Raw genomic sequence first — 115,343 nt, 5'->3', positions numbered from 1 at the left:
ACGTCAGGTTTTAGATTCTTACATTCAACGTTTGAAAGATCTTGAAGAAGTAGCTTACGGATTTAGCGGTGTAAAAAATGCTTATGCAATCCAGGCTGGTAGAGAACTTCGTGTAATTGTAGAAAGCGAAAAAGTTTCTGATGATAACGCAGCGAATTTATCTTTCGAAATTTCACAAAAAATCCAAACTGAAATGACTTATCCAGGTCAGGTAAAAGTGACCGTAATTAGAGAAACTAGAGCAGTTAATATTGCTAAATAATCTCAACTTAAATATAAAAAACAAAAGGCTATCTTAACAGATAGCCTTTTGTTTTTACACTACATCATCTCTAACGTTGTGTATATTTTATAATACAGATCAACACGAAAACCTGTAGAGAGAGAAAAATTAACCACGGAGAACGCAAAGTTTTTTAAATATACTAGTAAAAACACAAAGTTCACAAAGCTTTGCGGACTTAGATTGTGTAAACATAACTTAAATCTTAGTGAACTCTGCGAAAAACCTTTTTGTTCTTTGCGTTAAAAATAATTAGATAGCTATGTGTTTTAATGCAAGTGAAATGTCTTTTCCTATTTTTTAAACTATGAAATCTATGTTCCTATATGTTTAAACAAATCTTACATATCATTAAATACGATTTTAAAACTCGTTCCCACTCCTACTTCACTTTCTACAGAAATCGTCCCTTTCATGGCTTCAATTTGATTTCTGGTGATATATAAACCAATTCCCCGGGCTTCCTGATGTTTGTGAAATGTTTTATACATTCCGAATAACAAATCGCCATAAACAACCAAATCGATTCCTAAACCATTATCTGTAATTTTTAATGATTTATGCCCGTCAGGTTCGATGGCAAAATCAAAAGTAATAACAGGATCTCTATCAGGGTGGCGATATTTTATTGCATTTGTGGCAAAATTTAACAACACACTTTCCAGATAAGCCGGATTAAAATTGATCGTTAAATATTCAGGCACATTATTTACAATCGTAACGTTCGTTTGTTTATCGTAGCCTTTAATTGTAGTAATCGTTTTATCGATATATTCATTCAGTCTTAAAGGCATAACGGCAATATTAATATTGCTTTGTGTTTTTACAATTTGGGTTAAATTAGAAATCGTTTCATTCAAATCATTAGAAACAGTTCTTAGATGAACCAACATTTCATTGATATTTACTTTATCAACATCGGCATCAATAAAATCCAGAATCGATTTTATATTTCCTGCCTGGGTATTTAAATTATGCGAAACGATATGAGAGAAATTCAATAAACGACTATTTTGGTCGCTGTAGAGTTTCATTGTTTTTAAAAGTTCTAATTCTTTTTCTTTTTGAAGAGAAACATCAGTATGGGTTCCTATAACTCGCAATGGTTTTCCGTTTTCATCACGATCTATAACTTTACCACGATCTAAAATCCATTTATAATTTCCGCTGGAAGTCATTACACGATGATAATTTTCATAGTAAGGAATCTTATTATCAAAATGCTCCTGTATGTCTGAATAATATTTTGGAAGGTCGTCAGGATGTACAATTTTATCCCAACGTTCGGGTTCGTCAAAAATATCAGCAGAATCTAATTCTAAAATTTTAAGTGAAAGAGAAGAATAAAAAACACTGTTTGTTACCATATTCCAATCCCAGATTCCGGCAGTTGAAGCTTCGAGTGCAAACTGAAACCGTTCTTCGGAAATACGTAATTTTTCTTCTTTATCTTTTAAGTCTGTAATATCTGAAACATGCCCGTAAAAACTCACGCAACCATCTAAAGCTAATTCGGTTTTTGAAGAAATCTTAAACCAACGCAGTCCTTTTTTGGGTAAAATTGCTCTGAATTCAAGTATCCACGGTTTAACTTCTCTTCGGGATTTAACCAAAGACTGGAAGAATAAATCCCGATCATTGGGATGAATTCGATTGTAAATTACTAATATACTTTCATTTGAAAATGTACTTGACGGAAGTTCAAAAATATCATCGGCAGATTTACTGACTAGCGGAAAACTGTAATTATTATTACAATCGATAATAAACTGAAAAAGTAAATCAGGCATTTCAGCAAATAACTTTTTATAAAAATTATTCACTTCTAAACAGTCCTCATTTTCATATAAATCAAAAACCATATATTCTCTTTTAATGCAAATTCAATTATTAAAATAATCTTCAAACCAAAAACAGAAAAAGACTTAAGTTATTGTTTTCTACCTCTATTAATGTAAAAATTTAAGACAAGGTATTAATTTTTATTACATAAAATTATAATTTTGAAAGAATTATACTCAAACTTATTTCCGTGGATGAAAAGAATGCATCACTTCTTTCAGGAAACTTCGATCTAAATGTACATAAATTTCAGTAGTTGTAATCGACTCATGTCCAAGCATTAACTGAATTGATCTAAGATCTGCACCGTTTTCAAGCAAATGTGTTGCAAAAGAATGACGCAATGTATGCGGACTAATGTTTTTATGCAGATTGATTTGTAGAGCCAGATTTTTTATAATGGCAAAAATCATCGAACGTGTAAGCTGTCCTCCTCTTCTATTTAAAAACAGTGTATCTTCAAAACCTTTTTTGATATTTATTGTATTTCGAATTGAGTTTTGGTAAATCTCAATATATTTTTGCGTTAATTTTCCAATAGGTACAAAACGTTCTTTATTTCCTTTACCCGTGATTTTAACAAAACCTTCTTCAAAAAATAAATCGGAAATTTTAAGCGAAACCAGCTCAGAAACCCTAAGTCCGCAACCGTATAAAGTTTCCAGCATTGCGCGGTTTCTCTCGCCTTCATTCGAACTTAAATCTATCGCGGCAATAAGTGCGTCAATTTCAGAAACAGATAAGGTATCCGGCAACTTACGCCCTGTTTTTGGCGATTCGATCAATTCTAATGGACTGTCTTTTCTATAATCTTCAAAAATTAAATAATTAAAAAAGCTTTTCAACCCGGAAATTATTCTCGCTTGCGAACGTGGATTTACTTCTTTTGAAACCGAATAAATAAATTCCTGTACCGTTTCGTCAGTAATATTTATGGGAGAAACTTCAATTTGATTGGTTTCTAAAAAAAGACACAATCGCTCAATATCGAAACCGTAATTTTCGATTGTATTTTTAGACAATCCTCTTTCGATGCGTAAATACGATTGATAATCTTTGATATAAGTATTCCATTTCATATTTACAAAGTAAAACATTTTTAGCATAAAAAACCTTCGGGATTAGGGAAGGTTTTATGATATTAGAACTTGTAAGCGAGAGATAACGCCAAAACACTATTACGGATTTTTGTATCGTCTCCAGATTCAGTTTTTGCAATATTTGATAAACCGATATTATACCGAAGATCAGCCATTAAATGCTGATTAATATTATAACCAACACCAATAACAAAACCAAAATCAATAAATTCAAACGCTTCTTTAACATCTTCTTTTACAATTGGACTATATTGAGTTAATTTAGCTGATGTTTTTGCCGATGTTAAAAATCCAACTTGTGGTCCGGCTTCAATAAAAGATTTCTCATCTGGAGAATATTTAAAGAGAACTGGCACATTTACATAGGAAAGATTCCATTTAATATCTCCTGTATCATAAACACCAAATACATTGGTCCCAGCATTTTTCATTTTTGTAACCTGATTAGAATACAAAACCTCAGGTTGAATATCGAATTTATCAGATAATTTGATTTGGGTTAGAGCACCGATATTGACTCCAAACATTGGTCTTAAATTCAGTCCACGAGTATCTCCAGCCCAGCTTGACAAGTTTAAACTGCCTTTTATTCCTACTTTAACATCTTGAGCATTTGCAAAACCACATAACATAACTGCAATAGCAGATAAAATAATCTTCTTCATTTCTTTCTATTTTACGAAAACAAATGTAGCTTTTTTCTCTCAAAATAAGAATTCGATAAAAAAAACCTTCCGGATTAGGGAAGGTTATTTAAATATTCTAAAAAAATATTAGAATTTGTATGCAGCAGTTAATGCTAAAACGTTATTTGTATATCTATCATTATAGTAATAACCATCATTATCATAATAATCGTTGTTATCGTAAATGCTTGTTAAACCAATAGTATAACGAATACCCACAGAGAAATTATCTGTAAAATTATATCCTGCTCCTAAATTAAAACCAGCATCAACTGATTTTTCATCTTGAATATTTTTACTAGAAACCAATAATCCAAGTTGTGGTCCAGCTTCAACACTAAATTGTTTTGTAATGTAATATTTAGCTACTACAGGAATATTGATATAGTTTAAATTTACGGTTTGGTCGCGCTCACCATAATATTCAAATTTAGCTCCCTGTGTAGAAAACAAAAGTTCTGGCTGAATGTATAATTTTTTCCAAACATTAATCTCAGCAAAACCACCTAATTGAACACCAATTAATGCATTAGCCTCATTAGCACCACCAATAGTAGCGATGTTAAGACCACCTTTTACTCCAAATCTAGTTTTTTGGGCATTTGCAAACCCAAATGCCATTATTGCAATAGCACATAGAATAATTTTCTTCATTTTATTTGTTTATGGTTAAAATTCAGTGGCAAATATAAAACTATAGTTAGTGTAAAAGGATTTGTTTTTTAACAAATAATTTAATAATTAGGGGCAATTATGTTAAAATAAATAACTACTAACTCAATATAACGAGAAAAGTCTTTCAAATATGAAAGACTTTTCTTAAATTTTAAAAATAAATATTTTAGAATTTATATGCTAAAGACAATGCAAGGTTACTATTTTTAGCGCTATCGTAATAGTCTTCTTCATCATCAATATCTGCATCTTCAGCAATAGGAGATATACCAATTGTGTAACGAAGATTGATAGAAAGATTTTCAGTAAAGTGGAATCCAGCACCTACATTAAATCCAAAATCGACAGATTTAAAACCATCTTTAACATCTTCACCATCAGATTTTGCTGATAATAAAATTCCAAGTTGCGGACCAGCTTCAACACTAAATTTTGGCACAATATAGTATTTAGCTAAAACAGGAATATTCAAATAATTTAATTTAACATCAACATCACCAAAAAATGGTCCAGCTTCCAATGTACTTCCTTGTGCAGAATATAAAAGCTCTGGTTGAATGGCAAACTTGTCCGCTATTTTGATTTCGGCAAAACCTCCAACATGAAACCCTACTAGTGATTTTGTGCCGTCAACATCCCCACCAACGATATTAGAAAGGTTCACTCCTCCTTTTACTCCAAATCTTGTTTCCTGAGCATTTGCGAATCCAAATGCCATTACTGCAATTGCAGATAAAATAATTTTTCTCATTTTATTTGTTTTGGTTAAAATTAATAATCAAATATAAAACTTTACTTGATAAAAATTAATTTGTTTTTTAACAAATAATGTTAGTTATTATAGATAAAGTCATGTTAAATAAAGCTCTCTAAATCGTTAATGTGTTATAAACCAATTCTAATGTCTTAAAATTTAAAATTTCGAAAAATTGTTAATATTAGCAGAAATGTGAATTCTGTTAATTATTGTATCCGAAATATAAAAGCAATAAAATGAAGAATACGTAGTTTTAATAGTATAAAACAATTTTAATCTTAAAAACGTATTCTATGAAAAAAATACTTTTAGCAGCTGTATTGTTCATGGCAACATCAGCTACAATTCAGGCACAATTGTTACAAATAGGTGTTAAAGGCGGGGTAAATTTTGCAAGCCAAACCGGAGACGCGTTTCCAGAACAAAATTTTGATAGAGAAGGCATCACAAGTTTTCACGCAGGTTTAGTTGCAGAAATTAAACTACTAGAACGATTTTCTGTTCAACCGGAGCTTTTGTACTCAACTCAGGGAGCAACGTACAAAAATGCGGTTACTGAATTTAAAAACGAATTAGGTTATATCTCTATTCCTGTAATGGCTAAGTTTTATTTAACAGATTCATTTAGTCTCGAAGTTGGTCCACAAGCATCATTTTTAGTAAGTGAAAAAAATGACTTTGATGTTGAAGATGGAGAAACATTCGAATTTGGGCTTAATGCCGGTTTAGGATATAAAATCACCAAAAACTTTTTTGTTCAGGGGCGTTATGGTTTAGGTTTAACAGAAGCTTCAAAAAATGCTGATATTAAAAACTCTACAGTACAATTGTCAGCCGGATTTATGTTCTAAAATAATATCACATACTTTTATAAAAACCGTTCTGTTAATTAGAACGGTTTTTTTATTTTTACAAAGTTCAAATGGCAATGGCAATTGCAAAAAATCAATGTCAATGTCAATTGCAAAATTCAATCTCAATAAAAAACTAACTTTAGATTAATTGAACTTGTATTACTTATATGGGTTAAAAAGTCTAGATTTTTCAAAATAACTTAAATATGAAAATCGCTATAATCAACGGACCGAATTTGAATCTTTTAGGAAAAAGAGAACCTGAAGTATACGGAAGTGAAACTTTTGAAGATTATTTTGAAAGACTCGAACATAAATTTCCAAACGTTGAACTTACTTATTATCAAAGCAATATTGAAGGTGAATTGATAGGGAAAATTCAGGAAGTTGGTTTTACATTTGACGGAATCATTTTAAATGCCGGCGCATACACACATACTTCTATAGGTTTAGGCGACGCGATTAAAGCCGTTACAACTCCGGTTATCGAAGTGCATATTTCGAATACGTACGCACGCGAAAGTTTCAGACATCAATCGTATTTATCCGGAAATGCCAAAGGTGTTATTTTAGGTTTTGGATTAAAAAGCTACGAATTAGCGATTCAGTCTTTCTTGTAAAATATTTTAATCGAAGGGAAAACTCAATATTCCTTTCATCTCTGAAATCATATTATTTTCAAATATAGCCCACGGTTTCAACCGTGGGATACTGATCGTAAAAATACATGTGTGCCATAACGGTTGAAACCGTTGGCTATGTCTAAAGTACTACGCCTGATAGCAATTTAACAAATTTTTAATAAGCTCAGTCTCAACATATCCTATTTTTGTTAGAGAAAAAGCCTCTATGAAAAATTACATTTTACTTGCCTTTTTATTTTTTTCTATTACCAATTTTGCTCAAATCAAAGGAACTGTTACCGATGAAAAAGGAAATCCGTTGCCTTTTGTTTCTGTTTTTGAAGAAAACACATACACAGGAACAACCTCAAACGAGCAAGGAAAATATCAGCTTAACGTAAAAGAAACAGGAAAAAACAGAATCATTTTTCAATACCTGGGGTTTAAAACTCAGAAAATCACAGTTTCTACAGATTCTAAAACAATTACTTTGGACGTAAAAATGCTAGAGGAAAGTTTTACATTAAACGAGGTTGTAATTGACCCGAAGAACAATCCTGCAAATGCCATTATAAAAAATGCAATTGCAAACAAAAAAGAAAACTCTCAAAAGACTTCCCGATATACAGCCGATTTTTATTCGAAAGGTATGTTTAAGGTTAAAGATTTGCCTAAAAAAATCCTGGGACAAAAAGTAGATCTTGGCGATGATATGGCTTCTAACCTGGATTCGACGGGAACCGGGATTTTGTATTTATCTGAGACCGTTTCAAAAATTACTTTTGAAAAACCCAATAAACTAAAAGAGAAAATTATTGCTTCGCGAATTTCAGGAAACAATAAAGGTTATAGCTATAATACTGCCTCTTTGTCTTATTATGATTTTTATGATAATACTTTAGATTTTGATGTCAGACTTATCTCTCCTATTGCCGACAATGCTTTTAATTACTACAAATACAAACTAGAAGGAACTTTTTTTGACTCCAATAATCAGGAAATCAATAAAATAAAAGTAATCCCAAAACGTGATAAAGAACCTGTTTTTGAAGGTTACATTTATATTGTTGATGACAGTTTTGCTATTTATGCAATTGATCTTGATATAAAAGGTTACCGAATGAAAAATGAATTTACTGAGGTAATGACTTTAAAACAGAGCTTTAATTATAATGCTACAAACAAAATCTGGTCTAAAAACGCACAGACACTTTCTTTTAATGCCGGTATTTTTGGTGTAAAATTCTCAGGACAATTCAATTATATTTATTCGAATTATGAATTTCCGGATTCATTCGAAAAGAAAACTTTTACCAATGAAATTGTTGCTTTTGAAGCCAATGCCAATAAAAAAGATAATGCCTTCTGGAATGAAATTCGTCCTATTCCGTTAACGATTGAAGAAAGCGCGGATTATACAAAAAAAGACAGTTTACTAATCATTCGAAAATCTCAAAAATATACCGATTCTGTTGATGCAAAAAATAACAAATTTAAAGTTTGGGATATTTTAGCGGGTTACGATTATAAAAATACTTTCAAAAAATACTCTTTTAGTTACGATGGTTTATTAAATATTACTTCTTTGAGTTTTAATACGGTTCAGGGATTTAATCTGGATTCCGGTTTCTCTTTCAAAAAATGGAACGAAGAGGAAGGAAAAAGTACTTCTGTGAAAACTATTTTTAATTATGGTTTTTCTGATGAGCGTTTTCGTGTTATTGGAGAATTCAATCATAAATTCAACAATATCAATTATGCTACAATTGGCATTTCCGGAGGAACGAAAGTGGCCCAATTTAATGCCGCAGAACCGATAAGTAAATTTGTAAATTCTATCAGTTCCCTATTCTTTAAAGACAATTATATAAAGTTGTACAATCTTGAATTTGCTCAGATAAATTATGCACAAGATGTTGCAAACGGAATAAACTTGAATGGAAAATTGGCGTATGAGCAACGAAAACCACTTTTTAATACAACAGATTATTCGTTCTTCAAAAGAGATGATTTTTATTCGTCTAATAATCCGCTTGCGCCAAATGATTTCGACACTCCTGCTTTTGATCAGCATCATTTATTTAAAGCTGCGTTGACTGCACGAATTAATTTTGGAAATAAATATATTTCAAGACCAGACGGAAGATATAATTTTAAAGATGACAAATATCCAACTGTATTTTTAGTGTTTGAAAAAGCTTTTGCTGCGAGCGAAAAAAAATATGAATTTGAAAGAATCGGCGCATCTGTTCAATATGATTTATCACTAGGAAATAAAGGAATTTTAGGAATGAATTTGAGAGCCGGGAAATTCTATAATGCCGAAAATATTTCTTTTATCGATTACAGACATTTTAACGGAAACCAAACCCATATTGGAACAACTGACCGTTATTTGAATGTTTTTAATTTAATGCCTTATTACAACAATAGTACAAACGACAGTTACTTTGAAAACCATCTGGAATACAATGATACCGGGTTTATTATGAATAAAATTCCGTTACTGAATTTACTAAAATCAACAATGAATCTTGGTTTTCATTCCTTAGCAATTCCCGGCAGAAAGCCTTATTCTGAATTTACGGTTGGTCTGGATAATTTGGGTTTCGGAAAATTTAAATTGTTCAGAGTTGATTATGTTCATTCTTATCAAAGTGGAATTCAACAAAATGGTGTTGTATTTGGGTTGAAGATTTTGAATGTCCTTGATTAATATTTCACGCAGATTTGGCAGATTGAACAGATCTTAAATTTTCACAATCTTGTCATCCCGAGGAACGAGGGATCTTCGTTAGTAATTCGACAAAGATTGGCGATTTTGATTGCGGAGTTACAGTTCGTTGCTCTCTGGAGGTGACTTCTCCTCCGTCGAAGTGACAAAACTATATGTAAATTAAAAGCTTTAAACTTCTATTTACCTGAGATCGCGTTAGGGATAGAAGCGGTATCCTTTTTATTTTTTCTTTAAAAATAAAAAGATATAGCGGATAGCCCGACCGAAGGGAACGCCCAAATAAAAAATCCGTTTACTCATTAAGAATAAACGGATTTTGTAATTTTCATCTTTGTCAAAGTTTAAAATTTTGACAAAGATTCGCAAAGCATATAAAATCTTAGAAACTTAGAATCTCAGCATCTTAGAACCTTTAAGAGTGATAATCATCCGGTTCAATATGTATCAAAACATTTCCTAATTGCGGGATTTTTTCTTTTAAAGTATCCTGAAGCTTGTGTGACAAATCATGCCCCTCTTTTACTGAAATTTTGGCCGAAACTATTGCGTGAAGATCAACGTGGTATTTCATACCGGCTTTACGAATAAAACATTTTTCGGTTCCTAGAATTCCTTCTACTTTTAAGGATTTTACACGAATTTCTTCGACTAAATCATCATTTAAATGTTCGTCCATGATTTCGCCAAGAGCAGGCCGGAAAATTTTATAACTGTTGTATAAGATAAAAAAAGCAGCAAAAAGTGCCGCCCAATCATCTGCAGATTCATAACCTTTACCCATAAACAAGGCAAACGAAATTCCGATAAATGCTGCTACCGAAGTAATGGCATCGCTGCGATGGTGCCAGGCATCAGCTGCCAAGGAAGAGCTGTTGGTTTCTCTGCTTTTTTTCATTACCAATCGAAACGAATATTCTTTCCAGATAATAATGGCGCCTAAAACATATAGTGTCCAGGATTTTGGCAAATCATGTGACGACTGAATATTAGAAATACTTTCGTAACCAATAATAGTGGCAGAAGTAATTAAAAACCCAACAACCAAAAAAGTAATTAATGGTTCGGCGCGCCCATGTCCGTAAGGATGATTTTCATCGGCTGGTTTATTTGAATATTTGATTCCGAATAAAACCAGACAAGAAGAAAATATATCTGTTGTCGATTCGATAGCATCTGCAATCAAGGCGTAAGAATTGCCAAAAAAACCTGCCAAGCCTTTTATAAGGGCCAAGCAGGTGTTTCCGGCTATACTAAAGTATGTAGCTTTTATAGCTTTTTGTTCATTTGTCATTTAACGACATTTATTTTTTTGCCACGAATTCACAAATTATTTTGATAATCTTTGAAGATTTAAATTCGTGGCTAACTTTTTACGCTCTCACGATTTTTGCTCCAATAGCTCTTAAACGCTCGTCGATACGCTCGTATCCACGGTCGATTTGTTCTATATTTTGAATTGTGCTTGTTCCTTTTGCAGAAAGTGCAGCAATTAATAATGAAATACCCGCACGAATATCCGGAGATGACATTGTTGTTGCTTTCAATTGAGATTCGAAATTATGTCCCATAACCACAGCTCTGTGCGGATCACATAACATGATTTTTGCTCCCATATCGATTAATTTATCAACGAAAAACAAACGGCTTTCGAACATTTTTTGGTGAATTAAAACATCACCTTTTGCTTGTGTTGCCACAACCAAAACAATACTCAATAAGTCAGGTGTAAATCCTGGCCAAGGTGCATCGGCAATGGTTAAGATAGAACCATCAATATCGGTTTTTACTTCGTACCCGTCTGTGTGAGCAGGAATATAAATATCGTCACCACGTTTTTCGATTGTAATACCCAATTTTCTAAATGTATTCGGAATCAAACCTAAATTTTCCCAGCTTACATTTTTAATTGTGATTTCGCTTTTTGTCATAGCTGCAAGGCCAATCCATGAACCGATTTCAATCATATCAGGAAGAATTGTGTGCTCACATCCACCAAGGCTTTCAACACCTTCGATAGTCAATAAGTTTGAACCAACTCCGGTAATTTTAGCTCCCATTGAGTTTAGCATTTTACACAATTGTTGCAGGTAAGGCTCACAAGCAGCGTTGTAAACTGTTGTTTGTCCTTTTGCTAAAACGGCTGCCATTACGATATTTGCAGTTCCGGTTACAGATGCTTCATCAAGTAACATATCTGTTCCTTGCAATCCTTCTGCCGGAGATTCTACTCCGTAAAAGTGATCTTCTCTGTTGTATCTAAATTTTGCTCCAAGGTTAATGAAACCTTCAAAGTGTGTATCTAATCTGCGACGACCAATTTTATCTCCTCCCGGTTTTGGAATATATCCTTTTCCGAAACGTGCCAAAAGCGGTCCAACAATCATAATAGAACCACGAAGCGCTCCACCTTCTTTTTTGAAAGCTTCAGTTTCTAAATAACCAACGTTAACTTCATCCGCCTGAAACGTAATCGAACCCGGTTCATTGCGCTGAATTTTAACTCCTAAATTACCCAACAAAGTGATTAATTTATTGATGTCAATAATATCGGGAATATTATTAATTTTTACTTTATCCCCCGTTAGAAGCACGGCACATAAAATTTGTAATGCCTCATTTTTTGCTCCTTGCGGAGTGATTTCTCCTTTTAAAGGAATTCCTCCTTCGATTTTAAAAATTCCCATATTTCTCTTTTAGGTTCTGAGGTTCTGAGGTTCTAAGGTTCTGAGCTAAAAAATCTTAGTAGCTTAGCATCTTAGTATCTTAGTACCTTTTTTTATTTTTATTTTTGTTTTTGTTTTTTAGGGCTTTGAGTTACTGAGATTCTAAGATCCTGAGCTAAAAAAACTTAGCAACTTATCATCTCAGAGACTTAGTACCTTTTTTATTTTTGATTATTTTTCTGAAAAGGTTTTGGTTTTCCAGGGCCTTTATTGTTTTTGTTGCTTTGAATTTTTGGCTGTCCCGGTGGTGTAATTTTGTTCGACATGCGTTTATTGGTACGCAATAAATCGGTTGTATTTAAAAGCTCTTCTGTGCTTTGTAACAAGTTAATTTTTCCACCCGACAATTCGAATAAATGTTCAAAAATAACATCGTCTTTTACAGTGTCCTTATTCCAGCTCAAGTATGATTTTTTCATGTGGTTGGCGATCACCAATACCAATGCGTTTTTCATTTCGCCTTCGTCCCATTTATTAGCAACATCAATCATGTACTTGATGTTGTTACCATAGAACCTGTATTTTGGAAAGTTTTGCGGATATTGTAAAACATCCGGTTTTAACTGCAATACATCTCTTGACGGAATTGGATATGGCGATTCTACATCTAATTTAAAATCAGACATAATGAAAAGCTGATCCCATAATTTATGCTGAAAATCAGGCACATCACGCAAATGCGGATTTAAACTTCCCATTACCTGAATAATGTATTTTGCAGCTTTATTGCGCGTATCGGCATCTTCAATTGCAGTTGCCTGATCGATCAGTTTTTGCAAATGACGACCATATTCAGGAATGATTAATCGTTGTCTTTCAGAATTGTATTCTAAATTAAAAACAACATCATTTGCGACTTCTTTTTTATATTTTTCGATCATAAGTTATAATGAAACTATACCTTCTATTGTAGAAACTTCTTTGTATTTACCAATGACATCGTCAGAGCTATTCATTGTAACATCTACAGAAACGCTGGTAAATTTACCTGTTTTAGATTTTGTTGTTTTGATAACCGCACCCATACTGTCAAAAGCTTTTTCAACGCGCTCAACGTTATCGGCAACTGAAGGCACTATAAATTTATATAAATATTCAGCTGGCCAGGTATTTGCGTTATCCAGCTCTACTTTTAATCTTTCGTAAAATTCGGCGGTGTTTTTTTCTTTATCGTTCTCCATTCGTAATTAAAAATAAAGGCAAATATACGGTTTTGATTTCAGATTTCAGATTTTTGATTTTAGATTTTTTGGGATGAAATTCATGATACTTTTTTGCCACAAATTTCACGAATTTTCACTAATTAAAAACGGTTTAAAAATTGTAAATATCATATAGTTTAGATTTAGGTGTAAATTAAAAATTCGTGTAAATTAGTGAAATTCGTGGCTAACTTTTATATTTGAAAAACTTTGCTGCAAAAATATAGCACAAAGTCGCAGAGACGCAAAGTTTTTTAAGTCAGCACTTTTAAATTCTAAGACTTTCCCTTTAAAAACCGAAATACGATGAAAAAATATATCTTCTTACTTTTTACAATTCTCATCTTTTTCAATATTCAGGCACAGGAAATAAAAACAATGACTTATTTCCAAAATGATACAATCAAACTGGATCTGGATTTGTATTTGCCTCAGAAGAAAACCAACGAAAAAATTCCGTTGATCATTTTTGCTTTTGGTGGTGGATTTTCTGGTGGAGACCGTACACAAGAAAAAGATTTTGGAATGTTTATGGCAAAAAACGGTTATGCAGTGGCCAGCATTTCATACAGTTTATACATGAAAGGAAAAGATTTTGGGTGCAAAGGAACTTTAACTGAAAAGATAAAAGCAATTCAAATTGGCGTGAGCGATATGTGGCAGGCAACCTCCTTTTTGATTGAAAATGCAAATAAATATAATCTTGACGCTTCAAAAATATTTATTTCTGGAATTAGTGCCGGAGCCGAAATTGGTTTTCATGCTTCGTTTTGGGATTATAAACTGATGAATTTATACAAAAATAATTTGCCTGAAAACTTTAAATACACTGGTTTTATTGGAGGTTCTGGTGCCATTCAGGATATAAATTTAATTACGAAAGAAAAAGCAATGCCAATGTTATTATCACACGGAAATAATGACGATACTGTTCCTTATGCCGCAGGATCTCACCGCTCCTGCCCCACAAATGCTTCGGGTTGGCTGATTCTTTTTGGGTCTTATGCGGTTTACAATCAAATGAATGATTTACATAAAGACGTTGAACTGATTACGTTTTGCGGTGGCGGGCATGAATTTTCGGGTTATCTTTTTCATGATGGCAAACAATATGTTTTGGATTTTGTGAATGATGTTTTGAGTGGAAAGAAATTTGAATCGCATTTGATTGTGCCTTCGAAGAAGAAAGTTGTGAATTCTGGGAAATATTTGTTTTGTGAGTAATATGAAAATAGTCTATTTCTTCTTAACATTGATTGTACATCTTTTAATCATAGTAAATCTAAAATTATTAGATAATTTCAATTCAATTCTAATGATTTTCTTGTTCTCAATATTAATTGGGTTAGCAATTAAACTTTTCTCAAAAAACCGAAGTACTAATTTAAAACATTTAGGCTGGGGAATTTTATGTGGATCTATAACTACAGTAACCTTATTATTAATTGCAATGATTTGGCTGGGTTATAATTTTCCAAAATAACAAAAAGATGAAACACAATTATAAAAATTTCGAAATTGAAATATTAGATAATCCAAATTACATTTTAAATTCAGTTAATAATTTAAAGCAATATGAGAAAGTTTATTTTGATGAAAAACATCCAGAAGACGAGTTTTGTCCAACCAGCAAACATGCCATTACCGTTAATAAATTTGGAAGCGAAATTTCAAATGCTATAATTTGTGAAGTTGGCGGAGGAACTGGAATATATGAAAATGCATTTATTATTGATAATGATAAAATATGGATTCGTATCTGCAATAAAATTTATTGTCTTGAAATTCCTTCTTTAGATTTAATTTGGAATAAAGAATTTGACACTTTCACAAATCTTTCTATTTATCAACATGAAAATGATATTTTAATTCATGGAGAATTAGAAATTTTTAGAATTACAAAGGAAGGTAATATTGTCTGGAGTTTTGGAGGAAGAGATATTTGGGTAAATATTGAAGGCATACCAGAATTCACTATTGAAGAGAGCACAATACGATTATTTGATTTTGAATCAAATGAATATGTGATCGATTTTAATGGAAATCAAATAGAAGATAACCCAAGAATAATTCCCAAAAAGATTAAAAAGAAATGGTGGCAAATATTTGGCTAAAACCGAAATCATAACCCATACTTAAAGACAAGAGCTATTTAAATTATACATGAAAAAGCTCCAGCGGAGCAAAATATTTATAGCCAATTTCATGTTTGATATTCCTAAGCTCCAGCGGAGCGTTATAATTATTCCAAAAATTTCACCCCGATAGATAGGACTTTACCAAAATATAATAATTTTCTATAAATATGAAGTCCCGCCGGACTTAACAAATATTTCATATTTCGATTTAAAACTGGACTAAAGTCCAGCCCTACAATATTTGTCGAGCCGATGACTCTTTTCTGTTTTAGTTCCGGAGGAACGATCTATTTTGTAGGGCTGGATTTTAATCCAGCACCATAATATTTTGTCGAGCGTATGACTCTCTCTTATTTTAGTTCCAGACAAACAATTTATTTTGTAGAGCTGGATTTTAATCCCGCATAATTACGAAAATTGCGAAATCATTCGCTTAAAGCAAAATAATCTTTTTAAATACCAATAACTTTAGGTAAATTTGCGCTTTATTTTTAGAAAGTGCAAAAACAAATCATAGTACTCATTGGTGGCCCGGGAACGGGAAAATCTACTCTTATCAACGAATTGGTGGCTCGTGGCTACTGCTGTTATCCTGAAATTTCAAGACAAGTTACTCTCGAAGCTCAACAACGCGGAATCGAGCAATTGTTCCTGGAACAACCTTTGTTGTTTAGCGAAATGTTATTGGAAGGCAGAATTAAACAATTTGAAAACGCCATTGAAGAACCTGATAATGTAGTTTTTATAGATCGCGGAATTCCTGATGTTGTGGCTTATATGGATTATATAGGTGATGAATATCCGGCGCATTTTGTAAAGGCTTGTGAGGATTTTAAATACACCAAAACTTTTATTTTACCGCCTTGGGAAGAAATTTACGAAAGCGACACAGAACGTTACGAAAATTTTGAACAGGCATTAACGATTCAGAAACATCTTGTTGAGACGTATAGCAAATATGGCTACAATTTAATTGAGGTGCCTAAAGATACGGTTGAAAACAGAATTCTTTATATCTTAGATAAAATTTAGGCAGGCGGTTTAAAGTTGTAAAACTAGAACTGATTTCTAAATTTTTAACTTTAAAACCAAAGCTATGCCAGAAGCACAGGAAATTCTTTTAAAATACTGGAAACACGACAGTTTTAGACCGTTGCAAAAGGAAATTATTGACTCGGTTTTAGAAGGTCAGGATACTTTTGCTTTGCTCCCAACGGGTGGCGGAAAATCGATTTGTTTTCAGGTTCCGGCTATGATGCAGGACGGAATTTGTTTGGTGATTTCACCTTTGATCGCTCTTATGAAAGATCAGGTGGCGAATTTGCAAAAAAGGGAAATTAAAGCCATTGCGCTGACAGGCGGAATTCACACGGAAGAAATCATTGATCTTCTGGACAATTGTCAATACGGAAATTATAAGTTTTTATATCTTTCTCCTGAAAGACTTCAGTCTGATTGGATTTTGGAGCGCATCAAAAATCTTCCTATAAATTTAATTGCTATTGATGAAGCGCATTGTGTTTCGCAATGGGGACACGATTTTCGTCCGGCTTATCTGAAAATTTCTGAGCTTAAAAAATATTTTCCTAAGATTCCTTTTCTAGCATTGACAGCAACAGCAACTCCAAGAGTTATTGAAGATATCAATACAGAATTAGGTTTAAAAGCCCCAAAACTTTTTCAACAATCATTTGAAAGAAAAAACATTGCTTACATGATTTTTGAGGTCGAAGACAAATTGTATCGTACCGAACAAATTTTGAAGAAAAACCCACAGCCTTCTATTATATATGTACGAAATCGAAAATCATGTTTGAGTATTTCATCACAACTACAATCTTTAGGATTCAAGGCAACTTATTATCACGGTGGACTTTCGGCAAAAGAAAAAGATAAAAACATGCAGTTGTGGATGTCTGAACAAGCGCAGGTTATTGTAGCCACGAATGCGTTTGGAATGGGAATTGACAAAGACAATGTAAAAACTGTTATTCATACGCAACTTCCTGAAAATATAGAAAATTATTATCAGGAATCCGGAAGAGCGGGACGAAATGGCGAAAAAGCTTTTTCAGTTTTGCTTTATAACAATTCAGATGCAAATCAAACCGAACAGCAATTTTTAAGTGTTTTGCCGGATAAGAAGTTTTTAAAAACGATGTATGTCAAACTTTGCAACTATTTTCAGATTGCCTATGGAGAAGGTTTAGATGATACTTTTTCTTTTAAACTAAATCATTTTTGTCATAAATATGAGTTTCCCACTTTAAAAACGTATAATGCTTTGCAGTTTTTAAATCAACAGGGAATCATTACGCTATCACAGGAATTCTCAGAAAAAATTACACTGCAGTTTTTAATCGAATCAAAAGAAGTAATTCGGTATACGAGTTTGAATCAAAATGATGAGGAAATTATTCTGGCGATTTTAAGAACGTATCCCGGAGTTTATGAAATGAAAACTCCTTTTAATCTTTCTTTGATTGCAAAAAAATCAAATCATACAGAAGAACAGGTTTTGGCTGTTTTAGAAAAACTTAGAGAAAAAGAAATCATCGAATATAAATCGAAAAACAACGACGCTACTATATTATTTAATGAAGTTCGCGAAGATGATCTTACTATAAACAGAGTTTCGAAATATCTGGAAAAACAAAATCAGCTAAAAAAAGAACAGCTTTTATCTGTGCTACATTATATAAAGGAGAATAAAACCTGCAAGAACCGTTTGATTTTGGATTACTTTGGAGAAGAAACAAAAGAAAACTGTGGCGTTTGTTCTTATTGCATTACTCAAAAAGGAAAAATCACCGAAGCTGATTCGATTGCAGATAAAATTCTGCATTTACTAAAATCGGCCGCTTTAACTTCGAGAGAAATTCAGACACAAATAAAAATGGATGCCAATGATATTATTTTGGTGCTTCAGGAATTATTAGAAAACAATCATATTACCATTCAACCCAATAATAAATACACTTTAAAATCATAATGGAAAAATTGAGAATTATATTTATGGGAACTCCGGAATTTGCTGTTGGCATTCTGGACACCATTATTAAAAACAATTACGATGTTGTTGGCGTTATTACGGCTGCTGATAAACCGGCTGGACGCGGACAAAAAATAAAATATTCGGCAGTGAAAGAATATGCACTGGCGAACAATCTTACTTTATTACAGCCCACTAATTTAAAAGACGAAACTTTTCTGGCGGAGTTAAAAGCTTTAAATGCTAATTTGCAAATCGTAGTTGCTTTTAGAATGTTGCCAAAAGTAGTATGGGAAATGCCAAGTTTGGGAACTTTTAATCTTCATGCCTCTTTATTACCTAATTATCGCGGAGCAGCACCAATCAATTGGGCAATTATTAATGGAGAAACTAAAACAGGCGTAACAACTTTTTTTATTGATGATAAAATTGATACCGGAGCTATGATTTTAAATTCTGAAATTGCAATTGAGCCATCAGAAAGCGCCGGAGAATTACACGACCGATTAATGAATTTAGGAAGTACAACTGTAATTGACACTTTAAAAATTATTGAAAACGGAAATGTAACTACTACAATTCAGGAAGATAACGAAGAAATTAAAACTGCTTACAAATTAAATAAGGAAAATTGTAAGATTGACTGGACTAAATCTGGCGACGAAATCAATAATTTAATTCGCGGATTAAGTCCTTATCCAGCGGCCTGGTGTTTTTTGAAGGATAAAAATGAAGAATTAAGCATTAAAATATATGAGGCAAAATTGGTTTTGGAATCACATTCTTTTGAAATTGGAAGCTTAATTAGCAGTAAAAAAGAAATCAAAATCGCTATTAAGAATGGTTATATTTTACTTTTAAGTTTACAGTTACCTGGAAAAAAGAGAATGCAAGTAGCTGAATTACTAAATGGTATCACTTTTACAGAAGACGCAAAAGTCTATTAAGGTCAATAAAACAGGGGTTTTTCCTTGTTTTATTCGACTAAACAACCTGCTTTATGAACAAAAAAAGCAAGTTATTAACAATTTTTGCTAAATTTAAAGAAAACACTTGCAAGGAACGGATTTCCTATTAAATTTGTGTATTAACAATTTTTTTTTTAACCAACAATTAATAACTAATTATTATGAACAAATCAGAATTAATCGATGCTATCGCTGCTGATGCAGGAATTACAAAAGCTGCGGCAAAATTAGCTTTAGAATCATTTTTAGGAAATGTAGGATCTACTTTGAAAAAAGGTGGAAGAATTTCATTAGTAGGTTTTGGATCATGGTCGGTATCTGCTAGAGCTGCTAGAGACGGTAGAAATCCTCAAACAGGAAAAACTATCAAAATCGCTGCTAAAAATGTAGTGAAATTTAAAGCTGGTGCTGAATTAGAAGGTGCAGTGAACTAAGTAAGAAAGTTCTCTAAACTTATAATATAATTAAAACCCTCCTTATGGAGGGTTTTTTTGTACGGTTTAACGATTTTATTTGGGTTTTTTAAAAATTTATAACTAAATTTAATAAAAATTGTAGCCGTATGATTTCAGAAAAATTAAAAAAAGGACACCTGCTTATTGCCGAGCCTTCTATAATTGGAGATTTATCATTTAATAGATCGGTAATTTTATTAGCAGATCATAACAAGGAAGGATCAATAGGATTTATTATCAATAAACCCTTAAAGTACACTATTAATGACTTAATTCCTGAGATTGATGCCACTTTCAAGATATATAATGGCGGTCCTGTAGAACAGGACAATCTTTATTTTATTCATAATATTCCGGAATTAATCCCAAATAGTGTGGAGATTTCTAATGGTATATATTGGGGAGGTGATTTTGAATCAACCAAAGACTTAATAAACGACGGATCTATTAATAAAAATAACATTCGTTTTTTCTTAGGATACACAGGTTGGGATGAAAATCAGCTCGAAAGTGAGATGCAGGGTAACTCCTGGATTATTGCCGATAATAATTACAAAAATAAAATTATCGGAAAATCTACTACTCATTTTTGGAAAGAACAAATTATAGAGTTGGGCGGAGATTACGTTATTTGGTCAAATGCACCTGAAAATCCATATTTGAATTAATTCTCAACAATGGATTCATTTAGTTTTTGCACTAATAAATGAGCCAGATTACTTGTAAACTCTTTTTTTCGATATTTACTTATCGACTGTATCCCTGTGATCACATTTGTAAGAAATAATTCGTCAGCTTTTTGAAGATCAAATGGCGAAATTATTTCTTCTGATACTTCTATATCTGCAACTTTTTTGGCTAAAGCTAATATTTGTTTACGCATTACACCATTCAAACATCCTTCAGAAACTGGAGGCGTAATTAATTTTTTACCTGTCACCATAAATAAATTTCCCTGTAATACCTCAACAACATTTTTTGCATCGTTAAGTAAAATACAGTTTTGCAACCCATTTTCGTGCGCAAAAATACTTCCGGTAACGTTAATCATTTTATTCGTCGTTTTAATAGACGATAACAATTGCTTGGTTACATAGAAATCTTTATACAAATCAACTTCATAAGAATCAGTATTTAACGCATACAAAGTGGCATCAAGTACAGTTGCATGAATTAAAAACGAAACTTCATTCGTTTGGGGTAAATACCACCCTCCATCATTTCTAAAAACTGTAATTCTTGCTCTGGCAGATACTGAAATTCCTTTTTGCTGTACCAGGCTTAAAACCTGTTCTTCAAAATATTCCATTGTAAAGTTCATCGGAATTTCCATTCGAACTACCCGCATCGAAGCCATTAATCTGAAATAATGATCTTCAAGAAACAAGATTTTGTTATTGATTATTTTTAGCGTTTCAAAAACACCATCTCCGTACAAAAACGCACGATTTTGAGTTAATACATTATCGTTTTGCGCTACTATGTTTCCGTTAAAATTGATCATAAAAAAACCCTGAATTTTGTTCAGGGCAAATATAAGGCATAAAATAGACTTTTACTAAACAGATCCTATAAGATGTTTTAGATCTGAGATCTGATTCTCCCACAATTGTTTAGCTTCGCCAACTTCTTCTTTTTCTGCAAAATCAACTACCATTAATGATACATCTTTAGTTAATTCATCAACTAAAATATGCAATTCAAAAAAGTATTCAGTGTCTTTACTACTTTCGTCGACCCATTTAAACTTTACTTTTTCACCTGTTTTCTTAGATGCCAAACGCGCTTTTTCCTGCGAATCGTTCCAAATAAAAGTGAAAAATTCACCTCTTGAATTTACATTGTCAGCAAACCATTCTGATAAACCTGACGGAGTTGATATATATTGATATAATAATTGCGGCGAAGAATTTATTGGAAACTCTATTTCGTAACGTATTTTTGGATCCATGTGCTACTTTTAATTTTTTCGAAATATAAGAATATATGTCCAAAAACAATGCGTTTTTAAAAATATTTTTTTTTCTTCATTTTATGCTTGTAAGCTCTAATAAAATTTTTATATTTGCACCCGCAATGAGGAACACGGTTCACTTGCAATCTTGGCGAGGTAGCTCAGTTGGTTAGAGCGCAGGATTCATAACCCTGAGGTCACGGGTTCAACTCCCGTCCTCGCTACAAAAAACAAAACCCTAATCATCAATTGATTAGGGTTTTTTTATTGAAATTAATTCCTCTTTGCATCAAAAATTACAGCAAGGAACTTTAAATAATTAAGTTATATCTCTAAATAATTAAATACCTTTAATACTTTTTAATGGCATGTTAGAAAAAGTCGAAAAAGTTAATACGTTGTAAATATGGACATAGTTAAATTTAAAATCACATCTAAAACAATAAAAGTAGAGGTACGCAATTCGAATAATTATGTTTTTAATTTCAATACTGCCTTAGAAATTGCAAAAGAAGACAAGGATGTTTTATTAAAACTATACAACGCGCTGGATATTCTTTTTAAGAAAGAAAATACAAGTGAAGTCAAAAATTACATTTCACCCAATCAAACCAATATATTGGATCAAATTTCTGCTGTTGACAATTTAGAAGAAGAGAAATAGATAAACAATTCACTCTTTAATAAATTAGTTTTATATTAGCCATAATGCAAACGAACATCTCTTTTTTAGTAAAAATCAGGAGTTCGGGAATAGCAAAATTAAATTTGATTAAAATTTCTACTAATTTAATTCAAAACAATAATGGTAAATCAACTTGAGAATACGATACATAAAGCATATACCGCTTTTAATGACAGAAACATTGAAAACGCATTGTCGACAATGCAAAAAGATGTACAATGGTCAAAAGCCTGGGAAGGCGGTTATATAAGTGGCCACAATGAAATTAAAGAATACTGGACAAGACAATGGATGGAAATAAACCCAAAAGTAGAACCTGTTGGCTTTGATGAAAGAGAAAATGGAAGCTTAGAAGTTAAGGTGCATCAAAACGTAAAAGATTTGCAAGGCGGTTTAATCTTTGACGGAATGGTAAAACACATTTATACTTTTCAAGACGGATTAATAAAAACGATGGATATTGAATTGGTAGAAAATAATTAATATTGAATTCCTAAAATAAAAAACATGTCTATAAAACAAGAATCAGAATTAATTGGAATGAAAAAGGCAAGTGAAGCTGTTGCTTTTACTTTGAAAGAAATGAGAAATTTTGCCAAACCAGGTATGTCTACAAAGGAATTAGACAACTATGGCGGACAAATTCTGAATGACTTAGGCGCAAAATCAGCTCCATACCTGACTTATGGTTTTCCGGGATGGACATGTATAAGTGTAAACAATGAATTTTGTCACGGCATTCCGTCTGATAAAAGAATTCTTAATGAAGGTGATTTAATTAATATTGATGTTTCTGCAGAACTTGATGGTTTCTGGTCTGATAATGGAGGTTCATTTGTTATTGGAACAGATGTAAACGAGCACCAAAAATTGATTGAAGCTTCAAAACAAATTCTACATAAAGCAATTTATAATATAAAGGGTGGAGTTCGCATTTCTGATATTGGTTTTTTAATCGAAACTGAAGCTAAGAAAAAAGGATACAAGGTCATTAAAAATTTAACCGGCCACGGAATTGGAAGAGGTCTTCATGAAGAACCACATGAAATAGCGAATTACAGAGATCGATTTAACCTAACAAGATTCAGGAAAAATTCGGTAGTTGCAATTGAAACTTTTATTTCGACAACCTCAACATATGCCGAAACTTTGCAGGATGGCTGGACAATGGTTGGCAATAAAGGCGGTTTTATGGCGCAGCACGAACATACCATTGTCGTTACTGACGGCAAGCCTATTGTACTGACCGAGATGAATGATATATGGAATTAAAAAAAAATATTAATCTAATATTCTAAAAATAACAAAGCCTTAATGAATCATTAAGGCTTTGTTGTTAAAACTATTTTTTATTAATTGGGGGAATTTTCTCTATCAGATTTCTCCAATATCGTTTTGGCATATGTTGAATATGCAGTTTCATATTTTTTCTTGACTCAATATTTACACTACTAAAATAACGTTTCCAAAGATTCTGAAAAAACTCTTCTTGTTCGTCGCATATTTCAGTTAAAAATTTAGAAGAAACCGGCCCCTGATTAAATTCTAACTCTACGGTCGAAAGGTTTTCAAGATCATAATAAACTCCATATTTACGCTTTGCATCATAAATTAACCAGCGCTGATCTGCATAGCGATTTTTAAAATGATTTTCTATAAGATGCAATACATCACATTCGGGTTCGATTATAGCATAATAAAGCTGGTCTTTGGTTAATTTAAAACGCACAAATGCTTCCATCCTATGCGCTTCTTTTCCGGTGAGTCGGGTTGCCTTTCGTATATCCCAAACTGCAGCATTACTAAAATCCTCTTCTACATTTTTTGTGGTCGAAAAAATATATTGAGCAAACTGAAACATGGTCTGTTCTATATGATTTACTTCAGACAAAAATGCTTTATGAAAACTTGAAAATCCATCTGCTGAAAGGCGTTGTTTGAGTCCGTTTAAAACACGATTTGCCTTTTTAAAATCTGTTATCACAACATGGTTGGATGAAAATAACAGAGCATCACAAGCGCCGTTTTTACTAAAAACAGTATCTTCCAATTTATATTCATAAATCTCAAATACGGCTGTTAGCCATCCTTCATAAGTTCCATCGTAAATTACCAGTATCATTTTGATTAAAATAAGGCAAGTTGGTTAGAAAAATCATTTTTATATTTACTCTTCTGGATATTTAAAATCTTATCCTTGATTTGAATTGAAGTTAAATCCTTCTGCATCTGAAACGGTGTGGCAAAAGCCAAGAAATACTGTGACCTACTATAAGCAATACCAAATTTTTGTAAATCATGAGGAACTAGTTTCTTAAATTTTCTGGCGGCAACAATTTTCTGCGCGCCCAAATAACCAATTCCCGGAATGCGTTTAATAAGTTCTATATCGGCAGTATTAATATCAACCGGAAATTGATGCAGATTTCGCAATGCCCATCCTAGTTTGGGATCTATGTCAAGATCAAGATTGGGCTGATTTAACCCAACAATTTCATTAACGTTAAATCCATAATATCGAATTAACCAATCGGCCTGATACAAACGGTTTTCTCGAATAATAGGAACTGGTGTACCAATAGCCGGAAGCCTATTATCGTTACTTATTGGAACATATCCGGAATAATACACACGCTTCATATTCATCTTTTGATAAAAATAATCTGCCATGCCCAGAATCTCCAGATCATTTTCTTTTGTTGCACCAATCACCATTTGTGTACTTTGACCTGCGGGCGCAAAAAGTGGTGCTTTATAGTTTAGTTTTTTCTCTTCTTTATAACCAACAATTTCATTTTTAAGATATTCCATTGGTTGAATCACGTCTTTGTGGTTTTTATCCGGAGCAAGTAATTTTAAACTTTGCTCTGTTGGCATTTCAACATTTACACTTAAGCGATCTGCATACATTCCGGCTTCTTTGAGCAATTCATCACTGGCTCCGGGAATCGCTTTAAGATGTATATAACCGTTGAAGTTTTGTTCTAATCGCAATTTTTTCGCAATCCTAACCAAACGTTGCATGGTATAATCTGCATTATCAAAAATACCGGAACTCAAAAAAAGCCCTTCAATATAATTTCTTCTGTAAAAACCTATCGTAAGGTCAACCACCTCATCAACAGTAAAAGCTGCCCTTTTAATGTCGTTGCTTTTTCGGCTTACACAATAAGCACAGTCAAAAATGCAATGATTGGTCAGTAAGATTTTCAGCAACGAAACGCAACGCCCGTCTTCTGTATAAGAATGGCAAATACCATAACCTTTTGCATCTCCTAATCCTTTATCCTTATTTTTTCGATTGCTTAAAGCCGAAGAACATGAAACGTCATATTTTGCAGCATCTGCCAATATTCCCAGCTTCTCCATCACTCTCTCGTTTACCATTTTGACTTTTGTATTTGATTGGAAATAAATTTGTTTCGATCAAAATTAGTTATAGATCGTTACAATTTTATAATTTTTATTGTTCTAAATTGTATCAAAATTATCTTGCATTTTTATTTTGAAGCTGAAAGATTTTTAAAAACTTTTAGATCTTCTTTACTCTAAAATTTCAAAAAAAAATGCGTTAAAACCGTCGTGATATAACATTTTTTCCACAATAAAAAATACATTTGTCAAAACGAAAACAAAGTGATCCTTTAATCACGTATTACCAACCGGAAAAGATTGTTGCATGGATACTGAGAAATTTATTTTCTGCCTCGAGGGTGTTCCTGATGTAGATGAAATTAGAACTACAGATGTGGTCAAAAATCTGGAAGAAATTGCCCTTGACCAGGGAATTGCAAGCATTTACAAAACCTGTGACACGATTGAAGGTTTAGAAGAAAGTTTGAATGTATTGCTTTATGAAGATCATAATTTTAAGGATTATGAAATTATTTATCTGGTTATGCCAGGGCAGGAAAACAATATATGCCTTCATGATTATTATTATAGCCTTGAAGAAATAGCCGAACTTTTTGAAGGAAAAATGAAAGGAAAAGTCATTCATTTTGCCAATAAAAAAATATTAGATTTAAGCGAAGAAGAAGCCCAATATTTTCTGGATGTAACCGGTGCACGCGCCATTTCCGGTTATGGATCAACTTATAATAAAATTGCGAGCTGCAGTACTATTGACAAAGCTTTTTTTAGTTTATATCAGGACAACGAGGATCTTATTGAAGTGGTTGAAGAATTATACCAAAAACATCATGCACTTTGCCAATTGCTTGATTTTAGATTGTACTATTTTAAACAATGAAAATAAAGCCGGACGAAAAAGTAAAAACATATGAAGCAAAGGGATTTCGTGAAAAATTTCTTGGCGAAGAAAATCCAATGCATTTACTTTTCAAATCAAACTCTGATCATTTTTTTTGTTTAAAGATGGAAGAAATGATGCAGTTACAATTTCCTGTTCCACCCTCTAAACACAGTTGTCATACTTTGCTATTTGTTACTTCCGGCACACATGTAATGAAAGTGGGTTATAAAGAATATCAAACTGTTTCTAATGAAATTATTATGGTTCCTGCGGGTCAGATTTTTTCAATAGAAAATGTAAACAGCACACATACCGGCTATATTTGCCAATTTCATCCTGATATTTTAATTGGAAAATATGGCAATCGAGAAATGATCAATGATTTTGATTTTTTAAAAATATCAGGAAACCCAAAAATTAGTTTAGCAGAAGAAGACGTAAAATCCATTATAGCAATTTTAAGTCGGTTGCAGCAAGAATATTTAGGAACCCAAACTGCAAATCTAAATATTGTACAGTCCTATTTAATTGCATTGTTTTATGAAATGAATAAAAACAGTGTACAAACTTTTAAGAGTATTTCTGCTGCCGAAGTTCTTTCATCCAAATTCAAAGAGTTAATTCACAATAATATCAAAACACATCATCAGGTTAATTATTACGCTTCATTACTAAATGTTACACCTAATCATTTAAATAAATCTGTAAAATTTGTAACTGGTCAATCTGCAGCCAAATGGATTGAAGAAACCATTTTATTAGAAGCTAAATATTTACTCTTTCAAACTACTTTTTCGGTAAGCGAAATTGCTTTACAAGTAGGACATGAGGATCATTCTTACTTTAGCAGATTCTTTAAAAAACACGAAGGCATTACTCCTATACAATACCGGAAATTGATTGATAAGTCCTAATTATTGATTACGAAATCCTAGTAAAGTTACTGTTGATTTATTGAAATTTGCCTTGTAAAAAAGAGCAAATTATGATTTATGTTTTTAAAACAACTGTTGATTCAAAATCCAAATTAGAATCAGCAACTGCAATACTTCACAAATTATTACCTTATGCATTATGGAATTTTGACCTGGAAGATTGTGATAATATTTTAAGAATCGACAGTGAGACAGAAATATCCGAATCAATTCTTAAAAACGATATTTTTGATTGTATCGAATTAGAATAAAAACCACACACTCCTCTTCTTTCCCAACCTTAATTTATTTCTATGGAAACTGCATTACATCAAAACAAAACATTCGACACTATTGATTATTCTGATCAAAAATTATCCGACAACGAATTTATAAACTGTGAATTCATCAATTGCAATTTCTCTAAAAGTGATTTCAGTTATATTGATTTTTTAGATTGTACTTTTAAAAACTGTAATCTTTCATTGGCAGTCCTTAAAAATACAGGTTTAAAAAACATCAAATTTATTGGCTGTAAATTAATGGGTTTGGATTTTAGTTCGAGTAACAGTTTTTTATTTTCGATGAATTTTGAAGATTGCATGCTTGATTATTCGACTTTCATTTATAAAAAATTAAAGAAAACCCAGTTTATTGATTGCTCTTTAAAAGATGTTGATTTCTCGAATACAGATTTGTCTCTGGCTATTTTTAAAAACTGTGATCTTTCTAATGCCACTTTCGTGGAATGTATTTTGGAGAAAGCTGATTTTCGATCTTCAAGAAATTATGCTTTTGATCCATCTGAAAACAAAATTAAAGGAACCAAAGTTTCTCATACTGCGCTTGCAGGATTATTAGAGAAATTTGATTTGGATATTGAGTAGGGTTTGTTTCACGCAGATTTTGCAGATTTGAGCAGATTTCTTTTCTTGTTTTATAAAAAAAGGGATGCAAAATATTGCATCCCTTTTAACTAGAATATGAAAAAATGAATTATTTAATCCAACGCGGATCTCCAATTGCATTATCTTTTAAAGTTTGATTACCAATTGTAAAATCACCATTTGCAGCATTTGTAAATTGTGGATCGGCTACAATTCCGCCAGCATCAACTTTATTTAAATTAATTGATCCATCCATAAAACTTGCTGCATTGTAATAGTAATTTTTAGCAAATGTCGGCTCTTTTGTAGTAGACTGATTTGTATAAATTGCAGTTGTCTCAGTAATCAAAGTATTTCGTACTATTGACGCATTGTCATTAAAACGAAGGTATAATATTCTTTTTGGTGCTGCTGTATTAGATACTTTATACAAGGTACAGTGATCAATTAATACATTTGTTGTTAAACCGGTTCCTGAGAAACCACTATTAGCCGGTGCAACAGCGTCAACTCTAACAAAATCACGACTGGTCGAGCAATTGTCAAAAGTGCTGTTTTTAAGAATAATATCCGCAATATAAGTAGCTCTGAAATCAATTAAATCTGCACCTACATTTGTATTTACATTTCTAACAATACTATTGTCTACAGTAAATGATCTTACTTTTGTTAAGAGAGCATTCGCAGAAATTAATGCACGTGTGTAATCATGAACCTTACAGCCGCTTATTAAAATATCATCATATGTACTCGAAGCGCCTGAAACTGTAATAAGAGCAGAATTATTAATTCCGGTTCCATCCAAATCTAAATCAATTAAACTTAAAGAGGATGCTCCTGCCGCTGCTGTAAAAGTTACATTTACTAATGGCTTGTCATAGCGTTTTACCCCTCTAATTGTAATTGGTTTGGTTAATATGATATCACCAATATAAGCATTATAATCTCCTGGCATTAGATACAGTTTTGCACCTGCTGCCGCTTGTGTAATTAATAAATTTAAATTATCTCCAGGGTTAACTACAGTACCTGTACTTACATCAACGCCTGTGGTAAATGTTAGCGTACCTCTTGTTTTAAGTCCATTTAGCAATGTAGCCGTGTAGGATGTGTCTCCACTAAGTCCTGTTACGATAGCAACTCCTGCAATTTTTTCTTCAGCAGTTATTGTGTGTGTAATACCTCCAGGAGCAACACTAATTTGTGTTACATTGCTATTAGGCGTCCATCTTACAGTAACAGATGTTCCTTCAATATCAGTTTCCTGAATAGGGAAGAAAATTTGCTCTGATAACGTTGTTGCTGTAACAACAGACCACGCAGAGTCATCTAATCCTGATGTACTCAATGCTTTTACCCTAATTGAATATACGGTTTCACCCTCTAATGCAACCTGAACAGGCAACTGATCTTGTGTAACATTTATTGTTTTAAAAATTGTTTTAAATTCAGGATCGTCTGCACTAAATTCAACAACATAATTGTCAACAACCTGGTCTTGTTTTAGACTCCAGTTAAGTTCAACCGTAGTTTGATTTTTAACCTTTGCTGTAAGTTCAATAGGAGAAAACTCTTTGCTCACATTGAGATTTTCTATTACTGCTTCATTATAACTATCACAGCCTGAAACTGCAATTGTGAGCAATAATGACATTATTAATCCTTTAAATATATATTTTGTTTTCATAAACATGATGTCTTATAATTAATTAATAATTGTTGAGATTAATAATTGTAATCATTAACCAATTTACCATTACTTCCATCAATAAACACTTGCCATATTGGCCAAAATTGTCTGTTATCAGGATTAACACCAGCTTTGTAAAGCGTATTTATCTTAGTATCGGTTGCTGTACCTGTCCATGTCCATTCAAAATCTGTGTAATCTGCGCTTGGCTTAACAACTTCTCCTCGATTTAAACCATATATATCTAAACTTACATTATCGGATTTATATTTAAAATATAAAGTAGCCGGTACATCAGAATATTCCCCTGTATGTTGAGATAAGTTTGTCATTTTTACTTTGGCTTCATCTAATTTTGCTTTTAGCAAATTCCAACGAATAAGAGCCTGTTTACGTTCCATTTCTCCTGTAAACTCATATTTATTCTCTTCAACAAGAGCATTAAACATTTCAGCTTTTCCTGTTAAAGCATCTACATAACTTTCAACTTTATCAGCGTGAACTGCTGCCGGGAAAGCTCTTCTGCGTATTTCTTTTAAATATGGTGCTGCTGCAGATGGCCCTTCTATTTCATTGGCTGCTTCTGCTGCAATTAAAAGTACCTCGGCATAACGCATATAAATTTTATTTACACCATCATCATTTGTTGAAGTAACAAAACGTGTCATCCATTCGTAACGATATTTTCCAAAATACCAAGTATTTAAAGCTCCAAGTTCCTGTTTTGCAATGTTATTTACAGCTGTACCATATTTATAAGGCACACAAGTAACATCTCTACGAGTATCTGCCTGATCATAATCGTAAAAAACAAAAGGAAGTGGTCCTGCAGTTCCTCCACGATTTGCTCCATTTGCATGAAATTGATCGTTTGTAGTGTGACGCACTGCAAATGTAAATAACATACGGCCTCTACCTTCTGAAAATGGAAGTTCCCAAAGAGATTCTCCACCCGCAACTATGTATTCCTGATTGTATTTTCTCCAAAATGTTTCAAAAGAAGTCTCTAAATGTGCTGATCCGCTTGAAATTACAGAACGACATTCTGCTAATGCCAATGCATACATATTAGGAACCGATAGTTCAGGATCTGAACTTCTTCTTACACCATCAGGATATTGCTGGTAACCACTTGCTACCATTGCCAATCGTGCACGAAAACCTTTTACGAAAGCTTTATTAATTCTTTCAACACTTGTTGTTGCTGCAGTTTCACCCGGCCACGGAACTAATGTTGCCGCTTCTCCTAAATCTGCAAGAAGCTGTTTGTAAATCACATCTCTACTTGTTTTTTCAATATAAAGTGTTGCATTGTTCACGGGTTCAAATCTCGCAGGTACATCTCCCCATGCTTTTATCAAATCAGCATAATAAATTGCTCTTAATGTCAAAGCTTCTCCCAATAAATAACCCAGCTCAGATCCTGCTGTTGGATTACCGTAAGTACGTAAACCACGAATACAAATATTAGCACGCTCAATTCCTGAATACATCATTGCCCAGGCATTGTTTGTTGTGTTCATTTGAGAATTATTCTTTTGTGCATCATAAGTACATAAATCTGAAGCATCACTTACTGTTTGAGAAGAATTGTACCATTCCACATCGGTATTTAAACCGTAAAAAGGAAGAAAACGCCCTCTGTAAGAGTTGGTTTCTGCAAACGGAATTTTAATTCCGTCAATTGCGCCTTCTGCTAATCCCGGACTAGAAAAAATAACTGATTCGTCTAATGTTGATTCTGCCGGAGCATCTAAATAATCATCTGAGCAGGAAGTAAATATACTTGCTAGAATAATTCCTGCTATTAATATTTTATGTTTCATCTTGTGAAAGTTTTACTGAATTAAAAATTAAGGTTTAAACCAAATATCAACTGTCTGCTTCTTGGATAAGCTGAATAATCAACTCCAGGAGTAAGCGGTGAATTTCTTCTTGTTGAAGATTCAGGATCGGGACCTGTGTATTTAGTCCAAACAAAAACATTACTGGCTGTAAAATAAAATCTCAATTTGGAAATTCCTAAAGCAGAAGTTAAATCATTTGGTGTTGTATAACCTAAACTCAAAGTATTAAGTCTCAAGAAAGACCCGTCTTCAACAGCCCAGTCACTAAAAACATAACGTGGCATATAAGGTGACCACATTGATGTATTGGCATTTAAGGCAGCCAAACCATCAGGGTCTGTTACTAATTGTCCTGAAGCAGGATCAAGGTTTGTCCATCTTTTTCCATCAGCCATTTCAGAATTTAAATTTCTGTATTGTCCATTTGGAACCGAAGTAGAAAATTCAATTTTGTTTGCATTATAAACATCATTTCCAATACTATAGTTAAAAGCCGCAGAAAGATCAAATCCGTAAGCATTAGCATTCAACACAAAGCCTCCGGTACTTTTTGGATTTGCATTTCCAATAACAGTTAAATCATTTGCATTTACTTTACCATCGCCGTCAATATCTTTTAATTTCATTGCGCCCGGTTTCATGGTTCCAACAATAGTTGTACCGTCTGGCACTCCGGTTTTTAAAGTATAAGTTCCTCCGTTATAGTCAAAATCAGACACCTCATAACGTCCATCACTTTTATATCCGTACATAAGTCCAATAGGCTCTCCCGCATTTACTAAGAAGTCATTTCCAATAGCTGTAGAAGCCCATCCTGAACTCGCTCCGAAATTACTCATTACGCCTAGCGAATTAATTTTATTGGTATTAAATCCAGCATTAAAAGAGATGCTTACTCCATACTTACTTCTTTCAATAAGATTTAGATTTAAAGTTGCCTCAACACCACTGTTTTGCACCTCGCCCATATTTCTGTATTGATAATCATATCCTCCTCCTGCAATTGGAAAGTTTATTAATAAATCTTTCGTGATATTTTTATACACCTCAACAGATCCTGTAACACGATTTTTGAATAAATCAAAATCTAAACCTATGTTTTGTGTTACTGTCGTTTCCCATTTTAAATCCGGATTAGCCATTGTTTTAGAAGCTGCCCAGAAATTATCAACGCCATTAATCCATGTAGAAGTAGAAGATATGAAACTTTGAACCATTTGTCCTGTCGGTATGTTATTATTACCAGCCTCACCGTAACTTACTCTTAGTTTTAGCAAATTAACCCATGAAGCATTTTTCATAAATTCTTCTCCTGAAATTTTCCATGCTGCTGCTGCTGCCGGAAAAAACCCCCATTTATTATCTCCTAAAAATTTACTTGAACCATCTGCACGATAAGTAGCCGTAAAAAGATAGCGATCTTTATAATCATAATTCACACGACCAAAGAAAGAGAGCAATTTATCATCCGGAAAATAGAAATTATCAACCGAAACCGGTGTTCCCTGAGTTGTCAGTTTTTTTGCCTGATCTAAACCAAAAGATAAAGGATAACCATGAAGTGCAGTATTCACATCATTTCTTTGATAGTCTATAGACTCTTCACCTAAAAGGAATTTTAAACTATGATTTTCTCCAACTATTTTTTTAAGATCATAGTTAAGTGTATTTGCATTTCTAAAACGAGTGTCTTTTCTATCTCCTAATATCATAGCTGGCATGCCTTGTCTTTCTGCCGCAGGATTATTTTTTACATAATAAGTTGAACGCCCGTAATAACGATAGTCTAAATAATTGTAGTTATCAAGACCTAATTCTGTTTTAAACACCAAATCTGAAGTAAGTTTCCATGAAAAACTACCTAACAAATTATAGTTTTTTCTGAATTGCTGGCGATCGGTATCATAAATAGCCACAAAAGGATGTGTTAGATTTTCAGAAACTGCTTCATCTGTATCATCTGTTGTTAAACCCGGAACCGGAATAGGAGCATAACCTACAACATTTTTTAAACGAGAGTCTGCAGACGAAACCTCATTTTGTTCATTCATCCCTCCACCATTAATTTCCGTGTCTGAATAACGTACTGTAAATGAAAGATCTACTTTATCAGAAGCTTTACTATTTAAAGCAAGTGATAAGTTATTTCTATTAAAATCTGAACCCAGCATAATCGCTTTTTCATCATAATGAGCATAGTTAAAATTATAATTCATTTTATCAGAACCACCACGAATTGATAAGTCACGGCTCTGAACTTCACCCGTGCGTCCAAAAACTTGTCTTTGCCAATTATTGCCTTTCATGCCTTTGTACATATCATAATCATTCCATGAACCAAAATATTTCTCATAAGAGCTTAAATCAGTATTATCCTTAAGTGAAGCATACTCATACTGCCACTTAACATAATCTTCCGGAGAGGTAACACCAATGGTATTGGCTATTTTTTTCATACCGTAAAACATATTATAGTTTACGGAAATCTTACCATCTTTACCTTTTTTTGTAGTGACAATAACAACTCCATAAGCACCTCTGGAACCGTAGATTGCTGTTGATGAAGCATCTTTTAATATGGTCATCGTATCAATATCAGAAGATGAAATATCATTAATGTTATTTACCGGAAATCCATCTACTATATACAAAGGAGATGCATCTTGTGTTAAAGAACCGTTTCCACGAATTCTAATCTGAACATTTGAATCTGGCGAACCTTCAGAAGAAGTTACCTGAACTCCCGCTATACGTCCTGTTAAAGCTTCTGCAACGTTGGGAACTGGAATTTTTCGCATCTCATTTCCGGAAAATGTAGCAACAGCACCGGTCAAATCAGATTTCTTTGACGTTCCATATCCAATTACTACAACTTCATTTAAGTTATTAGAATCTTCAGCCAATGAAATATCAAGCTTCGTTTTTCCTTCTGTCGGGACTTCTTTGGTTTTAAATCCTATAAAAGAGAAATTAAGAATTGCCTTCGCATTTGTTAGTTTAAGTTTATAACGACCATCAAAATCTGTAGAAGTACCATTCTTGGTTCCTTTTTCCAACACGTTAACGCCGGGAAGCCCCATACCCGAAGCATCTTTTACAGTACCTTCAAGCGTAACATTCTGCGCACTTATTTGATTGCTCATAAATAAGCCTAATAAGAAAACTAATACTAGACAGCATTTTGTTTTTTTATTAAATAAATCTTTAAAATTCATGGTTTTGTGTTTAAGTTATTAATTAGTCTAGTTTTTAGTGGTTTTTTGTTTTTTCTATATTTTTCTATAATTCTTTGGAAGCTTTAGTACTTACAACTACAACGATTTCTTTATTATTGAAAAAAGAAGTCTTTTCACATTAAAAAACTTCATGTAATCGATTACACAAACATAGATATTTTTTTTAGATAAAAAATTAAAAATCATAAAAATTTCCCAAAAAAAATTACATATCAAAAAATAAAGTTATTTTTTCTATGACATGTGTAATTTATGCTAATAATAAATATTAAATATATTTTTATTAATAACCTATTTGATGTCTTTTTACTAAAAAAACAATCGATTACATGAAGAAAAATTATAAAATTATCAGGTGTAAAAATCACACTTAAAATAATTTTAAAAGAAGTTACTCTTGCAAAAATTTAACAAATAAAATAATACTTAACCCAAACCACATAAGTTCCCGGGATTTGGAAAATCATCAACAAACGTTAAAAAAATTAACTTAAAAGTCATAAAAAAACCCTTGAACATAAATGTTCAAGGGTTCGATTTAGAATAAATATTTTATTTAAGCGCTTTGCAGCTGTACCGAAGTTTTTCGACGTTGTATTAAAATAACGGTAATAATCATACCAATAATAGACATTCCGACACCTATAAGATTTGGAGATGCGTAACTATATCCAGCCACAAGAGGCAATCCGCCAAGAAAAGCTCCTAGTGCATTTCCTATATTAAAACTTCCCTGCAATGAAGCCGAAGCAATCATTTCGGCATCTTTGGCCGTTCTAATCATCAACATTTGAATGGGTGCAATAACTGAAAAAGAAATAGCTCCCGTTAAAAATGTTAGAAACAAAGAAGCATATTGATTAAAAGAGAAAAAATAAACTAAAATCAAATCAACAGACATTACAAACAATAAAGCCAATGTTGTTGGTGCCGGAGAAAATTTATCGGCCAGCTTACCGCCCGCAAAGTTTCCTACCACCATTCCGAACCCAGCCAAAATCAAGATATAAGAAACATCTTCTGGTGAAAACTTAGAAACATTCGTTAGCAAAGGTGCGATGTAACTGATCCAGGCAAACAATCCTCCAAAACCAATTGCCGTGATTCCGATAATCAACCATGCATCTATTTGCTGGAAAAACTTTAATTGTGTTTTCATATTCACAGTATTACTTTTCTCTAAGTTTGGCATCCACAAATAAATAAACAAAAAGGTAAGTAAACCTACAACAGCAATTAGTACAAAAGTATAACGCCAAATGAAATGATGCCCTATATAAGTACCAATAGGAACACCAATTAAGTTAGCCAATGTTAAACCAGAAAACATAATCGCAATTGCCTGAGCTTCTTTTCCTTTATCTGCCAAACGGCTTGCAACTACCGCTCCTACTCCAAAAAAAGCGCCATGTGGCAATCCGGAAAGAAATCGGGAAGCAAACAAAAAATTATAAGTTGGCGCAATAATAGAAAGCGCATTAAATACTGTTAGCATTAAAGCTAAAATTAAAAGCATTTTTTTTGGAGCAAAATTTCGTCCAAGGATTACCAATAATGGTGCACCAATAACAACACCTAAAGCATAAGACGAAATTAAATATCCTGCAACGGGAATCGAAACTTTCATATCTAAGGCGATGTCCGGCAATAAACCCATCATCACAAATTCGGTTATCCCAATAGTTAAGCCTCCCAATGAGAGTGCAATAAGACTTTTTTTCATTTGTTTTTACAAGAAAGGAATAAATTTTCTATGGAGCAAATTTACCACTATACAGATTAAAATAAGTTGTACATTTGCGATATAAACTTGTAAATTTAAGTTATGCCAATCCTAAATCAATTTAAAACCCTGGTTATTGATGAATTTGAAGATGAAAAATTTCACCTTCCGCCACACACGCATACTTATTATGAAATTATTTATATAAAAAAAGGAAGCGGGGTTCATCATCTGAACAACAACTTATTACCATACAAATCTGGAGATTTGTTTGTAATTTCGCCAGAAGATGAGCATTATTTTGATATCAAAAAAAGCACTCGTTTCTTTTATATTAAGTTTACAGATAATTATTTCAATTCGAAACAGAATCTTACTTGCGATGAATTCTTAATTCATACTCCGGAAAGTTTCATGCGTGACAAAACACTAAAAGAAACAGTTCTTAAATTAGATGATCCCTGCAAAACAATATTAAAAAATACGATTGAAAACATTGCTGCTTACAATTGCAAAACCGATGTTTCGACCTCCCCTATTGTATTTTACCAGATTCTTTCGATTTTTGGATTAATCAAAGAAACTATGCGTGGTTTGAATCTTGTTGTTAAGGGAAATTCTATTGATAACGAGCAAATCACTTCCTATATTCATCAAAATATTTATCAGCCAAAACTAGTTCAGATAAAAATAATTGCCAGTCATTTTAATATCGCTGAAACTTATTTTAGTGCCTACTTCAAAAGAACTTTTAGTATAAGTTATCGCGATTATATTCATAATTTGAGAACTACCTTAATCGAAAAACGAATCCATAACAATCAATTGCCAATAAAACAAATTGCGTATGAATTTGGTTTTACCGATGAAAGCCATCTGTCGAATTATTTTAAAAAACGAAAAAACATGAAACCTACAGATTTCAAGAAAACATAAAATTGGAAATCTTAAATAAGTAGTCGCTCTTAAAAAAAATGGCTAAATTTGTAATTCTAAAAGCATTTTCATTGGCAAAAAAAATCCACATATTATCTCTTGTTCTAACGCTTGGCTTCTTTTTGATGTCAAACATGGGGTATGCTTGTGGAAAAACTTCCGAAACAACCTCTTGTGAAAAGAAAGCAATTTCTAAAAAAGAAACTGCTGACTCTTGCCAAAAAGATTGTTGCAAAAAAAGTTATGATTCAAAAAAAGACCAACACGGCTGTAGCGGAAAATGTGATCATTCTGGTTGCACTACTTCTGGATTACAATTTAGTTTGATTGCTATAAATGAATTCGAATTCAACAGTAATCTATTTAATTTCTCTTTTAAAAAGACAATTCCTTATTATAAAAACAGTAGTCTTTCCGACGGCTTTACTTCTATTTGGCAACCGCCAAAAATAGGATAATTGTATTTGTGACAGCCATAATTGGGAGCTTTGCCACAAAGGCGCTAAGGCACTAAGAATATTAAACTTTGTGTTTCTACGGCTCAGCGAGGCAATACTTTCAACAAAAAAAATATTTATTGAACTTAGAGAAGATTTATATTCTCTACTAAAATTACATAAAAATGAAAAAATCAATTTCAACTATAATCGCCATAATTGCTTTATTATTTAATACAAATAATATTCAGGCAACTACAATAAAAATAGAAACTACAACAGAAGATGTAGATTCAAGTCAGTTACAAACTGTTTATAATGCTTATTTTACAGTAAAAGATGCCCTTATAAAAAGTGACAGTAAATTAACTTCGGCGAAAGCCGCAGCTTTATTAACTGCTATTTCTGCTGTAAAAATGGACAAATTAAAAAGCGACGAACATACTGCGTGGATGAAAGTTATGAAAAAACTAACTGCAGATGCTAAAAGTATTTCGGCTACGACAGATCTTAAAAAACAACGTGAGACTTTTAAATCGCTTTCAAAAAACACTTACGAACTAATTAAGGTTTCAAAATCTACTGAAGTTGTTTACAAACAATATTGCCCAATGGCCGATGCTGATTGGTTAAGCAAAGAAAAAGCAGTTAAGAATCCGTATTACGGTTCTTCGATGTTGACTTGTGGAAACGTCGTTGAAACAATCAAATAAATATGAAGCTTTACATCAAAAATATGGTGTGTGCTCGCTGTAAAATGGTCGTGGAGTCTGAGCTTGAAAAACTCGGACTTCAGACTATTTCTGTTGAATTGGGCGAAGTTGAACTGAAAGATTCTATTACAGACAGTCAAAAAGAAGTTTTACTTAAAAATCTTCAGGATTTAGGTTTTGATTTAATAGATGATAAAAAAAGTAAAACCGTCGAGAAAATAAAAAATTTGATTGTTGATTTGGTTCATCACAAAAACAATGATCTCAAAATCAATTTATCTGATTATTTGTCTAAAAACCTCAACCAGGATTATAATTCATTGAGTAATCTTTTTTCAGAAATCGAAAACACAACGATCGAAAAATATTTTATCAGTCAGAAAATTGAGAAAGTAAAGGAATTACTTGTTTATAATGAACTTTCGTTAAGTGAAATCGCGGATATTTTAAACTATAGCAATGTCGCACATTTAAGCAATCAATTCAAGAAAATTACAGGTTTTACGCCTACACATTTTAAACAATCGAAAGATAAAAAACGAATACAGATTGAGAATTTGTAATTGTTTTTAACCTCGAAGTTTTACGCAAGATGGTAAACATAGCCAATGGTTTCAACCATTGGGGCGCAACGAATTTATTACGATATGCTGCCAAGGTTAAGACCTTACGCTATATTTACAAAAAAAAACGTGCTAAATCATTAGCACGTTTTTTTATTTATCTTAACAATGTCCCATTGCAGAAATCAACAATAGTTAATTTATCTTTGCTTCTGGAATTATTTCAACCCTAAACTTCCCCATATATCATTTGGATCAAGTGTTATACTTTTTGATTTTCCAGTGTTATAATCATCATAACTTTTCTTAATCTTTGCTACAAATTCAGGATTATATGGACTTTCTTCTTCCTCTATTTTCACTCCTTTATTTGTAACAGCTAACAACTTTGCAAGTTCAAGCAATGTCTTGCCTGCTTTTGTTCGTTCGTTTATAGTTATAGTTGTCATAATTTTGTAATTTTATTATTACAAAGATACAAATAAATCAAACCATTTGAATTGTATCGAGAATTTGTGAGTTTTTAAACACAAAGGGCGCAAAGATTTACGCAAAGTTCGCAAAGATGACAAACATAGCCAATGGTTTCAACCATTGGGGCGTATATCGGGATAAATTCGTTGCGTTCCAATGGTTGAAACCATTGGCTATATTTTCTAAAGATTCGCAAAGTTATTTTAGGTAAAGCTTTACATCCGAGGCTTTGGGATGCATTTTTATAAAACCTTGTATATTAAATAAACTTTGCGCTTTTTGCGATTAAATACCCTTTTGTAAATCTTACAAATCATTCTCAAAATTATACAACATGAAGTAAACCTTACTTCAGAAATTTGCATTGTAATACTTTAAAAGATAAAACAATGACTCATCAATATATAATTTCAGGAATGTCGTGTGATGGCTGTCGCAAGAAAGTTGAAAAAACTTTAAACGCCGTAGAAGGAATTCAGGCTGAAGTAACTTTAAATCCTCCATTGGCGACTATTACAATGGAAAAACATGTTCCGACTGAGAAATTTCAAGAAGTTTTAACGGAAGCCGGAAAGTATACCATTGAGATGAATTCTCCAAAAAATGACTCAGAACCTACCGTAAAATCTTGTTGTTCAGGTCACAAAAAAGAGGAACATAAAGGACATCATCATAAAAAAGAAACAACTCACAATCACAATACAACGGGAGTTTTTTATTGTCCGATGCATTGTGAAGGCGATAAAACGTATGATAAGTCGGGAGATTGCCCCGTTTGCGGAATGGATTTAGTGCCGCAAGTTGCCATAAATGCGACACAATTTACCTGCCCGATGCATCCCGAAATTGTTTCGGACGAACCTGGCGATTGCCCGATTTGCGGAATGGATCTAGTTCCTATGCAGGTTTCTGAAAATGAAGAAAACAAAACCTATACTGATTTAGTAAAGAAAATGAAGATTGCGATTTTATTTACGCTTCCCATCTTTATTATTTCAATGTCAGAAATGATTCCCAATAACCCTCTTTATAAACTAATGTCTATAGAAAACTGGAATTGGGCTCAGTTTCTATTTTCAATTCCGGTTTTATTTTATGCCGGATGGATGTTTTTTGTTCGTGCTTATAAATCAATTGTTACATGGAATCTAAACATGTTTACGCTAATTGGAATTGGAACAAGTGTCGCATTTTTATTTAGTATCGCCGGAATGTTCTTTCCAGATATTTTTCCAACTGAATTCAAATCGCATCACGGAACTATTCACCTATATTTTGAAGCTGCAACGGTAATTATCACTTTAGTTTTATTGGGACAACTGCTAGAAGCCAGAGCACATGGACAAACCAACGGCGCTATAAAAGAATTGTTGAAATTAGCACCAACCGAAGCCACTTTGGTCGAAAACGGAAATGATAAAGTAATCTCCATTCATAACATTAAAAAAGGAGATTTATTACGCGTAAAACCAGGAGAAAAAATTCCCGTTGACGGAAAAATTACTAGCGGCGAAAGCAATATAGATGAAGCCATGATTACCGGCGAACCGATTCCGGTTGATAAAAAAGTGGGAGATCCTGTAATTGCAGGAACTATAAACGGAACAAAATCGTTTGTAATGATTGCCGAAAAAGTAGGCTCAGAAACTTTGCTTTCTCAGATTATTCAAATGGTAAATGATGCGAGTCGATCCAGAGCGCCAATACAGAAACTGGCAGATCGAGTGGCTAAATATTTTGTTCCAACTGTTGTCGCTATTTCTGTTTTGACTTTTGTTTTATGGGCAAAATTCGGTCCTGAACCTTCCTATATATATGGATTAATAAATGCCATTGCCGTTTTAATAATTGCCTGTCCTTGTGCTTTAGGTTTAGCAACTCCAATGTCGGTTATGGTTGGTGTAGGCAAAGGAGCGCAATTTGGTATCCTGATAAAAAATGCTGAAGCACTCGAAAACATGAATAAAATTGATGTTCTGATTACCGATAAAACCGGAACTATTACCGAAGGAAAGCCATCTGTAGAAAAAATCTACTCCATTAATAATAATGAAAATGAATTATTGCAAAGTATTGCTTCGCTAAATCAAAACAGCGAGCATCCTTTGGCGCAGGCCGTCGTAAATTTTGTAAAAGCGAAAAATCTAACTTTACTTGAAGTTCCGGATTTTGAAACCGTTGCCGGAAAAGGAGTTATTGGAACTGTAAATAACTCTAAAGTCGCTTTAGGAAACAAAAAACTAATGATTCAGGTTAATGCATCTATTGCTGAAGATATTGAAAACAGAATTATTGCAGAGCAAAACTTAGGCAAAACAGTTTCTTATATATCTATAAATAAAGCTGTTGCTGGTTATGTAACGATTACAGATGCCATTAAAGAAAACAGTGTAAAAGCTATTAAAGATTTGATAGATCAGGGCGTTGAAGTTATTATGATGACAGGCGACAATAATAATACGGCAAAAGCTGTCGCTGAAAATTTACACTTAAGTTCATTTAAAGCAGATTGCTTGCCAGAAGATAAACTAAAAGAAATTCAGCGTTTGCAAGCCGAAGGTAAAATTGTAGCAATGGCCGGCGACGGAATCAACGACGCTCCGGCTTTGGCGCAGGCAAATATTGGAATCGCAATGGGAACAGGAACTGATGTTGCTATTGAAAGTGCCAAAATAACACTCGTAAAAGGAGACTTAAACGGAATCGTAAAAGCTAAAAAGCTAAGTCATGCTGTAATGAAAAACATCAAACAGAATCTATTTTTTGCTTTTATATATAATGTATTAGGTGTACCAATTGCAGCAGGAATTTTATATCCTGTATTCGGGATTTTGCTTTCTCCAATGTTGGCTGCTTTAGCCATGAGTTTGAGTTCAGTTTCGGTTATTGTGAATGCTTTGCGATTGCGAAATCTAAATCTTTAAAAAAATCAATATGAGACTATATACCTTTTTGATTGTCTTTCTGATTGCTTTTAATGCAAAAGCACAAAAAGTAGTTCGTTACGATTTACACGTTCGGGATACAATTGTAAATTTTTCCGGAAAAGAAAAGCGCGCCCTTACCGTAAACGGACAAATTCCGATGCCAACATTGACTTTTACAGAAGGAGATATCGCAGAAATTTATGTTCATAATGATTTAAAAAAGGAAGATACGGCGCTGCATTGGCATGGATTATTTCTTCCTAATAAAGAAGACGGAGTTCCGTATTTAACACAAATGCCTATAAAACCAGGGACAACCCACAAATATACTTTCCCAATTATCCAGAACGGAACCTATTGGTATCACAGTCATTCTGGTTTGCAGGAACAAATTGGTCTATACGGACTTTTTATCATCAACAAAAAGAAAGACGATGCTACTTTTAGAAAAGGCATTGACGATTTACCAACTATTCCGGTTATTTTAAGTGAATGGACAGATTTGAAACCGGAGAATGTTCAACGAATGCTGCACAATGCAAACGACTGGTTTGCGATAAAAAAAGGAACAACGCAAAGTTATTCTGAAGCGATCCAAAAAGGACAATTTTCCACAAAAATTACTAACGAATGGAAACGCATGAACGCGATGGATGTAAGTGATGTTTATTATGAGAAGTTTTTAATTAATGGAAAAAATGAAGATCAGCTATCACAATTTAAAGCAGGCGAAAAAGTAAGATTGCGAATTACAAACGGTGGCGCCTCAAGTTATTTCTGGCTTATTTATGGCGGCGGAAAAATAACCGTTGTGGCCAGCGACGGAAACGATGTTGAACCTGTAGAAGTTGACCGATTGATTATTGCGGTTTCTGAAACCTATGATGTTGTGGTTACAATTCCTGAAGATAAAAAGTCTTTTGCTTTTTTGGCTACAGCCGAAGACAGAACCGGATCTGCATCTTTATTTTTAGGCGAAGGCACTAAACAACCTGTTGCTCATCTTCCGAAATTAAAATATTTTGAAGGAATGAAGATGATGAACGATATGATGAAGATGAATGGCGAAATGAATGATATGGGTATGAACATGTCACTTAATAAAATGGACATGAATGCCGTAATGTATCCTGAAATTTCCGGTGAAGAGGAATCAGCAAAAAAAGAAGATCATTCTATGCATAATATGGAGGGCATGGAAATGGCAAACGATTCTACTGAAACTTCTGAAATTGTAACATTAAATTACGGAATGCTGAAATCTCCAACAAAAACAACACTTCCAAAAGATGCGCCTGTAAAAGAATTGCGTTTTGAATTGTCAGGAAATATGAATCGTTATGTTTGGAGTTTAGATAATAAAGTGATTTCTGAAACGGATAAAATATTAATTAAAAAAGGCGAAAACGTTCGGATCGTATTGTACAACGGATCGATGATGCGTCACCCAATGCATTTACACGGTCATGATTTTAGAATTCTGAACGAACATGGCGAATATTCTCCGCTAAAAAATGTGATTGATATTATGCCGATGGAAACTGACACGATAGAATTTCAGGCAAATGCTGATGGCGACTGGTTTTTTCACTGTCATATTTTATATCACATGATGGCTGGGATGGGACGTATTTTTAGTTATGAAAATTCAGCGCCAAATCCGTTGATTCATCATCCTGAAATGGCGTACAAAATGTTAAAAATGGACGACAGGATGTTTCATTTTATGGCAGAAAATGATTTTGCTTCAAACGGAAACGACGGTGAAGCCATGTACAGCAACACCCGCTGGAGCATTGGAACAGAATGGCGATTGGGTTATAATGACAAACACGGTTATGAAACCGAAACCCATATTGGACGTTATATAGGTAAAATGCAATGGTTTATGCCTTTTATAGGTTTTGACTGGCGCTATCGAAAAATGGGAATGGACGAACAGGAACAAAATCTTTTCGGGCAAAGTAATACAAAAGACAATCGCTCTGTTTTTAGTGCCGGTATGGAATATACTTTACCAATGCTTGTAAAAGCACAAGTAGAGGTTTATACCGATGGGAATGTGAGACTACAATTTGAAAGAAAAGACATTCCGCTTTCCAGACGTTTGAGAATGAACTTAATGTGGAATACAGATAAAGAATATATGGCAGGTTTGAAATATATTGTCGCCAGAAATTTTGGAATTACGACACATTATGATAGCGATATGGGAATTGGTTTTGGAGTTAATTTGAATTATTAATTTTTTTATATTAGCCAAAGATTAAAAGACTAACTCAGATTTTCTTAATCTTTTAAATTCTTTAATCTGTGGCTAAAAAAACTAACAACTATGACATTAGAAGACTTCAAAAAGAATTTCAACAATCAAATTACTCACGAATTAACTTTATTCTTTGAAATAAACGATGAACTCGGATTCGAAAATTACTCCCAGGGTTTTGGATTATATGAAGATGATAAATCCGGAATTTCGACCTGGTCAGAAGATCCTGCTTTTTTAGATAAACTAATGCCTTTTGCACAGGCAAACGGATCTGGCTCGATGTATGTTTTATGGAATAACGACTCAGGCAAATCTTTAAACGAACTGCCAGTAGTTGTTTTTGGTGATGAAGGCGGTTATCATATCGTAGCAAAAAACATCTTTGAATTTATGCAATTGCTAACTTTTGACAATGAGATTTCTGTAGATCACGAAGAAGCTTATTTTTATAAAGATGAAGACGATTATGAAGAAAGCGAAAATTTGCCTGAATATAAAGTATGGCTCAAAGAAAATTTCAATCTCGATCCAATAGAAGAAACAGAAGCAATTTTGTCAGAAGCACAAGAAACCTATAAAGCTGAATTTGACGAATGGGTTTCTCAATTCTACTCAGAAAATTAAATTATAATACATCATACAAACAATTAAAAAGAATAAAAATGAAAAAAGTATTTACCCTTTTAGCAATAGCTTTATTTACAATTAGCGCGCAGGCACAAGAAACAAAACCAGCTCCTAAAAAAGAAACAGCAAAAAAAGAATCTTGCTGCAAAAAAACAGCAAAAGATAAAAAAGCGTGTTGCGCAAAAAAATAATCGAAATTCTATTTCAACAAAAAAGACCTCAAATTGAGGTCTTTTTTTTATGGTTCCTTTTTGCCACAGATTAAAGGATTAAAAAGATTTCTATTTTGAAATCAATAAAAAAATCATTTCAATCTGTGAAATCTGTGGCAAAAGACTATTTTACTCTAATACTCCATTCAAAATCCATTTCAGAAACCTGAACTCCTTTTTCATCAGTTCCTATAGATTTCATCCAGAAAGTTTGCCCCTCACCTGTTTCAATAGTTTTTTTTATGGCATCGGCAATTAAATGTCCGTCGTTACAAACAAAAGTGATTCTTCCAGTTGCTTTTTTAGTAAAGTTACCTTTATTATTAGCCACTAACATTGAGATTTTTTTTCCGCTTTGTTGAATTTGTGAAATTACCAAAGCTCCGGTTGTTAACTCTGCTGCCATTGCCTGCACGGCAAAATACATTGAATTAAACGGATTTTGATTTATCCAACGGTGTTTTACGCTTACTATACAAGTTTTATCATCGATAGCTTTAACACGTACACCGCAAATATACGCCGACGGTAATTTGAAAAATACAAATTTGTTGAGTTTAGAAACTGAAATTGCCATGTGATTTATTTTTTTATGTAAAAATACAAAAAAACTATGCACGCACAATAAATGGTTAAAACTTTCCAACAACCTCAGTAAAATCAAGTATTAACACTGATTTTCAGTACGTTTTTGTGTTAAATAAAATATCAACTTTGTTAATATTTTGTTAATATTTGGTACTATGTAAAACAAGATACTGTCTTTTAGCCATATATTTGTATAAGAAATTACTATATGCTTTTAATCATGGAAACAACAACACCACTCATCATGGAAACAACATCAGAAAAGAACACTGCAACGTTCACACATTTAAGTACATTAAGTCAGTATATCATTCCTTTTGGAAATTATATTTTTCCAATACTAATCTGGACGAGTTACAAAGACAAATCAGAATTTGTAAATCACCACGGAAAACAGGCTTTAAATTTTCAGTTAAGTTTATTGCTTTATACTTTGATCTTAGCCTTAATTGCTATTCCGATTTTCATCATTGTATTTCTTCAAAACCTTCCTATGGAAGCTGTTTTTAACGATGAAGATTTCGTTATCAGAAATTTCAATTTTCAGGGTAACATCGGGTTATTAACAATTGGTGCAACAGCTGTAGTACTTTTTGGATTGCTAAAAGTTTTGGAATTCTTTTTAGTGATTTATGCTTCAATAAAAACTTCAAACGGAGAATATTACAAATATCCGCTAACGATTCCTTTTATAAAGTAATCATTATTATGAAGCACTTCGACTTCGCTCAGTGTGACATAAAAAAAATTAAAAGTTATAGTCGAAACCATACAAACAATCAATAGAATAGTTTCGAAATCAATCATCAATCAAAATCATCAATCAAAAAACGAATTGTTCAATCTAAAAAAAACAAAATGAAATTATGAACATTGAAAACACAAAAGCACAGATGCGCAAAGGTGTTCTTGAATTTTGCATCTTATCTGTTTTAAAAGAAAAAGACGCATACACATCAGAAATATTAGACACTTTAAAAAACGCAAAATTATTAGTGGTTGAAGGAACGGTTTATCCTCTTTTAACCAGACTGAAAAACGACGGTTTACTCAATTATCGCTGGGAAGAATCGACTTCCGGACCACCACGAAAATATTATGGATTAACCGAAATAGGACAAACTTTTTTAAACGAACTTAACGGTACCTGGACAGAATTGTCTGACGCCGTAAAACTAATCACCAATCAAAATCAATAAGTCATGAACAAAACAGTAAATATTAACTTAGGAGGTATGTTTTTTCACATCGATGAAGATGCATACTTAAAATTAACGCGCTATTTTGACGCCATAAAACGATCATTAAACAACTCATCTGGTCAGGATGAAATTATTAAAGATATCGAAATGCGTGTTTCTGAATTATTAACAGAAAAACAAAAAAGCGACAAACATGTTGTGGGATTGAAAGATGTTGAGGAAGTGATTGTAGTAATGGGACAACCTGAAGATTACATCATTGAAGATGACGAAAAACCAAATCAGTCTTTTAATGATTATGCAAACAGAAAAACCAAAAAATTATACCGTGATAAAGAAAAAGGTATGATTGGTGGTGTTGCCACAGGTTTAGGACATTATTTTGGAATTGATGCCGTTTGGATCAAAATCATATTCTTAATATTTGTTTTTGCAGGTTTCGGAACCGGGATCTTAGCTTATTTTGTTCTTTGGATCGTAACGCCGGAAGCAGTTACAACTTCTGAAAAATTAGAAATGACTGGTGAACCGGTAACCATTTCAAACATTGAGAAAAAAGTTCGTGAAGAAATTGAATCGTTATCTGATAAATTTAAAAGTGCAGATTATGATAAAATGGGAAACCAGGTAAAGTCGGGAGCTGAGAGAATAAGTAGTTCATTTGGAGACTTTATCATGACAATTTTTAAAATTTTCGCTAAATTTTTAGGAGTAGTTTTAATCATGTCAGGAATTAGCGTTTTAATCATGTTACTGATTGGGGTTTTTACTTTAGGAACGAATGTTTTTGTTGATTTTCCTTGGCAAAACTTTGTTGACGCAGGAAACTTTACAGATTACCCTATCTGGTCATTTGGTTTATTGATGTTCTTTGCAGTTGGAATTCCGTTTTTCTTCCTTACGCTATTAGGTTTCAAATTGTTATCTCCAGACTTAAAATCAATTGGAAATATCACAAAATATACCTTGTTAGCAATCTGGATTATTGCAGTAGCAATTGCAATAAGCATTGGAATTAAACAAGCCACTGAAATTTCTTATGATAATAAAACTATTGAGAAAAAAGAGATTGGTATTAGTCCAAACGATACGCTTTATGTAAAGTTTAGATATAATGATTATTATGCTAAAGACTTAGATCACCACAGAGATTTTCAATTTGTACAGGATTCTGCCAACAATCAATTGATTTATTCTACAGATGTTCGTTTGCATGTTTTACGTACTGATGAATCTAATGCATACCTGCAAATAGAAAAAAGTGCAAGAGGAAATTCATTTACAAATGCTAAAAAAAGAGCAGAAAAAATAAATTATAAGATTGAAATTAACGGAAATCATTTAATTTTGGATAATTATTTTCTTACGGATGTAAAAAACAAATTCAGAGGACAAGAAGTTGACATATATCTATACTTGCCAGAAGGACAGTTATTTAAACCAGATTCTTCTGTACAAGATTACGACGATTCTGAAGATGATTTTTTCAACTTACACTTTAGTGGAAATTACAACTACAAGGTAGAAGGTTCTAAAATTAAATGTTTTGATTGCCCGCCAAATGAAGATGATTTTGACGATGTTACCATTGAAGAAAATCAAAACGACAATGATACAATAAATGAAGTTTCGGTTAAAATTAACGGTAAAGAAGTTTTAAACGGAAAAAAAACTAAAGGAAAACTAACCACTGATAAAAACGGAGTAATAATCAAAATTAACTAAGCCATGATCAAAATAATCATTCATATTACGAAATTCATTATTGCCACAATCACCGCATTATTATTTGCCTCTTGTAATTTTAACATGAATACTGTTGAAGGCAGCGGAAATGTGACTACCGAAAAAAGAATTGTTGAAGGAGATTTTAAAAACATATCTGTAAGCAATGCCATTGATGTTGTAATCGAACAATCTGACGCAACCGAAATTACTGTAGAAGCTGATGATAATTTGCAGAAAGAAATTATAACTAAAGTAGAAAACGGAACTTTAATAATTAAATGTAAATTCAGTTCTTTCCGCAACATAACAATGAAAAAAGTTACTGTAAAAGTACCTTCTCTTGAAAAAATTGAAGCCTCGAGTGCTTCAACTGTACAAAGCAAAAATGTTTTTCAGGGAGAAAATATAGATCTTGAATCATCAAGTGCAGCAACTATGGATCTTAACATTGAATCTGATAACATTTCAGCCACATCAAGCAGCGGAAGTTCTATTAACGTTCAGGGAAAAGCTTTAAAAGTTCAAACAACAGCTTCAAGCGGTGCAAGTGTTGATGCCGGAAAATTATTGGCAAACGAAGTAAACGCAGATGTTTCAAGCGGAGGAACTATAAATGTACATCCAATTGTAAGCCTTAAAGCAGAAGCAAGCAGCGGAGGTCATATTAATTATGATATAGCTCCTAAAACAATCGAGAAAAAATCAAGTTCAGGAGGAAGCATCAGCCAGGGATAAATATTTATCTGTTAAATATAAAAGAAATCATTCATCAAAAGTGGATGATTTTTTTATATTTGTCCAAATCAAATCTAGAATTAATGAAAAAAAGTACAGCCTTACTCCTATTATTATTAGTTACGACATTAACTTTTGCACAAAAAAGAGAGAAACTAAAAGGATCTAAAATCGTAACCACTTCTATTAAAGAAGTAGGAGAATTTGATGGAATCGAAGCCGATGACAATCTGGAAGTTTATCTGGAACGTGGAGAGAAAAACGAAATCAAAATCGAAGCCGATGACAATTTACACGAAATCATCGGAATGGATTTAAGAGACAGAATGCTTCGTTTATACACAACAAAAGAAAGCACCATTTTTAAGAAATTAATTGTTCGCGTTACGTACACAAAATCTCTTAATAAAGTAATTGCAAAAAATGAATCAGTCATTTATGCTATACAAGAACTTCAATTAGACGATATTACATTTAACAGTTCTGATTATTCTAAATTATTTCTGAATGCAAATTCTAAAAAATTTACCTTAATTGCTGATGATAAATCAAAAACGGAATTGAACTTAAAATCAGATGATGGTACGTTACAATTAAGTAAAAATGCTTCAATAAAAGCATTGGTTGCTGCAATAAAATTTAAATGTGATTTGTATCAAAAAGCAAATGCTGCAATTGAAGGAATTACCGAAAAAGGAACTATTCGTTTAGACAACAATTCTACTTTTACAGGAACAAAATTCACCTTAAAAGAAGCAAATGTTACCACAGAAGGATATTCAACAGGAACTATTCTTGCAGAAACTACTATTTCGATAGCTGCCGGAGACAAATCAGAACTTACCTTATTTGGAAATCCAAAAATTGAACTTACCCGTTTTTCTGAAGAAGCAAAATTGATTAAAAAACTTAAATAGTTTCAAGTTTTCAGGTTCCCTTTGTTTCAAGTTTGTTGGAACATTCTAAAATAAAAAATCCCATTCGTCGCGACGAATGGGATTTTTTATTTTTTTATTGGCTTTCTAATTAACGTTTCCAGGAACTTGAAACAAAGAAAACCTGAAACAATTTTTACTTATTCCTTAGACGCTAAATATCTTTCAGCATCAAGTGCAGCCATACAACCAGTACCTGCAGCTGTAATTGCCTGACGGTATACGTGATCTGCAGCATCACCGGCTACAAAAACACCATCAACATTTGTTTTAGATGTTCCTGGTACATTTATAATATAACCTGTTTCATCAAGAGTAATATAATCTTTAAAAATATCTGTATTTGGTTTATGACCAATTGCAACGAAAAATCCTGTTGCAGGAATTTCAATTACATCACCTGTCGTTTTGTTTAATGCTTTAATCGCATGAACAACGTTGTTATCACCTAAAACTTCTACAGTATCGTGATTCATTAAAATCTCAATATTTTCAGTTTTGCGAACACGTTCTTCCATAATTTTCGAAGCTCTGAATTTTTCGCTTCTTACCAACATGGTTACTTTTTTACAAAGTTTAGACAAGTAATGTGCTTCTTCACAAGCAGAATCTCCTGCTCCAACAATAACAACTTCCTGATTACGGTAGAAAAATCCGTCGCAAACAGCGCAGGCAGAAACTCCTCCACCCATGTTTAGGTAATGTTGTTCTGAAGGCAATCCTAAATATTTAGCCGAAGCTCCTGTAGAAATAATAACGGTTTCACAGTGCAATTCGATTGCATCGTTAATCCAAACTTTATGAATATCTCCTGAAAAATCAACTTTTGTAGCCCAGCCATCACGAATATCAGCACCAAAACGTTTTGCTTGCTCTTGTAACTGAACCATCATTTCAGGACCTGTAACACCATCAACATAACCCGGAAAATTCTCTACCTCATTTGTCGTAGTCAATTGACCACCAGGCTGCATTCCTTGATATAATATTGGATTCATATTTGCTCTGGCAGCATAAATTGCAGCAGTATAACCCGCCGGACCAGAACCAATAATTAGGCATTTAATTTTTTCGATTGTATCTGACATAATATGTATAGTTTTTAGTGATGCAAAGGTAAACTTTATTATAAAAAATTCCCCTCAAAATAAATCCTAAATAACTATCTTAAAATAAGTTTTATTTATTTTGAAATTTTTCTTTTGTAAACAGAATTTATTACTATATTTGCATCCGCTTACGGGGTGTAGCGTAGCCCGGTTATCGCGCCTGCTTTGGGAGCAGGAGGCCGCAGGTTCGAATCCTGCCACCCCGACTTTTTAGACTTTCAAAGTCAGTCAAAACCCCTTAAATCGTATGATTTAAGGGGTTTTTCTTTTTATTCAACTCCAAAATATTCAAGATATATCAAAGAAAATGGGACCTATTCGGCTACCCCTTTTCTTTTTATACCTTGCAGGTTCCAAAAATCATTTTAATACAATCGTTTTCAGTCTGTTGTGCTCAAATTTTAACATTTGATGCTTCTCAAAATACGCGTTTATTTGATCAAAAAATCAGATGTATTGAGACCCATTTAATGTTCAAATCTTTTGAAACATTAAATTTTTGAGATATGAAAACAGCAGGAATTACATTCGGGGTCCTCTTTTACCTAAAGACCCAAAAAACCACGATCCAAGGTTCGGCTCCCATCTGTGCCCGAGTAACGGTAAATGGAAAACGGACTGAGATTTCAGTCAAGCGTTCCGTTAAGGCAGCCGAATGGGATGAAAGAAAAGGCATGGCTAAGGGAAACCGCAAAGAAATTATTGAACTCAACCTATTTCTTAACCAGTTCAAGGCAAAGATCATAAATACCTATCAGCAGATGCTGTTGAATGATGCTGCGATAGACGGCCCTGCGATACGCGACCGGGTACTAGGCACGGACAACACAACTCCAACATTAATGACACTGATGGATTATCATAATGAACAGCAGATGCATAAACTTGCTCCGGGAACCATGAAGAATTACCATACCACACAGCGGTATGTGAAAAAATTCCTTTTGGAGAAACTCTACAGAAATGATATTTTCCTTTCACAGCTTAAGTACAAGTTTATTTTGGACTTTGAGCGCTTCCTTTTTAATTATGTCCCTAAAGACCACCAAAAGCCTCTTAACAACAATGGCATAATGAAGCATATTGAAAGGCTGCGCAAAATGATAAATATGGCTGTCAAATTAGACTGGCTGGCCAAAGATCCCTTTGCAAGCTTTAAGAAGCATTTTGACAAAGTTGAACGGGAGTGCCTGAACATTCAAGAACTTACTGCAATGGCTAACAAAGAATTTACTATAGAACGTCTGAAGTGTGTGCGGGATATGTTCCTATTTAGCTGCTACACGGGGCTTTCATATATTGAACTCGCTGAACTTACTCCAAATAAGATCATTACGGGTATTGACCACGGCTTATGGATATCCACTAGCAGGGCCAAAACGGATATAGCTGTTCGCGTACCCTTATTACCTAAGGCAACAGAGCTATTGGAAAAATACCGTGATGATCCAAGGTCTCTGAGTAACGGCACCGTATTTCCCGTAATTTCAAACCAACGGATGAACGGCTATCTGAAAGAGATTGCTGACCTCTGCGGAATAACAAAAACGCTCACCTTTCATATCGCAAGGCATACTTTTGCAACTACCGTTACCCTGAGCAATGGTGTACCTATTGAAAGCGTGTCCAAAATGCTCGGACACACAAGTATCCGTACCACTCAAATCTATGCTAAGGTGGTTGAGCATAAACTCAGCGAGGATATGCGCAATCTTGAGCTAAGGATGTCTGGGGATGTGTTGTGTAATTGAAAGCCTAGAAATCTTACTATAAAAGGCAGTCATTATTGACTGCCTTTTATAATTTAAATAATAATCGGATACGTGATTATTGTTATGCTCATTGAAATATAAGATTTGTCGTTTTACTCAATTAAAAGGAACATAAGTTAACACAAGCAAAAATTCTTTACTCATTGTTTTCAATTCTTGAAAAGTACTTCCTCTAAATACTTTCCGCCTCATGCTGTCTCTTTAAAGCAGAAATATCATCTACAATCTTTGGAAGATTTTTAAAATGAACGTATGATCTGTGAAAATCGGAATGATTTATACTTGGAGTTCCCTGAACTGAAGTATTATCCTTTATACTTTTGGTCACTCCGGATTGAGCTTGAATCTGTACATTGTTGCCTATATTTAAATGACCAATAATTCCCGCTTGTCCGCCGATTAGACAATTTATTCCGATTTTTGTCGAACCAGCAATTCCTGTTTGTCCCGCTATTATGGTATTAGAGCCTACCTCAACATTGTGGGCTATATGGACTTGATTGTCGAGCTTTACTCCATTTCTAATTATGGTAGAACCTAAAGTTGCCCTGTCGATGGTCGTATTCGCACCTATCTCTACATTATCTTCAACTACAACATTTCCTATCTGGGGTACTTTCTTGTACGTTCCATCCTGTTCCGCAGTAAATCCAAAACCATCAGATCCGATAACTGAACCTGAGTGTATTATGCAGTTTCTTCCTATTTGTGTTTCAGAATAAATCCTTACTCCGGCGTATACTACACTATTGTCTCCAATATATACATTATCTCCCAAAAAACTGTTAGGGTAGATCTTTACATTGTCTCCAATTTTAACGTTGCAGCCAATATAACAGAAACTTCCCAAGTAAAGATTTTCTCCATATTGAACACTTTCAGAAATCACAGATGGCTGCTCAATTCCTGACTTCATCATTTTTACTTCATTGTAATATTCTAACAATCTAGTAAAAGATTTATAGGGATCAGAAACTTTGATAATTGTCGCAGACAGGGGCTGTTCAGGAATAAAATTTGAATCCATAATAATAATTGACGCTTTTGTTGAATACAAAAATTTCAGGTATTTAGGATTTGCAAGAAATGTCAGCGACCCTTCTGCTGCCTCTTCTATCTTGGCCAGTTTAAAAACTTCAACCTTAGGATTTCCTTTGATTTCTCCGTCAAGTAAACCTGCTATTTGTTCTGCTTTGAATTTCATTATTTCCTTTTTATGTTTTACACTTTCGGTTGAAAGAGATGAATCTGTACTATTGTATTATATAGGCGGCTAGAACTCTCTATATATAAAATGTCTGGTTATTGTCATTCTTTGAACGTTTTATAGTAATTCAAAAATATCTTGCCTGCCTATATTAAAAAAACCGGCCTGCATCCGGATTGGATGAAGACCGGCACAATCAATAATTACAGATTTTTCTCTTATAACTTACCTATAGTTTTCTTATAAGAGGCAAGATTAATCATGTATTCTGCCTTTGCGCGAACAAGAGCAAGTACTGCCTGCTCCCAAATTACCTGAGCCTCCAGAACGTCGTTGCCGGTTATTGTTCCAACACCATAACGATCATTAGCAAGTCTCAAGTTTTCTTCTGACTGTCTTAAAGAAGCATTTGAAAGTGCAATTTTTTTAAAAGACTGGTTTAGCTGCATTTGTGCATTTGCCATTTCGATATTATACAGCTCTTTGCTATCTTCTAATTCTTCTTTTGCAGCTTCAACTTTAAATTTCTGCTCTTTTACAATGTTCTGGTTTTTGCCCCAGTTGAATATTGGTATCGAAACACTGAGCATACCGTAATAGGTATACATTTGATTATTTTGGTTTGAGGGATTTACGCCATTTCCGTATACTGCCAGACCACTTGCTGAAAGGCCAACCTGTGGAAGCTGGTCAGCTTTTAAAATTTTAGTCTGAAGCTCCTCAATTTCCAAACTTTTCTTCATAATTTGTATTTCAGGGCGGTCTTGTACAGATTCCTGCCCATTGACTTCTTGATAATTATACTCCAGAGCTTCCTCAATTGTAAAATTTACTTCACCAGGCTGACCGATTAGCTGGGCGAGATTAAGCCTGCCGAGTATAAGGGCATCATTAGCCTGAAGGATTGATAATTCTGCATTATTAAGATTTACCTCAGCACGAAGCAGATCATTCTTATAAGTCAGACCCGCGTCTACTGAGTTTTGAAAAACTTGGCGCAGGTCCTTAAGCATATCTCTGTATTTATTGCTGACAGCTATATTTTCAGTAGCCTGAACAAGCTGCCAATAACTGGTTTCAACTGCAAGTAAGACTTCGGCTTCAGTCATCTCTTTCTGCTTCTCATAAAGTTCTACTGATTTAGATGCCGTTTGTTTTCCATAATTGAGCTTTCCGCCACTGTAAATGTTCTGTTTAATATCAAGGCCTCCGTTAAGCATTTCTCCAGGCAAAAGTGAACTCAATGGATCTCCCACGTGAATTCCCTTTACCGACCCCTCCAATGAAGGTAATGCGGAAGCTTTAGTAGAGGCAAGTCCTGCCTTGGCTGCATCGATATTATGAGCAGCTTTTTTTATTTTTTTATTATTGGCTAAAGCCATAGTTCGACATTCTTCCAAACTCAATTGTTTTCCCTGGGCTCTCAAGCCGCAGCAAAATGTCAGCGAAAGCATGGTTATAATGCTTATACTGTATATACTTTTCATAATATTCCTCTTTATTGATTAATGGATGCTGGATTCGCTTTTATTAAGCTCTTCATCCTGTTCTCCCGATTCAAGAATCTCCGGTTTAATGAACTTATAATACATAACAGGGATAACAAATAAAGTAAGAACCATAGATACAAGTAACCCAAAAGCCAGAACACTTCCCAGAGGTGCCCACAGTGGCGACTTACTGACAATCATAGGAACAAGACCTACTGCGCCTGCCGCTGATGTTAGAAAGATCGGCCTCATTCTTCTTTTAGCAGCTGTTAGTGCAGCGTCTCTTATACTGTACCCATGATCCTTGATTAGTTCATCTGTATAATCCACCAGTATAATACCGTTACGGACAACAATACCTATTAAAGCAATAATACCCATAAATGCAGTCATCCCCATTGGATTTCCTGTTACAAACAGACCGGTAAAAGCTCCTAGAAGACTTAGAAGGAATGTTGAGAGTACTATCAGCGCTTTCGCAAGTGTTTTAAATTGAAACAGCAGAGTCAGAAATATTAAAAGTATACTTACAGAGAGAGCTGTAAGCATTCCCGGCATGTTATCAGCACTGGATTCGGCATCCCCTCCATATTTGATAGTAATTCCTGACGGAAGCTCAAGGGCATCAATCTCAGGCTCAATATTCTGAAGGATGGTTGCTGCTTTGATTCCTGATTGAGCTTCTGCAAGAACAGACAGAGTTCTCAAACCATTTCGACGGGCAATAACTCCCGTATGCCAGGTAGGAGTAACTTCCGCTACTTCTTTTAATGAAACCGATTTGCCATATGAACTGGTAACATGAAGGTTTTCAATATTGCTTAAATCATTTCTGTTATCAGCATCGAGCCTGATAAATATATCTATCGGGTTATCTCCTTCCCAAACCTTAGAAACGGAATACCCTTTTAATCCAGCTCCAAGAGTCTGGGTTATGGCTTCATTTGAAACCCCAAGGCGTGAAGCAGCACTTTCTTTTATTTTCAAGCTTACTCCCAGATAATCATCTTCATAGTCACTTCGTACCCAGTTAGTCCCTTTTGCTTTTTCAAGTATGGCTGCTATCTTTTCTCCTACCATTTTTTGATCTTTCATATCGTTTCCGATCACACGAATAGCAATTGGAGCTCCTTCCTGAAGGCTTAGTTGTTTAAATCTTACATAACCGTCTTTTAAAAAACCTTCAAATTTTGGTCGATATTCTTTAACCATATCCTCAGTGGCTTTATCACTTTCAGTTGTAATTAAAAGCTGTGCAAAATTTCTTCTTGGATTCTCGGGAGAATAAGAGGTCTGAAAACGCGGCGCACTTGTTCCCAGGAAACTTGCAATACTTTTAATCCTCGGGTCTTTCTTTAATATTTCTTCGACCTTTACAACAGCTCGCTCAGTCTCGGGCAGCGACATGCCGCTTGGCAGCCAGAATTCAACACTAAACTGATCCCTCTCACTTACCGGGAAAAATTCCTGCTGTACATTCGCTGCAATTACAAAAGCCAGAACTACAGCAAGCACACCTCCAGAAAGTGTTGCTTTTGGTCTCTCAAAACAGTATGCAACTGCACGGTCAAATAGATCCTGCATGCGGTCAAGCAGGGACTTCTTACTTGCTTTATTTTCATCTTTCTGATGATGGAGTCCCTTTTTAATAAACACAAAACACATATAAGGGGTAAGAAACAAAGCAATCAGAAGTGATGCTGTCAATGCTACAGCAATAACAACTGGCAGTGATTCCATAAAATCTTTGGCAATACCTTCCATAAAGATGACAAGAGGAAGGAAAGCAAAAATAATTGCTAATGTTGCAGTAAATATAGAAAGCGCCAGCTGCTTTGCAGCTTTATAAGCAGCTTCCCATGGTGTAATTCCTTCATCCAGCTTGTCTATATAATTATCAACAACCACAACAGCGTCGTCGACAAGCATTCCTAAAACAATGATTAGACCAGCAAGGGAAACCTGATGTAATTCTATGCCTATCATATTCATTACCCCAAAGGTGACCATTACAGCAATTGGAGCGGCAAGTGAAGAAACGGCTGCCATTCTGAATGGCAGTAGTAGCATTACCACAACTACTACAGATATAATTGCCAGGCCAAATTCCAGCATAAAATGGCTCACACTATGCTCAACCACCTTAGGCTGAGAAAATACAGTTTGTATCTTAACATCATCTGGAAAATCCTTCTGAATTTCTTTAAGCCTCTCTTCAATTTTCTCACCGAATGTCACAATATTATTTCCGGACTGCATTGCAATAGATAAAAGAACAGCTCTTTCTTTACTTAGTCTGATAAAAGAAGTCTCCTCTTCATAACGGCGCTCAACTTTAGCAACATCGCTAAGCTTAACTACAATTCCTTCAGCTGTTGTATAAATGATCTGATCCGCAATCTCTTTTTCCGAAATATACTGGCTGTCAGTGAAAATAGGGATAGTGTTTTTATTGATCGTCACTTCGCCCGAATATCCAGTTACATTATGCTTTTGAAGCACATTGGTGATAGTAGATACATCAAAACCGTACTGCTGCATTTTGCGGTCATCAATCGTAACGTATATCTGCTCTTTCTGCTCGCCTGAGCGATTAATTTTGGATACCTCCGGTATAGTCTTCAAATTATCCTCAACCTTGTCAAGGTAGCTGTCCAGCTCCCTATAACTGCGCGTTGAAGAGGATATTGATATGATTTCCGCCGACACATCACTGAAATTACTGTTTACTACTGGTCCCTGCACACCTGAAGGCAGTTCCTGCTTTAAAATAGTATTTAAACCATGCTGCAGAGTAGCCCAGAATTTCTTTCGGTCTTTAACTTTAGAATAGAGCTCAACAGTGACGAACACCGATCCATCTTTAGTTTGAGACCTAGTTTTTCTTTTATCTACTTCTTCAAAGGAGAAAAGGTATTGTTCTAATTTATCAGTAACTTGTTTTTCAGTCTGCACTTCATCTGCTCCCGGATAGAAAGCATAGACCATTGCCACTGGCATATCAATTTTGGGATCCTCAGCCCTGGGCATGGTTAGCAAAGAGTATATTCCGAAGGCTACAAACATAAAAGTGACCACAATTGTAATCTCTTTATGTTTCATTGCCCACTCTATGAAATTTATTTTTTTAGTTTTCATTTGTTATCTTGTTACTTCTCAATTAAAATGTTACCTCTGCACCATCCTTAAGTCTGGTTACTCCTGAGACTACAACCTTATCACCAGAATTTATTCCCTGCTCAACAATCAAATCCTGTTTCCCCGTAATTTTACCCACAGTAATACGCTTGCGGACAGCTTTGTTCTGGTTGTTTATAACATAGACATAGGTAAAGTTATCTGCATCTCTGGCAACAGAAGAAGCAGGAATAACAATTACTTTTTTATTTTTTTTCGGAAAAACTGCAACTTCTGCAAGCATTCCCGGAAGTAGCTTTTGATTACTGTTATTAATTTTGGCCTTTACCATATAGGTCTTAGATGTTTGATCGGCCTGAGGGTTGATAATGTTAATCTTGCCTTTTAAGTTCTCATCTAATGTTGGAACGTAAATAGAAACGTCCATGCCTGGACGAAGTGTTCCCACTTCAACTTCTGGCACAGATATAACTGCGTAAACCTGGTCAGTTTTAATAATTGTAAAGGCAGCCACCCCGGGGCCTGCTGTACTTCCTCTCTCAATACTTTTTATTGTTATGATACCTGACATGGGAGAATTTAACCTGCAGTCTGCAAGGTTTTTAGCACTGATTTTTTTATTTGCCTCTGACTGCTCAAGTTTGGCTTTAATGCTGATGTATTCACTTACCGGCAAACTACCTTTTTTATACAGCTGATTTTGTCTATCATATAAGTCAAGAGTCTGTGCATAGCTTGAGTTTGCAATTTTGAAAGAATTTGAAAAAGTAGTCGCATCCAGTGAAGCGAGAAGTTGTCCATGCTTTACATATTGTCCTTCCTCGGCTAATACTGCGTTTACAATCCCGGATACTGCAAAACCAATTTGTGCAGTATTATCAGCTTCAATTGTTGCTGAATAGCGAAGTTCCTGTTCTCTTTCCACTTCGGAGATTTCTACATAAGACACTTTTACAGGCTTCTGTTTTTGTTGTGTTTCGGCTTTCTTACAGCTCTGAGTAGAGAACGCAAGTGCAAGCGCTGCTAAAAAAAATTTAAACGATTTCATAAAATAACTATAGGTTTCTAAATTTGAACTGTATGCAGGCAAAAGTAGAAACAAGCACCTCCTGTTAAAAGAGACAATCTTCTGTAATATTGGTCTAATTGTCGCATTTTTACTTTGTAAGTTTTAATTGCGAAAATTTCAAAAAAGAACAACTTAAAATATTAAAAACCAATATTTTAAATACAAAAAACCACAGAACGCTATAAGAAATTTCGTTGAATTTAGAATTTAGAAGAGCGCAGGTGATAAAGAAATAAGCGGATATTTAAACTAAAGCAGTTAAACGGTAATCAATTGCAGGGGAATTCTATTTGGTGCTAAAATCCAGAAGTCATACAAGACACGAGCAAAGTGCTCCAGCTATCGTTCGATATTGAAAAAAATGATGTAAAATTACAATGGTACTTCATCAATATTTGTTATTTACTGATTGAAAAATGATAAGGTCGATGCTTACTATTTTTTATCTTCGGATGCTTCTGTAATTTTTGGGGCTGACACCAACACCTCGCTTGAAAAATTTGCCAAAAAAGGACTGGTCACTAAAGTTCAGCATATGGGATATCTCTCCTATGCTTAGAGACGGATCATCAAGAAGCATCCTCGCTTCTTCATTTACAATACCCTCTATAATCAATGCAGCAGATTTTCCAGAAATAGCTTTAGTAGTTTGAGTAAGATATTTAGGAGTAATATTCAATTTAGAAGCATAAAAAGATAAATTTCTATGTTCCCTAAAATTATCTTTGACCAGATTAACAAACGTTAATACTATATGTTCTTTTCTTGAAATTGGTGTGTTGACAGTTTCAGAGTATTTATCGCTTACAGCTGCGACTTCGAAAAGCAGGGAGGTAAAAGATAGATAAAGAAGTTCTTTACCATAAATATGATTTGACTGATTGACATAAAGATTATGAACTTCAGCAATTTTATTATTTATGGTCTTATAATCTTCATATTTAAGACTGTATTTAGACGACATACCTGAAGTAAATGTATGAAGCAGTTCGTTTGCATATTTATTAATTCCTGAATCTCTGATAAAATCGCCGGTAAATAGAACTAAAGAATGCCGGCAGTTATTTGTATTATTTACCTTTTTAATATCGTAAGGCCCGGTTGTCAAAAAATCCCGGTATTTTACTTTGTAATCCCGCAGGTTAATGTTCACTTCTCCGCTGCCGCTGTTTACGAGCATAATTTGAAAAAAATCGCTTCTAAAATGTCTTGTGAGATGTTCAAGCTCTGGCATAACGATATTACACTCCACAAAAAGTCCACTGTGATGTATCTTCTCCAAAGCATGGAGCTCGTCGAACTTGAAATGATGATTGATATTTTTATTTTTTTCCATTGCTAAAATTATACGGCTGAAAAAAAATCTTGAAATTCCTAAGCAATCAAATCAGCTTTCCTTTATACAAATGTCGAATATTAATTTAATTGTTCAATTTTTTTTTAACTAATTTAAAATCGCCGACATTAAAAAAGATAATGGTGTTACTATTTAAATGGTGTTAAATCAAAAAGTAATCCCTGAATTCCAATCTTTTTTCAATTTTTAGATCAAATAAAATTGACTGTAAGGCAAAATCTTATAAACTTATAAAAGTATTTTAAAACAGTATTAGTAGAAAACACCTCTTACAAGAGCATCACTCCAGTCAATTTTATCCTAGATTCCATTTTATCCAGTCCTGTTTCAACGTGTGGATACTAAAAGCTTTGATCCCATTCCATTTACAATTCCATAAAGAAAGAAGTTGTTGATGTACGTTAAAACATGGATTTTTTCAGAAGCAGTAAGAGTTCCATCTTCAAGTGTGAAGTCTACCTGCCTGAAATACATTTCTGCTGTGAGCTTTCCGTTAATAGCTTTTCGATAACAGCCTTCAGATACACCTTTTTCGAGGTTATGGATAAAAAAAGGTAAAAACTTTGTTTTTCTGGATTCTGTAATCAGATCACTTATATCGGGATAAAATTTCAAAAGATCACTCAGAAAAATTGGTGTAAATTCAAAATTATCATTCTGAATAAATTCAAAAAAACTACTAAGTTCAGAAAGTGCATCTAAAGAAATGACCGAAAGAGTCTGTATATATTCTTCAGTCCTTCTTAATGCATTTGTTACGATATCTGTAATAATAGTTTCTTTATCTGTAAAATAAATATAGAAGGTCTTTTTAGAAATACCACACTTCCTGCTAATAAGATCTATAGAGGTTTTCCTAATTCCTTCTTTAGAAAAAAGCAAGGAAGCTGCTTCAATAATTTCTTGTTTTTTATTCATGGATGTAAGCCTTTTAACTTATATTTCCTCTGTCACTTTGCTGCTATAAATAACAAATGGTAATAAGCTGAACACACTATATTATAGGCCGGAACGATCTAATTTATAAATCTTACAAGATATTCTAAACCAGCAGTCAAAAAGATTAAAATAGCCAAGAATAGTCTACTTGTCGCTTAACTAATATTTCTCAATTGGCCCTGCTGATTCAAAATCAGTAAAAGCGATAGAAAGTCGGTTTCAGCACAAATCCAACGCGGAGCATTCCGCGCTCTTTCTTGAAATCTATCAGACTTTCACTGTATCCCTGCCAGTATTGCAGGGTAATGAGCTGGTTAGCATTTTTTGTAAGACGGTAACTTATTGCACTATTTATACTTCCTTTAAAATCCCAGTCAGCTCCTTTTCTGACCGTGAGATCAAAAAATAGTCTGTCTTCATGTATTATCCATTGCAGCTGTCCTTCCGCATAACCAATATATTTTGGAAGTGAAGGATTGTTGTCTATAAGAAATGGAAGCCAGAGTTTTACCCCTACCATTAGCTTGGGAGAATATAATCTAATAAAACCCACCGACACGGCATTAAAACTTCGTGAATAAATACTGTCTCGTCCGTTGGATTCATGTTCAATTCCCATATTCAAAGCCCCTATAAATTTTTTGTCACGGTATACGGGTTTAAGGAGCATAAGTCCTGGATTATAGTTACTTTCTTCAAATGGACTTGATGCTTTATAAATCTTCCAGAATGATTTTTGTGTGTAGGTCAAATAGGGATAAGCGCCAAATACGGAAGCTTCATTAGATAAACGTTGTTTAAAACTGATCTGAAACTTAGCATCCATTGAATTTTTTGTAGGCTCCTCACTGAGGTTGACACCCGTCACAAAATAATTATCTTTAAATATTGAAAAAGCAGGAAGCCCCGTAATAATTTGATCGACAGACTCTTTGTCTACAGGAAATTGAGCATATGAGCTGAAAACAACGGACAGCAATAAAATTGAGAAGCCAAATTTCATGATACTTTTTTGCAACAAAAGTATGTCGGTGAACTCCAAATTAACAGGTCTGCTTATCGCCCATATTGGTCGATTAGGTGCTTTTTGCATTTGCAATCGGTTAGATGCTTTCTGATAAATACCTATTTTGCACCAAAAGCTGTAAAGTAAAAATCACCTGCTTTGCTAAAAACAACAACAGTATCTATTATAATATATGTCCCTTTAGCAGCAAAAAAAAGCCACTGTCCGCCAAACGTACGCATTTCCGCTTCATTGATATAACAATGCATTTATTTTGCGCTAATCTTTAAAGCTTACAGGCATGGGGTGGGCGATCATATTATTAAAGTAAAAGTGTTTATTATGAATGTAGATCTTATTACTAAGGATGACCTTGAAAAATTTAAAAAAGAACTGCTGGAAGAAATAAGGAGCTATCAACAGTATCCGCGCAAGAAAGGCGAGGAAACGCGCGTCTGGCTCAAAAGTTATGAGGTTCGTAAACTACTAAGCATTTCAGCAGGCACTCTGCAAAACCTGCGAGTTAATGGCACTCTGCCATACAACAAAATTGGAGGGCTTATACTATCGTTATGAGGATATCCAAAAATTAATGGATGGTTCGTGCAATCGTAAGTAACTACATAATACAATAAGCCGAGCTCTGCAACCAATTTTGTGACTCGCTAAAAACAGCTTATAGAAAAGATTCTATCAAATTCTGAGGTTTTCGCAAAGAAAACCAACAGTAGTAAAAGAAGTAAAACGCGGCAAACCAAAACCTATTCTGCTATTAAAATATTACTATTCAGTATTTTGACAAAAAAAAGAAGATCCAGAATGTGAGCTTTACAGTAAACTAAATTGAGCCTCTTAGAAATGTTGCTAAGAACCTCTTTGCGTAATTTTGCTTTGTAATTATAACGTAAATAAAAATGAAAGTTTTGATAACAAAAAGAATTGCAACATTAATAGTCTGCCTGGTTATGGGGACCGTTAGTTTTGCTCAGAAAGCATTTACGCTTTCCAGCAAAAATCTTCAAGGACAGGCAACCGCAAAAGAGAGACTAAACAGTCTTGGCTGCAATGGCGAAAACCAATCACCGCAACTATCTTGGCAAAATGCTCCTGAGGGCACTAAGAGCTTTGCTATTACAATGTTCGACTCTGATGCTCCGACCGGCAGCGGATGGTGGCACTGGATAGTTTTTGATATCCCTGCCAATGTCAACGACCTGGTCTCAGGTGCGGGAAACATTTCTGCCAAACTCACACCAAAAGGAGCAGTACAATCCCTAACAGACTTTGGTGTTCCGGGATATGGAGGTTCTTGTCCCCCTCCGAACACAGGAATCCATAAGTATACGATAACTGTATATGCATTGAAGACAGATCACTTAGGTTTGAATGAAAATACACTTCCGCCGGGTGTTGGATTTAACCTCTTTAAAAATACGCTTGCCCAGGCAAGTTTAGTCTTCTATGACCAATATTAAGAAGTAAAAGCGGGTAAAATAACTTGTATTAAAAAAGTAAAATCTACAACTTAAAACATTAAGATATGATGTGTTGCCGTTAGATGTGCAGCTGATTTTCGCTGTGATTTAATAAATAATTTAAAAATAAAGTAAAGAGTAAAAAGTTGAAATTAAAAGGTATGAAAATATTAAAATTTATTGTCATTGTTTCAATAATGATGTTGGGACAGGCATATGGTCAGAACAGTAAAACAAAATTAAATAAAAAAGAAAAGAACATGGAAACTTCAAACAATCAAGATCATTACACCTTCAAATTAAGCGATAACGTTACTAGAGAAAACGTGACTTTTAAAAATCGTTATGGAATTACCTTAGCAGGTGATTTATATCTTCCTAAAAATCGTGGAAAAGAAACCCTATCAGCACTTGTCATTTCTGGACCTTTTGGTGCAGTAAAAGAGCAATCTTCTGGACTTTATGCCCAAATTATGGCTGAACGTGGTTTTGCTACATTAGCATTTGACCCATCGTACACTGGCGAAAGCGGAGGTATGCCTCGCAACGTAGCATCACCTGATATTAATACCGAAGATTTTGGAGCGGCGGTTGACTATCTAGGATTACAGAAATTTGTTAATAGAGAACGAATTGGTATCATTGGTATTTGTGGAATGGCAGGAATGGCATTAAATGCGGTTGCTGTTGACAAACGTGTTAAAGCTGTAGCTACAACGAGTATGTATGATATGACTAGAGTTATGTCAAAAGGTTACAATGATTCAATGACTCTAGAACAACGTACAGCAGGCCTTGAGCAAATGAGCGAGCAACGTTGGAAAGATGCAGAAAATGGTACTCCAGCTGCCGGCCCACGCGTTTTACCTGCAAAATTGGTTGGCGGAGAGCCTCAGTTTGTGGTAGATTACTTTAATTATTACTGTACTCCTCGTGGATTTCATCCAAATTCTGTAAATTCAAATGGATCTTGGTTGGTTACTAATCCATTATCCTTTATGAATATGCCTTTGCTATCCTATATTAAAGAAATTTCGCCAAGACCAATGTTACTAATAGCTGGCGAAAATGCACACTCAAGATACTTTAGTGAAGATATTTACAAAATGGCAGCAGAACCAAAAGAGCTGATAATTATCCCGGATGCTGTTCACGTTGACCTGTATGATAAAGTTGATGTTATTCCATTCGATAAATTGGAAGCGTTCTTCAAGAAAAATTTAATCTAATACTTTTAAAATTTAAGAGTTCAATGGAATTTACTAAAATGGCTGAGGTTTGCACTTCAGCCTTTTTATGCATCTACATATTTTAAATTTGCCAACTAATTTTTCAAATAACTAATTCATATTTAGTACTAGCTTGATAGATCTTTCTTGTTTACGATTTTGTTCTTGGTACATTCATATTTTTGCTTAATTTAAAAGAATTAGTTGAAAACCTCTCCAAGATAATTTATGCGAATCTCACCATAATATTGCCTCATAAGGTTTTCCATATTGATTTTCTTTTGGCTTTTTAATTCGCCTTCAGGCATACTTTTAAATTCTTTTGCATAGTCATCGAGCATTATACGCATATACCGGCCAATTGTCGAAATAAAGCATTTTTTATATTTGAATTTCTTAAATTCGCATGATGAAAGAAAGTATAGTTAGAGTGTATTCAAAATTTAACAGTGAATTGAAGCTAAAGGGCTTTAAAGCATTTCAAATCGACGATGACACCTCTGATACCAGAGAGTATAGCCGGAAAGAGTTCTATAAGATATGTCTCACAACCGGCAAGAGTAAGATCCACTACTCTGATAAAAGCTATGAGCAAGAAAGTACAATACTTTTTTTTGGAAATCCCCATATTCCTTATTCTTGGCAAACCATTTCCACCACCTATGTTGGCTACACCATTCTTTTTTCCGAAGAATTCTTTAAAAATTCCGAACGTTTAGAAAGTTTACAGCGATCATCATTCTTTAAAATCGGCGGAACACCTGTTCTGAAAATCACAGAAGGGCAGAGAACTTTTCTCAATACTATTTTTCAAAAAATGATTTCAGAACAGGAAAGTTCATATGTATTTAAAGACGAGTTGATCCGAAACTACATCAGTCTGATCATCCACGAATCTCTGAAGATGGAACCGTCGGAAAATTATGAACAGACCAAAAATGCATCGTCCAGATTGTCATCCGTTTTCTTGGAATTGCTGGAAAGACAGTTTCCGATTGAGACCACTTCGAATCCTCTACAGTTAAGAACGGCGCTGCAGTATGCACAGTATCTCAACGTGCATACAAATTACCTTAATCGTGTCGTCAAGGAAGTCACAGGTAAATCAACGACCTCCCATATTACCGAAAGAATAATTACGGAAGCAAAGGCACTGCTGCTGCACACAGATTGGAGCATTTCAGAGGTCGCATTTGCTCTGGGATTCGAATACCCAACCTACTTCAATAATTTTTTCAAAAAAATCACCGGAACGAATCCAAAAGCGTTCAGGCTAAATGAAGTTTGAAATTCTTAATTTTTGGTTTGATTATCGTTACCTTTTAATTTCCATCCGGGAATATCTTTGTAATACAACATATGCCAATTGAATAAATGGTATAGTGACCGTTGTATAACTTGTCGAATTAGAAAATCCATTTAAATCATTGATATATGAATCACAATAAAAAAAATTCGAGGAGAGGATTCATTCAACAAACGGCACTGGCAAGTGCGGGAATAATACTCGCGACTCCAATAAAGATGTTTGCAGAAATAAAAATCAACAAAAATATGAGTAAGAATATTAAGACTAGAGGCTATGCCGCCAAAGATAATTCGGGAAAACTAAGCCCTTGGGAATTTGAACGAAGACCTGTAGGCGACAACGATATTTTAATAGATATAAAATTTGCCAGTATCTGTCACTCTGACATTCATCAGATGAAAGGAGATTGGGGAGAACAGCAATATCCACAGGTACCGGGACATGAAATAGCGGGGATTGTTTCCGCGGTAGGAAAAAATGTAACAAAGTTCAAAGTTGGAGACCGGGCCGGTGTGGGATGTATGGTAGGCAGTTGTATGGAATGTGACAATTGCAGGCATGGAGAGGAACAATACTGTGATAAGGGTACAACATTATTTACTTACGGCTATCCGGACAAGACTTCCCCGTCAGGGATAACACAGGGTGGTTACTCAAACAATATTGTCGTGACAGAACATTTTGCGATTCATATTCCTGAGCACATTTCATTGCAGGAAGCTGTCCCACTGCTTTGTGCGGGAATCACCACGTATTCACCAATTATGAACGCCAATTTTAACATTGGAGACAAGGTAGGTGTTGCAGGTATTGGAGGTCTGGGACATCTGGCTGTTAAAATTGCAGTTTCAAAAGGAGCAGAAGTTTACGCCTTTACCACTTCAAAGGATAAAGTCAAAGACATTTTATCTTTTGGAGCCAAAGAAGTGATTGTTGTTGATGACCTTGACAAACTGAAACCATTCAAGGGAAAACTGGATTACATGATTTCCACGATCCCTGTTCAGTTTGACCTGGCAGCCTACAGTTCTGTGGTAAAACCTCACGGACATTTTACTCAGGTCGGTATGCCTGCAGGTTTTGAAATAACCGTAAGCACTATGGGACTCGGAAATAATCGAGTTAATATCAATGCTTCTATGATCGGCGGAATACCCGAAACCCAAGAAGTGGTTCACTACTGCGCAGACAACAAGGTTCTTCCGAAAATCGAAATTATCAATGCAAGTCAGATCAATGAGGCTTGGGCGAAAGTTCTGCACAAAGAAGCACGTTACCGATACGTCATCGATGCAGCCACATTCTAAAAACTTATATTCAATGGGAGTAGAAATGCTCCCATTTTTAATTCAAACTGAGAGCGACAATCTTTTTTGACAATACAAGACCCGGAACTACGAGGCTAAGGTTGCTGCTAAAAAATAAAATGGTAATCCATCTGTTTTTTTAAGACTTTTCTATCTCTCAAAAATTAAAAAAAAAGATCACCACCTGTTATGGTTCCCAAGCCACCTACCACACCAATAATTTCTTTTATTCAGGACAAATTTATGCAATGGCAAAATAATACTAATTTGTTAAGATGCAACACTATCAAAAAAGTATTCGATAACCTTTTGATTAGCGGTAATATTTTATTACTTAATATGCAATAACTTTGTCCCATAATTACAAGTCTTATGGAATATAAAATTTTAGGAAAAAACTGTATTACCGGTAAGTAAATTTGCATTGGGAGGGTGCATTATTTGGACAGCGATGGGGCTATGGTGCGACCGAGAGTGAAGCTGATCGTATATTGGCACTGTATACCGATCCTGAAGATCCAAATTATATTGAATGGAATTATAAAACAGTTATGATATTAACATCAAAATTTCATCATCTGAATTAATAGATATATTTGTAACAGATTGCACCATTTGTAAGTAAAGAGTAAGAGACTGAAAATTTCAGTCTCTTACTCTTTACTTGATTAAGGTTTCAGATCGTCAAACTGCTTATCAGCAGCGAAGACGTGCTGAACCTTTTCGACGGTAATTTCTTTAGGCACAGAGAATTCTGCAGTTTGCCTAACATCTAGAGATGATGAGCCAACATTAACCTTATAGCTTCCGGCTTCTGCTATCCATGCAGATTTTGTTGTGATAAATGATGCCAGGTCTTTGGATTTCAATGTCAATGTGACCGTTTGAGATTCTCCAGGTTTCAGATCTCTGGTCTTTGTGTATGCTTTCAATTCAGACCTCGGCTTATCAATCGATTGGTCAGGAGCTGAAAGATATAACTCCACCACTTCTTTTCCTTCCACTTTTCCTGTATTTTTTACTTCAACGCTTATCTCCAATTGATTGCTGAAAATTTTTGAACTGGTTTTGATCTTGGAATATGTAAAATTGGTGTAAGATTTTCCGTAGCCGAACTCATAAGATGGTTTTACATTAAATGTGTTAAAAAATCGATATCCTACATATATACCTTCAGCATAGGTCACATCCACCGGATTGTCCGCAGGGACTCCAGGGAAATTTTTAGCAGAGGGATGATCAATGTAATTTACCGGAAAAGTCATTGTAAGTTTTCCTGACGGATTGACTTTACCTGAGATCACATCCGCAACAGAATGTCCACCTTCCTGTCCGGGTTGCCAAGCCAGTAGAATAGCATCTACTTTATCTTTCCAGGAAGCTGTTTCAATAACTCCTCCAATATTTAAGATGACCACCACTTTTTTACCTTTTTCGTGGAAAGCCTTTGATACTTTATCCAGCATTTCCAGCTCATCAGATGCCATATTAAAGTCATTCGTAACTGATCTGTCACCGTTCTCCCCTGAATTTCTACCCAATGTAACAAAAGCGATTTCCGAAGTTGCTGCTTTTTGAGTAATGAATGCATCATCTATTTTCATTTCTGAAAGTCTTTTCGGAACAGCCAGTAATCCTTCAGCCTCTCTATTTTTTTGCTCTGCCAATTTTTCTCTTTCTGCAAAAGGTTTGTAAAGATCCACAAGCTCTTGGTCCAGTTTATAACCGGCTTTATTAAGTCCTTCCAGCAAAGATACAGTATGCTTGTTATTAACAGCTCCACTTCCAGTTCCGCCTGTAATCCATGCGTAAGAAGTCACTCCGAATAATGAAACTTCTTTTTGTTTATCTGCAAACGGCAAAGCATCTCTATCGTTTTTAAGCAGAACCATTCCTTCTGCTGCTGCATTTCTTGTCACTTCTGCATTTTGAGTCAAATTAGGTTTATTGCTGTATTTATAATTTGCAAACGACGGTGTTTTAAAAACAAATTCCAGAAGTCTTTTCACATTACGGTTAGCTACTTCCTGAGATAATTTCCCAGAATTCAACGCATCCAGCACAGCTTTTTTCTGCGTTGGAATTCCCGGCATCAGCAAATCATTTCCTGCATTCATCTGTTTAACAACATCAGATACTACCCCATCCCTGATTGATGTAAAACCAGGAAAACCTCCGAACCAGTCTGTCATTACAATTCCCTTGTAGCCCCATTCATTTCTTAAAACCTGAGTCAACAGGTCTTTGTTTGCAGAAGCATATTGACCATTGATTTTGTTATATGAAGACATTACCGTCCAAGGTTGTGATTCTTTGACCGCAATTTCAAAACCTTTTAGATAAAGTTCTCTCATTGCTCTTTCGGAAACGTGTGCATTGATCGTCAAACGATTCGTCTCCTGATTATTTGCAGCGAAATGTTTGATGGAAGTTCCCACACCTTGAGACTGAATCCCATTAACGATAGCCGCTGCAGTTTTCCCTGAGATCAGAGGATCTTCAGAATAATACTCAAAGTTTCTTCCGTTCAACGGATTTCTGTGAATATTAAGGGCCGGAGCCAACAAAACATCAACGCCGTACTCTTTGACTTCACTTCCAATTGCTTCACCAACCTGCTCTAAAAGCGGTTTGTTCCACGTGGATGCCAATGCTGTCCCAACTGGAAATGCCGTTGCGTAGTAAGTTTGTGTATCATTTTCTCTTATTGGCGTAATTCTGAGCCCGGCTGGACCATCTGCGACAATTGTACTTGGAATTCCGAATCTATCGTAGGCTGTTGTCCCACCTGCGGAACCGGGAACTCTTCCTACTTTGGAATCCCCAATAGGACCAGTCAGTTCTTCTATTCCTGCCATTCCTATTCCAAGTAGAAGATCAGTTTTTTCTACATTCGTCATTTGATTTATGATAGCATCTATTCTTCTATCAGCCGAAATACGGGTATCTTCCCAAATATCCAATTTTCCGTTTTTATTAAAATCCTTAAATGACTGACCTGCAACCTTTATAGTATTACTTTGAGCATTTGCGAAAGGTGAAGCAGTAAGTAAAGCCAGAAAGAAAACTGCATATTTTGCTTTGTAAGAAAGGCTTATCAATGAAGATGTGTTCTTTTTCATATTATTTATATTACAATATTTTTTTAAAAATTAAAGTTGACGGACAGCTGACCTGTCAATGGCATTATGTAAGTTCCTGTCAAAAGCCTCCCATAATAAGGACTAGCATCTGTGATCAGTTCAGCACCATTTATGGTCCCACTAGCTCCTCTTTGGTTAAGGAAATTAATAACTGTTGCACCAAGGTTGATATTTTTGTTTACGGTATAACTTACACCTCCGAAGGTTTCCCATCTTGGTGCAAAATATAATGCATTGGTAAGATTCGCATATTGCTTTGAAAAATATCTGAAACTTGCCCAGAATCTCCATTTTTCAATAGAATAGCTTGGATCTATTTCCATAAGAACTTTTGCTACTCCCAAAACATTATTGTCATCGTAGTCGTAATCCGTTCCGAAAGCATTGAAATTAAATTTCTCGTAAACCGGATTCTGGAAGGTTAACAAGTAATGTAGATTAAATCCTTTAAAAGGTTTTAAAACAAAATCTGTGGTCCATCCAATGGTTTGAATATCGTAGTAAACGGTAACATTTTGAGATTGGGTTGTGTTTGAAGGATTAACAAGATTATATCTGTCAAGATTATTGTTCTTTTTGAGATAAGTTGCCTGGGAAATAAGCTGGATATAATCTGTATTCCAGAAAACTCCAAAAGCACCCAAGGGACTTTTTATTTTATCAGTATTGGGATCAAATGCCTGTGAATAGCTTTCCAATCTTCTGTTTTCTTCGGTATATAAGAAATTAGCAATAACACCAAAGTTCTTGCTGATGTTATAAGTTGCATTCAAACTTCCTGAGATTTGGAAAAAGTTTTTGTTGATTTGATTAAACTGGCTGGGATCTGTAAAGCTAAAACCTACGGTTTTAGGGGTCAGTGAAAATTCACCGTCAATACTGTGATGTCTCAAATGCAGACCATAGCTCAGATTAAGGTCATCCGTCACTTTCCATTCGTCTGTTCCGTAGACCGATATCTTATTTTCAGTTCCGCTATGATATTCACCTCCCAGATTATAACCGTAAAAACCATCAGCATCTGTACCCGGGCCGATCAATCTTTGAGGTTGCGCACCAACTGTCTGGAAAAAAAACGACCTGTTAGACGTGAATTTATCAACGTGATAGTACTGTTCTAAAACTCCTACTGTTAAATTATGATCTCCTATTTGTTTGTTTAGTGAAAAACGTCCCGCAATATTTGTAACTGGGGTCTTCGGAGTGTGCAGAGCCAGCTGTGTCCCTACCAGTCCTGAATAAGCCTGCCCAGTTGAAGCAATTGTGTATCCTGCTGACGGATCGGCATTGATAATACTTAAGGGAACGATGTTCGCCATTCTTGCATTGGCAAAGTGTGCTCTGGTGGAAAACTTGAAATTCCAGCCGTTATCCAATAGATAATTTCCAAGGATATCAAAATTATGCGATGTGTTTCGATTGTCATCTCCAGATACCTTACCCCAGTAGTCCATTCCTGACAAAATATCTTTCATTTTAAACATTCCATCGTTTACCACGTATGAATCTCTTCCGATTTTAAAATTTTCAAGTTCTGTCACTTTTCCATTTTCTCCATACTGAAAAAGTGCGTAATTGTTGACACCATATGATTCCGCATATTTGTAAAGAAACGAGATCTTGCCCTTGTCATCTTTAAAATACTTCGTTGCACCTGCTCTGAAAATATTGGTTTCGTCTACGTTTCTGGCAAATCCCAATTTATAAGTGCTCGGATCGTAGTTGAGGAAAGCACCTGCTGTGTAGGTCCATCCGTTTTTTGAAATTGGTCCGGAAACATTTACATCGCCCTGAAGCCAGCCAAAAGTGCTTGTGGTAAATTTTGCATTCAATTTAAAATCTTTAGTTCCGGTCTGAGAATAAGAGTTGACCGCAAAACCAAGATCACCCATGGTATTGGCCAACTGATCCATTTTCAGAAGTCCCGTTCTTTCGAGACCCACACTTTGTCTCCAGGTCTTATTTGGAAGTTCAGGCCAAAAAAAGTAAACGACAGGCAGGTCGTTCTCAAGAATTGTGATTCCGCCAACAGTTGAAGGCAAGCCGATATTTACGTCTCTTGGACTTGTATTGTTTGCTGCATTCAGCATCACATTTCTATTGTTCTCTTCTTTGGAATTCGTGACAGTTTTAATTCCCACGTCATTTTTTGTTGCTGCTTTTACAGCATTTTTCACAGAAAGACTGTCGGTCTCCTGACCAGATGCAATAGCGAAAGATAGTATCAATCCCAGTGGAGCAATTTTTAAAGTTGATTTTCTCATTGTTTGTTATGATATGGTTTTATTTTTTTCAACATATACCACGTCTATTTGCTGCCTATGGTTTAAATAGTTGTAATTTTAAAATGTAGAGCAGGTTATTATTTCTATTTTAAAAAATTTAATTTTTAAAAGTTTTTGCAATAAAAAATTTTATTGCGACGGCCAAATTAGAAAGAACGGCCATAAGTAATGTTTCTTAGAAGATCAAATTTCATTGCTATAAAGCTCATTTAGGTTACCATTGGATAGCGCCTTATTAATACACTGGCTATCACTGAAGTTCTTTTTATTTTATGATTTGAAAAACTTAACCTATGGTTTGAAAAGCTTACTGAAAAATGCTGCATTGTTTCTTAAATTTGAAAGAAAAAATGAAATGATGGAAACGACTAACATTAATTGTATAAATGAGATGCAATAGAAAATGAAAAGATTAAAAAAAAGGCTGCTCAACACTGGTATCATCTTTACGATGATGATCATCTTATTTTCACTAACAGTCTATATCTATATGCTCCAGCCTCAGTTCGGTTCTTTACCTAAGGGCAAAAGGCTTGAACTGATCAAGAAGTCTGAGCATTATATCGATGGGAGATTTCGTAACATCATTGAAAAACCAACGATTTCACCTGGGTATGATCAGTGGAATGAGCTATGGAAAACAATAGCAGAGGATCATCCTCGCCGTGAACCTGCGACAGCTTTGCCATCAATCAAAACAAATTTAAAGACCATATCTAAAGAGGCTGATATAATTATATGGTTTGGACATTCTTCGTTTTTTCTTCAGCTTGATGGCGTAAAAATTTTAGTTGATCCGGTATTCAGTGATTCTGCTTCACCATTACCTAACAGTGTGCGTGCATACAAAGGAACAAATATTTACACTGCTGGTGATATGCCTGATATCGACTATATGCTACTATCTCATGACCATTATGACCATTTGGATTATGAGACTGCAAAGGCATTACAGCCGAAGGTAAAAAAGGTCATCTGTGGACTTGGTGCTGGTGCGCATTATGAACATTGGGGGTATTCGGAAAAACAATTGATCGAAACCGACTGGGCGAACGAAACATTAATCAACAAAAGCTTTTCCATCTATTCTGAATCAACACATCACGAATCTGGAAGAACTTTCAAAAGCGGACAAAGCCAGTGGCTTTCTTTCGTAATCAAATCTAATGATATGACAATTTATTACAGTGGTGACGGTGGTTACACCGACCGGTTTAAATACATTGCCCGAAAATTCCCCAACATCAATTGGGCAATAGTTGAATGTGGACAATATGACAAGGCTTGGCAATCTGTTCATCTTCTTCCCAATGAAGTAGCACAAGCGACGTTGGACTTAAAAGCTGAAAATTTGCTTCCTGTCCATCATTCTAAATTTACACTCGCCAATCATCCGTGGGACGAACCTTTGAACGAAATCACAAAATTATCAAAGGATAAAGATTATCACCTGGCAACACCGAAAATTGGAGAAGTCATCCGGCTTAAAGATAAACAGCAGGTTTTCGAACAGTGGTGGTTAAAGCTGTAAAAAAATTAAAAGAAAGCTATCAATATTTTGTGAACCCAGTGCTTTTAGCAAACACGGAGAAAGATAAAATAGTCAGTTTTTACATGAAAGACCATTAGGTTTGTATAGAGTAGCATAGTCTTTAACAAAATTGAGGAATAAAATTGCCTTAAAGTAAATGCTGGGGACAAGTATAATAAGCTTCACAGTAAAGCAATGTGAGCCTTTAAGAAAAGATTAATCACTATCAAATATTTAACTTTGTATAAGTTAAATAAAAACACAATGGAAATCCAACTGAATAACAAATTAAAAACAATAAACTATTCCGGCATATTCTTATCATGCTTTTCGGAAGAGAGTGAAAAATGTATTGAAGGTGCGCCTGAGCATATTTTGGTTTATATTTATTCAGGTGAACAAATCATTGAAAACAATAAAGAAAGGATTAAATTGCAAGCGGGAGAATGTGCTTTAATCCGTAGGAACCACCGGGTGGTTATGTATAAGAATGGCAGGGGAGATGACCTGTACAAAGGAATATCACTTACATTTGATCGCAATACACTGCGTGAGTTTTACAGTAAAATGGATAAATCCGAGCTTCCAAAGAAATACTCCGTAACAGATAAAAATATTTTCAAACTAACACCTGGTGCCGACCTGGTCAGCTTGTTCCAATCCCTGACGCCCTATTTTGATGAAGATATAGAACCTACTAAAGCCATCGTTAATCTTAAAATGTTGGAGGGGATTTATGCCATATTGAATAATTCCGAAAATTTGCACCCTATACTCTTTGATTTTAGTGACCCCTGGAAAGTAGATATAATGGACTTCTTGAACAAACATTATACAGATGATCTTACAATGGAACAGATCGCTTCTTATACCGGAAGAAGTTTAGCTACCTTCAAGAGGGATTTTACAAAAATATGTGATCTTACACCACAGAGATGGCTTATTAAAAGGCGACTAGAGGCAGCATATTTAAAACTGAAGGACCAAGGCAAAAAAGTTAATGAAGTATATGTGGAAGTTGGATTTAAAAATCCCTCCCATTTTTCCATTGCATTCAAAAAGCAGTACGGCATTCCTCCTACCAAAGTATAGCGTTTATTATTATTGAGCTTGATAGCAATGAAAATTGAGCCTCTTAACAAATTTGTTAAGAGGCTCTTTATGTAATTTTGAAGATGTAATTATAACATTGCAACTAATCAGTCAATGGTAAATAATTCCCCATATAAGAAGTATGGTCAGAACTGTATAGTATTATGGAGGTATTAACATCAATGTTTGATTAGCCAGAATATACAACTTTCAATGAGGTAATGGTAGATCCCGCAAAACAATGCTGGTAAATAAATCACTCAAATTATAATCAAAATGGTAAAATACAATTTTTCGGGGCAAGCAGCCTTAGTAACTGGCGCTGGCTCAGGCATGGGTCTAACTACAGCCAAGGCATTTGCTGAAGCAGGTGCTTCAGTCGCAATGGCCGATATCAATGATGGAGCAAAAAGAGCAGCCGAAGAGCTTTCAGCCGCTGGTCATAATGTGATTGCAATCAATTGCGATGTTGCTGATGAGGATCAGGTACGGGCAATGATCGAACAGACAGTCTCTACATTTGGTCGACTTGACTTTGCTTTTAACAACGCTGGAGTTATGCAGACAAATAAATTCACCAGTGAAATGTCATCTGAAGAATGGGATCGGGTGCAAAGCGTTAATCTCCGTGGTGTATGGTTATGCCTAAAGTATGAACTAAAGCATATGGAGCAACAGGGAAGCGGTTCAGTAGTCAATTGTTCATCTGTAGGTGGCTTCGTGACAACAGCTGGACTTGGTGGATATATCTCCTCAAAGCACGGTGTCATTGGTCTTACCAAAACTGCTGCTGTTGAGTACGCACCTAAAGGTATCAGAGTTAATGCTGTTTGTCCCGGTACCATCAGGACATCAATGGTGGAATCAATGCTTAACAGCGAAGGATTTAGCATGGAAGAATTCGTCCGACTTATCCCTCTAGGAAGATTGGGACGTCCTGAAGAAATTTCAAATGCTGTGCTTTGGCTTTGCAGTTCAGATGCCAGCTATATGATTGGTCATGCTCTGCCCATAGATGGCGGGCTTTTGGTAATATAATTTCTTTATAAAGATTCTATTCCATATAACTACTGCTGTCTACCCTGTTTATTTTAATCACAGGAACCCAGCAGCATAATTCACTTTTTAAATATTAACATTAATTCATATTCTTATGTCGAAATCAACTATTAATCTTTCTACTCAAGAACTTGCTGAACAAAATAGGCTCGTCGTAGAGCGATTCTTTCACACAATGGAAACACAGGATTTTGAGGTGATTAAGGAAATTTTCGCACCCGAAGGTAAACAACTGATGCCTTATGCACCAAAGGGCTATCAAAGCAGTGTAAACGGACTTGATGCGGTCTATAAACAATTTAGCGAACTACCTTCCCGTTTCGCCTACTTCCGCTACCCACGTCGTCTTTATACTACTGACGACCCGAATCTGATCTTTGCCAAATTCACAGGAGAGATAGGACTTCATGACGGCAGTGTTTATGCAAACGACTATGTAGGAACTTTCAAGATGGAGAATGGTAAAATACTTGAGTATGCAGAATACTTCAATCCATTTATCATGGCTAAGGCTTTTGACATTGATCTGTCAGCTTAAATTTTGGAAACCTGTAATACTGCAGGCACTTGATCACCATTAATTTAAAAAAGATTAGCTATAGGTGATCTAAAATAAAGACACTGCAAATATTCTGCTTTCATATAATAATAAAGTGCTTATTCTTCACGGGATAAGCCTTTAAAAAAAACATATTGGTCTATAGCTTAAAAACAACAAATGCCCACATCTTATTTTTTGAATTTCAACGAATAATTTAAAATGTATAGCCACTGTATATTTCTTTTAATTTAGATTTTAATGCTTGTCAAAATAGCAATTAATTTCAACGCCTTAATAGTGATTTCCTAAAGTTCCTAAATAATCTATTTACGGTGCGATCTGGAGGTTCTATCTAATAGGCAGAGGAAGTTAATTATGAAATTATTCTCACTTCCTCCTAATAGATAATTCTGATTAGAAAATCTAAAGACAAAATTTAGTAATAAAAATGTTTCTAACAAAAAATAGTCACCATCATTAGTAAGCTGCAGAAAGCAGTAAAACTAAGAAGCCGAATTTCATGATACTTTTTTAAGTAAAAGTATGTCGCTGAACTCCCATTTAATAGGTCTGCTTATCTCCCATATTTGTCTATTAGTCGCTTTTTACGTTTGCAGACAGTTAACTGCTCTCTGATAAATATCTCTTTTGCACCAAACGTTGTGAAGGGAGAATATGCTGTTTTTGTTAAAAAATAACGACAGCATCTTTTAGAGTATATATACCTTCACCTTCATCAGCAAAAAAAAGCCATTGTCTGCCAAACGTACGCAAATCCACTTTATTGATATCACAATGCATTTATTTTGCCTAATCTTGAAGCTTAGACGCTTAAGGTGGTGGGGAATGATAGTATTAAAGTAAAAAGTGTGTAGTATGAATGTAGATCTTATTACAAGGGATGACCTAGAAAAATTTAAAAAAGAACTGCTGGAAGAAATAAGAAGCTATCAACAGTATCCGCGCAAAAAAGGCGAGGAAACGCGCGTTTGGCTCAAAAGTTATGAGGTTCGTAAACTTCTCAGTATTTCTGCCGGAACTCTACAGAATCTTAGGATAAATGGTACTTTGCCCTATAATAAAATTGGTGGGTTAATGTATTATCGTTATGAAGATATCCAAAAATTGATGGAAGGAGTAAATAATCTTAAGTGAAGAGAATATATGTTTGACTAAAATGACCTTCACTTGTGAAGGTCATTACTTAAAATTTTTTCATTCAAGAATAATATCTTTATGCTACAAGAGGATCATTAGTTCCTATTATTAAAAATTCATTATTCAATTTATTAGTCTTGTTCAGTGCATATCCATACATACCTAGATCTATAGTATGAATCTGGCAACCTGGCTTGCATACTATTAGCAAATCTGAAATTTCTTGTATAGATGGGACACCGTTGTTCCTGTAAGAGATTACTATAATTGAGTTTACGTGATTTAATATTAACTGTTCTAGTTCTTGTAAAAATCTTGCCGGTCTCTCGAATTCTTCGCTTTTATTTATTACAATTTCCCTGTTGTTTTTATCTGGATTAATGTGATTGGCTATTTCACCATAATTTGCCAGCCCTTCAAGGAAATGATATTTAGAATGATAAGTTGTATGATGTCCTTTTGAATTGAAATAGGGAGGATCAATATATATTAGGTCCGCGATTTCGTTACAATTAAGGGCCGAAGAATTTACTGCTCTATTTGGTTGACCATTTTCAAATGTAAATTCGTCTAATTCTTTTATGAATCTTGAAAATAGTTCTTCAAATGGTCTCTCCCACGTTTTTTTATTTCCGAAATTCCCCCCGGAATAGTTTAGTCTCATACTGAGATTATTCCTGTGAAATAAATTATAAGGCCTTTTAATTATACATGACTGGAAGAGAAGATAATAAGCACTCAGTCTTTGATTCTCATTTTCCAGCGCATTAGCATTTTGTATAAAGATGTCTATTTGGGCATTTTCTTCATTAGTGAAGTAAATGCCCTCAAAGTTTTCTTGAATGGTATTTAGATATATTCTATCCGCTACGGGTTGAAGCAAATCTACCGCATGATCATACGTTAATTCATTCGAAGTGTGTTCAATCAATTTTCTCCCTATCAGAGTATTAAAAGTAAAAATGTCATTGTAAATAACAGTCTTGCCCTTAACTTTTGAATAGTATGAAAAAATCGCAGTTCCTCCAAAGACGTCGAGTACGGAGTTGAATTCCAATCCAAGATTTTCAATTTCGTTCCAAATTCTTTCGACTAGCTTCCTTTTTGAGCCATAATATCTTGTTACCGGTAACTTTATTTTTGACATAACTCTAGAACAAGACTTTGTAAATTTTCATATTGGGGCTCGGCGATACAGGTTATCTGTTTGCCTTGCTTGTCTGGAATTGGCACTGTAAAATAATAGGGCTTTCCATTTAATGCAGCTCTTTCAGTATTGTAACCATCTTCCCTTTTTTTTGAATTCTCAATAAAATATTGATAATCCGCAACTGTTGAATCACTATAACCCCCTATTAAAATAAATTCGATCTCAATACCATGATTGGTCATCGGAGCGAATTTGTTGATCATAGATGAAGATTTTTTTAGAAAAGCATCAATATAGAATTTAGTTAGCTTAGTCTTGGTTTCGATATAATACAGCTTTTTTCCAGTGTTCACAAAAAAATCGATTTCAGTTTCCGCGCCTTTATCAAAAAATTTATGGTTTGCTAGATATACATACTTATTTTCTACTAAAATACTTTCAAGAATATCTTCAAAATACTTGAGTAAAAAATAATAACAAATGGCAGGCTTCAATGTGAAAATTATTTTTTTCGCCTTTACAGTTGGCACTGTTTTTCTAAAGTGGTCAAGCTTATTGGTAGTCTTATGATTTATCCAATGCAAAAGATTGTAACTATCTCCCTTTTTTTCTGTACTATATACTCCTAATGTGGTTTCTTGTGCCATTTCGGGTGACAAAAGAAATTGATATTCACTTAAGAAATCAAGGTTTTCCACTATTACAACTTCATTAAAGAACTTTATAAATTTTTCCTTTATTAGCGACTTATCGCTTATATAGAAGTTATTTTTTAAGTATGAAAGTAGCTGATTCAGCTCCACATCTCTACTGAGATCGGTAAAATCTTTTATTACGGTATCTTTTTTCAGTTCTACCGCTGGCTTGATGCTGTATGTATTTTCCAGAAGCATCCAATAATATTCAAGCTTTTTATCTTCTGATATATACTTTATCAAATCTACATTTGGATAAGGTAGCAAATAGTCACCCACTAAAAGGCCAACTTCTAATTCGTTCTCTACATCAGTCAGTAAGCTATATTCTTCAATAGCTGCTAGGTCAATACCATATGAGGAGTGGTAAAGCTCGAAGTTTAACCAAAAATCATAACGATCTACAAATTCAGCTTTAAGCGTTGCCCGATTAAGAAGAGATTGGGGAATGCACACCAATAATGGCTGGCTTTCCTGTTTGTTTGATTGTATTGTTGATCTGTAGAAAAAATCGTTTTCAAACATATCGATTTTTTGTAAACTTCCTTTAATCTTTTCGCTTTTTAACTGTAAAATAAGGGTTTTTAGAATTTTGGCGCCTTTTAATGCTGGGATTAACCTGTCTTTTGCAGAATCGTTTAATCCAATGAAACGGTTTTCCTTTTTATTTATAAAAAGTATCGAGGAATCAGACAACGCCTGCAAAAATTCTTCTAAATAAAACAATTCACTATTAAAATGGTCAGCTATACGAGAGAAAAACTGATCTGGGGTTAATCCAAGAACAACTTCGCCAGATTCTGATGTTTGGTCAGATAAAGATTCTGGCCTGACATTGATCTCTTTAATAAAATCGTCGACAAAAAGATCTTCAATTGTGAAGCCTTTGTCTTTATCCTTAATAACTATAATATCTTGTATCTGTGTTCCAATATCAAAGGAAATATCACAAATAGCTTTTATTATACCTTCAAGTTGAATCCTATAGATATAATGGGTTATGTTGCTTTTATTATCAAACATTCCTATAGTTTTTGACGTGAATAATTTGAAATAAGATCTGCTATCTGCGGCTGTAAGTCAAAGTTGTCTCTGTACATAACGAGCAGTACAAATAAATGTTTAGGCTCTACATCGATGATAGAAAGATTCTCTTCATCTATGTCAAGTTTGCTGTGCGTTAATTCAAGAGTAATCGGAGCATAAACAATTATCGAATATCCTGGATTGTCATCGATCAGATATTTTATCTTGATTTTTTCGTTTTCAAAATCTTCTAAATAAGTATTAAAAATGAAGTAGTGTACTTTCTCGTTGTCAATATCAATGAAAGTTCTTTCCTGCTTGTTAAGACCATCAGAATTCTGTCCTAATGATTCAATGTAATATTCTAGCGGATCAAAGAACTTTCTGTGCATATTTTTAAAGGCCTCATCATTGTCAAGCTTAGTTGATGTTGAGGTAAATAAATCCGTAAGCTCAACATCTGCCAACATTTTGTCTAATGACTCCGTGGATTCTTGTGCATAAAGTAATTTTGATATTTCTTGTATGGCACTACGGTTATTTGTTGCATCTCTCTTTGAAAGTCCAGTATAAATATCGTTGATGTCTTTTTTGGTATCAAATAGTTCATTAAGATATCCAATCAAATTCTGAATGTCGTCTTTCGATTTTAAAGGCTCAATATGTGCAATATCTCCCTTAATTCTTGTATACAATGCATTGTTAGCGTTGCTTATCTCAGAAGATCCAATACTATCTGTAAAACTAACAATTAGGTAATGACCGTTAATCTGATTAAAAAGATCAACCAACTCGCGATAAGAGGTTAGGAAATGGTTGAAACGAATTTTTGATTTTTCTCTTATTTTCTCAATCTCGTCAATCGCAAAAATTATAAACTTTTTATCTTGTGAAAGAATATTCAGAAACAATACTAGTATTTCTCTCCTATTAAAATCTCTCAACTGCTCTATTTTTAATTTGTCGAAATATCTTTTATTGCTTAGTCTTCCAGTACCTAAATACAAAATTTCCGTTATAATTTGATCGTCTATATCTTTTACAAACAGCTTATTAGTATATTCTTCAATTTCCCTGAAGTTACTATCAAAGTTATTGGCAAGGCCTGGAATTACTTCAGGTGTTTCACGCAATATTTTTACTATTCTTATAAGTTCATGCAGATACTTGTCTTGAATGATTTTTAGCAAGAAAATTACGAGATCAGTTCTCTCAACATCAGCCCTAGAATACTGCACAGAAATCCCTAAATCATTATGAGTTTTAAAAAATAGCTCCAGATATTTTAGCAAATTTGTTTTGCCATTACCATACTCGGCAATAATCAAATTAGTTATCATTCGGGATTGGTCGATCTGTTCAACACGTTGTTTGATCGTAGCTTTTAGTTTGTCTTGTCCAACTATATAAAATGGAAGTTCAGGAACCTTACCTTCAGCAATATCTTTTTTAAATGTACTCATTCTGTCTGATGGTAGAGAGAGTTTCTCCCAAAGTGTTTTGATTTCCATACTATTTTATTTTTATTTTAATGACTGGTCTGTTTCTAATATAAAACCGTTCCCGTCTGTCGATTGAATTTACAGTATTATTAAAAAAAATACTGAGATTATTTTTTTCAAGCTCATAAAATTCGGCTAAAAAAACTTGAAAGTTCTGCGATGATATTCGCATCTGTTGCTTGATATCATACAAATTAATATACCCCAAATCACTAATATTTTGCTTGAGACAATTTTTGTAACTTTTTACAAAGATAGCTTTTCGGGTATGGTAAGATATTTTACTCTTAAAATTTTCCTTTTCAAATTTTAAAAACAAGCCACTTAGATTCAAAAATGATTCTCGAAACTTTTCATTATCATTAATAATGTCAATGTATTTTTTACGAATATTTCCTTGGCTATTCAATACTCCAATAATTTCTGCCCAATATGTTCTGACAATGTTATAATTAGATAAGCTTGCAGATGTGAATTTGAAATGACTAATTTTTAGAAATTTATCTATAAAATCTAATTGCTCATCAATAGTCCCTTTTAAAGAATATTTCTTTTCCAATTTATTAAACAGACAGAGAGTTAAAAATAAATGAAAATCTGCCTCCAAAATTCTCACAAAAAAAAATTCTTTTTCAACTGTCGAAAGCTTATAAAAATTGGACCTTATTGCGATCAAAGAATTCCCCGTATAAGTCAACTTATTCTTATCATCAACTAATCCAAATTTATCCTTGGCAAGGTTAACAAAATATGAGGCTGCTTTATAAGTAGAATAAATTTGTCTTTCCAGTGCTGTATTACGTGATTTTATTATACCTGGTATTTCCTCTATGAATTTTGTTTTGCTTTTTGTTTTTAAATATTCATATATGTTATATACTGCAGAATCGCTCGGAAGACCATTAAATTCTGTTGGAGTTTCTCTTTGATATTCTTTGTAAAGTATATTTATTAGATAGTAATAAAATTCTAAATTTAATTGTGAACTTTGGATGTTGGTTTTTGATGACGCAATAAAGTCGCATACCCATTTAGTTGTTTTCAACTGCTGGCTGAAAGGGCGATGCAAACTTGCGATAAAAATAACCTTATCCATTTAAATTTTTAAATAACAAACATAGCATTTTTTTAAGTTTTTACGTCTAAAATATCTAGATAATTCTCATTATACTAAATGCTTAGACTGTATAGCGTTAACGATTATTTTATTCTGAAAAATATTTTAATTTAATTTAATTTTCGAGATATCGTGCTATCAAACATTTGCGTTGCGATTACTAACAATAACTTTTTACTTTATCGGTTCGTATTCCATGCAAGAAATAATAAATTTTCATTGAAAATAACTCTACCACTTGAGTTTAAAATTCTTTAATCATCTTATGCCTTGGAAGATTAATTTCATGCTCCTGTGGATATGGTTGCCTATGAGTCATACTAACATCTTCCTTAATCTGCTCGTGTACCTTAAACTGCCTCTCATCTGCATTGGAATAACGCGGATCAGATATAAATGGCATTTTAGCCATTTTCGAAATTGTTATTGTAGGAAAATGATAATCAACCTCAACGGTTCCCAAAAGCAGATAACAGCCCCCACCTTGAAATGGATATTCTTTTAGGCTTCCGGTAAAATGCGCTGTGTCGAACAATTCGCCTTCTGCATCTATCCACGTTCCGAAGTACATGGCTCCCATTTTTGTTGGAACATGCTTACGGGAAATCAGGTAGGCTAACATGCGAACTTGCTTCTTATGATGCTGTAATAAATCTTTTGCTAATACATCACCCCTGAACTTTGTCTGTAGCAGGTCAAATGGTGAACATGAAACTGGAAAACTCAACAGCTCAATTTCATCAAAGGCATCTTCGAATTCTGAGCGTTCGAGTTTAGGAAGGCTATATTCTTTAACAGGTTCCTGTATTAGCATAAGATTTCTGTTCTCCGGTTTAAAATTTACCAGTATCAAACGAGCGATTACAAGCAGTTGATTTTTGGTTTTTCCCGTAAATCGAAATGCGCCGATAAAAATTAGGATTTGAATGCTTTCAATCCCTATTTGGATCCTATTTATGAAATTTTCTAATGAGAGGTACTCTCCATTTACCTCACGTTCGGATACTATTTGCTGAGCGATTTTAGTTTCAAGTCCTTCAAGATGCATCAGCCCCAGGTAAATATCAATACCATATAAGGAGGTCTCATATTCACTTTTATTTACGCAAGGATTGTTAATGGTTGCACCAGACATTCTTGCTTCATGTACATATACTTCAGTCCTGTAAAAACCTCCTTGGTTATTGATTACGGCGACCATAAACTCTACTGGATAATGCACCTTAAGATACAGACTCTGGTAACTCTCCACCGCATAAGATGCCGAGTGAGCTTTGCAAAAAGAGTATCCGGCAAATGATTCGATCTGACGGTAAATTTCCTGGCTAAGTTCTAACGGATGTCCTTGCTTTAAGCAACATTCAAAAAAATGATCCTTGACTTTTTGGAGAGCAGCCTTTGACCTGCCTTTACCACTCATGGCTCTTCTTAGTATATCCCCATCGGCAGCAGGAAGCCCGCCGTAGTGCAATGCGATTTTTATAACATCTTCCTGATATACCATTATACCGTAGGTTTCACCAAGTTGCTGCTCAAATACTTCATGGAAGTACTCAAATTGGTTAGGATTGTTATGTCTGAAAATGTATTCTTTCATCATCCCGCTTTGGGCAACTCCTGGACGGATAATAGATGATGCTGCCACCAAAGTTTTATAGTTATTACAGTTTAGTCTTCTAAGCAGTCCACGCATTGCAGGGCTTTCGATATAAAAACAGCCAATAGTTTTTCCACGGCCCAAAAATTCATTAGCCGTTGATTCATCTTTGGAGAGCGAAGTATCTCTGATATTGACATTGATGCCACGGTTTTTTTGTATTAGCTTTACACTATCGTCAATGTGACCTATACCTCGCTGGCTTAATATATCAAACTTTTCAAAACCTATTTCTTCGGCTGTATGCATATCGAACAAAACAATTGGAAATCCTTTCGGAGGCATTTCCAGAACGGTAAAATTCGTGATAGGCTCCTCAGAAATCAATATCCCACAAGAATGCATGCTTCTTTGGTTGGGGTATTTTTCAAGCATCATCCCGTAGTCTTGCACCATCCTTACTACTTTATTCGTATCATGAAGCTCCATGGGGTTTTTAGCCAAGGCATCAAGTTCTTCTTTCGGCAGACCGAAAACTTTGCCAACTTCCCGAAATATTGACTTATATTTAAATTCAACATTGGTGCCGCAAAAAGCTACATGATCGGCTCCATAGCGTTTAAAAATATATTCCAGTATTATATCACGCTCTTTCCAAGACCAGTCAATATCAAAATCTGGGGGACTCTTGCGGTTTACATTTAGGAACCGTTCAAAGTATAAGTCAAGTTCAATAGGACAGATATCGGTAATACCTAGACAGTAAGCGATTATACTGTTCGCTCCACTGCCGCGTCCTATGTGCAAAAAACCCATGCTGCTGCTATAACGAATAATATCCCAAGTTATAAGAAAGTAACCGCCGAACTCCAGTTCTTCTATTACCTTTAGTTCTTTATTGACACGTTCAACAGCAACTGCATTATCCGCGCCATACTTTTTTACCATCCCCTGCAAAGCGATCTGCCTCAGCAGCTGCATATCTTCATTGCGGCTTTTTGTATAGTATTTTTTGTTGCGTGGCAATCCAAATTCATATTCAAAATTGCATTGTTCAATAATCTTTTGAGTATTTTGAATGATAGAAGGATACTGTGTATACTTTTCCAATAGTTGCGAAAGCGGCATCATTGTCTCTAAGTTAGTGCAGTAATCCTTTGTAGATAATTTAGAACCTAAAATATTGAGGTCGATTGCCCGTAATATTTTATGCAAATTGTATTCTTTCTTACTTTTAAAAGTAACGGGGTGCAATAGCATCATTTTATCAAGCTTGGTTTTCCACTTCTCTTGGAACAGCAGTAAAAGCTCATCAACCTTTATTCCGATGTATTCATGTTCATTTAAAATTTGGGGTGCATTATTAAGCGAGTATATAACTATAACATTTTCAAAAGCGGGAGCTATTTCCGGCAAGGGCAAATTCTCAAAATTATGCTGCGTTAAAAACCGATTCATTTCGCCCAATCCCTCACGATTCATGGCAAGACCTATATATCGCAATGCATGCTCGAAACGAAATTCTATACCAACCAAAGGTTTTATTTCTGCAGCCTTACATAATTTGATAAAATCATAGACTCCAGTTACCGTATTGATGTCGGTTAGCGCCATTGCTTTTACATCGCAATTCGATGCCTGACATACCAATTCCTCAACAGGGATTGTGCCATAGCGAAGGCTGTGGAAAGAATGACAGTTAAGATACATAGCTTACTTTTTTCTCTTTAATATTTCGGCTTTATTATTAGGCTTTAGAATAGCACCGCCTCCACGCATAACAGCATCAAAACCATAGCGGGTCTTCATCCTGTCCATAGCCTGGTAAAGCGAAAGCATTTCTTCGGTGTCCTCAAACATATTGATCTGGTAGGTACCTCTTACAAGACCGCTGAAGCGGATGCCAATAAGACGAAGACGCATCCTGCGCTGGTATAGCTTATCAAACAGATTCACTACACACTTAATCAGTATATGGTCAGCAGAAGTATATTGAACCTTACATTGTTTGGTTTCAGTATCGAAATTTGCATATCGTATTTTAATGGTTACTGTTGAGGTAAGCCATTCTTCAGAGCGAAGCTGAAAAGCCAGCTTCTCTACCATACCCTGAAGTATGCTTTTCATCATATTGACATCAATTGTATCCTGCAAAAAAGTATCTTCGGTAGAAATAGATTTGCGTTCTGTATAAGGTTCTACAGGATTGTTGTCTATACCATTTGCTTTTTTCCATAATTCGATTCCGTTTTTGCCTATCATCTGCTGCAATACTTCCGCAGGCATTTCAGAAAGTGTTTGGATATTTCTCACGCCAATGCGTGATAGCAGTTGGAAAGTAGCATCGCCTACCATTGGTATTTTTCTTATGGAGAGCGGATTCAGGAATGGTTTCACCATCTCTTCTGATATTTCAAGATTGCCTTTAGGCTTTCCCTCACCAGTGGCAATTTTAGATACAGTCTTGTTGACAGACAAGGCAAAACTTATGGGCAGACCTGTTTCTTTTGTAACTGATTGTGCTAGTTCGTTGGTCCATGTGTATGAGCCGTAAAACTTATCCATACCCGTTATATCAAGATAGAATTCATCGATACTAGCTTTTTCCATAACTGGAGCTTTTTCCTCAATAACTTCCGTAACCGTGTGTGACAGCCTGGAGTAGAGCTCCATATCTCCCTTCATCACTTTTGCCTGAGGACATAGTCGGAGAGCCATTTTTATAGGCATTGCAGAGCGCACCCCAAAAGTGCGCGCTTCATAAGAACAGGAGGCCACAACACCTCTTTCACCACCACCAATAATCAGCGGAATACCATTCAATCTCGAATCGGTCAGCCTCTCGCAGGACACAAAAAATGTATCCAAGTCCATATGTACAATTGCCCTTCCCATAATTTTCATTTTTGTACCATACAAAATTAGTACAGATTGTAACAAATAAATTATATTTGCTGATACAATTTGTAACAAAAACAACATGTCTTTATTTTCAGACAACATCAGAAGCCTAAGGCTAAAAAAGAAAATTTCGCAGGAAAAGGTTGCTGAAAGCCTTCTAATCACGCGTGGACGGTATGCAAAGTATGAAGACGGGACCTCTGAAGCACCCTATGAAATATTGAAAAGAATATCAAAATATTACGAGGTTAGTATTGATATTCTGTTATGCGTCGATATAAGAAAAATAAAAATAGACGAATTGGTTACGCTTGAAAACAATAAGCTGTTACTACCGGTCATAGTGAGTGATAATGGTGAAAATTTCATAGAAATTGTTACGCAAAAAGCCAAAGCAGGATATATGAATGGATATTCAGATCCGGAATATATCGAGAGCCTACCTCGAATCTCATTGCCATTTTTAGGGCCAGGACTTCATCGGGGATTTACAGTTGATGGAGATTCAATGCCCCCACACGAAGATGGTGATGTGATAGTAGGGAAATATATTGAGCGACTTGGTGAAGTGGTAGATGGAAGGACATATATAATTATGACTAAAAATGATGGCATCGTCTACAAGCGACTGAATAAAAATAAAAGAAATTTGCTGGTGGTCGAATCAGACGAATCTTTTTATATACCTTATGAAGTCAAGGCATCTGAAATTGACCAGATCTGGGAGTACAAATGTAATGTTGGAAAAAATGATAAGAAACGTGTTAGTAACATTCCAATTAGTATTGAGGAAATGTTTATGGAATTGAAAAAAGACATTCGAAGGTTAGAGCTACAGAAGTAAATCAATAACACTTTAATTGGTAAGGCTGGCATATGTCAGCTTTTTTTATGCTTTAGCATTTGGAATAAAAATGGATCGTTTTTTATACATTTTGGCTCGTTTTTGATAACAATGCTTAGAGATAATCAAAATAACTTAGCATTTGCAAAATACTATTATTTAAATGGTATTTGGGTTCTGACTTCAGGACGATGATGATGTCCGGTATAAATAACCGTTTGATAAAGGAAATTATCCATTAACTTAAATGGAAGAATATGAAGTTATCTGCTGCTCACAAAATAATTATAGTTGAAATAATCAGCTGTCTATATATACTGCTATTTGTATATGCGGCGGTAAACAAATTTATAGATTTTGAAGGCTTTCAGGTCCAATTGGCACAATCACCTCTCTTAAGTTCTTTCGCCGGCCCTATATCATGGCTGATACCTGTTTCTGAGGTGATTATCGCCGGTCTGCTTTTCAGTCAGAAAACAAGACTCACAGGGCTTTATCTGTCATTTTGCCTCATGGTTATGTTTAGCATTTATATAGTCATTATCTTAAATTTCAGTCCGTTTGTACCCTGCTCGTGCGGTGGAATTCTTGAAAAACTTGGATGGAAAGAACATTTGTTATTCAACATTGCATTTTGTTTGATTGCTATTCCAGGGATACTCTATCAAAGTATGTTGAATCCTAAGCAGAGTACCAATGTTCCTAGTATAAAGATGGCTGTACTAACAGTTGCAGGAACCGCAACCATGTGCACTTTATTTCTGATTTCGGAAGATATGATTCATCACCGAAACAATTTTACGCGACGATTCTACGGAACTCCAGCAGAGTTTGTCAAAGACTTTGAACTGGAATCAAAGTCTTATATTGCCGGAGTGGGTAATGGCAAAGTCTATATCTGTGATAATCGTGATCCGCTGAAAGTATTTGAGTTTGACCAGGACTTAAAAACTGTCATAACGAGAACCATAACTACAAATGAGCCCAACAGACGTTTCAAAAGTTTAAGGGTGGCTGTAAACCCACCGTACTTTTATGTCTATGATGGACACGAAGCCTTCACTTTTAGCGGGAATATTGCGGATTGGAAGGCCGAAATATGGATCGATAAATTAGCTTATTATAATTTTTTTGTACCAATAGACTCTAGTCACGCGGCTATCCGAGCAATCAGCGCAGATGAAAATGAAAGCATAATTGGAATAATGCAGCGAACAAAAGGAGGTAACAGCCTTAATTTGAACAAAAAACTTCTAGATAAGCAGATTGACGGTTTTTTTGATACAGATGGAAAACTGCTGTTTAACAAAAAATACCAAAAGCTCATCTACGTTTATTACTATCGAAACGAATACCTGATAACCAATACTTCCTTATCGGAAAAAAACACAGGACATACAATCGATACAACTTCGAAGGCTAAAATAAAAGTTGCATATGTGAAGCGTCTCAAGGCAAGAAAAATTGCATCGCCGATGAGAATTGTAAACAAAGTTTCAGCTACCAATGGAGATTTTCTTTACATCAATTCAAATTTAATTGGGCAATTCGAAGAAAAATCCATGTGGGAAGAAGCTTCGATTGTTGATGTCTATAATATTCTTGATAAATCCTACATGTTTAGTTTTTATTTATATGATAAAAAAGGCATAAAAGTAGATGAATTTGTTTTAGGCAATGATAAAATTTACACGTTAGCAGGACGAATTTTAACCGTGTATGATTTTGACGCTACACCTTATAAGAAGAAGAAATAACAATATACAGCGCAGTATCAGGGAACGGTCGAAAACCTGTAAAAGAGTAGATCATCATTTTTAAATTACATTATTATGAAAACTAGAATTTTTAAAACTATTTTTCCAGTTATGGCATTTATGACTGCCATATTCAGTGCATTTGCATTTAGCAGTGTGTCTGCAACTGAGGCTGATTCCTTGGCTCCAGTAATGGGGCATTACAAGGTAAACGGAATCTGTACGCCAAAAATTGAGTGTCAGGATGATACCGAGACTACGGCTTGTCAATTTGAAGGACAAAATGTCTACAGAAAATTGTCAAATACAAGCTGCAGTTCTGCCCTTTGGAGAAAACCTTAATTAGGTAAGAAAAGTAATGCAGAGTCACATGATTCTGCATTGCTTTCAAATTTAGTTTCGTTTGTTTTTCAGATACTTATCAAACCAACCTTTTACACGCATCGTTAGATCAAGTTGTGCACGAGGATCAGTCAAAATGTGACCCTGATCTGGATAAAGTAAAAACAGATTTGGCTTATGTAATGAACGTAAAGCAAGATGCAATTCGAGTCCCTGCTCAAAATTGACTGCACTATCGTTTTTGCCGTTCCAGCTTAGTAACGGTGTTGTAATATTTGTCGCATGAGCGATTGTTGAATTTTTAATATAGCCTTCCCAATTATTTAAAGGCGAACTTTCCATACGATATTGATGGTCTTCAAACCGCCAATTTTCGGAACGGTATCTTTCAAAATTTTTTGTTAGGTAAGAGCTTACCGGATCCGTTATTGCACCGCTTGCGACCGCAGCAGCAAAAATAGGGGTTTGTGTAATGATAAATGCTGACTGAAATCCTCCATATGAATGCCCCAATAATCCTATATGATTTTCCTCAATAATATTTCCCCTTAATACACTTTTTACCGCTGAGGTCACGCAATCAACTGCAGATGGTCCGGGACTTCCGATTTCATACTTTATATCAGGCATTAGTACAAAATAGCCATCATGAAGATAAGTTGGTGGTGAAAACCCAATGGGATTACTTACTACAGGGTTAATATAATCATACACTGTCTGTGATAATCTTTCATAAATATATACTACCATTGGATATTTTTTGCCAGCCTGGTAATTTGAGGGATACATCAATACTCCCTGCAGAGCATCACCATGAGCATTATTATAAGTAATAAGTTCTGATCTTGACCACTTATAGTTGGTATAATGTTTATTGGATTGATAAATTATTCGGGGCTCTTTTCCTGTCTTATCCATTAGCATTAGCCGTGGCGGGCGGGAATCAGTTTCGTCGGAATAAATGTATTTGGAAGTATCTTTAGCCTTTGCAAACCTTTTTGTTCTGTACTTGCCATGGTAAAATTTATTCAGGCCTTCTGTTTCACTAAACCAATAAAATCCTGATGAGTAATCACTACCTCTAGCAGTAATCACGATTCCCTCCTGAATATTTATTGTTTCCCTAGATAATTGACCTACATCCTCATATTGCATATCGCTCCTTAGAATTTCAAGACGAAATTGCGTTTTGATACTTCGCCCATTTGTAATTTTTCTTGAAACTTTTCCATCAGGAGAAAAAAGCCAGATATCAAATTGGTCGTAAAGAATTACGTAGCGACTGTCGGAGGTCCACCCCGGGATTCTGTATCCGGGATTAATTCCTGCACGATCAAATTCAACATCGTTAAAATCAACAGACAATGCAGTTGTTATATTTAATACTTTACCGGTTTCGTTGTCAAATATATAATAGTGTCCATTTTTAAAATAAGCTATATACCTGCCAGATGGGCTCACCTTTATAGCACCTACTACGGTAGAACATTGACGTGCAATCAAAGTATTCTTTCCATTTCTCAGGTCTATGCTGTAATAATCAGTGGGTGCAAACTCAGATGTTCTGGATACAATTGATGACTTAGATGCTGAAACTGCATATGTACCGTAAGGCAAAACTTTTGTATTGATGAAATCCCCATCGTCAAGTTTTTGCAATTTACCCGTCTCAACGTTCCAAATCGTAAGATAGGGATGGGTTTCAGTATCCTTTAAAAGTTCCTCTTCAGGGTATTCATGCAGCGTCGATGAATCCCACACTTCGACTACTTTTCCTTCATCCTTTTTCTCTTTGATATCTGTAAGCAATAAATATACCTGCTTGTTGTTTTCTGATACAACCATTTTGTACGGTTCTATGTTAAATGGTGTGCCATTAAATCGTACATCACGGCTTTTAAGAAAAGTTGTTTTCCCATTTAAGCAATTATGATGAACAATTTTTATACTGTCAGAAGCCGTTACAGATTGACTAAAAACGGCAAAACTATTTTCATTCAGGCTCCATGTTGGTCTGCTGAATTTAGACTGTTTGTCAAAAATAATTTCTACTGGAGGCATTTTTGCGAACAGATTCACAAGTGAAACACCGTTTTCAGTAATTATTGCCAGCCTTTGGCTATTTGCAAGGTTATAATCAACTACATTATTAATCTGCCACTGCAACTTATTTTTGCTGTCAAACAATTGAAGGTTTTTCTCCTTCAGCTGATTTTCGGTCAGCACCAGATAGCCACCTGAAATAAAATCAAACCGATCAACATCGAAATAAGATAGCGACTTATTGGTTTTAAATTCAAGAAGCGATGTTTTGCCGGCCGGATATTTAATGGTGTAGCTTTTAGAATCAGGACTGAATGTGAGTGAAACTGCACCTGGATAATTTTCTTTTTTATTAGTCATCGCATTGATTACAAAAAGTGTATCTTTTGCGGATTCATATTTCATTTTGCACGATACCCATTTGCCATCCGGAGATATTTTTTCTTCTGAAAGCGTGCCCCATTTTTCAAAATCGCTGGGTGTTAGTTTAAGTCTGCCTGACTGCGCGTAGGTTGCCATGGTGAAGAACGCCGCCACAATTGTATATATATATGGTACTTTCATTTTAATATCCCGGGTTTTGTGGCAATAGATTGTCGTTTAGCAATAATTCAGATTCAGGTATTGGGAAGAGAATGTCCGTATCCTGCCAACCCGGTTTTATCATGCTTAAAGTATTTGCTGCATTTCCGGTGCGTTTGAGGTCAAACCAGCGGTGGCTCTGTTCGGTAAAAAACTCCAGCCGTCTTTCCTGTAAAATGGCGGTTCTTAAATCCGCTGTTGATGCTGCTGAGGTATTGGCTAAGCCTGCACGGTTTCGGGTAACATTTAAATCCTGCATTGCCCCTGATATATCCCCGCTTATTGCACGTGCTTCTGCACGGATGAGATATTGTTCTTCTAACCGCAGGATAATTGTGTATTCCTGAGAAGGCTGTGTTGATGTTGTCTCTTTATATTTGTATGGCCTATACCAAATGTTAGGGCCATTCACAACGGTCTTTATCCATTGTGATTTTCTAAGATCACCCGCCTCAAATGAATTATACAGGCTAGAAGACAAGGCAGGTTTTGAAGGTGGCCCACTTGTAAAATTATAAGTGACAGCATCATTTGTATTATGCCCTGCGATTCCTGGATGGAATGACCAAATAGTAGACTGGTTCCCCGCTAAAAAAACCGTGGAAGGATTTGCTTCTACAACATATACATGATTATTTATAACTATCGAAGCGTATGCTTCTGCCTGCTGGTAATTTCCTGTGTATAGACAGGCACGAGCCAGCATCGCCTGAGCTGTACTTTTATTTGCCCTTATACGTTCTTCGGTTGGATAGGTTTCGGGTAAAAGTTCTTCCGCCGCTCTAAGATCGCTAATTATATTCTGCCACACCTGCACAGCAGGTGTTTTGGGAATTACAGCATTTATTTGGTAGTCAGTAGAAGTCACATAGGGAATATCTCCAAAAATATTTACGAGATAAAAATAATTAAAGGCACGCAAAAATATTAACTCACCAAGCAATCTATTTCTATCTTCTCCAGTTATAGCTGTTGAAGCCTCTATGCCTTCAATAACGGCATTAATTGCATAAATTTCACTGTAGGGAACACTCCACAATGTTAAAAGAGTTGAGTTTGACGGTAATATTGTATGCTTACCAAACTGTTCAAAGACTGTGTTGGTACCATAAAAGTCCATATCATCCGAATAATTTGCCATCATTGACGTTCCGCCTACCAATGTACCTGAAGCAACACCACCTTCCCTGAGCCTTGCATAGATATCGGCCAACGCTGCTTTAGCAGTAGCCGCATCCTGATAGACCGCCGAACCCGTTAGTTCTGACTTTGGCATATCAACATCTGTAAAACTGTCGCAGGAGAAAATTAGCAGCAAAATAAGTGCAGATACGATGCTTTGAAAGCCCAGATCGAAAGTTCTTTGTTTAGTAGAATTATATTGAGTTTTCATGTCGAAGATTTTAAGTTAAAAAGTTAATTGGACGCCCAATGTAAATTGCTTTAAAGGAGGAATGTAATTGGCAGATTGGTTTTCGGGATCTGCTCCTTTGTATTTTGTGAATGTCAGCAGGTTTTGTCCCTGTACATATATTTTAGTGCTAACGTTTTTTGACCATAGCAACGGGATTGTATAAGACAAACTCAGACTTTTTAACCGTATGAAAGATGCATCCTGAATCATAGCGTCGCTGAGGGTATAATTGTCGTTGGCACTAAGCGCATCTGCATTTACACCAGTGGTATAAAGCTGATTTGCAGCATTCGTACCATCCTGCGGAAAATGATTCATAGCCTGTACCGGCTGATTTGAGAATGATCCAGCTACTGGAAAAAGTGATGCTGTGCCGGCACCTTTTTGTTTGACAAATTGAAATAAGAAATCAAGGGTTAGGTTTTTATAGGAAAGCTGATTGGTAATACCGCCGTAATATTTAGGCGAAAAATCTATAAAGGATTTCAGATCGCCAGCTGCTGTAATTTTACCGTCGCTATTCACATCCTCAACAGTGTACAAACCAGTGGCAGGATCAAGGCCAGTATAATGATAAAGTTTTCGGATGTATATGGATTGGCCAATTATAAATTTGTTTTTATAGGTCGACGCGTCAAGATCGGGAAACGCTAAAAGTTTGTTTTTTGGCAGCGTAAAATTTAAAGAGGTTGTCCATGTAAAATTTTCTGACTTCAAATTAACTGAACGCAAATCCAGCTCCAAGCCTGTGTTCTGAACTGTGGCATCAAGATTAGACTGTAATGACGGAAAGCCCGTTGTAGCTGGCAGGGGAATACCTACCAACTGATTGGATGACCGGTTTTGAAAGTAAGCCGCCGTGATGAAAATCTGGTCTTTTAAAAAACCCAGTTCTATTGCCGCTTCCAATTTTTTATTGGTTTCCCATCCGAAATCAGGGTTAAAAAGCCTGGTTGGCTGAATACCGACGACACCATCATATAGATTTGGTGTTACCTGATACGTATCTAAATACTGATAATCTCCAATCTGGTCATTTCCGGTTATCCCATAGCTTGCGCGCAGTTTTCCAAAACTCAAAATAGAATTGTCCTTACTTAACAATGATTCATTTGAAAATATCCAGGCTGCGCCAAGAGCACCGAAATTAGCAAAACGATTTCCAGGACCGAAGCGGCTTGAGCCATCACGGCGGCCGGTAATGTTTAATATATACCTATCCTTTAAGGAAAGATTTATACGTCCAAAAACTGCATTGTATTTATATTCAGACTGGCTGTCATTTAAGACTGTTATCGTGGTTGCCGCAGCGACACTATTCATTAGTGCATTACTCGCAAACCCATATGCATCGAGTGCAAAGGCCTTCTGTTTCTGCATTTGGAAAGTTGTCCCAGCAAGCACATTAATTTGAAAATTTTGCCATTTTTTCTGCCAATTCAGTTGAGGCTCGACTATCCATGAACGGCGTTTTCCGTCATTGACTACCATTTCAGATGCATCGCTTGTCAGGCCATAAAAAGGGTTATACATTGTATTTGGGAGCGAACGTTCTTCTGATAATTGGGCGTCACTGAAACCTAGACTAGTACGTACTTCAAAACCTGCAGGAAGTTTGTAGGATAGCAGAGCATTGGCAAGAAGTGTATTTGCAGAGTTAATGTATGTACCATTTAAGTAAGACAGTGGGTTTTCAAACGATCCATTCTCCCAGTTTAAATTGCCTGAAGGGTCGTATAGTGCCGGTGCGTTTGGTGCTAATGTATAAGCCAGACGGGTAAGGTCAGTACCGGGCAGCGTATTTTTATCACCCGTGTAATTGGCCGTAAAGGTCAAGCTGAATTTATCATCCTCAGACCGATGGGTTATGTTGGCCGAGACTGCACCACGATAAAAATGTGCATCACCGGGAAAAACAGTTGTTTCTTTACGGTATGTACCGCTCAACAAAAATTGTGTGCCGGCTGAGCCTCCTGAAACGGAAAACTGCGTGTTATAAATATTAGCTGTACCGCCAATTAATTCCTTTTGCCAGTCAGTGTATCTTGACTGGTCCCATGTACCGTTAATATCATAGGCATCATCCGGATAATCGCTGATGCCGTCGTTAGCAAATGCTTCTGAGCGTATAGCAAGGTATTGCTGCGTATTCAGCAAATCCATTTTTTTAGTAATCTTTCCAATTGTAGTATAGGTTTGCACATCGAACTTTGTCCTCCCGGATTTTCCTTTTTTTGTTGTAATGAGTACAACGCCATTTGCACCCCGTGATCCGTAAATTGCTGTGGCATCCGCATCTTTAAGTACTTCAATACTTTCTATGTCGGCCGGATTTATATTACTGATGGGATTGGACAATCCACCAAACTGCCCTGCTGATACATCGCTGTTTCCTAATGACTGTGAAGCATATGGTACTCCATTAACGATATATAGAGGGTCGTTACCATCACCGCGGAGTGAGTTGATACCCCGGATCTGAATACTGAAACCGCTGCCCGGTGTTCCTGCCGATTGACTAATATTGACTCCTGACATACGACCCTGCATTGAGGCCAAAGGATTTGTTACAGGTTGTTTTTCAATGTCCTTAGAAGTAATCCTCGCAATACTGCCAGTTCTGTCCTTATCCTTAACCGAATAATAACCAGCATTGATTGTCACTTCTTTAAGCGTTGTACTATCTTCTGACAATAGTACCTTTATTGAAGTCTCGCTTCCAACAATGATTTCCTGCGACGCATAGCTTAGAAATGAAAACACCAGTATGTCGTCAGAATTAGCCGCTATTGAAAAATTACCTTTTTCATCAGTAACTGTAGAAACATTAGTTGCTTTCACAATGACCGTTACTCCTGGAAGTGGTCCCGAGGCATCAGTAACAGTACCGGTAATCTGTTGTTGCATCTGCTCCAAACAGCTTCCAAACTTTAATTCGGATGCATTGATCTGATTGGATAGCAGTACGGCAAAAATAAAAATACAAAGACAGTGAGGCCTGCCCTTGTTAAATGAAAGATTTTTCATAAATTTAGAAAGGATTAAAATTGAACAATAGTTTGATTTTCTCTAGCCTTCTATACGAATATTCCACTACGAGTATTAGAAGGCTTTTCTTGTTAATTAATTCACCATAGGCATAACTTGGTTTTTTGGTTATTTCAATACGTTAATAGCTGTTATTGGATTTTAGGTCTGCGCTCCTGCAGATAATGTAAATGGCGAAGCTGATAGCATAAGCCTGACCCTTCCCCCGACTAATTCAGCGGGAATACCAGTACGGGCCAGGCATTATTAATAAAAGTAAAGACTACACCATAAGCAAACCAATTGAAGGTTAAACAATGACAGATGCAATCCTTAGATCGTGAAGTAGCTTTGAAAAGTTGAAGTATAGCCAAAAAAATAGGCGCGGAACTCAGCTTATTGTTTCAAAGGTACTTGGCATACCCACCCACAAATAAGTGAGCCCACGCCCGTAAGCGTGAGCAATCTACTTATCATCCTGTGGGTTTAAACTGCCAAGTTTTTTGAAACAGGATTCAAAGCGAAAGCTTCAAATATTTTTATATGAAGAATCGCAAATTTATTTTAAAAATCAAATATATACAACTTTTATTTAACTACAAAATTTCATTTAAAGATATTTTTTGTCGTTAAATGAATTTGTCAATTTGGGTATGGCTAGATATAAAAATGAAACTGCATTAAAAACTTTAGGTTTAAGAATTAAAGCTTATAGAATCAAGGCTCAACTGGAGATTTTAGATCTAGCTGTAATGACTGGTTTTAGTTATAATGCCATTTCTGATATAGAAAATGGATCTGAGACCTCCATTTCCTATTTCATAGAAGTATGTTTTGCTCTAGGAATTCATCCAAAAGAGATGATGGATATAGAATTTGAAGTTAAATCTAAAAATTCTCTTACTCCTGATAGGATGGAAAAATCCAGATTAACTCAAAGAATTAGAGCATTAATACAGAGTGGATATTTTAAAGATCCAAGGTCAACTAGCGACGTTACTAAAAATCTGACAGAAATTTATAAATTAGATTTCGAATCTAAAAATGTTTCTGTGATATTGGCAAGGTTTGCCACAACCAACACTTTAATTGCTACTAAGAAAGGAATTAGAAATCTCTACAGTGCTAAATAGTAAAATTCAAGAATATTCTAAAAAAGATGCCTAGGCATCTTTTTTTGTGTCCAATTAAACTAAAAACAGGTATTTATACGCATACCTTTTCATCAGAAAATGAAGTATTTTGCAATCTTTAATCAAGGTTACGGAAAACCGTAAAAAAAGAAAAAAACTGTTTTGTAGATTTGGTTCTTAAACACTGGAATTAAAAACCTAGACGCAAAAGACATGCATTGGAAATCAAAAAATAAAATTCAAAGGGACACCACAAAATTATATCTAACGGAACTAAAGGGCGATGAGAAAATGGCCCGTGAGATTCGACTACAGTTAGGAAAGAAAGAATATGTTTTATTCGATTTAGAAACTGAATTTCCTGCAAAAATCGAATATATAAGTCTCACCAATGGAGGTTTTAATTATACGCCGGGGCAGGGAGACCAAATTATAATCTACGGGAAAAGCAAAGTTCTTAATATCCTGGAAAATTCAAAAAAGTCTGACATAATAAATTCACAGACCGTGGATGAATTAATTTCCATGATTAACGAAATGACAAACTTAGCATTTTCATAGAAGTAACTGGTATAGTGTTTATTACTTGTTAAAAATAAATGCATTTTTTTGTAAATTCGTTTATTGGTTATTAGAACTCAGCGTTCATTATTAATAGAATCAATACTCGGAAACGTAGTGTACTTATAAAGGAGATCATATGAATAGAGATAATGCTGTCCTTATTATTTTCGGTGTTTTAGCGCTGGTTATAGGAATTGCCCTTAAACTCTTTATTGGCAGAAGGAGATTCTATCGTCGAAATTCTTTGGGAGGAGAAGGTTTTAAAAATTATAGAAGTTCCCTGCTGACCCCTTTTTGGGAGAATCTGCTAACCCTTGCAGGCGGTCTTCTTGTCTTTCTAGGAATAATAGCTCTTGCATTTGCTAAGTGGATGCTCTAATAACAACTAAACGACAACTTATGAAGTTTCAAATAATTGATGAAAATAACCTGGGTAATAAAAGGTTTGTAGTAAAGATTCAGCTTTTGCCTGAAAACATGACTGAAGCAAATTCAATTCGTAATATAGAAGCAGGCACTGCTGACGATAACGAACGAGTAACTGTAACTAACTTTCTGCACTTTGTCCTATCACAAAAAAATTATTCTCCCATAGGATCACTCGACCAGCAGGGAGAAATTTTCACAATTAGTGCTTTCAAAAATTAGAAAGCATCTGCGAATTCAAAATCGTGAATTCATATTTAAATTTTATTCATTCCAATAAAAACATACATCAAAATAATGGCTAATAATTTGACACTAGATAAAACCCTGGATTTCTTCAGAGCATTCAAAGGCGATGAAATTACATTTGAAACCTCACATTGCGGGAACTATACGGATTTACATTCTGAAATACATGGGGTCGGGCCTACATCACTAAGAGTAAAAGTCAACCCTAGCTATATAAATCCTGATTGTGTAGATAAAGACAACATGATGGATGTTTCTATTGATTCAATTAGAACGGTTCTGAGTAAAAACACTCCCATTGAACTATATGAGATAGATGGCAAAATAGAGACATTACGTGGGTTTATCTTAAAGAATAAAATGTATTTCACACCTTCAGAGCAAATGGCTTTAGAAAATTTATTAAGAAAGATGGAGTTATTTTACAGTGAGGTTCTTCTTGAAGGAAATATAGATTCCGAAGAGGAAGAGAAAGAAATTGAAAGAAACAGATTCAAATCCTTATTCTTAAATTTATAATATAAACTATCCGCCAGTAAAGTAGCTTTAAGTTTTAAAGTAAGGCCGTTTTACTGCAAAATTTATTATGGAGGAGAAAACAAAGTATACTTACACCAGCAGTTTTCGTTTACAGGCGCAACGTTAACAGAAATATGGAAGTATTCACGCAAAACATTGAGCAGGTTATTCTTGAACACTTTGATAAGGCAAAGAGTTCAATAACAATTGTTGTCGCTTGGTTTACCAATAAAAGAATAATATCAAAATTAATTGATTTAAAGAAATTCAAAAATCTGGATATTCAGATTTTGGTTGATAACAATGATGTCAACCAAAAGTACTTCTTTGATTTACATCTGGACAATCTTGAAGAAAGCGGGATTGAGGTGAGGCGTCAGCACATTTCAAAATTTAACCACAACAAGTTTTCGATTATAGACAACGAGACATTTATTACAGGATCCTACAATTATACAAATAAGGCCAATCAAAATTTTGAAAATATCGTTGTTGAAACAGATACTCGCATTGCAGGCTTCTATACGAGAATTTTTAAATTCTTCACCGATAAAAATTACATTGATCCAAATGTAGAAGTGCTGTCTGAAAATTTTGAGTTTGCTAACAAACTCATATCAACGTACCATCCTTTTTCTCAAAAATTATTTTTGAAGTTAAAAGACCAAATTAATTTGGGCTATTGCTTTACTCATGAAAATGGCCTTTACAACGAAATAAGTTATGAGCCTGGTCTGATCTTCAACCCAAAATTTAAGCTACACAAGGAACTAATTTACACGATTAGTGATAAAAAGTCTAAAGGGTATCCAGATTTGAATTCTAATTTATCCCAGGAATTTGATCTGCCTATCACAAAAGGACTTATTCTAAATTATCAATTAAGCGAGATCAATAACTTCAATTATCAGACTCTTCAGGAAATTGCTAATTTCGACAGCGAAAAAATTGACTACGAAAGTTTTGCCAATGACGTTGAAAGCAATGAAATTGCACTCACGAATTATTATACAAGAAAATTCAAAACTATCTATACCAGCCAGGAACTTCGCGAGATATTACTAAAGAATATTAACATTGTAATTGAAGATTATATCTGGGTAAATAATTTCGCACCTTTTTTGAATGAAACTACCATTGAAAATATTTATAAGAAAGAAAATTGATGTTAAGTGAGTGAGCAGCTATCTGAATCAAGGATGTTAGTGGCCGCATTATCGGAGCCCAAAGAAATTTTTGATGCACTAAAGGCAGTTTTTCCAATATTGAATGATAATAACTTATAGATAATAAATAATATATACACTAACTGGCATATGTCATAAAACCTCTACAACTATATATGGAAAATAAATCCCCCTGGTTAAAAGTGCTGTCTCATTTTGACGGCAAAGGCTATTTCAGCAATGGCCTGACTATTCCTTTTCTGCTTGGAGCAACGTCAATAATTTCACCGGAAGATGAGATAATGTCTGTGGAAGAATTTGTATCTGAAATTATTGATGAATCCCTGCCGATAAAAATTTCAATCCAGAGCTGCGGGAATATAGGAGAGTATGTAATCGGTATTTTCGATAAAGAATCGCCAGCTGAACTTTACACAAATTTTGGAAACCTCTATATAACAGACAATTCATTTTCTAAAATAGATACTATTGATACAATTAGAAAAGTGCTGGTAGATGATTACCAAAATAAGATTGATGATGGCTTATTTTCAATCAACGACCGAGAATGGGGAAATTATTCCCAAAAGGACAAGGACCGCCTGGCAGAATTGAAATAAGTACTATTTACTTCCACCTTAAAAAACAAAAATATAATTATGACGATAGAAGAAAAATATGATCAGGATCTGCACGGAGGAAAAGAAATCGATGGACTTTTAAGATATAATAGTCACTACAGGGGACAAGAAGATGACGGCTCTACCACCGTGAAATTTGACAATGGAAATTTTTATGTCATTGAAGATGGAAAAATTACCCAGCATATCGACGGCAAGGATGAATACTTTATAAATGATCATATTGTAGATGCAATTTATAAATTCATTGATTTGAACCCCCTGATGTCGAAAAATTACACCTACAGTGACTATAACGCACAAGACGAGATCGATTTTTATACAAAAGAGAAAACGTCAGCCACGGAAAGCCGTGGCATGTTGATCAGACTTGTAATAAATCGGGAATCAAAAAATATTGAAATCTCAAACATCCTGATAGATCCCAGCCTGCAGCATAACGGCTTTGGGAAAAAAATTATAAGGGAAATATTCATAATAGCCTCCAAACATAATTACAGGTTGTTTTTAGTTCAAATGGTGCCTGGATTTTATAAGCGGATGGTCAACAGAGGAGCTGAAATTATAGAGTTTGAAGAAATCGTTGAAATTACTGCCGCTACATCCTTAGAAGACAAAAAGTAGAATCAGTTCAAAACAGGCAATAAATACATTATGAAAGTACAATTTACAAAGAAACTTACCCAGAATAATTTCCCGGAAATGAAGTTGGCACTCAAAGAAAGACCAGACAACCTGAATGTTGAATCTTTGAGTAATGAGAAAAAAATAGTCTTGGAAAAATTCCAATACAAACAGCATCTCTTAACACAAATTGGTGATTTCACAAATCTAAGTGAAATGGCTGCTGAGACCAGAAAACTCTGGCATCCAAACCAAACATTAAAAGTATTCTTTTTTGGAAGCGATAAGGCAAAAGACCAAAGAGTACTCCAGTACGCCTCGATCTGGAGCGAGCACTGCAGCATAAAATTTGAAAGAACAGATAATAGAGATGAAGCTCAAATAAGGGTTGGCTACGATGCGACGGGAAGCTGGTCCTATATTGGCACAGATGCACTGGGTGTTGATAAACGTGAAGCAACCATAAACTTTGGCTGGCTCAGCGACAGCCTGCCTGAACCGGAATACAAGCAGGTCGTACTACACGAATTCGGACATGCATTAGGACTGATCCACGAGCACCAAAGCCCGGATATAAAAATGGACTGGGACAAAGATGTAGTGTATAATTATTATGCTTTTACACATGGCTGGTCAAAAGCAGATGTTGATAAAAATGTTTTTCAGGAATATGATAAAACCACAATCCGATATTCCGAAGTGGATAGAGATTCCATAATGGGATATTATCTTCCGCCAGAATTTACAAAAAACAAACAATCATTTCCTTTTAATTATGATCTTTCCGCAACAGATAAAAAATATATAGGTGAGCTGTACCCTGAATTGCTCCATTCATAAGATGAAAACAAAACAAGATATACAAATTTTAGTTTATACATGGTCAAGAAAATAATATGGAAAACCTGAACAAACTTCATGATTTGACCCTAAAAATTAAATCAATAATCCGTACCGTTGAATTCAGGGAAAATGATGTCCGTAAGGCATACTTTGAGAACCTGTACTCCATTATCAACGAGTTTTATCATGGCAAAATATTCTTTAAGATCAGCCAGGAAATAAAAAACAGAACCATAAAATTTGATTCAAGCATTTTGGAACTGCAGCCTCACGTAACTAGAATTTATGAAATAGCTGATCATGAGCTGCTTTCAGGGGCTTACCATAATGAGTTAAACAGAAAGCTGTTTGTAGATACATTTACCAATTTTGAAACAACACTCTCATTTTGTTTTGAAGATATTGTTACGGATGCAGATTTAGAAGGTATGGTAAAGGACTTAAATTCTAAAATCCTCAGATTATGTCAAAATTTGTCAGATGAAGAAAAAATGCACCTATTAGCTGAATTAAAGAAAAACACCTTTATTCCCCTTTCCAGAAAATTCAGATATCTATCCAAGCTTAATAAGGATTGCTATCCTGAAGATGCAAAGAGCGATTTAGAATTTATCGAGTTCTGTTCAAAGCTCAGAAACTGCGTTTCCCATTCAGCAGGCTATTACAAGGGGAAAGATTATGTTTACAAGTTTGATCGCATTACCTTTATTTTTAAGAACGGTGAATTTTTGGAAATGCAAGGAGAGAATGATTATGTCTTTCTAAAAATCAATGAACGTCTGACCAATATAATGTATGCACTTTGCAACTGCCTGAAACATGTCGACTTTATAAAATATCCTGACGATGGATTTTAGATTATTAATTCGTCTTCATTCAGCAAAAGTTAAAACCAAAACTTTTGCCTAACGTCATGCAGCTATCCTAAATAAATGATAAATGAACAGTTTAGATAAGATTTACAACCATACTTTTACATTGGAAATTGGAGATGACCTAACCCCGAAGGATATCGACAAAGAGAATTATACCGAATTGGAATATTACGTAAATAATACCCAATTTTATTTTGTCCACTTTTTATCACTTCTATCCCAGCTGGATAATGCGGTGGGACTTTTAAGCAATTTCGGCTATAATCAAAAAAATAAAATAAGCAGAGGAGATCATCTGACATACAATGTCGAAAATTATATGATAAGGGTTATATCTGTAACCGACCGATTGCTTCAATTGATCAATATGGTATATTATTTAAAAGTCGATGAAAGCAAGGTCAATTATAAAAGAGTTATAGGCCACGCCCAAATTAAAGACTCAACTCTGGAAACTTTATATACGGAGCTTCGACAAATTCTTAGTCAATATCACAACGACAGGAATTCAGTTGTTCACAGACATTCTTTCATCAATAAGGAGGTGTATAGGCTGCAGGCATTGTACCATCCAATTCTGACCGAGCGATTTATCGCAAGGAACCCGCCCGAAGAAGTGAAAAAATTGAAATATGTACGATCTCAGGCATTAATAAAGTATACCGATAAGATAAAATTGCAATTTAGAGAAACTAATGATGCGTGCTTTGAGAAGATTTTGGAGATGTTAGACATATTATATCAAGAGTATAATTCGAATAAAGGAAAATTGTAATGATAACAAAACAGCCATTTCAAAATTATTCGCTATTATCTTCCTTTTTTAATTCCTCGATAAAATACTTTGGCGTTATTTCCGTAGAAGCAAGAAAAGCTTTAACAAACCTTCGGGTGGAGCTAAACCCAGCCTCTTCTGCCAAAGCATCATGGGTGTAGTTTTGTAGTACTTTTTCATTTCTAATTCGTTCTGCAATATATTCTACCTTGAGCTGATTGATGTATTCAGGGAATTTCTTCTTTCTATGCTTGTAAATGATCTGGGATAAATACCTTGTGTTCGTTTTAAAATACCCTGCCAGCTTGGTAAGGTTTAGATCTTTTTCCAGAAATTTCCGGCTATTTTCAAATTTATTCAAATTATTGAGTACCGCTGCTTCGGCGTCTTTGCTCATTGGAAGATCTGCATCTTCCCCAGAAGGAATCTTGGCCCTATGCATCTGTTCAATTTTCTGAAGTAGTTCTTCATATTTATTCCTAGCATCCTTTCGTCTTTTAAAATAGCATAATATCCACTGGGTCAAAAGCAGAAACATCACCACAATTATAGTCAGATATATACTATCATTATATTGTCGCGCATTTAGAGAACCTTTAAGCCGGTTCTGTTCTGCTACCAGCTGCTTGGTATCATATTCCTTACGAACCTTACCCTGAAGGTACGTATAGGTACGGTGTAATTTCTTGTCTACTTCCAGTAACTTCTCTACATAGAACAGCTGCTTTCCCAGCATATTTTTGTCTTTGTAGTAAGTGATCATAAGCTCATATGCTTCCCTAAGGTCGGGACGCATAAAATCCCGCTTTAAATATATTTGGTCAACTTTCTCAAAATACGGAAGTGCCTTTTCCCTTTCATTGAGGCCCCAATAGCTTTTACCGATATAAAAGTAGCCTACCATTTCATTTGAGAAATCTTTGTTTGCGCGGATGCCAGCGAGTGAAGATTGCATTTTTTCAATTCCCAGAGCATAGTTATGAATCATGCTTTGATTTACCCCCTCAGAAAGTATGAAGTAGGATTCCATTTCAGTGTTTCCAATTTTGCTTCCTTCCTCTATTCCTTTTTGATTAATCGTTGTACAAAGTCCGTGATTGCCAACCATTTTATAGCATACAGCCAGTGAATGCAGCGAGTTAAGGTATGCCCTAACATCAGCTTCCTGAAAGTACCCAATGCATTCCTGAAAAATGGCGACTGCCTCATCGTAGTAGCCCAAGTATAGCTTTATTTGCCCAATATGATATTTTGTCTTGTATATAAGGTACTTGTCATCTGTTTTTTCAATGTATTTGTCGGCGATCAAATAAATATCCATAGCCTCCGAAAGGCGTTTTTGTCCATAGAAGGCAATGCCTTTAGATAGGTATGCCGAACCGATAATATCATTGCGATCAGATCTTTTAGCCGCCACGACCATACTGTCGGCATAAATGAGTTTCTCTTTAATCGGCGCGTAGTGAACGTAATTCTTGTAGGCATTAGATAATTCTTCCCAGTTTTTCTCGGATCTGGCTTTTATCAAAAATGCACGCATGTATATCGCCCTTTGCTCATTACTGATGCCATGATTTTCTATACGATCGAATAGATAGTCAAAATCTGTGCCTTTCAAAGAATCAGGCAGTTGCTGGATATGCTCTTGTGCTTTAATACACTGAATAAAGCACAGAGATATGAGAAGTGAAAATCTCAATATCATAGGCTGGGTTTAAGGTGTTTCCATTGACTTGAAACCCATTTTAATACGAAAGTATCAGAACAAGATCTTGGGGTGAGCTCAATGGTTGTGAATAGATCAAAGATAGTTTAAAAACAGATAAAACCTACAAGAACTCCACAAAATAAGATGTGTACATTTTCTGAAAATTGCTAGTCAATAATCTGCAAATGTGCAGAATAACATTTGCAGAGCATGATTAATCCCAATAGTTTTGCTTCTGAATTCAAAGCATAGAATCTGGATGTGATCCACAAATCGTTCAGCTTTCCCCGGGTGAAAAATGAACTGAAGAAAAAAAGTAATCAGTCACATTTAACACGACGCAAACATGAAAAATTTAAAAGTCTGGCTGGCATTCCTGCCGCTGCTCGCTGTTGCCTGTACATCAGAATCTGCAAGCGAAGCAACAACATCACACTTAAAAACAAGCGCAAAAACAACAACAATTGGACCGGCAAATCCGGCAAATCCTTTCGATCTAGCCGGGAGCATCCACAATGAAATTTTGGAGAGTCTTGATGGTATGGATTTTAATCCTCAGTCCGCTGCGGATGTCGCAAATGCCGTCGATTCAATTTCGTCCCTTTACCCCGAACTGGTAACTCTAGGCGGCAATTCATCATTAGCTGCCAGGCTAGATGAAATCAATTTGCTTGTCAGTTGTGAAGATCCTCTTGAACAGGTATTCACAGCATCAAGTTTGGAAGCCAGTGCAAGGGACAGCTTTTCGACATTTGTAAGCTCACTGTTATTATCTGCGGATTCTCCGTACGAAGATATCCGCACATCGATCGTCTCTTATGAGGCGTTTGTTCTTGACAGTTCAGAATTCACCAGCGAAGACAAACGCATAATTCTGACTACCACCTCGGTTGTCAGATATTCTGCAAGCAGGAAAAAAAGGAAAGATAAAGATTGGGAGACCTCAGTTACGAGTATTGCCGCAACAGTTCTAGGTGCAGAAGAATGCCTGGCGCTGGGACTTAAAATGGGTGTAACGGTTGGTTTGTGCCAAAATGAAAATGTTTCGCAATGAGGTGTATAGATCATAGACTGATCCGCTATGAGCGTCAGATCGCCATTGTTCTTGGCCTTTTGCTGCTGTGTGTTAATTTGGGCAGCCTTTATTACGTTATTGAGCTAATGAGCTACGACGAAATAGTTGGCTATCAGTCAGACGGAATCTTGAAGTCTTCCGATCCTCGGGATTTTACCTATCCTTTTCTAATTATTACGCTTTTGAACATATTATATGTGTTTACCGTTCTCTGCGCGTGGTTTCATAAAAAAAACTGACGAGCGGATCAAAGACAAGTATGGTGTGCTTGCAATTTTGTCAAACCAAATACTGATTATATTGGAAAATCAACAACACAGGCTATGGCAGAAGGATTTAAAAGTGCTCTACCTTGAAGATTTTAAATCAATCAAGGCATTAAAGATACATTTAAATCCGGAGTGGTTTTCTCTGATTGTTATAGTATCGGGCACAATTACCTTTAAAGATAGTTCATCCACTATCTTTCTCCCGGCAAGTGCCCTTTATACCATCCCCGTTAGCGCTAAAGTTTGGGCAGTGGCGGCTCCACTGCAAATCTGCCTGATCTCCTGTACTATGGATTTTGCAACTCAAAACAGGGTGACAAGATTTGGAAATGCCTTTATGAAAACATTGACCAATAGATCACCTTTTGTAATTTCACTTACGGAATCTGAATTAAAAGATATAGTAAGGCTGTTTGGACTGCTGAAGAAAAAGGCTTCCAGGCAGCCTTCTATTTTTCAGGCAGAAATAGTTGTGTTGTGCGTTAACCTGATTCTCTGTGAATATTGCGACCTTTCTCAGAAATACGGAGGAAATATTGCAGTGGTGCATGGCCGAAGCGAAAAAATTGTCATTGGCTTTATTACCCTTGTCGAAAACCATTGTAAAGAACATCATGATGTAAAGTTCTATGCAGACGCTTTGTTTGTCACTGAGGGCCACCTCCGGAAAGTCGTTCGTGTCGTCATAGGAAAATCTGCCAAACATTTTATAGAGATGGCCATAATATCAGAAGCGTACCTATTGTTGGCAGACAGCAATCTTTCCATTACCGAAATAGCTGAAGAGCTCAACTTTAGCAATTCCCAGTCCTTCAGTGGCTTTTTTAAAAGGCATACTACACTATCACCCACCCGATATCGCTTAACCCTATATTTCAATTAATACGTTTACAGTAATTGTAAATCTTAATCCGTAATATCTTTTACAAGATGGTTTTGCTTGTCCAATATTCCAACTAAAATCTACATCACATACCCGTCATTAGACAGCATATTTAAAAAAGTCAGAAGTTTTTTGTAAAAGATAGTGCATAAAATCAAAGTGCTATGCAATCACTCAATACAATCATTGCGCAAATCCGTACCAAGGAAGATCAGGTTTCGCAGCAAACTGCAAATTTAATTGATGAGGCCTATCAGATGACGCTTTACTTAGAAGATCTTCTCCAGACCACACAGGACTATATCTTAAAAAAAGGCTTTAGAGACATTGCGGAGGAAATAGAATTCTTCCGTGATATAAAACCTCAGATTTTAGGGCAGCTGATTTACTACAACAAGGTATTTAGGATCGAAACACTTTGCCCTGTGAAGGATGGCAAGATGTATCAGAAATTTTATATGAGGCAGCTTCAGGAGCTAAAGATTGACTTTGAAAAACATATCTGCGGTTCGCATTTTTACCGCTACTATAAGTCAGGAAGAAGTGATCGTGATGAAGAATATTTCCTGCGTGGAAACATCAATTACAGGGACGGACTAAACAGCTACGTTTTTGAATTAGACCAACGCTTCTCTACTTACTATGATTCTAAACTAGCCAGGATTTTGGCAAATGAACTTATTTACAACTACCTTTTAACAAAGATAAATGTTGAAGAATCTTCAGGCTCGTTTCTACAAAATTCTGAATCAAACAAAGATATTTTCTGGACGGACTCAAAAAATGCACTCATAGAACTTATTTATGCCCTTTATGCTTCGGGTGTAATATCGCATGGTAAGATAGGAATTCGTAAAATAACGTTAGTTTTCCAAATACTCTTCCGTGTACCACTTGGAGATATTCATCATTCCTTCCACAGGATGAAGGACAGAGCTGGTACAAGAACCTCATTTCTGGACCACCTTAAGCTCTCACTGGAGCAGTACATGGATAAGGGTCTGTAATATATAATCCCCCTTACTTTAGGCAGTGGTGAAAACACTGCTTTTTTTGTACCCATACGTGCCCATTGGCAAATCAGATTATCGGTAAAAATTACTCTGATAAACCACTTTGCCAGGAACTTATTTAATGCCTATAGTTGTATTTCAATCAATAAATATTGTCCTGCCCATTGGCACACCTTGGCGGATGAAATAATTTCCATGTACCAATTTTGCTGTACTCAACTTAAAATTTTGGTTATGAATCTGGACAGAATAGAATTTACGGCATGGATGGAACGCATAATGGAACGATTAGACATCCTAATGGAATTGATAGGCAGAACCAACCAGCATACTGCTGTAGATGGTGAGGAACTGCTGGACAACCAGGATATTTTGCAGATGCTCAAGATAAGTGCAAGATCGTTGCAAAGATACCGCTCGTTAGGACGACTGCCTTATTATACAATCAGCGGGAAAATTTACTATAAACTCTCAGATATACATCAGTTCGTCAGGGAAAGTTTTACCGCTCCTGTACCTCAAAAAAAGCCAGCAAATGACAAATAACGCCAGTTGGTGCCATTTAACACCATGAAGTAAAGACCTGTTCTACTTTCGGGATTGAATTTAAAATATTTATACTATGAGTGAACAAATTTTAGAAAAAACGCAATCTCCCGAACAACTATCAGAGATATTATTGGTGCTGGATAAAGAGAAAATGAAAATCATGGCTGTAAAGGGCATTGACGAAAATGGAAAACTTGAAACTGTTGAACCTACAAAGAAAAACCAGAACCAGTTCATGCGGGTAGATAAGCAAGGGGATTTATTTTCCAACTTCTTTTCCAATTTTTTCAGCCAGCTTAAGAACCCTACCAATTTTTCCTTCTTCAAAATTCCTGTACCATTGACTGTTAATCTTGTAAAAGAAATGCAGAAGCATGTAGATCAACCAACCCCTGAAGGTGATAAGCTAATGAAGCAGCACGAAGTGAAGACAGAACCAGAAAATAAATATAAACAAGAAAATACAAATACTATGGAATCAACGCAGAGCACACCGGATAAAAATGAATATAAGTACAAACCGGAACAGATTGATTGGGAAACCATGAACAACTTGGGATTAAGTAAAGAGAAACTTGAAAAAATGAACCTGCTTGATCCGCTGCTAAAAGGTTACAAAACAAATGAGCTTGTACCTGTAAGCCTAAACCTTGGAACAGCAGTTACAAGAATGGATGCCCGATTATCATTACAATCGAATGACGATGGGCAGGTCGTAGTTGCCATTCATGGAATTCGCAAAGAGCCCAACCTGAACTTTGAATTTTTTGGGCATAGCTTCAGCCAGGCAGATAAGAACAACCTGCTTGAAACAGGTAATATGGGGCGTGTAGTGAATCTGGTCAATTCAAAAAATCCAAACGAGACCATTCCCTCCATTATCAGTGTGGACAGACTCACCAATGAACTGGTGGCATTACGTACTGAGTTTATCAAAATCCCTGACGAGCTCAAAGGTGTAAAACTTAATGAGGAGCAGAAGCAAACCTTAATAGAGGGCAAGCCGCTTTATTTAGAAGGTATGATCTCCAAGAAAGGAACTCAGTTCGATGCGACTGTACAATTCAATGCCGACAAGCGTTTTGTAGAGTTCCAGTTCGACAGGAACAACTTTAACAAACAAGCACAGGACACCCAGCAAAACCAATCGCAAGAAGTTCCGAAAACTTTTAGGGACAAAGAGCTGGATAAAGCGCAATACGAAAAGTTTAAAGATGGCCAGACGGTATATGTTAGTGGCTTGGTC

The 115,343-nt window shown here is 35.0% G+C and carries 101 protein-coding genes, 2 tRNA genes and 1 pseudogene (2 of these 104 only partly in view); 63 read left to right on the top strand and 41 right to left on the bottom strand.

The genetic code is table 11. The features are described from left to right. Positions 1–262, top strand: the end of a protein-coding gene (gene rny, locus BUE22_RS16335) for a ribonuclease Y (RefSeq protein WP_042567289.1). The gene continues 1,301 nt to the left of window position 1, outside the view; the window shows 262 of its 1,563 coding nt (coding positions 1,302–1,563); the start codon falls outside the window, past its left edge; the stop codon is at positions 260–262. 362 nt (positions 263–624) lie between these two features. On the opposite strand, the gene BUE22_RS16330 is transcribed toward rny, so the two are convergent. From BUE22_RS16330 to BUE22_RS16310, 5 genes are all read right to left on the bottom strand, one after another. Further along, positions 625–2,145, bottom strand: coding sequence for a PAS domain-containing sensor histidine kinase (locus BUE22_RS16330; RefSeq protein ID WP_073396501.1), 1,521 nt, complete (start codon positions 2,143–2,145; stop codon positions 625–627). Between the two features lie 162 nt (positions 2,146–2,307). Beyond that, a complete protein-coding gene (gene xerD / locus BUE22_RS16325; RefSeq protein WP_042567287.1) occupies positions 2,308–3,204 on the bottom strand; it encodes a site-specific tyrosine recombinase XerD in 897 nt (298 codons plus the stop codon). Positions 3,205–3,266: 62 nt separating this feature from the next. Further along, positions 3,267–3,890, bottom strand: a complete 624-nt coding sequence (locus tag BUE22_RS16320) for a porin family protein (RefSeq protein WP_073396498.1) — start codon at positions 3,888–3,890, stop codon at positions 3,267–3,269. Positions 3,891–3,998: 108 nt separating this feature from the next. Next, positions 3,999–4,565, bottom strand: a complete 567-nt coding sequence (locus BUE22_RS16315; protein ID WP_073396495.1) for a porin family protein — start codon at positions 4,563–4,565, stop codon at positions 3,999–4,001. A gap of 187 nt (positions 4,566–4,752) precedes the next feature. After that, entirely contained in the window at positions 4,753–5,337 is a 585-nt protein-coding gene (locus tag BUE22_RS16310) for a porin family protein (RefSeq protein WP_073396492.1), read from the bottom strand. 299 nt (positions 5,338–5,636) lie between these two features. On the opposite strand from BUE22_RS16310, the gene BUE22_RS16305 reads away from it, so the two are divergent. From BUE22_RS16305 to BUE22_RS16295, 3 genes are all read left to right on the top strand, one after another. Continuing rightward, the gene (locus BUE22_RS16305) at positions 5,637–6,194 is read left to right on the top strand and encodes a porin family protein (protein WP_073396490.1); all 558 of its coding nucleotides are present in this window, start codon (positions 5,637–5,639) and stop codon (positions 6,192–6,194) included. 209 nt (positions 6,195–6,403) lie between these two features. Then, positions 6,404–6,817 carry a type II 3-dehydroquinate dehydratase gene (gene aroQ, locus BUE22_RS16300; RefSeq protein WP_073396487.1) on the top strand — a complete coding sequence of 138 codons (414 nt, stop codon included), beginning with the start codon at positions 6,404–6,406 and terminating at the stop codon, positions 6,815–6,817. A gap of 229 nt (positions 6,818–7,046) precedes the next feature. Then, on the top strand, positions 7,047–9,536 hold the full coding sequence (locus tag BUE22_RS16295; protein ID WP_073396484.1) for a DUF5686 and carboxypeptidase regulatory-like domain-containing protein: 2,490 nt from the start codon (positions 7,047–7,049) through the stop codon (positions 9,534–9,536). Positions 9,537–9,969: 433 nt separating this feature from the next. Here the strand turns inward: BUE22_RS16295 and BUE22_RS16290 are convergent, their stop codons facing one another. The 4 genes from BUE22_RS16290 to BUE22_RS16275 all read right to left on the bottom strand — a co-directional run bounded on the left by BUE22_RS16290 (position 9,970) and on the right by BUE22_RS16275 (position 13,461). Next, positions 9,970–10,848, bottom strand: coding sequence for a cation diffusion facilitator family transporter (locus tag BUE22_RS16290; RefSeq protein ID WP_073396481.1), 879 nt, complete (start codon positions 10,846–10,848; stop codon positions 9,970–9,972). A 79-nt stretch (positions 10,849–10,927) separates the two neighbouring features. Further along, positions 10,928–12,241 (bottom strand): UDP-N-acetylglucosamine 1-carboxyvinyltransferase, encoded by a 1,314-nt coding sequence (gene murA / locus BUE22_RS16285; protein WP_073396480.1) that lies wholly within the window; start codon positions 12,239–12,241, stop codon positions 10,928–10,930. Between the two features lie 200 nt (positions 12,242–12,441). Next, positions 12,442–13,161, bottom strand: a complete 720-nt coding sequence (locus tag BUE22_RS16280; protein ID WP_042567279.1) for a DUF4290 domain-containing protein — start codon at positions 13,159–13,161, stop codon at positions 12,442–12,444. 3 nt (positions 13,162–13,164) lie between these two features. Beyond that, a complete protein-coding gene (locus BUE22_RS16275) occupies positions 13,165–13,461 on the bottom strand; it encodes a DUF493 family protein (RefSeq protein WP_042567278.1) in 297 nt (98 codons plus the stop codon). 327 nt (positions 13,462–13,788) lie between these two features. Here BUE22_RS16275 and BUE22_RS16270 point away from each other — a divergent pair, with 327 nt between their 5' ends. The 7 genes from BUE22_RS16270 to BUE22_RS16235 all read left to right on the top strand — a co-directional run bounded on the left by BUE22_RS16270 (position 13,789) and on the right by BUE22_RS16235 (position 20,703). After that, the gene (locus tag BUE22_RS16270) at positions 13,789–14,706 is read left to right on the top strand and encodes an alpha/beta hydrolase family protein (RefSeq protein ID WP_073396478.1); all 918 of its coding nucleotides are present in this window, start codon (positions 13,789–13,791) and stop codon (positions 14,704–14,706) included. A gap of 266 nt (positions 14,707–14,972) precedes the next feature. After that, a complete protein-coding gene (locus BUE22_RS16260) occupies positions 14,973–15,596 on the top strand; it encodes a hypothetical protein (RefSeq protein ID WP_073396469.1) in 624 nt (207 codons plus the stop codon). Between the two features lie 522 nt (positions 15,597–16,118). Continuing rightward, positions 16,119–16,652 carry an AAA family ATPase gene (locus tag BUE22_RS16255; protein ID WP_073396467.1) on the top strand — a complete coding sequence of 178 codons (534 nt, stop codon included), beginning with the start codon at positions 16,119–16,121 and terminating at the stop codon, positions 16,650–16,652. Positions 16,653–16,716: 64 nt separating this feature from the next. Next, the gene (locus BUE22_RS16250; protein WP_073396465.1) at positions 16,717–18,612 is read left to right on the top strand and encodes a RecQ family ATP-dependent DNA helicase; all 1,896 of its coding nucleotides are present in this window, start codon (positions 16,717–16,719) and stop codon (positions 18,610–18,612) included. Continuing rightward, positions 18,612–19,559, top strand: a complete 948-nt coding sequence (gene fmt, locus BUE22_RS16245) for a methionyl-tRNA formyltransferase (RefSeq protein ID WP_042567274.1) — start codon at positions 18,612–18,614, stop codon at positions 19,557–19,559. Before BUE22_RS16250 ends, fmt begins: the two co-directional genes overlap by 1 nt. A 182-nt stretch (positions 19,560–19,741) precedes the next feature. Next, on the top strand, positions 19,742–20,014 hold the full coding sequence (locus BUE22_RS16240) for an HU family DNA-binding protein (RefSeq protein WP_042567273.1): 273 nt from the start codon (positions 19,742–19,744) through the stop codon (positions 20,012–20,014). Between the two features lie 128 nt (positions 20,015–20,142). Further along, the gene (locus tag BUE22_RS16235) at positions 20,143–20,703 is read left to right on the top strand and encodes a YqgE/AlgH family protein (RefSeq protein ID WP_073396461.1); all 561 of its coding nucleotides are present in this window, start codon (positions 20,143–20,145) and stop codon (positions 20,701–20,703) included. On the opposite strand, the gene BUE22_RS16230 is transcribed toward BUE22_RS16235, so the two are convergent. Then, the gene (locus BUE22_RS16230) at positions 20,700–21,539 is read right to left on the bottom strand and encodes an aminotransferase class IV (protein ID WP_073396459.1); all 840 of its coding nucleotides are present in this window, start codon (positions 21,537–21,539) and stop codon (positions 20,700–20,702) included. The two genes, BUE22_RS16235 and BUE22_RS16230, sit on opposite strands and share 4 nt — an antisense overlap. A 54-nt stretch (positions 21,540–21,593) precedes the next feature. Then, positions 21,594–21,986 carry an START-like domain-containing protein gene (locus tag BUE22_RS16225; protein WP_026984135.1) on the bottom strand — a complete coding sequence of 131 codons (393 nt, stop codon included), beginning with the start codon at positions 21,984–21,986 and terminating at the stop codon, positions 21,594–21,596. A gap of 153 nt (positions 21,987–22,139) precedes the next feature. On the opposite strand from BUE22_RS16225, the gene BUE22_RS16220 reads away from it, so the two are divergent. From BUE22_RS16220 to map, 4 genes are all read left to right on the top strand, one after another. Beyond that, positions 22,140–22,213, top strand: a tRNA-Met gene (locus BUE22_RS16220). Between the two features lie 182 nt (positions 22,214–22,395). After that, on the top strand, positions 22,396–22,653 hold the full coding sequence (locus BUE22_RS16215; protein ID WP_042567270.1) for a hypothetical protein: 258 nt from the start codon (positions 22,396–22,398) through the stop codon (positions 22,651–22,653). A 141-nt stretch (positions 22,654–22,794) separates the two neighbouring features. Next, positions 22,795–23,157, top strand: coding sequence for a nuclear transport factor 2 family protein (locus tag BUE22_RS16210; protein WP_073396457.1), 363 nt, complete (start codon positions 22,795–22,797; stop codon positions 23,155–23,157). Between the two features lie 24 nt (positions 23,158–23,181). Further along, the gene (map, locus tag BUE22_RS16205) at positions 23,182–23,946 is read left to right on the top strand and encodes a type I methionyl aminopeptidase (RefSeq protein WP_073396456.1); all 765 of its coding nucleotides are present in this window, start codon (positions 23,182–23,184) and stop codon (positions 23,944–23,946) included. A 70-nt stretch (positions 23,947–24,016) separates the two neighbouring features. Here map and BUE22_RS16200 read toward each other — a convergent pair whose 3' ends face one another. Both BUE22_RS16200 and BUE22_RS16195 read right to left on the bottom strand, forming a co-directional pair. After that, positions 24,017–24,796 carry a TIGR03915 family putative DNA repair protein gene (locus BUE22_RS16200; RefSeq protein WP_073396455.1) on the bottom strand — a complete coding sequence of 260 codons (780 nt, stop codon included), beginning with the start codon at positions 24,794–24,796 and terminating at the stop codon, positions 24,017–24,019. Positions 24,797–24,801: 5 nt separating this feature from the next. Next, entirely contained in the window at positions 24,802–26,061 is a 1,260-nt protein-coding gene (locus tag BUE22_RS16195; RefSeq protein WP_073396454.1) for a putative DNA modification/repair radical SAM protein, read from the bottom strand. Between the two features lie 292 nt (positions 26,062–26,353). Here BUE22_RS16195 and BUE22_RS16190 point away from each other — a divergent pair, with 292 nt between their 5' ends. From BUE22_RS16190 to BUE22_RS16175, 4 genes are all read left to right on the top strand, one after another. Continuing rightward, positions 26,354–26,926 carry a DUF6642 family protein gene (locus tag BUE22_RS16190; RefSeq protein ID WP_042567265.1) on the top strand — a complete coding sequence of 191 codons (573 nt, stop codon included), beginning with the start codon at positions 26,354–26,356 and terminating at the stop codon, positions 26,924–26,926. Further along, a complete protein-coding gene (locus BUE22_RS16185; RefSeq protein ID WP_073396447.1) occupies positions 26,923–27,843 on the top strand; it encodes a helix-turn-helix domain-containing protein in 921 nt (306 codons plus the stop codon). The genes BUE22_RS16190 and BUE22_RS16185 overlap by 4 nt, the downstream gene beginning before the upstream one ends. 71 nt (positions 27,844–27,914) lie before the next feature. Continuing rightward, positions 27,915–28,115 carry a hypothetical protein gene (locus BUE22_RS16180; protein ID WP_042567263.1) on the top strand — a complete coding sequence of 67 codons (201 nt, stop codon included), beginning with the start codon at positions 27,915–27,917 and terminating at the stop codon, positions 28,113–28,115. A 42-nt stretch (positions 28,116–28,157) separates the two neighbouring features. Next, positions 28,158–28,730, top strand: coding sequence for a pentapeptide repeat-containing protein (locus BUE22_RS16175; protein WP_073396445.1), 573 nt, complete (start codon positions 28,158–28,160; stop codon positions 28,728–28,730). Positions 28,731–28,839: 109 nt separating this feature from the next. Here the strand turns inward: BUE22_RS16175 and BUE22_RS16170 are convergent, their stop codons facing one another. The 4 genes from BUE22_RS16170 to BUE22_RS16155 all read right to left on the bottom strand — a co-directional run bounded on the left by BUE22_RS16170 (position 28,840) and on the right by BUE22_RS16155 (position 37,226). Next, on the bottom strand, positions 28,840–30,417 hold the full coding sequence (locus BUE22_RS16170) for a DUF5123 domain-containing protein (RefSeq protein WP_244152489.1): 1,578 nt from the start codon (positions 30,415–30,417) through the stop codon (positions 28,840–28,842). Between the two features lie 38 nt (positions 30,418–30,455). Continuing rightward, a complete protein-coding gene (locus BUE22_RS16165) occupies positions 30,456–32,246 on the bottom strand; it encodes a RagB/SusD family nutrient uptake outer membrane protein (RefSeq protein WP_073396440.1) in 1,791 nt (596 codons plus the stop codon). Between the two features lie 20 nt (positions 32,247–32,266). Continuing rightward, positions 32,267–35,410 carry a SusC/RagA family TonB-linked outer membrane protein gene (locus tag BUE22_RS16160; protein WP_244152488.1) on the bottom strand — a complete coding sequence of 1,048 codons (3,144 nt, stop codon included), beginning with the start codon at positions 35,408–35,410 and terminating at the stop codon, positions 32,267–32,269. Between the two features lie 649 nt (positions 35,411–36,059). Further along, the gene (locus BUE22_RS16155; protein ID WP_073396436.1) at positions 36,060–37,226 is read right to left on the bottom strand and encodes an MFS transporter; all 1,167 of its coding nucleotides are present in this window, start codon (positions 37,224–37,226) and stop codon (positions 36,060–36,062) included. 102 nt (positions 37,227–37,328) lie between these two features. On the opposite strand from BUE22_RS16155, the gene BUE22_RS16150 reads away from it, so the two are divergent. The 4 genes from BUE22_RS16150 (at position 37,329) to BUE22_RS16135 (ending at position 39,875) form a co-directional block, all read left to right on the top strand. Further along, the gene (locus BUE22_RS16150; protein WP_073396435.1) at positions 37,329–38,162 is read left to right on the top strand and encodes an AraC family transcriptional regulator; all 834 of its coding nucleotides are present in this window, start codon (positions 37,329–37,331) and stop codon (positions 38,160–38,162) included. 38 nt (positions 38,163–38,200) lie between these two features. Next, complete coding sequence (locus BUE22_RS16145) at positions 38,201–38,620, top strand: hypothetical protein (RefSeq protein WP_243396758.1); 420 nt, start codon at positions 38,201–38,203, stop codon at positions 38,618–38,620. A gap of 164 nt (positions 38,621–38,784) precedes the next feature. Continuing rightward, positions 38,785–39,312 (top strand): DUF3347 domain-containing protein, encoded by a 528-nt coding sequence (locus tag BUE22_RS16140; protein ID WP_073396433.1) that lies wholly within the window; start codon positions 38,785–38,787, stop codon positions 39,310–39,312. Between the two features lie 2 nt (positions 39,313–39,314). After that, complete coding sequence (locus BUE22_RS16135; RefSeq protein ID WP_073396432.1) at positions 39,315–39,875, top strand: AraC family transcriptional regulator; 561 nt, start codon at positions 39,315–39,317, stop codon at positions 39,873–39,875. A gap of 218 nt (positions 39,876–40,093) precedes the next feature. On the opposite strand, the gene BUE22_RS16125 is transcribed toward BUE22_RS16135, so the two are convergent. Next, complete coding sequence (locus BUE22_RS16125) at positions 40,094–40,324, bottom strand: DUF2683 family protein (protein WP_073396429.1); 231 nt, start codon at positions 40,322–40,324, stop codon at positions 40,094–40,096. 414 nt (positions 40,325–40,738) lie between these two features. Here BUE22_RS16125 and BUE22_RS16120 point away from each other — a divergent pair, with 414 nt between their 5' ends. The 4 genes from BUE22_RS16120 (at position 40,739) to BUE22_RS23750 (ending at position 46,363) form a co-directional block, all read left to right on the top strand. Then, the gene (locus tag BUE22_RS16120) at positions 40,739–43,273 is read left to right on the top strand and encodes a heavy metal translocating P-type ATPase (protein WP_073396421.1); all 2,535 of its coding nucleotides are present in this window, start codon (positions 40,739–40,741) and stop codon (positions 43,271–43,273) included. 10 nt (positions 43,274–43,283) lie between these two features. Then, positions 43,284–45,521, top strand: a complete 2,238-nt coding sequence (locus tag BUE22_RS16115) for a multicopper oxidase family protein (RefSeq protein ID WP_073396420.1) — start codon at positions 43,284–43,286, stop codon at positions 45,519–45,521. 90 nt (positions 45,522–45,611) lie between these two features. Further along, on the top strand, positions 45,612–46,169 hold the full coding sequence (locus tag BUE22_RS16110) for a hypothetical protein (protein ID WP_073396419.1): 558 nt from the start codon (positions 45,612–45,614) through the stop codon (positions 46,167–46,169). A gap of 38 nt (positions 46,170–46,207) precedes the next feature. Beyond that, entirely contained in the window at positions 46,208–46,363 is a 156-nt protein-coding gene (locus BUE22_RS23750) for a hypothetical protein (protein WP_159438484.1), read from the top strand. Positions 46,364–46,508: 145 nt separating this feature from the next. Here the strand turns inward: BUE22_RS23750 and BUE22_RS16100 are convergent, their stop codons facing one another. Next, a complete protein-coding gene (locus BUE22_RS16100) occupies positions 46,509–46,961 on the bottom strand; it encodes a DUF4442 domain-containing protein (protein ID WP_042567250.1) in 453 nt (150 codons plus the stop codon). A gap of 255 nt (positions 46,962–47,216) precedes the next feature. Here BUE22_RS16100 and BUE22_RS16095 point away from each other — a divergent pair, with 255 nt between their 5' ends. The 5 genes from BUE22_RS16095 to BUE22_RS16075 all read left to right on the top strand — a co-directional run bounded on the left by BUE22_RS16095 (position 47,217) and on the right by BUE22_RS16075 (position 51,554). After that, on the top strand, positions 47,217–47,672 hold the full coding sequence (locus BUE22_RS16095) for a DUF4870 domain-containing protein (RefSeq protein WP_073396757.1): 456 nt from the start codon (positions 47,217–47,219) through the stop codon (positions 47,670–47,672). A gap of 166 nt (positions 47,673–47,838) precedes the next feature. Next, complete coding sequence (locus tag BUE22_RS16090; protein WP_007804050.1) at positions 47,839–48,171, top strand: PadR family transcriptional regulator; 333 nt, start codon at positions 47,839–47,841, stop codon at positions 48,169–48,171. A gap of 3 nt (positions 48,172–48,174) precedes the next feature. After that, a complete protein-coding gene (locus BUE22_RS16085) occupies positions 48,175–49,899 on the top strand; it encodes a PspC domain-containing protein (protein ID WP_073396418.1) in 1,725 nt (574 codons plus the stop codon). A gap of 3 nt (positions 49,900–49,902) precedes the next feature. Further along, positions 49,903–50,637, top strand: a complete 735-nt coding sequence (locus BUE22_RS16080; protein ID WP_073396417.1) for a head GIN domain-containing protein — start codon at positions 49,903–49,905, stop codon at positions 50,635–50,637. Positions 50,638–50,720: 83 nt separating this feature from the next. Then, positions 50,721–51,554, top strand: coding sequence for a GIN domain-containing protein (locus BUE22_RS16075; protein ID WP_073396416.1), 834 nt, complete (start codon positions 50,721–50,723; stop codon positions 51,552–51,554). Positions 51,555–51,712: 158 nt separating this feature from the next. On the opposite strand, the gene trxB is transcribed toward BUE22_RS16075, so the two are convergent. Further along, positions 51,713–52,660 carry a thioredoxin-disulfide reductase gene (gene trxB / locus BUE22_RS16070; RefSeq protein ID WP_042567246.1) on the bottom strand — a complete coding sequence of 316 codons (948 nt, stop codon included), beginning with the start codon at positions 52,658–52,660 and terminating at the stop codon, positions 51,713–51,715. A gap of 152 nt (positions 52,661–52,812) precedes the next feature. On the opposite strand from trxB, the gene BUE22_RS16065 reads away from it, so the two are divergent. Both BUE22_RS16065 and BUE22_RS16060 read left to right on the top strand, forming a co-directional pair. Next, positions 52,813–52,887: transfer RNA gene (locus BUE22_RS16065), tRNA-Pro, on the top strand. A gap of 300 nt (positions 52,888–53,187) precedes the next feature. Then, a complete protein-coding gene (locus BUE22_RS16060; RefSeq protein ID WP_073396415.1) occupies positions 53,188–54,432 on the top strand; it encodes a site-specific integrase in 1,245 nt (414 codons plus the stop codon). A gap of 193 nt (positions 54,433–54,625) precedes the next feature. On the opposite strand, the gene lpxD is transcribed toward BUE22_RS16060, so the two are convergent. The 8 genes from lpxD to BUE22_RS23745 all read right to left on the bottom strand — a co-directional run bounded on the left by lpxD (position 54,626) and on the right by BUE22_RS23745 (position 64,928). After that, positions 54,626–55,657: a UDP-3-O-(3-hydroxymyristoyl)glucosamine N-acyltransferase gene (gene lpxD, locus BUE22_RS16055; RefSeq protein ID WP_073396414.1), complete on the bottom strand. Its 1,032-nt coding sequence runs from the start codon at positions 55,655–55,657 to the stop codon at positions 54,626–54,628. 221 nt (positions 55,658–55,878) lie between these two features. Continuing rightward, positions 55,879–57,147, bottom strand: a complete 1,269-nt coding sequence (locus BUE22_RS16050) for a TolC family protein (protein WP_084540271.1) — start codon at positions 57,145–57,147, stop codon at positions 55,879–55,881. Positions 57,148–57,165: 18 nt separating this feature from the next. After that, complete coding sequence (locus tag BUE22_RS16045) at positions 57,166–60,288, bottom strand: efflux RND transporter permease subunit (RefSeq protein ID WP_073396412.1); 3,123 nt, start codon at positions 60,286–60,288, stop codon at positions 57,166–57,168. Positions 60,289–60,310: 22 nt separating this feature from the next. Further along, positions 60,311–61,336: an efflux RND transporter periplasmic adaptor subunit gene (locus BUE22_RS16040; protein ID WP_124020480.1), complete on the bottom strand. Its 1,026-nt coding sequence runs from the start codon at positions 61,334–61,336 to the stop codon at positions 60,311–60,313. Positions 61,337–61,799: 463 nt separating this feature from the next. Then, positions 61,800–62,693 (bottom strand): helix-turn-helix domain-containing protein, encoded by an 894-nt coding sequence (locus tag BUE22_RS16035; protein WP_073396408.1) that lies wholly within the window; start codon positions 62,691–62,693, stop codon positions 61,800–61,802. 348 nt (positions 62,694–63,041) lie between these two features. Continuing rightward, on the bottom strand, positions 63,042–63,632 hold the full coding sequence (locus tag BUE22_RS16030; RefSeq protein WP_073396405.1) for a TetR/AcrR family transcriptional regulator: 591 nt from the start codon (positions 63,630–63,632) through the stop codon (positions 63,042–63,044). Between the two features lie 214 nt (positions 63,633–63,846). After that, positions 63,847–64,746, bottom strand: a complete 900-nt coding sequence (locus BUE22_RS16025) for a phospholipase A (RefSeq protein WP_084540270.1) — start codon at positions 64,744–64,746, stop codon at positions 63,847–63,849. A 32-nt stretch (positions 64,747–64,778) separates the two neighbouring features. Then, positions 64,779–64,928, bottom strand: coding sequence for a hypothetical protein (locus BUE22_RS23745; protein WP_159438483.1), 150 nt, complete (start codon positions 64,926–64,928; stop codon positions 64,779–64,781). Between the two features lie 73 nt (positions 64,929–65,001). Here BUE22_RS23745 and BUE22_RS16020 point away from each other — a divergent pair. From BUE22_RS16020 to BUE22_RS16010, 3 genes and pseudogenes are all read left to right on the top strand, one after another. Beyond that, a pseudogene (locus BUE22_RS16020) lies at positions 65,002–65,278 on the top strand (helix-turn-helix domain-containing protein). A gap of 295 nt (positions 65,279–65,573) precedes the next feature. Further along, complete coding sequence (locus tag BUE22_RS16015) at positions 65,574–66,134, top strand: YbhB/YbcL family Raf kinase inhibitor-like protein (protein ID WP_165768476.1); 561 nt, start codon at positions 65,574–65,576, stop codon at positions 66,132–66,134. A 161-nt stretch (positions 66,135–66,295) separates the two neighbouring features. Continuing rightward, positions 66,296–67,363: an alpha/beta hydrolase gene (locus tag BUE22_RS16010; protein ID WP_073396743.1), complete on the top strand. Its 1,068-nt coding sequence runs from the start codon at positions 66,296–66,298 to the stop codon at positions 67,361–67,363. A gap of 200 nt (positions 67,364–67,563) precedes the next feature. Here the strand turns inward: BUE22_RS16010 and BUE22_RS23740 are convergent, their stop codons facing one another. Beyond that, positions 67,564–67,713, bottom strand: coding sequence for a hypothetical protein (locus tag BUE22_RS23740; protein WP_159438482.1), 150 nt, complete (start codon positions 67,711–67,713; stop codon positions 67,564–67,566). 59 nt (positions 67,714–67,772) lie between these two features. Here BUE22_RS23740 and BUE22_RS16005 point away from each other — a divergent pair, with 59 nt between their 5' ends. Next, positions 67,773–68,651 (top strand): helix-turn-helix domain-containing protein, encoded by an 879-nt coding sequence (locus BUE22_RS16005; RefSeq protein WP_073396739.1) that lies wholly within the window; start codon positions 67,773–67,775, stop codon positions 68,649–68,651. 146 nt (positions 68,652–68,797) lie between these two features. After that, positions 68,798–69,979: an NAD(P)-dependent alcohol dehydrogenase gene (locus tag BUE22_RS16000; RefSeq protein ID WP_073396402.1), complete on the top strand. Its 1,182-nt coding sequence runs from the start codon at positions 68,798–68,800 to the stop codon at positions 69,977–69,979. A gap of 668 nt (positions 69,980–70,647) precedes the next feature. Here BUE22_RS16000 and BUE22_RS15995 read toward each other — a convergent pair. After that, positions 70,648–73,101 (bottom strand): beta-glucosidase, encoded by a 2,454-nt coding sequence (locus BUE22_RS15995; RefSeq protein WP_073396399.1) that lies wholly within the window; start codon positions 73,099–73,101, stop codon positions 70,648–70,650. Positions 73,102–73,124: 23 nt separating this feature from the next. Beyond that, entirely contained in the window at positions 73,125–75,386 is a 2,262-nt protein-coding gene (locus BUE22_RS15990) for a TonB-dependent receptor (protein WP_073396397.1), read from the bottom strand. 424 nt (positions 75,387–75,810) lie between these two features. On the opposite strand from BUE22_RS15990, the gene BUE22_RS15985 reads away from it, so the two are divergent. The 5 genes from BUE22_RS15985 to BUE22_RS15965 all read left to right on the top strand — a co-directional run bounded on the left by BUE22_RS15985 (position 75,811) and on the right by BUE22_RS15965 (position 80,785). Next, positions 75,811–76,938, top strand: a complete 1,128-nt coding sequence (locus BUE22_RS15985) for an MBL fold metallo-hydrolase (RefSeq protein ID WP_073396394.1) — start codon at positions 75,811–75,813, stop codon at positions 76,936–76,938. Positions 76,939–77,202: 264 nt separating this feature from the next. After that, complete coding sequence (locus BUE22_RS15980; protein ID WP_073396391.1) at positions 77,203–78,030, top strand: AraC family transcriptional regulator; 828 nt, start codon at positions 77,203–77,205, stop codon at positions 78,028–78,030. Between the two features lie 276 nt (positions 78,031–78,306). Then, on the top strand, positions 78,307–79,068 hold the full coding sequence (locus BUE22_RS15975; protein WP_073396388.1) for an SDR family NAD(P)-dependent oxidoreductase: 762 nt from the start codon (positions 78,307–78,309) through the stop codon (positions 79,066–79,068). A 115-nt stretch (positions 79,069–79,183) separates the two neighbouring features. Further along, entirely contained in the window at positions 79,184–79,627 is a 444-nt protein-coding gene (locus BUE22_RS15970; protein ID WP_073396385.1) for a nuclear transport factor 2 family protein, read from the top strand. A gap of 879 nt (positions 79,628–80,506) precedes the next feature. Further along, positions 80,507–80,785 carry a helix-turn-helix domain-containing protein gene (locus BUE22_RS15965; protein ID WP_073396382.1) on the top strand — a complete coding sequence of 93 codons (279 nt, stop codon included), beginning with the start codon at positions 80,507–80,509 and terminating at the stop codon, positions 80,783–80,785. A 79-nt stretch (positions 80,786–80,864) separates the two neighbouring features. Here the strand turns inward: BUE22_RS15965 and BUE22_RS15960 are convergent, their stop codons facing one another. From BUE22_RS15960 to dinB, 6 genes are all read right to left on the bottom strand, one after another. Then, a complete protein-coding gene (locus BUE22_RS15960; protein ID WP_073396379.1) occupies positions 80,865–81,935 on the bottom strand; it encodes a DNA adenine methylase in 1,071 nt (356 codons plus the stop codon). Further along, on the bottom strand, positions 81,923–83,656 hold the full coding sequence (locus BUE22_RS15955; protein ID WP_073396376.1) for a hypothetical protein: 1,734 nt from the start codon (positions 83,654–83,656) through the stop codon (positions 81,923–81,925). Before BUE22_RS15955 ends, BUE22_RS15960 begins: the two co-directional genes overlap by 13 nt. Positions 83,657–83,658: 2 nt before the next feature. After that, entirely contained in the window at positions 83,659–85,170 is a 1,512-nt protein-coding gene (locus BUE22_RS15950; protein WP_073396373.1) for a hypothetical protein, read from the bottom strand. 1 nt (position 85,171) lies between these two features. After that, complete coding sequence (locus tag BUE22_RS15945; protein ID WP_073396369.1) at positions 85,172–86,257, bottom strand: hypothetical protein; 1,086 nt, start codon at positions 86,255–86,257, stop codon at positions 85,172–85,174. A 265-nt stretch (positions 86,258–86,522) separates the two neighbouring features. Further along, positions 86,523–89,585 (bottom strand): DNA polymerase III subunit alpha, encoded by a 3,063-nt coding sequence (locus BUE22_RS15940; protein WP_073396366.1) that lies wholly within the window; start codon positions 89,583–89,585, stop codon positions 86,523–86,525. Between the two features lie 3 nt (positions 89,586–89,588). Continuing rightward, positions 89,589–90,770 carry a DNA polymerase IV gene (gene dinB / locus BUE22_RS15935; protein WP_089075927.1) on the bottom strand — a complete coding sequence of 394 codons (1,182 nt, stop codon included), beginning with the start codon at positions 90,768–90,770 and terminating at the stop codon, positions 89,589–89,591. A gap of 85 nt (positions 90,771–90,855) precedes the next feature. Here dinB and BUE22_RS15930 point away from each other — a divergent pair, with 85 nt between their 5' ends. The 3 genes from BUE22_RS15930 to BUE22_RS15920 all read left to right on the top strand — a co-directional run bounded on the left by BUE22_RS15930 (position 90,856) and on the right by BUE22_RS15920 (position 93,719). Further along, entirely contained in the window at positions 90,856–91,620 is a 765-nt protein-coding gene (locus tag BUE22_RS15930) for an XRE family transcriptional regulator (RefSeq protein WP_073396363.1), read from the top strand. 257 nt (positions 91,621–91,877) lie between these two features. After that, entirely contained in the window at positions 91,878–93,377 is a 1,500-nt protein-coding gene (locus tag BUE22_RS15925) for a MauE/DoxX family redox-associated membrane protein (protein ID WP_073396360.1), read from the top strand. Between the two features lie 75 nt (positions 93,378–93,452). After that, positions 93,453–93,719: a DUF6520 family protein gene (locus BUE22_RS15920; protein ID WP_073396358.1), complete on the top strand. Its 267-nt coding sequence runs from the start codon at positions 93,453–93,455 to the stop codon at positions 93,717–93,719. Between the two features lie 51 nt (positions 93,720–93,770). Here BUE22_RS15920 and BUE22_RS15915 read toward each other — a convergent pair whose 3' ends face one another. From BUE22_RS15915 to BUE22_RS15905, 3 genes are read right to left on the bottom strand one after another with little or no spacing between them, the layout of a single operon-like run. Further along, complete coding sequence (locus BUE22_RS15915; RefSeq protein ID WP_073396356.1) at positions 93,771–96,326, bottom strand: S9 family peptidase; 2,556 nt, start codon at positions 96,324–96,326, stop codon at positions 93,771–93,773. Between the two features lies 1 nt (position 96,327). Next, positions 96,328–97,737 (bottom strand): RagB/SusD family nutrient uptake outer membrane protein, encoded by a 1,410-nt coding sequence (locus BUE22_RS15910; RefSeq protein ID WP_073396354.1) that lies wholly within the window; start codon positions 97,735–97,737, stop codon positions 96,328–96,330. 15 nt (positions 97,738–97,752) lie between these two features. Further along, the gene (locus BUE22_RS15905) at positions 97,753–100,785 is read right to left on the bottom strand and encodes a SusC/RagA family TonB-linked outer membrane protein (RefSeq protein WP_073396351.1); all 3,033 of its coding nucleotides are present in this window, start codon (positions 100,783–100,785) and stop codon (positions 97,753–97,755) included. Positions 100,786–101,438: 653 nt separating this feature from the next. On the opposite strand from BUE22_RS15905, the gene BUE22_RS15900 reads away from it, so the two are divergent. The 11 genes from BUE22_RS15900 (at position 101,439) to BUE22_RS15850 (ending at position 108,600) form a co-directional block, all read left to right on the top strand. Then, on the top strand, positions 101,439–101,918 hold the full coding sequence (locus BUE22_RS15900) for a helix-turn-helix domain-containing protein (RefSeq protein WP_073396348.1): 480 nt from the start codon (positions 101,439–101,441) through the stop codon (positions 101,916–101,918). A gap of 213 nt (positions 101,919–102,131) precedes the next feature. Beyond that, positions 102,132–102,479 carry a hypothetical protein gene (locus BUE22_RS15895; protein WP_073396345.1) on the top strand — a complete coding sequence of 116 codons (348 nt, stop codon included), beginning with the start codon at positions 102,132–102,134 and terminating at the stop codon, positions 102,477–102,479. A gap of 139 nt (positions 102,480–102,618) precedes the next feature. Then, complete coding sequence (locus BUE22_RS15890) at positions 102,619–102,861, top strand: hypothetical protein (RefSeq protein ID WP_073396342.1); 243 nt, start codon at positions 102,619–102,621, stop codon at positions 102,859–102,861. Between the two features lie 20 nt (positions 102,862–102,881). After that, positions 102,882–103,130, top strand: a complete 249-nt coding sequence (locus BUE22_RS15885; protein WP_124020479.1) for a hypothetical protein — start codon at positions 102,882–102,884, stop codon at positions 103,128–103,130. Between the two features lie 75 nt (positions 103,131–103,205). Next, positions 103,206–103,676, top strand: coding sequence for a hypothetical protein (locus tag BUE22_RS15880; protein ID WP_026726926.1), 471 nt, complete (start codon positions 103,206–103,208; stop codon positions 103,674–103,676). A gap of 134 nt (positions 103,677–103,810) precedes the next feature. Continuing rightward, positions 103,811–104,842: a phospholipase D-like domain-containing protein gene (locus BUE22_RS15875; protein WP_073396340.1), complete on the top strand. Its 1,032-nt coding sequence runs from the start codon at positions 103,811–103,813 to the stop codon at positions 104,840–104,842. Positions 104,843–105,018: 176 nt separating this feature from the next. After that, a complete protein-coding gene (locus tag BUE22_RS15870; protein WP_073396338.1) occupies positions 105,019–105,462 on the top strand; it encodes a hypothetical protein in 444 nt (147 codons plus the stop codon). A 39-nt stretch (positions 105,463–105,501) separates the two neighbouring features. Continuing rightward, the gene (locus BUE22_RS15865; RefSeq protein WP_073396336.1) at positions 105,502–106,107 is read left to right on the top strand and encodes a GNAT family N-acetyltransferase; all 606 of its coding nucleotides are present in this window, start codon (positions 105,502–105,504) and stop codon (positions 106,105–106,107) included. 30 nt (positions 106,108–106,137) lie between these two features. Next, the gene (locus BUE22_RS15860; RefSeq protein WP_084540269.1) at positions 106,138–106,947 is read left to right on the top strand and encodes a M12 family metallopeptidase; all 810 of its coding nucleotides are present in this window, start codon (positions 106,138–106,140) and stop codon (positions 106,945–106,947) included. A gap of 56 nt (positions 106,948–107,003) precedes the next feature. Further along, complete coding sequence (locus BUE22_RS15855; protein WP_073396334.1) at positions 107,004–107,807, top strand: hypothetical protein; 804 nt, start codon at positions 107,004–107,006, stop codon at positions 107,805–107,807. A gap of 82 nt (positions 107,808–107,889) precedes the next feature. Then, entirely contained in the window at positions 107,890–108,600 is a 711-nt protein-coding gene (locus tag BUE22_RS15850; RefSeq protein WP_073396332.1) for a Cthe_2314 family HEPN domain-containing protein, read from the top strand. 25 nt (positions 108,601–108,625) lie between these two features. On the opposite strand, the gene BUE22_RS15845 is transcribed toward BUE22_RS15850, so the two are convergent. Beyond that, on the bottom strand, positions 108,626–110,305 hold the full coding sequence (locus tag BUE22_RS15845) for a helix-turn-helix transcriptional regulator (protein ID WP_073396330.1): 1,680 nt from the start codon (positions 110,303–110,305) through the stop codon (positions 108,626–108,628). A gap of 349 nt (positions 110,306–110,654) precedes the next feature. Between BUE22_RS15845 and BUE22_RS15840 the strand changes: the two genes are divergently transcribed. The 5 genes from BUE22_RS15840 to BUE22_RS15820 form a co-directional block, all read left to right on the top strand. After that, complete coding sequence (locus BUE22_RS15840; protein ID WP_073396328.1) at positions 110,655–111,362, top strand: hypothetical protein; 708 nt, start codon at positions 110,655–110,657, stop codon at positions 111,360–111,362. Between the two features lie 321 nt (positions 111,363–111,683). Further along, a complete protein-coding gene (locus BUE22_RS15835) occupies positions 111,684–112,535 on the top strand; it encodes a helix-turn-helix domain-containing protein (RefSeq protein ID WP_159438480.1) in 852 nt (283 codons plus the stop codon). Positions 112,536–112,699: 164 nt separating this feature from the next. Further along, complete coding sequence (locus tag BUE22_RS15830; protein WP_073396324.1) at positions 112,700–113,542, top strand: RteC domain-containing protein; 843 nt, start codon at positions 112,700–112,702, stop codon at positions 113,540–113,542. A gap of 240 nt (positions 113,543–113,782) precedes the next feature. Next, positions 113,783–114,094, top strand: a complete 312-nt coding sequence (locus BUE22_RS15825; protein WP_073396322.1) for a helix-turn-helix domain-containing protein — start codon at positions 113,783–113,785, stop codon at positions 114,092–114,094. Positions 114,095–114,170: 76 nt separating this feature from the next. Then, positions 114,171–115,343, top strand: partial view of a DUF3945 domain-containing protein gene (locus BUE22_RS15820; protein WP_073396320.1) — the 5' portion only. Its footprint extends 273 nt past the window's final position; only the first 1,173 of its 1,446 coding nucleotides appear in the window; it begins with the start codon at positions 114,171–114,173; its stop codon lies off the right edge, out of view.

The organism is Flavobacterium pectinovorum (assembly GCF_900142715.1).
In the GTDB taxonomy this organism is placed as follows: Bacteria; Bacteroidota; Bacteroidia; order Flavobacteriales; family Flavobacteriaceae; genus Flavobacterium; species Flavobacterium pectinovorum.
Note: the sequence above shows the minus strand (reverse complement) of the source record. Positions and strands in the feature narration are given on the sequence as shown.

Bases quoted from the DNA above. Each gene is read 5' to 3' on its own strand.
- BUE22_RS16330 (WP_073396501.1), bottom strand. From the start codon at position 2,145: ATGGTTTTTGATTTATATGAAAATGAGGACTGTTTAGAAGTGAATAAT.
- xerD (WP_042567287.1), bottom strand. From the start codon at position 3,204: ATGAAATGGAATACTTATATCAAAGATTATCAATCGTATTTACGCATC.
- BUE22_RS16320 (WP_073396498.1), bottom strand. From the start codon at position 3,890: ATGAAGAAGATTATTTTATCTGCTATTGCAGTTATGTTATGTGGTTTT.
- BUE22_RS16315 (WP_073396495.1), bottom strand. From the start codon at position 4,565: ATGAAGAAAATTATTCTATGTGCTATTGCAATAATGGCATTTGGGTTT.
- BUE22_RS16310 (WP_073396492.1), bottom strand. From the start codon at position 5,337: ATGAGAAAAATTATTTTATCTGCAATTGCAGTAATGGCATTTGGATTC.
- BUE22_RS16305 (WP_073396490.1), top strand. From the start codon at position 5,637: ATGAAAAAAATACTTTTAGCAGCTGTATTGTTCATGGCAACATCAGCT.
- aroQ (WP_073396487.1), top strand. From the start codon at position 6,404: ATGAAAATCGCTATAATCAACGGACCGAATTTGAATCTTTTAGGAAAA.
- BUE22_RS16295 (WP_073396484.1), top strand. From the start codon at position 7,047: ATGAAAAATTACATTTTACTTGCCTTTTTATTTTTTTCTATTACCAAT.
- BUE22_RS16290 (WP_073396481.1), bottom strand. From the start codon at position 10,848: ATGACAAATGAACAAAAAGCTATAAAAGCTACATACTTTAGTATAGCC.
- murA (WP_073396480.1), bottom strand. From the start codon at position 12,241: ATGGGAATTTTTAAAATCGAAGGAGGAATTCCTTTAAAAGGAGAAATC.
- BUE22_RS16280 (WP_042567279.1), bottom strand. From the start codon at position 13,161: ATGATCGAAAAATATAAAAAAGAAGTCGCAAATGATGTTGTTTTTAAT.
- BUE22_RS16275 (WP_042567278.1), bottom strand. From the start codon at position 13,461: ATGGAGAACGATAAAGAAAAAAACACCGCCGAATTTTACGAAAGATTA.
- BUE22_RS16270 (WP_073396478.1), top strand. From the start codon at position 13,789: ATGAAAAAATATATCTTCTTACTTTTTACAATTCTCATCTTTTTCAAT.
- BUE22_RS16260 (WP_073396469.1), top strand. From the start codon at position 14,973: ATGAAACACAATTATAAAAATTTCGAAATTGAAATATTAGATAATCCA.
- BUE22_RS16250 (WP_073396465.1), top strand. From the start codon at position 16,717: ATGCCAGAAGCACAGGAAATTCTTTTAAAATACTGGAAACACGACAGT.
- fmt (WP_042567274.1), top strand. From the start codon at position 18,612: ATGGAAAAATTGAGAATTATATTTATGGGAACTCCGGAATTTGCTGTT.
- BUE22_RS16240 (WP_042567273.1), top strand. From the start codon at position 19,742: ATGAACAAATCAGAATTAATCGATGCTATCGCTGCTGATGCAGGAATT.
- BUE22_RS16235 (WP_073396461.1), top strand. From the start codon at position 20,143: ATGATTTCAGAAAAATTAAAAAAAGGACACCTGCTTATTGCCGAGCCT.
- BUE22_RS16230 (WP_073396459.1), bottom strand. From the start codon at position 21,539: ATGATCAATTTTAACGGAAACATAGTAGCGCAAAACGATAATGTATTA.
- BUE22_RS16225 (WP_026984135.1), bottom strand. From the start codon at position 21,986: ATGGATCCAAAAATACGTTACGAAATAGAGTTTCCAATAAATTCTTCG.
- BUE22_RS16215 (WP_042567270.1), top strand. From the start codon at position 22,396: ATGGACATAGTTAAATTTAAAATCACATCTAAAACAATAAAAGTAGAG.
- BUE22_RS16210 (WP_073396457.1), top strand. From the start codon at position 22,795: ATGGTAAATCAACTTGAGAATACGATACATAAAGCATATACCGCTTTT.
- map (WP_073396456.1), top strand. From the start codon at position 23,182: ATGTCTATAAAACAAGAATCAGAATTAATTGGAATGAAAAAGGCAAGT.
- BUE22_RS16200 (WP_073396455.1), bottom strand. From the start codon at position 24,796: ATGATACTGGTAATTTACGATGGAACTTATGAAGGATGGCTAACAGCC.
- BUE22_RS16195 (WP_073396454.1), bottom strand. From the start codon at position 26,061: ATGGTAAACGAGAGAGTGATGGAGAAGCTGGGAATATTGGCAGATGCT.
- BUE22_RS16190 (WP_042567265.1), top strand. From the start codon at position 26,354: ATGGATACTGAGAAATTTATTTTCTGCCTCGAGGGTGTTCCTGATGTA.
- BUE22_RS16185 (WP_073396447.1), top strand. From the start codon at position 26,923: ATGAAAATAAAGCCGGACGAAAAAGTAAAAACATATGAAGCAAAGGGA.
- BUE22_RS16180 (WP_042567263.1), top strand. From the start codon at position 27,915: ATGATTTATGTTTTTAAAACAACTGTTGATTCAAAATCCAAATTAGAA.
- BUE22_RS16175 (WP_073396445.1), top strand. From the start codon at position 28,158: ATGGAAACTGCATTACATCAAAACAAAACATTCGACACTATTGATTAT.
- BUE22_RS16170 (WP_244152489.1), bottom strand. From the start codon at position 30,417: ATGAAAACAAAATATATATTTAAAGGATTAATAATGTCATTATTGCTC.
- BUE22_RS16165 (WP_073396440.1), bottom strand. From the start codon at position 32,246: ATGAAACATAAAATATTAATAGCAGGAATTATTCTAGCAAGTATATTT.
- BUE22_RS16160 (WP_244152488.1), bottom strand. From the start codon at position 35,410: ATGAGCAATCAAATAAGTGCGCAGAATGTTACGCTTGAAGGTACTGTA.
- BUE22_RS16155 (WP_073396436.1), bottom strand. From the start codon at position 37,226: ATGAAAAAAAGTCTTATTGCACTCTCATTGGGAGGCTTAACTATTGGG.
- BUE22_RS16150 (WP_073396435.1), top strand. From the start codon at position 37,329: ATGCCAATCCTAAATCAATTTAAAACCCTGGTTATTGATGAATTTGAA.
- BUE22_RS16145 (WP_243396758.1), top strand. From the start codon at position 38,201: ATGGCTAAATTTGTAATTCTAAAAGCATTTTCATTGGCAAAAAAAATC.
- BUE22_RS16140 (WP_073396433.1), top strand. From the start codon at position 38,785: ATGAAAAAATCAATTTCAACTATAATCGCCATAATTGCTTTATTATTT.
- BUE22_RS16135 (WP_073396432.1), top strand. From the start codon at position 39,315: ATGAAGCTTTACATCAAAAATATGGTGTGTGCTCGCTGTAAAATGGTC.
- BUE22_RS16125 (WP_073396429.1), bottom strand. From the start codon at position 40,324: ATGACAACTATAACTATAAACGAACGAACAAAAGCAGGCAAGACATTG.
- BUE22_RS16120 (WP_073396421.1), top strand. From the start codon at position 40,739: ATGACTCATCAATATATAATTTCAGGAATGTCGTGTGATGGCTGTCGC.
- BUE22_RS16115 (WP_073396420.1), top strand. From the start codon at position 43,284: ATGAGACTATATACCTTTTTGATTGTCTTTCTGATTGCTTTTAATGCA.
- BUE22_RS16110 (WP_073396419.1), top strand. From the start codon at position 45,612: ATGACATTAGAAGACTTCAAAAAGAATTTCAACAATCAAATTACTCAC.
- BUE22_RS23750 (WP_159438484.1), top strand. From the start codon at position 46,208: ATGAAAAAAGTATTTACCCTTTTAGCAATAGCTTTATTTACAATTAGC.
- BUE22_RS16100 (WP_042567250.1), bottom strand. From the start codon at position 46,961: ATGGCAATTTCAGTTTCTAAACTCAACAAATTTGTATTTTTCAAATTA.
- BUE22_RS16095 (WP_073396757.1), top strand. From the start codon at position 47,217: ATGGAAACAACATCAGAAAAGAACACTGCAACGTTCACACATTTAAGT.
- BUE22_RS16090 (WP_007804050.1), top strand. From the start codon at position 47,839: ATGAACATTGAAAACACAAAAGCACAGATGCGCAAAGGTGTTCTTGAA.
- BUE22_RS16085 (WP_073396418.1), top strand. From the start codon at position 48,175: ATGAACAAAACAGTAAATATTAACTTAGGAGGTATGTTTTTTCACATC.
- BUE22_RS16080 (WP_073396417.1), top strand. From the start codon at position 49,903: ATGATCAAAATAATCATTCATATTACGAAATTCATTATTGCCACAATC.
- BUE22_RS16075 (WP_073396416.1), top strand. From the start codon at position 50,721: ATGAAAAAAAGTACAGCCTTACTCCTATTATTATTAGTTACGACATTA.
- trxB (WP_042567246.1), bottom strand. From the start codon at position 52,660: ATGTCAGATACAATCGAAAAAATTAAATGCCTAATTATTGGTTCTGGT.
- BUE22_RS16060 (WP_073396415.1), top strand. From the start codon at position 53,188: ATGAAAACAGCAGGAATTACATTCGGGGTCCTCTTTTACCTAAAGACC.
- lpxD (WP_073396414.1), bottom strand. From the start codon at position 55,657: ATGAAATTCAAAGCAGAACAAATAGCAGGTTTACTTGACGGAGAAATC.
- BUE22_RS16050 (WP_084540271.1), bottom strand. From the start codon at position 57,147: ATGAAAAGTATATACAGTATAAGCATTATAACCATGCTTTCGCTGACA.
- BUE22_RS16045 (WP_073396412.1), bottom strand. From the start codon at position 60,288: ATGAAAACTAAAAAAATAAATTTCATAGAGTGGGCAATGAAACATAAA.
- BUE22_RS16040 (WP_124020480.1), bottom strand. From the start codon at position 61,336: ATGAAATCGTTTAAATTTTTTTTAGCAGCGCTTGCACTTGCGTTCTCT.
- BUE22_RS16035 (WP_073396408.1), bottom strand. From the start codon at position 62,693: ATGGAAAAAAATAAAAATATCAATCATCATTTCAAGTTCGACGAGCTC.
- BUE22_RS16030 (WP_073396405.1), bottom strand. From the start codon at position 63,632: ATGAATAAAAAACAAGAAATTATTGAAGCAGCTTCCTTGCTTTTTTCT.
- BUE22_RS16025 (WP_084540270.1), bottom strand. From the start codon at position 64,746: ATGCAAAAAGCACCTAATCGACCAATATGGGCGATAAGCAGACCTGTT.
- BUE22_RS23745 (WP_159438483.1), bottom strand. From the start codon at position 64,928: ATGCATTGTTATATCAATGAAGCGGAAATGCGTACGTTTGGCGGACAG.
- BUE22_RS16015 (WP_165768476.1), top strand. From the start codon at position 65,574: ATGAAAGTTTTGATAACAAAAAGAATTGCAACATTAATAGTCTGCCTG.
- BUE22_RS16010 (WP_073396743.1), top strand. From the start codon at position 66,296: ATGAAAATATTAAAATTTATTGTCATTGTTTCAATAATGATGTTGGGA.
- BUE22_RS23740 (WP_159438482.1), bottom strand. From the start codon at position 67,713: ATGCGTATAATGCTCGATGACTATGCAAAAGAATTTAAAAGTATGCCT.
- BUE22_RS16005 (WP_073396739.1), top strand. From the start codon at position 67,773: ATGAAAGAAAGTATAGTTAGAGTGTATTCAAAATTTAACAGTGAATTG.
- BUE22_RS16000 (WP_073396402.1), top strand. From the start codon at position 68,798: ATGAATCACAATAAAAAAAATTCGAGGAGAGGATTCATTCAACAAACG.
- BUE22_RS15995 (WP_073396399.1), bottom strand. From the start codon at position 73,101: ATGAAAAAGAACACATCTTCATTGATAAGCCTTTCTTACAAAGCAAAA.
- BUE22_RS15990 (WP_073396397.1), bottom strand. From the start codon at position 75,386: ATGAGAAAATCAACTTTAAAAATTGCTCCACTGGGATTGATACTATCT.
- BUE22_RS15985 (WP_073396394.1), top strand. From the start codon at position 75,811: ATGAAAAGATTAAAAAAAAGGCTGCTCAACACTGGTATCATCTTTACG.
- BUE22_RS15980 (WP_073396391.1), top strand. From the start codon at position 77,203: ATGGAAATCCAACTGAATAACAAATTAAAAACAATAAACTATTCCGGC.
- BUE22_RS15975 (WP_073396388.1), top strand. From the start codon at position 78,307: ATGGTAAAATACAATTTTTCGGGGCAAGCAGCCTTAGTAACTGGCGCT.
- BUE22_RS15970 (WP_073396385.1), top strand. From the start codon at position 79,184: ATGTCGAAATCAACTATTAATCTTTCTACTCAAGAACTTGCTGAACAA.
- BUE22_RS15965 (WP_073396382.1), top strand. From the start codon at position 80,507: ATGAATGTAGATCTTATTACAAGGGATGACCTAGAAAAATTTAAAAAA.
- BUE22_RS15960 (WP_073396379.1), bottom strand. From the start codon at position 81,935: ATGTCAAAAATAAAGTTACCGGTAACAAGATATTATGGCTCAAAAAGG.
- BUE22_RS15955 (WP_073396376.1), bottom strand. From the start codon at position 83,656: ATGTTTGATAATAAAAGCAACATAACCCATTATATCTATAGGATTCAA.
- BUE22_RS15950 (WP_073396373.1), bottom strand. From the start codon at position 85,170: ATGGAAATCAAAACACTTTGGGAGAAACTCTCTCTACCATCAGACAGA.
- BUE22_RS15945 (WP_073396369.1), bottom strand. From the start codon at position 86,257: ATGGATAAGGTTATTTTTATCGCAAGTTTGCATCGCCCTTTCAGCCAG.
- BUE22_RS15940 (WP_073396366.1), bottom strand. From the start codon at position 89,585: ATGTATCTTAACTGTCATTCTTTCCACAGCCTTCGCTATGGCACAATC.
- dinB (WP_089075927.1), bottom strand. From the start codon at position 90,770: ATGGGAAGGGCAATTGTACATATGGACTTGGATACATTTTTTGTGTCC.
- BUE22_RS15930 (WP_073396363.1), top strand. From the start codon at position 90,856: ATGTCTTTATTTTCAGACAACATCAGAAGCCTAAGGCTAAAAAAGAAA.
- BUE22_RS15925 (WP_073396360.1), top strand. From the start codon at position 91,878: ATGAAGTTATCTGCTGCTCACAAAATAATTATAGTTGAAATAATCAGC.
- BUE22_RS15920 (WP_073396358.1), top strand. From the start codon at position 93,453: ATGAAAACTAGAATTTTTAAAACTATTTTTCCAGTTATGGCATTTATG.
- BUE22_RS15915 (WP_073396356.1), bottom strand. From the start codon at position 96,326: ATGAAAGTACCATATATATATACAATTGTGGCGGCGTTCTTCACCATG.
- BUE22_RS15910 (WP_073396354.1), bottom strand. From the start codon at position 97,737: ATGAAAACTCAATATAATTCTACTAAACAAAGAACTTTCGATCTGGGC.
- BUE22_RS15905 (WP_073396351.1), bottom strand. From the start codon at position 100,785: ATGAAAAATCTTTCATTTAACAAGGGCAGGCCTCACTGTCTTTGTATT.
- BUE22_RS15900 (WP_073396348.1), top strand. From the start codon at position 101,439: ATGGCTAGATATAAAAATGAAACTGCATTAAAAACTTTAGGTTTAAGA.
- BUE22_RS15895 (WP_073396345.1), top strand. From the start codon at position 102,132: ATGCATTGGAAATCAAAAAATAAAATTCAAAGGGACACCACAAAATTA.
- BUE22_RS15890 (WP_073396342.1), top strand. From the start codon at position 102,619: ATGAATAGAGATAATGCTGTCCTTATTATTTTCGGTGTTTTAGCGCTG.
- BUE22_RS15885 (WP_124020479.1), top strand. From the start codon at position 102,882: ATGAAGTTTCAAATAATTGATGAAAATAACCTGGGTAATAAAAGGTTT.
- BUE22_RS15880 (WP_026726926.1), top strand. From the start codon at position 103,206: ATGGCTAATAATTTGACACTAGATAAAACCCTGGATTTCTTCAGAGCA.
- BUE22_RS15875 (WP_073396340.1), top strand. From the start codon at position 103,811: ATGGAAGTATTCACGCAAAACATTGAGCAGGTTATTCTTGAACACTTT.
- BUE22_RS15870 (WP_073396338.1), top strand. From the start codon at position 105,019: ATGGAAAATAAATCCCCCTGGTTAAAAGTGCTGTCTCATTTTGACGGC.
- BUE22_RS15865 (WP_073396336.1), top strand. From the start codon at position 105,502: ATGACGATAGAAGAAAAATATGATCAGGATCTGCACGGAGGAAAAGAA.
- BUE22_RS15860 (WP_084540269.1), top strand. From the start codon at position 106,138: ATGAAAGTACAATTTACAAAGAAACTTACCCAGAATAATTTCCCGGAA.
- BUE22_RS15855 (WP_073396334.1), top strand. From the start codon at position 107,004: ATGGAAAACCTGAACAAACTTCATGATTTGACCCTAAAAATTAAATCA.
- BUE22_RS15850 (WP_073396332.1), top strand. From the start codon at position 107,890: ATGAACAGTTTAGATAAGATTTACAACCATACTTTTACATTGGAAATT.
- BUE22_RS15845 (WP_073396330.1), bottom strand. From the start codon at position 110,305: ATGATATTGAGATTTTCACTTCTCATATCTCTGTGCTTTATTCAGTGT.
- BUE22_RS15840 (WP_073396328.1), top strand. From the start codon at position 110,655: ATGAAAAATTTAAAAGTCTGGCTGGCATTCCTGCCGCTGCTCGCTGTT.
- BUE22_RS15830 (WP_073396324.1), top strand. From the start codon at position 112,700: ATGCAATCACTCAATACAATCATTGCGCAAATCCGTACCAAGGAAGAT.
- BUE22_RS15825 (WP_073396322.1), top strand. From the start codon at position 113,783: ATGAATCTGGACAGAATAGAATTTACGGCATGGATGGAACGCATAATG.